We start from the raw sequence: 115,343 nt of genomic DNA, 5'->3' as shown, positions 1-115,343 counted from the left end.
TGCAGAACTGCGAGCCGTTAAAGAGGCCGCTTCCAAAGTGCAAAACTACCGTCTTATTGACGCTACCCTGTATGTCACTTTAGAGCCCTGTTCTATGTGTGCGGGCATGTTGGTCCATGCACGAGTAAAGCGAGTGGTGTTTGGCGCAAAGGATGCGAAGACTGGCGCTGCGGGTTCGGTAATGAACTTGTTGCAGCATCCGGCGTTGAATCATCAACTTGAGATAGTATCTGGCGTGTTAGCTGAAGAGTGTGCTAGCAAATTGTCAGATTTTTTTCGTAAGCGTAGGAAGGAAATCAAGGCTGCCAAAAAGGCGAAAAAACTGCTAGAGGGGGATGCTTCAAACTAGTGTTTTATGGTACCGCTTGAAGATGTGCTTAGTAGAGTAATTCGCCTAATTGATTTATCGCTTGCAGGTTTAATCAGTGACCCCTAAAGCTTTATAGATATTTAGCTAGGTGTACGGGTTAACTGAGTGAACATATCGCTGGTGACAAATAGCTTACGGCGCTGAAGTACTTTTTGGTGACAACGCTTAAGCATCAGTCTGCGTCTGTTATTGTTTTTCAATTTTATTCCTTTTTTCATAAAACGATTTTTTTTCATTTATTCTCCTTTCTCTTTTTTCTGTCGTAGACACGTATTCACGTTGAGTGCTCTTTTTTGTCTTTGAGAAAGTGAGCCAGCATTTGGCTAACTGTTTCTAAGGGTACGGTACAAAGATGACATCGAAATGACAATTTTCAAGACAGTGAAAGACGAGTTACTCTAAATTTTCCCTTGTTCGTCCAACCACACTAGGCTGTCATAGTAACGACGAATATTTTCTACGTATTGCAAGGCTTCATCGCCTCGCGCATATCCGTAACGGGTGGTGCGATAGTATTTCTTTTGTCTTAGTTGTGGCAAGCGACGTTTCACATCTACCCACAAATCTGGGTTGCCCCCCTGTTGCTCGGTAAGAATGCGGGCGTCTTCCAAATGGCCCATACCGATATTATACGATGCCATAGCCATCCAAGTTCTATCTGGCTCGCTAATTCTTGCCGGGATGCGATTTAGCAAACTGGCGAAATAACGGGATCCTCCGCGAATACTTTGCTCTGGGTCGGTTCTGTCATCCACATTCCAATCGCTCGCCGTATCCATGGTAAGCATCATAAGGCCACGAACCCCAGTTCTTGAAATAGCATCACTATCCCAATGACTTTCCTGATAACTCATAGCGGCTAACAGTCGCCAGTCTAGATCGCCCGCGTACTGCTGAAATAGTGACTTGTACTGGGCTAGCGTAGACTCGGCCGCATAGTTAAATGCGCGACTGTCAACGTAATCAAATTGTCTAATGTGACCAAAATATTTGTCTTCTAATACCGTAAACCAGCCAGATTGATGCACGGTGCCGAAATACTCAATCAATGCTGCTTTAACAGAGTCGTCTTGATGCAAAGGCAACGCCCACGCCATAGGCATATCTTCGTTAAGGGTCTTTGCCACGGCTAAATTAGGGTAACGTCTACGCTGTAGAGCTAGGCGGTTGCTGTCTGCCACTGTGTAAGCAATGTCGCCATTGGCAACTTGTTGCAACAGTTCTTCAGAGTCAGAATCTTCGGTGGTAACAAGCTGGGTTTTTATTTCAACAGCTTCACTATCACTAGCTTTGTCGCCTAAGCTCTCTAACAAACTAGACAGCAGGTGAGCTTGGCTACTACCTGCAACCGTAACAATAGGGGCATCGAGTTCTAATAAGTCTCTAGGCCTTGACGTACCAGCCTGAAATACAAGCTCTTGCTGAACGTGTTGATAAGCGGGGCCGTAAGCGAACCTATTCTTAAGTGAAGGTGTAACCGCATCGCCAGTAGCGACAATATCCAAATTACCTTCTTCTAATTGTTCCAGCATGACTTCATAGCTGTAAAAAGGGTACAGATCGAGCGTCACACCAAGGTAATCGGCAAACCCAGCTAATAATTCATATTCAAACCCCTGTGGGCCTTCCGCACCATTATAAAAAGTACCAGCGCCATAAACCGTTCCAACGCGGATAGACTCCCGTTCCAGTAATGAAGACAAGGCAGTGGGGACTGTAGGAACGCCACAGCTCATAACAGCAACAGATAATATGATTATTAATTGTAGTTTTAATCGTTTTTTATAGTCTTGTGACTGCATAGACCTTTACTTGTTGTCATTAAACTATTTAAGTTTAAAAAAAAGTTCATGTAAGCGCGTTATGAGGTTACTTACTGCGCATAATTACTCTATAATCCGCGCCGAAATACTCATCAATCCAAGAGGCAACGCGTCGCATTGGTGGTCGTTGTTTCTAACAAACCAGGTAAATCAATATGTTGGTCCTTCGAGGCGCTCCTGCACTATCAGAGTTTAACCAAACTAAACTGATTGCAAAGCTGGGTCAATCCGGCGTTAGGGTTAAAAACCTATATAGCGAATATGTTCACCTAGTCGATTCCCAAGGTGACTTGTCTAAGCAGCAAATAGAGATACTCGAGAAGCTGCTCACTTACGGCCCCGCGAGGCAAGCACAAACCCCTTCTGGAACCTTCTTCCTCATCACTCCTCGCCCCGGCACTATCTCTCCCTGGTCTTCTAAAGCCACCGACATCGCTCACAACTGTAGTTTAAAAAGTATTAATCGCATAGAGCGTGGATGCGCGTTTTATATCGAAACAGACAACGCTCTGAGCGAAGATGACTTTGCGCTTGTTGCCAGCTTCTTACACGACAGAATGACAGAGTCAGTGTTTACGAACACTGAAGATGCGGCGGTGTTATTTGCTCACACCGAAGCTAATACTTTTACCAGTGTAGATGTATTAGGCGAAGGCAAAGACGCGCTAGTTAATGCAAATGTGTCGTTAGGCCTTGCTTTAGCTGATGATGAGATTGACTACCTGTTTGATAGCTTTACGAAGCTAGGCAGAAACCCGACTGACGTTGAACTTTACATGTTTGCGCAAGCAAACTCTGAACACTGTCGTCACAAAATTTTTAACGCTAGCTGGACCATTGACGGCGAGGACCAAGAAAAGTCGCTGTTTAAAATGATCAAAAACACCTACGAGTTGTTACCTGATCACGTGTATTCAGCTTACAAAGACAACGCAGCGGTAATGGAAGGATGGCAAGCTGGTCGTTTCTTCCCGAACCCTCAGTCACACCAATACGAATACCATCATGAAAATATTGATATTTTGATGAAGGTAGAAACCCATAACCACCCAACGGCAATTTCACCTTTCCCAGGTGCGGCAACTGGCTCTGGTGGTGAAATCCGTGATGAAGGTGCTACTGGTCGTGGTTCAAAACCTAAAGCGGGTTTGGTTGGTTTTACCGTATCTAACTTACGTATTCCTGGTGCTGAGCAGCCGTGGGAATTTGAATACGGCAAGCCACAGCGTATTGTAAGCGCCCTTGATATTATGCTTGAAGGTCCACTAGGTGGCGCTGCGTTTAACAACGAGTTTGGTCGTCCTGCGCTACTGGGTTATTTCCGTACCTTTGAGCAAGAAGTAAATAGCTTCAACGGTGTTGAAGTGCGCGGCTATCACAAACCTATTATGTTAGCTGGTGGTTTAGGTAATATTCGTCGCGAGCATATTGAAAAAGGCGAAATCACGGTAGGCGCTAAGCTTATTGTGCTTGGCGGCCCTGCAATGAACATTGGGCTTGGCGGCGGTGCAGCCTCATCAATGGCATCTGGCCAGTCAAACGAAGACTTAGATTTTGCTTCAGTACAGCGAGACAACCCTGAAATGGAGCGTCGCTGTCAGGAAGTGATTGATGCATGTTGGCAGTTAGGGGATAACAACCCTATCCAGTTTATCCACGATGTGGGCGCAGGTGGTCTTTCAAATGCACTGCCTGAGCTGGTTAATGACGGTGGCCGTGGCGGTAACTTTGAGCTTAGAAAAGTATTGTCTGACGAGCCAGGCATGACGCCGCTGGAGCTATGGTGTAACGAATCCCAAGAACGCTATGTTTTATCTGTCGCGCCAGAAAATATGTCAGTGTTCGAAGCAATTTGTGCCCGCGAACGCGCGCCGTTTGCTGTGGTTGGTGAAGCCACTGCCGAGCAGCACCTCAACCTGAACGATAGCCAGTTTGACAACAAACCTATCGATATGCCTCTTGATGTACTTTTAGGCAAACCGCCTAAAATGCACCGCGACGTAAGCTCGACCAAGGTAAGCTCGCCAGCACTAGACGAGGCAGGCATTACCTTAAGTGATGCAGCAAATCGCATTTTATCTTTGCCTACTGTGGCAGAGAAAACCTTCCTTATCACTATTGGCGACCGCTCGGTTACCGGCCTTGTTAGTCGTGATCAAATGGTAGGCCCATGGCAGGTGCCAGTGGCAGATGTGGCGGTTACTGCAACAGCGTTTGACACCTACCACGGTGAAGCGATGTCGATGGGTGAGCGTACGCCTGTTGCGTTACTATCGCACGGCGCGTCTGCACGTCTTGCTGTGGGTGAAGCGTTAACCAATATTGCCGCAGCAAACATCGGCGATATTAAGCGCATTAAACTGTCTGCAAACTGGATGGCAGCAGCTGGACACCCAGGTGAAGATGCGGGTCTTTATGAAGCGGTTAAAGCTGTGGGTGAGGAGCTTTGCCCAGAGCTAGGTCTAACCATTCCTGTGGGTAAAGACTCTATGTCGATGAAAACGGCATGGAATGAAAACGGTGAAGATAAAGCGGTGACTTCTCCGCTATCACTCGTTATTTCAGCCTTTGGCGCAGTAAAAGATATTCGCAAAACCCTAACGCCACAGCTACGTACAGACAAAGGCGCAAGCCGCTTGTTACTACTCGATTTGGGCGAAGGTAAAAATCGCTTGGGCGCGAGCTGCCTGGCACAAGTCTATACTCAGCTTGGTGATAGCCCCGCAGATGTGGTTTCTGCAACTCGCCTTAAAGCCTTCTTCGACGCTATGCAGGCGCTTATCGAGAAAGGTTTGGTATGTGCTTATCACGACCGTTCAGACGGTGGCCTGTTTACCACCGTTGCTGAAATGGCCTTTGCCGGTAAAACAGGCGTAAGCATTAACCTTGATAGCCTTGTTGGAAACGACATTGCCGTATTGTTCAATGAAGAACTAGGTGGCGTCATCCAAGTGCTTGAAAGCGATATGGATGCTGTTAACGCAGTACTGACTGAATTCGGTTTAACTGAATTGACTCACGATATCGGTACGCTTAATAGCACAGACATGATTGAGTTTAGTCGCAACGGCGTTGCTGTACTTGCAGATAGCCGCGTATCAATGCGTACGACGTGGGCACAAACTACGTATGAAATGCAGAAACTTCGTGATAACCCTGAGTGTGCTGAACAAGAACACGCTGCAAAGCAAGATGCTGCCGACCCAGGTTTGCATGCTGCGTTGTCTTATGATGTAAACGATGACGTAGCAGCGCCATATATTGCCAAAGGCGTTAAGCCCAAAGTTGCGATATTAAGAGAGCAGGGCGTAAACTCGCATCTAGAAATGGCGGCTGCATTTACCCGTGCAGGCTTTGATGCTATCGATGTACACATGAGTGACGTGTTGGCGGGTCGCATTACCCTTGAACAGTTTGCGGGTCTAGCTGCTTGTGGCGGTTTCTCTTACGGTGACGTGCTGGGCGCAGGTGAAGGTTGGGCGAAATCTATATTGTTCAACAGTATAGCTCGCGACCAGTTTGAAGGCTTCTTCAACCGTAACGATACGTTCAGCTTAGGTGTGTGTAACGGCTGTCAGATGCTATCGAACCTTAAATCACTGATTCCAGGTACTGAGCATTGGCCACATTTCGTGACCAACCAGTCGGCGCGATTTGAAGCTCGTGTTGCTATGGTTGAGGTTATGGAGTCTAACTCTGTGCTGCTTGATGGCATGGCAGGTTCGCGTATGCCTATTGCGGTGTCGCACGGTGAAGGTCAGGCTGAATTTGCTAATGACAACGCGCTATTACAAGTAGGCGCGCAGGTGGCGATGCGTTACGTAGATAACTACGGCAAGCCAACCATGCAATACCCGGCGAACCCTAATGGCTCTCCACAGGGGATCACAGGTCTAACTTCACTAGACGGACGCAGCACCATCATGATGCCGCACCCTGAACGTGTATTTAGAGCGGTAGCAAACTCTTGGCGTCCAGACGATTGGCAAGAAGACGGTGCGTGGATGCGTATCTTCAGAAATGCTCGTAAATTCGTTGGCTAAATAAATTGGCTATTCAGAAAAACAGGGGCTGACCCCTGTTTTTTTGCCTGATTTATACCGTTTAATAAATGTTCATACTTTAGAATGACGTCAAACCTTTGGCAAAGCGTCAAAAATCTGATTTTTGCCCTTGTCATCAGTTTGTCACTGATCTATTGTAGTGCAAGCAAGGAATGCAATTAGGTTACAGGAGTTGAGTTAGGGTTGTACCAGTGAAAGGCATGTGCCAGCTGGCTTAATAATAAGAGACGACCGATGAATCGTTCTTCAAAAGGGTTTGGCTTAACCGGAGTGGCTGTAGCTGTAGTGCTGATGTTCGTAACTGCTGTTTTTAGCACATCTGCGAAATCTGCCGAAGCTCCAACAACGCTAAGTGTGCAGTCTTCAGTTAAGTAGTCTGAAAGAAAAATTCTAACGCCCGTATCAAGTTGCTTGATACGGGCGTTAATCATTAGGGGACAATAAAAACGTTCAGCATATAGCGCTTTATGAGAAAAGCCTAAAAGCTATACCTAAAGACAAGCCCAAAAAAGCAAAGCTGACTCAACGAGTTCTTGCCTCCCATTTTATCCTTTCTTATTTTTTTCTCTGTTAATTAATTTCTGCTGCGGATGCTTTTTCAAAAGCACATATGTAGCACCAAAGCCTCCGTGCATCGGTTGAGCCGTATGGTAGGCAATGACTTCGTCTAGTTCTCTTAGCCAGTGGTTAACATAACTTTTTTTCAACGCGGGAAAGGGTTTGCTATTTTCACCTGTTCCATGTTTTATGAGCAGAGCACGAACTCCTCTTTCGTGACTAGATTTAATGGTGTTATAAATCAGGTCTCGGCTTTGCTCTAAGGTTTTTCCTGAAAGTGTTATGTTGGCCTCTAAAGGGTATTTTCCAAGGCGAAGTTTTTTAAATACGCCATCTTGTATACCAGGCTGCTGAAAACAAATAAACTCATCAGGTGGGACCGGCTTAACGCCTTCCATACTCAGTGGATTAGCAAGCTTTTCGCGGGTGCTCATCTGCCTGGCGGCACGTTTCTGCTTTTCTGCGAGCGCCTTTTCAGGATCGTGTAACAAAGCCTTATCATCTGAAGCGATAGGTTTTACATCTTGCATTTCAGCAAAAAACGAATCGATATCGTCGTTTTCAAATTGGCTCATATTCGTCCCCGTACTAGCTACTACATCATCTTTTATACGCTATTTAAGTCCAGTTGATCTATGGTACTTAGCAACTCGGTGACATTGGGGTCTTATGAAACGCTAAACTACCAAAGAACTGTCTTAGCGAAATGGGGATTAATTTTTAAAAATCACCCTTTAGAAGATAGCTCCGGGTTCAGATAAAGCTTCGATGACATCCCATTCTTCTTCAGAAAATGGGCTATCCTCTACCGTTTCGGTACGACTATCAGCGTCATTAAGTGGGGGGGAATCGAAGGTCATAATGCTCTCCTGTTTTGAAGAGTATTACCTAAATTGGCTAAATTACAACCAAAGTATAATGAATTGCTCAAATTAGCAGACAAAGCGCTGTATAAGCATCTTTACTAGGAAAGCAGAAATATCGCGCAATTAATGGCGTCCCCAGCTGGAATCGAACCAACATCTAAGCCTTAGGAGGGCCTTGTTTTATCCATTAAACTATGGGGACCTAATGCGTAAGATTCTTTATTATACGTAGTTCCAAAAAATACGGAACCCTCAGATTAATCAACAATGTGCAGTGGTTACCAAGCCTTTAAAAGATTGAAAAGAAAGACAATAACTGGTTGGTATATTTGTACTAGATATAAAAAGCCCCCGTGAAGACGAGGGCTCTTTCTTAGGTAATTAACGGGTTAAATATCCGTTGGCGGTAGTTTATCAATTGCGGTTTTCAGTACTTCTGACTCCGTTGGAGACGTCACACTTACATCACTTCCACTTTCCTTAGACGTATCACCTACTAAGTCGCTTGAACTGGAAGTGGAAGCACTCTCGCTACCAGAGTCAGGCGAAGTTGGCTCAGTAGAGGGGAGTATTAAATCCTCTGGAGGAAGATCAATATCTACCACATCTACCATCAATTCCGTAACCGGCCCGGTGGTAACAATATCCCCTTCCTCAGGAAGCGTGATGGTGTCATCAGGCAACGTGCTTTCAGGCGTTGACACCTCAGGAGAAAGCGGACTCGTTTCTTCTGGAGTAGTTGAAATAGGGTTGCCGATATCAACCGTGTCTAACGTAGTACCTGATAAGTCGATGGTGTCACCTCCGCCAAAACCATCACCTACGGTGGTGTCAGTGGTGCTCACTTCGTCTTCTGGTAACTTAATAATATCCGGCGTACTCTCTACTGGCTCTGGACTCATTAATGGAGCGGTCGGCTCGCTTTCTGGTGTTACCAGTTGAGTGTCAGCGCTAAGTTCAACGGTTTGTAGCGTTTGACTTGTTAAATCGATCACATCAGGCGCTGTAGGTTCATCAGTGACGACAGTGTCGCCGCTGTCAGAAGCACTTACTGATTCAGATGAAGTGGTCGTCACTACCTCTGGTACACCTTCACCCGACGCCGTAATAAACACGTTAAATTCTGCTTGTTCAATAGTACCGTCTGGATATTCAATACGGTAAGTAAAAGTATCCGTTAAGGTTCCACCAAATACGGCTAACGAGCTGTCTGGGGTGTAAGTGTATGCACCCGTTTCGTCAATTTGCAACGTGCCATATTCACCGATTAACGTTATCCCCCCAGTAGCGTCTTGGAAGATGACGCCGTCAGTTGATACGGTTACATCGTAAGTAGGACCGAACAGCACGTCGTTTTCAAATAAATTACCGGTGGCCGTTTGCACGCCATCCACCTCAAACTGGTCAAGATAGTTGATGGTAGAAGACAGGTCTACACTAATACTTCCGGCTACGCCAACGCCAGTTGTCCCGCTCATAGACAGACGGTACAAACCTTCAGTTAATCCGTTGACGGTAAGCACGGTATCGCCATCAATGCCTAATAAGCTAATCAACTCGCCATTAGGGAAAACCCTGTACGCTTCCCACGCGCCGTTTTCAAACTTTTCTACGGTAACAGTAAGGCTTGAAACAAGTGACAGTAGGCTGCCGTTATCAACGTTTAACGTGATGTCCTGTGTAGTATTTGCAGTGACGGCGAACGTACTGCTTGTATCAGTAAAGCTCCCGCCCAATCCCAGCAAATAAGAGTGCGTTAACGCATCTAACTCTGTCGGACCAGCTTCTGAAACAAAGTCGTAGGTCAATTCAGCACGTGCCGAGTCAGCAGATACACCTTGTCCAGACAAATTAAAGTTTAAGTTTGCAGTAGACGTATTGGTTCCATCTGAAATGGTATAGCTGAAGCTATCAGTGTCACCTAATCCGTCGCGAACTCCGTTGGCTACGTAGGTGTAGCTACCATCTTCATATATGGTCAGATCGCCAAAGTCACCCGAAATAGTCACGCCACCCGCGCCGCTACCAAGCACTGTAACCGACTCGCCGTTAGTGTGAGTGACCTGAGTTACCACACCACCTTGGGCAATACTATCGCTGACATCGCCCGTATTCGCAGCATCAATAACATTACCGGAAGTGGTGGTGCTACCCTCAAATGCATATTCGGTTAGCGTTGAAGTAACGTCCGTTTGCTGTAATAAGGTAAGCGTATTGCTTAACAATGCGTCTGCGACGGCGTCAAGGGCTGCGTCCACAAACGCGGCTAGCCCAAATTCATTGAGGCCTGTGGTGATCCTGCTTACAAGGTCGGCAGCACCAATAGAATCAGCTGTACTTAGGGCGGGTTCGAGAATAAGTGTCCGAACAACGGTTCCCAAACTAAGTCCATTAAGTACACTTGCGTTCGTACCATTTAACGCATCTTCTACAGCAGTTAGCACAACGTCCTGGTTTTCTTCACCAAGAGCAACGCCACCGCTACCCAATTCCGTCAACGTAATTGAACTGTCGCTGTTTTGGTCAAACAGACTCTCTAGGGCGCTCTCATCATTGCGCACAACAACCGTATAGTCGCCAGCTGGTAGGCCAGAGAATTTAGCAACCAGTGTATCGTTACCTGTTAGCCCTATAAGATTGACGCCAGCGACATCTCCAATTAATGGGTTATCAGGAGTCATTGCTGTAGCGACAACATTGCCACTTGAGTCCACAATTTCAATGATATAAGCATCGGCAACGGCAACGAGAGCCTCTTGGCTAACTTCAACCACTATTTCTCCGAAGAACCCAGGGTCAACCGTGAGGGTTGTACTTGCAGTTGGGGAGCCAGCAGCAGGCGATCCTTCTGCTAAACCAATGACTTGTAAATCACTGTCGGTAACAGGCGCATTAACGATAGCAGTCTGTGCGCCTAGCTCCATATCATTACTGTCGTTTTGTGCAACAACTGGCGGGAAGTCACTTCCCGAAATAGTAATGGTAAGCGATGCAATATCAGAGGTTTCACCGTCAGATAACGTGTAGTTAAACACTTCATTTTGGCCAATAGAATTGCGATCGCCGTCGGCGGTATAGGTGTAGGTACCATCTGCAGCAATTTCCAATACGCCATAGTTACCTTGAATAGTAACCGTACCTGAAGCAGGAACCACAACACTGTCACCAGACGCGTTAGTAACCAGCGTCACTTGAGCACCGTCTAAAATGGTATCGGCACCCACGCCACCTAAATCGCCGTCGATTAGGTTACCTTGGGCAACCATTTCGCCGGTGTAAGTGTACTCTGTCAATGTGGTGGTAATGTCAGTATCCTGCAATACGGTTAATGTATTGCTGAGTAATACGTCTGCAAGAACAGCAGCGATATCGTCTAAGAAGCCAAGTAATCCTAGATCGGTAAGTGGGCCCGTAATTGCACCTACGAGGTCTCCTGCACCGATCACAGTAGTGGTATCTAAAATGGTTTCTAAAATACCTCTTACCTGGGTGCCTACAGTGCCTAACGGAATACTTAAGATACCGCCGTTCAGTGTTGTTTCGACCGTATTAAGCACGACATCCTGGTTTTCAGGTCCAAGGACCACACCCGCTGTGCCAAGTTCATCAAGATCAATATCGTTGCTGTTGTCGTTATCTAACAAGTCTTCCAACAAGTTTTCGTCGTTGCGAACAACTACGCTATAAGTGCCTGCTGCTAGACCTGCTAGCGAGAAAGAGATCGTTTCATCCCCTGAGACATTGAATATTTCAAGTCCGCCGACATCCGTAAGTTGTGAGCTAGCACTGACCCCTTGATAGACCAGCTGGCCACTTTCGTCGTATACCTCGACTATGTAGGCATCGGCAACAGCAACAAGTGCAACTTGCTCGACTTCTATGAGCACTTCACCCACATTATCAGGTGATACCGTAAAGGAGGCGCTTGCATCCACGCCACCTGTAGATTCAGCTAAGCCAATCACCTGCACGTCGCTGGTGGTTTCCGGTGGGTTAACAGTAACTACAGGTTCGCCCATATTAATAGCGTTACCGTCGTTTATCGCATCGAGAGCCTGTACGACAACATTTTGGCTTGCCGTGCTCGCCGAGTTACCTGCTTCGTCGGTGACTGTTGCCACCACCGCGTAGGTACCTGCTGGTAGCGGTGTGCCTGTTAAATCAAGGCTCCAATTACCGCTGCCATCAATGGTAAGTTCAGGGTCAGTGCCAAAGGTATAGGACGTGCCATCAACGGTAACGGTTAGGGTAGTATTGTCACCAAGGTCAACCGTTCCATTAAAGATTAGCGTGCTATCGCTAGTAATAAAGTCTCCAGCCACCCCGGAGTCATTTGAGATACTATCGAACGTAACTGTCTGACCATTATTGTTCTCATCAATACTTGTATCGATAACAACTGTACTTGTGTCAGTAGCAACATTGCCTACCGCATCTGTGGCGGTAACCACAGCCGTATAATTTCCTTCAGCAAGCAGTGCGACGATATTGTCAGCTAACGTCCACGTGCCGTCACCATTGTTGGTAGCGGTATAGTCATTACCGTCGATGGTCACCACCACAACCGCATTCGGGTCGTTCACCGTACCGGTAAGCTCAGGCGTAGTATCGTTGGTGGTTAGATCGTTTATTGCAACGGTAGGCGCGGTGGTATCAATAACCACTGTACCTGTGTTGGTCACCGTATTGCCCGCGGCGTCTGTCGCGCTTACCGATGTTGGATAGCTGCCTTCAGCGAGCGTAGCGACTACGTTATCAGCTAACGTCCACGTGCCATCACCATTGTTGGTAGCGGTGTAATCATTGCCGTCAATCGTTACCACCACAACTGCATTGGGATCGTTTACCGAACCGGTAAGCTCTGGCGTGGTGTCGTTGGTGGTTAGATCGTTTATTGCAACGGTAGGCGCGGTGGTATCAATAACCACCGTGCCGGTATTGGTTACCGTGTTGCCCGCGGCGTCTGTTGCAGTAACAGAAGTGGGGTAGCTACCTTCAGCGAGTGTAGCAACTGCGTTATCAGCTAACGTCCAAGTGCCGTCACCATTGTTGGTAGCGGTATAGTCGTTGCCGTCAACCGTTACCACCACAACCGCATTGGGGGCGTTCACCGTACCGGTAAGCTCAGGCGTGGTGTCGTTGGTGGTAAGATTGTTTATTGCAACCGTAGGCGCGGTGGTATCAATAACCACTGTACCCGTGTTGGTGACAGTATTCCCCGCGGCGTCTGTCGCGCTTACCGATGTTGGATAGCTGCCTTCAGCGAGCGTGGCGACTATGTTATCAGCCAGTGTCCATGTGCCGTCACCGTTATTGGTAGCGGTGTAATCATTACCGTCAATCGTTACCACCACAACCGCATTGTGGTCGTTTACCGTACCGGTAAGCTCAGGCGTGGTGTCGTTGGTGGTTAGATCGTTTATTGCAACGGTAGGCGCTGTGGTATCAATTACCACTGTACCTGTATTGGTTACCGTGTTGCCAGCAGCGTCTGTCGCGCTTACCGATGTAGGGTAGCTGCCTTCTGCAAGCGTTGCGACGACGTTGTCAGCCAGTGTCCATGTACCGTCACCGTTATTGGTAGCGGTATAGTCGTTGCCATCAATCGTTACCACCACAACCGCATTGGGGTCGTTCACCGTACCGGTAAGCTCAGGCGTGGTGTCGTTGGTAGTCAGATCGTTTATTGCAACGGTAGGCGCGGTGGTATCAATTACTACAGTACCAGTGTCGGTATCGGTATTACCCGCATCGTCAGTTGCAGTAACAGATGTTGGGTAACTACCTTCGGCGAGTGTAGCGACTACGTCATCGGCCAGCGTCCACGTACCGTCACCGTTATTGGTAGCGGTATAGTCGTTGCCGTCAATGGTGACTACTACAGTAGCCGTTGGGTCATCAACCGTACCCGTTAGTGCAGGCGTAGTGTCGTTGGTCGTTACATCATTGATGGTTACGACAGGTGCCACGGCGTCTACCGTGTCAGATGCAGGCCCACTGGTGTTACCCGCTTCATCGGTAGCCGTTGCCGTTACTACAACTCCATCTGCTAATTGTGTATCTGGCGTTACGCTCCAATTGCCGTCACCATCAGCGATGACGGTGAAATCTGGCGTGCCGTCTCCGTCTACATCCACATTTACCGTAGCGCCCGCTTCGGCTGTGCCGGTAATTTCAGTGCCGTTGCCCGCTTCCACGGTAGGCGCTGCTGGTGCTGTGGTATCAATAACCACTGTACCAGTATTCGTACCCACATTACCTTCTGGGTCTGTTGCAGTCACCGTTGCGGTATAACTACCTTCAGCAAGACCCGCCACAGCATCGTCAGCCAGTGTCCACGTGCCATCACCGTTATTAGTGGCGGTATAGTCGGCACCATTGATGGTAACAACCACCGTGGCTGTGGGGTCATCGACCGAACCAGTAAGTGCCGGCGTTGTATCATTTGTTGTTAAATCGTTGAAGGCAACTACTGGTGCAGCCGCGTCAACCGTGTCTGAGACTGGGTTGCTAATGTTACCCGCTGCGTCAGTTGCCGTTACGGTCACAATTACGCCATCGGCAAGCGGTGTATCAGGCGTAATACTCCAATTACCGTCGCCATCAGCAATGACGGTGAAATCGGGTGTGCCGTCGCCATCCACGTCTACATTTACGGTTGCGCCTGCTTCAGCGGTACCGGTAATTTCGGTACCGTTGCCCGCATCCACAGTAGGTATGGCAGGTGGTGTAGTATCAATCACTACCGTTCCTGAATTTGAACCTACATTGCCATCGGCATCCGTGGCAGTAACGGTAGCGGTATAGCTACCATCTGCAAGTGCAGCCACTGCATCGTCAGCCAGGGTCCAGCTTCCATCGCCATTGTTAGTTGCGGTGTAGTCCACGCCATCAATGGTCACTACTACGATAGCGCTTGGATCGTCAACCGTTCCGGTTAGCTCTGGTGTAGCGTCATTAGTGGTTAAGTCATTGATTGCAACGACTGGCGCAACAGCATCTACTGTATCTGACGCTTGTGCACTGACATTGCCAGCTTCATCAACCGCTGTTGCCGTAACGACCACGCCATCGGCTAGCGGTGTAGTGGGTGTTATTGACCAATTTCCATCGCCATCAGCAATGACGGTGAAGTCTGGCGTGCCGTCGCCATCCACGTCCACGTTTACAGTTGCGCCTGCTTCAGCGGTACCAGTAATTTCAGTGCCGTTACCTGCATCGACAGTAGGCGCTGCCGGAGCAGTGGTATCAATCACCACAGTACCAGAGTTAGTTCCGGTGTTACCATCGGCATCAGTGGCAGTAACCGTAGCGGTATAGCTACCTTCAGCCAGCGCGGCAACGATATCGTCAGCCAGTGTCCAGCTGCCATCACCATTGTTTGTCGCGGTATAGTCCGTACCGTTAATGGTAATGACCACAATGGCGGTTGGGTCGTCCACCGAACCGGTAAGTGCAGGCGTGGTGTCGTTAGTCGTTAGGTCGTCAAAGGCAACGATTGGCGCAACAGCGTCTACCGTATCAGACGCCGGGCTACTCGTATTGCCTGCTTCATCGGTAGCTGTTGCCGTGACAACCACGCCATCCGCTAGCGGTGTTGTGGGTGTTACTGACCAGTTACCATCGCCATCAGCAATCACTGTGAAATCAGGTGTGCCATCACCGTCAACGTCTACGTTTACGATGGCTCCTGCTTCGGCTGTGCCGGTAATTTCGGTACCGTTGCTTGCATCAACAGTAGGCGCACCTGGCGCAGTAGTATCGATAACACCGCCATTTTCGTTTGCGGTTGCCGTATTACCCGCGCCATCTGTTGCACTTGCGGTGACTGAATAATTACCTTCAGATAAGGCTGCTGGCACATCTACAGAGAAGGTGCCATTAGCTTGAACAATGGCGTCAAATGTTTGGGTGTTTCCTGCACTATCGGTAACGCTGATGGATACGGTGCTGCCTGGCGCAATATCTGTAGTACCGGAAATGGTCGGTGTTGTGTCGTTTCCTGTGCCAAGCGAGTCCAAGGTTAGGTTTGGCACGGCTGTATTGATAATTCCGCTGGTAGTATCAGACGCTGAATTTCCAGCAGCATCAGTGGCGGTAGCAGTAACATCGAAGTTTCCGTCTGCCATTGCATTGGGCACGGCGGCGCTAAAATTACCAAGGCTATCGACAATAGCCGTAAATGTCTGTTCTGCTCCCGCGCTGTCGGTGACGGTTATGGTCACTGAACTACCTGCGCTTAAATCGGTGCTACCGGTGATCGTTGGCGTGGTATCGTTACCTGTGCCTTGTGCATCTAAATTGATCGTCGGCGCGGTAGTGTCTACGCTACCGTTTGTTTCAGTGGCAGTCGTCTCATTACCTGCTGGGTCTTGGGCAACGGCGGTAACGGTATACCCTCCTTCAGCCATGGGGCTTGGCACATCGGCCGAGAAACTGCCGTCTCCCTGAACGATTGCATCGAAGGTTTGGCTTACACCTGCGTTATCCGTAACCGTAATCGTTACCGTTGCACCTGCAGGCAGGTCAGTATTCCCTGATATTGTAGGCGTTGTGTCGCTGTCTGGGGCTAGTGTATCTAACGATAGGGTAGGGGCTGTCGTATCAATAACGCCTGTATTGTCTATGACGGTAGTGCTATTACCCGCTTCATCACTTGCCGTGGCTTCAACACTGTATGCACCTTCAGCTAAAGGCGCAGGCACATCCACTGTAAAGTTTCCATTTACATCAACTGTAGCTGTGAGGGTTTGAACATTTCCTGCGCTGTCAGTTACCACAAGCGTAACTTCACTACCCTGCGCAAGGTTTGTGCTACCAGATAGGGTAGGCGTTGTGTCATTGCCTTCCTCAAGTGGCGTTAAGGTTAGTGATGGTGCTGTAGTGTCTATGCTTCCAGCATCACTCGCTGTCGCTGTATTACCTGCCTCATCACTGATGGTAGCGCTTACCGTGAAGTCGCCTTCAGCTAAATTCGTACCTGGGGAGATAGAGAAAGAACCATCGGCCTGTACCACTGCACTTAAGGTCTGGGTCGCACCAGCGCTATCCGTTACCAAAATAGTTACCACAGAGCCCGCAGGCTCATCGGTTGTACCGGTAATGAGTGGCGTCGCGTCGTTAGTGGCATCGGCAACATCTATAGTAAGTGTAGGTACTAGAGTATCAACTACGCCTGCCTCGTTATCGGTTGTACTGTTGCCTGCTGAATCAGTGGCGGTTGCTGAGACAGTGAAGTTTCCTTCAGCCATTGCCGTTGGTACGTCGGCAGAGAATACGCCGCCTGCGGCAACCAATGCAGAGAACACCTGGATATTACCCGCACTATCAACAACCGTTATTTGCACTGTAGAACCTTGCGGTAAATCTACAGTACCGCTTATGGTTGGCGTTGAGTCGCTAACTGTACCTGGCTCGTCCAGCGTAATAACAGGTGAAATTGTGTCGATTACGCCGGTTTCAGCGTCGGACGCTGTATTACCAGCTTCGTCAACAACGGTAGCCTGAACTGTGTAGGTACCCTCAGCCAAGGTGGCGGGTACGTCTACGCTGAAGGAGCCATCACCTTGTACGGTTGCTGTTAAGGTTTGTATATTACCAGCGTTATCGGTGACGGTAATTGAAACCGTGCTTCCAACTGGCTGGTCTGTCGTGCCGCTAATGGTTGGTGTTGCATCATTGCCAATGCCTTGCTCTGCCACATCAATAGCCGGTGATGTGGTATCTACCACACCGCCAGTTTCAGAGTCAGAGCCTGTATTTCCGGCACCGTCAGTTACTTCTGCGACAACTGTGTAACTACCTTCGGCCAAGTCTGACGGTACGCTTGCGCTGAAGGTGCCATCTCCTTGTACTGTTGCGGTGAAGGTTTGAACTGCTCCAGCACTATCTGTCACTGTTAAGGTGACAGTGGCACCAACTGGCGCGTTAGTTGTGCCAGAAATAAGGGGGGTAGCATCGTTTGTCTGGCCAAGAGCATCTAGGGTAATGTCCGGGGCGCTTGCATTAATATTGCCGCTATCCGTCACTGTCGTGCTATTGCCCGCAGCATCGCTCGCACTTACTGTTACATCGTAATCGCCATCAACAAGCGCGCTGGGTACTTCAACTGAGAAAGTGCCATCCGCGTTTACCGTAGTTGTAAGGTTCTGTACATTGCCGCCTGCATCGGTGACAACCAGTGTAATTGTTGCTCCCTCTGGCAAGTCGGTAGTACCGCTCAAGATTGGCGTTGAGTCATTGCCGCTGGCCACTGGATCTAAGTTGATAACAGGTGGGGTGGTGTCAACTGTACCGTTGTTATCAACCGCTGCGTTTTGATTACCTGCATCATCAGTCGCCGTCACTTCTACGGTGTAATCGCCTTCTGCAAGGTCAAGGGGCACATCAGCGCTAAAGCTACCGTTCCCTTGAACAGTGGCAGTGAAAGTTTGCGTATTGCCTTGGCTGTCAGTCACGCTAATGCTTACAGTGCTGCCCGCAGCTAAGTCGGTGGTTCCCGATATAGTCGGTGTAGCGTCGTTGGTTAGGCCTTGTGCGTCTAACGTTATGGTGGGGGCTGCTGTATCTATGACACCGTTGTTATCTATTGCCGTTGCTGAATTACCCGCATCGTCAGTCGCAGTGACGGTCACACTGAAACTGCCTTCAGCTAAATCGGCAGGAACATCAGCACTGTAAGTACCATCGTTTTGAACGGTTGCAGTGAATGTTTGTGTATTTCCAGCGTTGTCTGTCACGCTTATGCTAACTGTGTCGCCAGCATTGAGGTCTGTGGTGCCAGAGATAGACGGCGTTGCATCATTGCCAAGCCCTTGTGTATCGATGGTTATCGATGGGGCTGTGGTATCAATGTTACCGCCATTTTCGGTTACCGATGCACTGTTGCCAGCGCCGTCTATGGCGGTGGCAGTAACAGCATAGTCACCTTCAGGTAAGCTTGCAGGAACATCAGCCGTAAAGCTTCCATCACCTTGAACTATGGCACTGAATGTCTGCGTGTTTCCAGCACTGTCAGTCACAGTCAGCGTTACAGTGCTACCTGGCGCTAAGTCGGTATTACCTGAAATGGTCGGCGTCGTGTCGTTGCCCGAACCAAGAGGATCAAGGGATAGGGTAGGCGCGGCAGAGTTTATGTCGCCGCTCACTGTATCTGTAGCAGTATTGCCTGCAGCGTCAGTGGCCGTTGCAGCAACGTCGAAGTTTCCGTCAGCCATAGGATTAGGCACATCTGCACTGAAGTCGCCGTTAGCATCAACAGCTGCAGTAAACGTCTGCACAGTGCCAACACTGTCAGTTACTGTAATCGTTACTGTACTTCCTGCGGCCAGGTCGGTACTTCCGCTAATGGTAGGCGTGTTATCGTTACCTGTACCAAGCGGATCCAAAGTGATAACAGGTGCTGTGGTATCTACGCTGCCACCCGTTTCAGAATCAGAACCTTGGTTACCTGCCGCGTCTTGAGCCGTTGCGGTAACCGTATAGTCACCTTCAGCTAGTGGTGAAGGTACGTTGGCTGAAAAACTGCCGTTGGTTTGAACCGTAGCGGCAAAGGTTTGCGTATTACCCGCACTATCGACCACCGTTAGTGTGACAATGGCGCCAGCTGGAAGGTTTGTGGTGCCAGAAATAGTTGGCGTAGCGTTATTCTCTGGCGTTAGTTCGTCAAGGTTTAGCTCAGGTGGCGTGATGTCGATAACACCTGAATTATCAAGAACCGACGTGCTGTTGCCTGCTTCATCAATGGCGGTAGCTTCAACACTGTATGAGCCTTCAGCAAGTGCCGCGGGTACATCAACCGTAAAGTTTCCTGCAGCATCAACTGTTGCTGCAACCGTTTGAATGTTGCCAGCACTATCTGTGATAACCAAGGAGACCACGCTACCTTCGGCTAGATCTGTACTTCCCGAAATGGTTGGCGTCGTGTCGTTGCCTAATCCTTGAGGGTCTAAGATTAGGGTAGGCGCTGTGGTGTCTATGGTACCTGTTGCATTGGCTGACGCACTGTTGCCAGCATCGTCGGTCGCCGTTGCAGTAACCGTATAGTCACCTTCGGCCAGTGCGGCTGGCACATCAACAGTAAAGTTGCCGTTTGCGTCAACCGTTGCGGTCACAGTTTGGGTATTGCCAGCGTTATCGGTGATCGACAGCGTTACGCTCTCACCTGCTGCTAAGTCCGTAGTGCCTGAAATGGTCGGCGTAGTATCGTTATTTGAACCCAGCGCATCTAGTGAAATAACGGGGGCGACAGTATCGACGATACCGTTATTGTCGGTGACAGAGGCACTATTTCCGTTGCTGTCTGTAGCGGTAGCGGTTACTGAGTAATCACCTTCGGCAAGAGGCGCGGGGACATCAGCACTAAAGTTACCGCTCGCATCAACAAGTGCAGTAAAGGTTTGGGTGTTGCCTGCACTATCAGTGACAAAAAGCGTCACGGTTGAACCCGCGGGTAGGTCAGTCGTACCTGAAATGGTTGGTGTAGTATCGCTAACCGTAACTTGCGCATCTAATGTCAACGCAGGGGCGCTGGTATCTAACGTACCGGTATCAGAAGTGGTGGTTGTATTACCTGCATCATCCGAGGCACTTGCTGTTACCGTGTAGCTGCCGTCTGGTATAGCGTTTGGAACATCCGCGCTGAAGTCACCGTTTGCGTCCACAATGGCGTCAAAGGTTTGTGTATTGCCTGCGCTATCTGTGACGGTTAACGTTACCGTGCTTCCAGTTGCTAAATCAGTGCTGCCCGATATGCTAGGCGTTTCATCGTTGCCTGTGCCTTGCGGATTTAGCGTAAGTACAGGGGCGGTGGTGTCAATATTGCCACCGTCCTCAGTTGAGGTTGTTGAATTACCTGCATCATCTGTTGCAGTAACTTCGACGCTGTAATCTCCTTCAGGCAGTGGAGACAATACCTCTGTTGCAAAGTTGCCGTCAGCATCAACCAATGCGTTAATGGTTTGCGTGTCACCATTGCTGTCAGTTACGGTGATCACAACGACAGAGCCTTCAGGTAAATCTGTATTACCTGAAATAACCGGCGTAGTGTCATTACCTGAATCTAACGGGTTAACGGTAACAATAGGCGCTTGTGTATCAATACTTCCATTTGTTTCGTTTGCCGTCGCGGTGTTGCCTTGTGCATCGCTTACTGTTGCCGTAACGGTAAAGTCACCTTCAGCCAGGGCGCTAGGCAGATCGGCACTGAATGTGCCGTCTGCTTGCACGGCTGCTTGGAAACTTTGCGAGTTACCATTGGCATCTACCACAGTAATGGTAACCAGCGTGCCAGGTGCCACGTCGGTAGTACCTGTGATAGTAGGGGTAACATCGCTAGTAGCGCCTTGTGTATCAAGGGTTAACAGCGGCGCTTCGCTATCTACACTACCTGTTGTATTGGCATTCGCGGTATTGCCTGCAGTGTCGGTTGCAGTGGCAGTCACAGTAAAGTCGCCGTCAGCTAGTGCGTTTGGCACATCTACACTGAAGCTACCATTTGCATCGACCAAGGCATTGATAGTTTGCGTGTTTCCAGCGCTATCTGTAACGACAAGCGTAACCGTGCTTCCTTCAGGAAGGTCTGTCGTGCCTGAAAGTGTTGGTGTGGTGTCACCCGTGCTGCCAGGATTTTCTAGGGTAAGCGTAGGCGCGGTGGTATCTACAACGCCGCCATTGTCGGTTACTGTTGTCGTATTGCCATCGCCGTCAGTTGCGCTGGCGGTAACGGTGTAAGCGCCATCAGCGAGTGGAGTGGTAACATCCGCACTAAATGTTCCGCCTGTGCCTACAGTCGCGGTAATCGTTTGCGTGTTACCTGCGCTATCCGTTACGGTTAAGGTAACCGTACTTCCTTCAGGTAAGCTGGTGGTACCTGAAATAACGGGCGTGCTGTCATTCGTCTCGCCTTGACCATCTAGCACTAACGTGGGTGCAGTGGTATTAATATTACCCGTTGCGTTGTCTGTAACTCCATTACCTGCTTCGTCTTCTGCCGTGGCGGTAACCGTATAGTCTCCATCAGCCAGTTCTTGCGGTACGTCGACAGAGAAATTACCGTTAGCATCGACTAAGATGTTGATGGTTTGCGTGTTACCTGCGCTATCTACGACCGTTAGCGAGACAACACTTCCTTCAGGCAGATCGGTGCTGCCCGATAAAGTGGGTGTGGAATCGTTACCAGAACCCACTGGATTTAAAGATAGCGATGGTGCGGTTGTATCTACAATGCCGCCGTTTTCTGTCACGCTAGCGGTATTACCATTTTCATCGACAGCGATTGCTGTAACGGAGTAGTTACCTTCTGCTAATGCGCTAGGTATTTCAGCGCTAAAGTTTCCGTTTTCATCAACAACGGCTTCAATAGTTTGCTGATTACCTAAGCTATCGGTGACGACCAGTGTTACCGTGCTACCTTGTGGCAAATCTGTCGTGCCACTAATAAGTGGTGTGGTGTCGTTGCCAATGTCTTGTGGGTCAAGCGATAGCGTTGGAGCTGCGGTATCAATATTGCCCTGTGTTGTTGCAGAATCTTGATTGCCCGCATCGTCTGTGACAGTGGCGGTAACGGTAAAGTTGCCGTCGGCAAGCTCTGCCAGCACGTCAACAGAGAAAGTACCGTCATTTTCGACTATAGCGTCAAAGGTTTGCGTATTGCCTGCACTGTCTGTAACAGTGATTGATACACTGCTACCCGGTGCCTGGTCTGTGTTACCTGAGATGGTTGGCGTAGTATCATTAGTACTGCCTTGAGCATCTAGATTAACCAGCGGCGATGTAATATCGATATTACCGCCAGTTTCCGTTGCCGTTGCAGTATTGCCGTTCGCGTCGGTCGCTGTAGCTGTTACGCTATATTCACCTTCTGCTAAAGGATTGGGCACATCGGCACTGAAATTACCAGAACCGTCTACCGTTGCCGTAAATGTTTGCGTATTGCCAAGCGCATCGGTAACAGACAGTGTAACAGTGCTGCCAGCGGGTAAATCGGTAGTACCTGAGATAGTAGGCGTGGTGTCGTTATCATCACCCAGTGGGTCAAGGGTTAAGCTTGGCGCATTGCTGTTCACGGTGCCAGTTTGTGACGTTGAAGCACTATTTCCCGCAGCATCGGTGGCTGTTGCTTCAACAGTGTAGTCGCCGTCAGCGAGTTCAGCAGGCACGTCTGCGCTAAATTCGCCGTTCGCGTCTACTGTGGCAGTAAAAGTTTGGCTGTTTCCAGCACTATCGGTAACGGTAAGTGTAACCGTGCTGCCTGCTTCCAAGTTTGTAGAGCCGCTAATTGAAGGTGTCGTGTCATTCCCTGTGCCAAGTGGCTCTAGTGAAATGGTGGGGGCTTGCGTATCAATGTTGCCGCCATTTTCAGTGACAGTCGTTGTATTGCCTGCCTCGTCTGTTGCACTGGCCTCTACGGTATATTCACCCTCAGTAAGCGGCGTTTGCACGTCGACGCTAAAATCACCGTTCTCATCAACGATGGCATCGATAGTTTGTGTGTTGCCCGCGCTGTCGGTCACCGTAATGGTTACTGTTGAACCAGGTGGTAAATCGGTAGAGCCTGAAATCGTTGGCGTGGTGTCGCTACCGTCAGTTTGCGGATCTAAAGAAAGCGCTGGTGCGGTAGTGTCTATGTTGCCACTGTTGTCGACAACGGTAGTTGTATTACCCGCTGCATCAGTTGCTTCGACAGAAACCTCATAGTTGCCTTGTGCTAACGCTTCTTCAACATTGGCGCTGAAATTACCATTTTCATCAACAATGGCGGTAACAGTTTGCGTATTACCCTGACTATCGGTGACGGTAATAGCGACCTCGCTGCCTGCGGGTAAATCTGTATCACCTGAGATAGTCGGTGTTGTGTCGTTAGTATCCGTTTGCGGGTCGATGTTCACAATCGGTGGGGTGGTATCAAGTACAGTAGTGGCCGTGGCGGTAGAGCTATTGCCATTTCCGTCTGTCACCGTCACTTCAATCTCGTATTCGCCCTCTTCAGAGCCGGGAGGGAATGCTACATTGAAGTTGCCATTCTCATCGGTTGTCCCCGTTATTGTCTGGCTGTTGCCGTCGCTATCGGTGATAACAACCACAACCTCTGAATTAGGGGCGTCTGACGATCCCCCTATGCCTTCACTACCGTTGGTAGGAGAGCCGGTTTCAATAACAACATTAGGGCCTTGGGTATTAATAACTGCATCGATGGAGGTTGAAGCGGTATTGCCCGCCACATCAGACACAGTAGCGGTTACCGTGAAGTCGCCGTTTGCGAGTGCTTGCGGCACCTCAGCACTGAAGCTACCGTCTTCTTGCACTGTTGCAGTAAGGGTTTGCGTAGTGCCATCTGAATGTACGATTTCTAGCGTTACAATTGCACCCGGTTCTGCGTCGGTGTCGCCATTTATCACTGGCGTGTCATCATTGGTTGAGCCAATAGGATCAAGGCTGATTATCGGCGCCGTGGTGTCAATTTCGCCTGTTACTGTAGTAGTCGAGCTGTTACCTGCTGGTGCCGTCACAGTAACATCTACCGTGTACTCGCCTTCGCTAAGTTCCGTTGGAACATCTTCGCTGAATGTGCCGTCAGCGCCCACTGTAGTAACGATTGTTTGTTCGTTACCCTCGCTATCTGTAACAACAATGACCACTTCACTGCCAGGAGGGGCATCGGTTTCACCAGAGACGTTGGGCGTAGTATCGTTAGTTGGCGCAGGTTGATTTACGGTCGTCGAAGGACTTGTAGAATCATAATCGCCACTTGCTGTTGCTTGTGCAGTGTTACCCGCACCATCTGTCACCTCGGCAGTTACGCTGTAGGTACCCTCTGCCACCGCATTTGGAACTTCAACGGTAAAGGTACCATCGGCAAGCACAGTAGTGGTAAAAGTTTGAGTAGCGCCAGCACTATCGGTAACGGTAAGAGTTATCGTGCTTCCGGGCACGGCATCCGTTAAACCCGAGAGTGTGGGTGTAGCATCGCCATTTATTCCTGGGTCGTTTAATGAGATGGTTGGCGCCGTCACGTCAATTGCGCCCTGAGCTTCAGCATTGGCCGTATTGCCTGCTTCATCAGTCACGCTGGCGTTAACCGTAAATTCACCTTCAGTCAGTTCAGCAGGTACGTCAACGCTATAGGTGCCGTCTGCTTGCACAATGGCAGTCACGGTTTGAGTAACGCCTGCACTATCGGTAATGGTCAACGTTACTGTACTACCCGGTGTGGCATCGGTGGTACCGGAAAGAGTAGGCGTAGTGTCGTTACCTGTCGCTATGGTATCGATAGTGATCGAAGGTGCTGTAGTATCAATCTCGCCGGCAGCATCTGTGGTTGCTGTGTTGCCCGCTTCGTCGGTGACGCTGGCGTTAACGGTAAATTCACCTTCGGCTAATTCAGCAGGTACATCAACGCTATAGGTGCCGTCTGCTTGCACAGTGGCAGTCACGGTTTGAGTAACGCCCGCACTGTCGGTAATGGTCAACGTTACTGTACTACCCGGTGTGGCATCGGTGGTACCGGAAAGAGTAGGCGTAGTGTCGTTACCTGTCGCTATGGTATCGATAGTGATCGAAGGTGCTGTAGTATCAATCTCGCCGGCAGCATCTGTGGTTGCTGTGTTGCCCGCTTCGTCGGTGACGCTGGCGTTAACGGTAAATTCACCTTCGGCTAATTCNGGTAATGGTCAACGTTACTGTACTACCCGGTGTGGCATCGGTGGTACCGGAAAGAGTAGGCGTAGTGTCGTTACCTGTCGCTATGGTATCGATAGTGATCGAAGGTGCTGTAGTATCAATCTCGCCGGCAGCATCTGTGGTTGCTGTGTTGCCCGCTTCGTCGGTGACGCTGGCGTTAACGGTAAATTCACCTTCGGCTAATTCGGCAGGTACGTCAACGCTGTACGTGCCGTCTGCTTGCACAATGGCAGTCACGGTTTGAGTATTGCCCGCACTATCGGTAATGGTTAGCGTAACTGTGCTACCCGGTGTGGCATCAGTGGTGCCTGAAAGGGTTGGCGTAGTGTCGTTATCTGTTGCTATGGTGTCGATAGTGATCGACGGTGCCGTAGTATCAATCACGCCCGTGGTGTCTGTGGTTGCTGAATTGCCCGCTTCGTCGGTGACGCTGGCGTTAACGGTAAATTCGCCTTCAGCTAATTCAGCAGGTACGTCAACGCTATAGGTGCCGTCTGCTTGCACAATGGTAGTCACGGTTTGCGTATTGCCCGCACTATCGGTAATGGTTAGCGTAACTGTGCTACCCGGTGTGGCATCAGTGGTACCTGACAGGGTAGGTGTGGTGTCGTTATCAGAACCCGGCGCGTTAATGGTAATGGTTGGGGCGGTAGTATCAATTTCCCCTACGGTATCAGCGGTTGCTGTATTGCCTGCTTCATCGGTAACGCTGGCGTTAACAGTAAATTCGCCTTCGGCTAATTCAGCAGGTACATCAACGCTATACGTGCCGTCTGCTTGCACAATGGTAGTCACGGTTTGCGTATTGCCCGCACTATCGGTAATGGTTAACGTAACTGTGCTTCCCGGTGTGGCATCAGTGGTACCTGAAAGGGTAGGTGTGGTGTCGTTATCAGAACCCGGCGCGTTAATGGTAATGGTTGGGGCGGTGGTATCAATTTCACCTGTAGTATCAGCGGTTGCTGTATTGCCAGCCTCATCCGTCACGCTGGCGTTAACGGTAAATTCACCTTCGGCCAATTCTGCAGGAACATCAACGCTATAGGTGCCGTCTGCTTGCACAATGGCAGTCACGGTTTGCGTATTGCCCGCACTATCGGTAATGGTTAGCGTAACTGTGCTTCCCGGTGTGGCATCGGTTGTACCTGAAAGGGTAGGTGTGGTGTCGTTATCAGAACCCGGCGCATTAATGGTAATGGTTGGGGCGGTAGTATCAATTTCACCGGTAGTAGAAACATCAGCAGTGTTACCAGTAGGTTCTAACACGGTAGCATCTACCGTGAACTCACCATCAGCCAGTGCATTTGGTACGCCTACACTGAACGTACCGTCGCCTTGTACTATGGCGGTTAGAACTTGAGTGTTTCCAGCGCTGTCGGTAACGGTTAGTGTGACTGTACTGCCTGGAATTGCTGAAGTAATCCCTGAAAGTGTTGGCGTAGTGTCGCTTGTTAAGCCTATCGCATCTAGGGTAAGTGAAATGTCTTGCGCTTGCTCGCCTGTTCCAGAAAACTCGATTGGCGTAACATCGTTGTTGCTATTAGCATTTTGATCAAACTGAAACCCCACTGGGTCGACTTCTTCATTTATGCGATCAACGCGAACAAAGTTACTACCGCCATCGGAACCTGCGCCTCCGTCAAGACCTGCGGCTGTCGCTTCCAACGATTCTAAAATATCGCCTTCACCAGCAAGCACATCAAGGAAATCGGCATCTCCCTCTTGAGCGTTTCCTTCAATATTTTCTACGCCATCAAGTAATGCTGCAAGTTCATCAACACTTTCGTCAAAAACGGCGAATTCGTCATCAGAACTACTGTCAGTAAAATCTAGCTGAAGTGGAAAAGTAACGCTTTGTCCAGCAGGTAGCGTGCGAAGTTCTCCGTCCACGCTGACGGTAACCACACCGTTGGGTGAAATAGTTAAGACATCACCTTCAGCGACAGTCATTCCAACTGTTACATTGACTTGTTCACCTGTGTCACCACGAACCAAAGAAGCCTCACCGTTTACTTCTGCAATGATTACTTCAGCCATAATTCCCTCTCAATCGATAAATATTCACGCTATACAAAAAGCGTAGCAGGGCTTTTTTATCTGGTTACCGGACCGTGGTACGGGGGACACATATCCTTTGGTATAGGTTGTAGGGAATTACCCCTAATTAATTAATTTTTAGTCTAATATTTGGCTGTGAGGTTTGCAGAAATACACACAGCGTCTACTTTGTAAAAGTAAGAAACGACACAAATGTCGCGTAGAATTTACATAGTGAGATGCATATATGAAGTTGATAAATTCAGTGCTTTCCAAAGTTGTTATTGGAGCAACTGGCGCTGTGCTTGCTCATGCTGCTATTGCTCAAAGTAATGGTGTTAGTGGTTCGTCAGTCAGTTTGGAAGACTATGTTCGCAAGGTAGTGAACGAAAACCCAGAAGTGCAAGCCAGCTGGCGTCAACTTCAGGTTGCAATGTCAGACGTTGACATTGCGCGTGGCGGCTTTCGTCCGCAAGTCGATGTATTGGCATCGAGTGCTTATACTGATAGAAACTATGGGCTAGATCGTGAGTATATGGGTCATACCGCGCAAATCGCTTTAACCCAAATGCTCTACGACGGTTTCTTAACAAGCAGCGAAGTTAAACGATTTAAGCAAGCTCAGGTTGTACGCTTTTTTGAGTTAATGGGAGAAATAGAGCAGAAGTCACTTGATACAGCCCTTGCCTACATGGATGTAAAAATGTTTCGCGAGCTGTTGAAGCTTGCTGAAGAGAACCTGATTACACATGTGGATGTGTTTAAGCAAATTGAAGAAAGCGTAGAAGCGGGTGTAGGTCGACGTGCCGATTTGGAGCAAATTAGCGGCCGTTTGTCTCTGGCTGAGTCTAATGTACTCACTGAACTGTCTAACTTGCACGATGTTACAGCGCGCTTCTTGCGTATAGTAGGCGAGAAACCTGCGAACAATTTGCAACCGGTCACCTTAAATTCCGCCTATGTTGATGCCAGTGTTACAGACATTCAAACCTTACTCACTAGCGCTTATGGCACCAATCCACAATTCAATGCCGCCATTTACAACATTGATGCCCAGCGCTACGCCGTGGACAGTGCGAAAAGTCTCTATCATCCACAAGTCAATTTAACCGCAAGCTATGGCGCGCAAACGCGAGACCAGGCAGCCCTAAATAACACCATAACCGAGGCTAGCGTTGGCGTTAACTTTTCTTACAACTTATATAATGGTGGTTCGGACCGCGCAGCGATTCGACAAGCTTTATCGCAGGTAGACCTAGCAAAAGATCTGCGAGACAAGGCCTGTATAGACATGAGACAAACGGTACAGATAGCTTACAACGACATTATCAATATTACTGAGCAGCTGCCTTCACTGAATGCCCATCGCCTGTCTTCTGACAGAGTGAAGTCTGCATACATGGATCAGTTTACCATTGGCGAACGTTCTCTATTGGATTTACTCGACTCCGAAAACGAGTATTACGAGTCTAGTCGCGCGTATTTGGAAGCACAATACACATTAGAAAAAGCGCGCGTAAGACTACTTGCGGCCTCAGGTAGCTTGGCACAAACATTAGGTATTACGAAAGATGGTGTCCCTGATGTACTAGACAAAGCTGAAGAGAGAATAAGCTACGACCCTAACTACGTTTGCCCAGCCGTTCGCACGAATTTTGAAGATGAACTTAATATCCTTAAGCGAGACAGTGATGGCGACGGCATTGTGGATTTATGGGACGATTGCGTCGATTCTACGCCAGGGGCTATGGTAGATGACTTTGGTTGTGAAGCCAAAGAGCCCGAGATGGTGCCAGAACCAAGTGCCGCAGATTTTACGTTAGATAATGCAAAGATAATTAATTCATTTAACGTCAATATCGAATTTGCGTCCAACTCTACCGAGGTGTTGCCTGAATATGAGAATTCACTTCAAGACGTTATCGACGCGTTAAACAACGACCCAAATTCAGGGGTGATTATCCATGGTCATGCTTCTTTAGATGGCGATGCAGCTTACAATCAGCGCTTGTCTGAACGAAGAGCAAAGGCCGTAGCGTCACTGCTAATGACGAAGGCAGACATTGAAGCTAGAAGAATTACTGCTGTTGGATACGGAGAAAGTCGTCCGCTTGTTGATGAGGAGTCAGAAGCAGCTAATGCCCGTAACCGCAGGATTGAGGCTGCTATCATTCAGCTTCCTTCAAACGAATAGCGATGTGGTAGGCCTATATGAAGGAAAAGAAGGACGTAGACGACATCTCCTATTTGGAACAGCAAGGAGGCGTACTGATGGATTGTTTAATTACCATCTGTCATGCGCATCATTTGGAAGTCTCTCGTGTCAGCCTGCTTAGCGGGCTGCCTTTAGATCACGGTGAACTATCGCCCACAGGATTCGAACGTGCGGCAAAGCGAGCGGGGCTAGCCAGCAGAACAGTTAAACGGGATTTAGACCATATCAATACCGCACTATTACCTGCTGTTCTGGTTTTAAATGAAAAGCAGGCCTGCGTACTTCATGGCATTGACCATTCCCACGCAAGAGTTTCGTATCCAGAATTAGATGACGCCGTAGTCGAAATTCCAAGAGACGAATTAGCCACCCGATACACGGGGTACATCATATTTGCTCGTCCAGAGATGCATGCGCAAGAAACTAATGCGCAAATTGACAAATCCTCAGTAGGGCATTGGTTGTGGTCATCTATTAGATCTGCGAAAGGGTTATATCGGGATGTACTCCTAGCCTCTGTTTTCATTAGTTTGCTTTCCATTGCTTTGCCTCTTTTTGTGATGAATGTGTACGACAGGGTAGTTCCAAATGCGGCACTTGAAACCTTATGGGCGCTGGCCATCGGGGTGCTTTTGGTTCTTGCTGCAGATTTCTTACTGCGCATGTTGAGGCAATATTTTGTTGAACTGGCAGCGAGCCGACTGGATGTCACGTTATCTGCAAAAATTATGGAAAAAGTCCTTTCTATTAATTTGGCAAACAAACCTGCTAAAAGCGGTTCGTTTATAAACAGCTTGCAGTCGTTTGAAAGCATTCGGCAGTTTTTTGGCTCTGTAACTCTGGTGGCATTGGTTGATTTGCCCTTCGGGCTCTTGTTTGTCGTTATCATTGCTATGATTGATATTTATCTCATCATACCAATTCTTATTGGCGCCACAGCGCTTTTCCTTTACGCCATGAAAGCACAGCGCGTAATGCGATCTCTGTCAGAAGAGTCGATGGATATTAGTTCTCGTAAAAGTTCTCTGGTTACTGAAAGCGTAACATCTTTAGAAGACATAAAAGCATTTGGTTACCAGAGCCGAAACCAAAGTGCGTGGGAAAAACAAACAATCTTTCTTGCCAAAGTTAATGCAAAGCTGCGTCTGGTTTCAATGTCGGTAAACAACGCAGCACTCTGGGTGCAGCAGTCAGTTGGCGTCGTCATCATCCTAACGGGCGTTTACCTCATAATAGAAGGTGTGATCACGCAAGGTGGATTAATAGCCGCCTATCTTTTATCTAGCCGCGCTATGGGGCCTGTCTCCCAAGCTGCAGCTTTGTTAGCGCAATATCATCACGCTGAGACGGCAAAAAATGCCCTCGACGACATCATGTCGTTGCCGAGTGAGTCGGGTAGCAACAAGCAAATAAAAAGTAATGTTGTGCTTAAAGGGAATATAGATGCGTGTCAGCTATGCTTTAAATACCCAGACGAAACAGTATTAGCGCTTAAAGACGTTAACTTCTCGATAAAACAAGGAGAGCACGTAGCGATTTTGGGTAAAAACGGATGCGGAAAATCAACGCTGAACAAGTTGCTTATGGCCTTTTACCGTCCTGAATCGGGGCAGTTGCTCATGGACGGCATCGACCTTCAGCAATACGACCCAACGATACTTCGCAAACAGATAGGCTATGTGCCGCAAGAAGTCAGCCTTTTCTACGGCACATTGAAAGACAACATTACGTCTGAAGATTTGCATATCGATGAAAGTGATTTTTGGGACGTACTGACCCAGTGCGGTCTGGCAAAACTCGTTAATGGTAATGCCAACGGGGTAGAGCAAAATGTAGGTGAGCGAGGTAGCTTACTTTCTGGTGGCCAGCGACAAGCAGTAGCGATGGCCAGAGCCATAGTGCGAGACCCTGCAATATATATTATGGATGAACCGACCTCAGCCATGGATTCAACTAACGAAGCGCAAATGAAGGAAACCATAAAAGCTGCCACAGCAGGCAAAACACTGATTATCAATACCCATAGAACAACCTTGCTCGACCTTGTTGAGCGCGTGATTGTTGTTGAGAACGGAAAAGTCATCGCTGACGGTAAAAAGGAAGACGTACTTGTTCAATTTAAACAGCCAAGTCAAATGCTTAAGAGGGCGCCATGATTTTAAATAGTGGTGGTGAGAAAAAAGACTGGTTACAGCGATTAATGCGAGGTTGGCTAGCACCGCCTCCAGGACAAGATTGGGTGTTGGAAGCGGAATGGTCACGGATAATGCAAACGCCAGTTAAAGCCCGTGGGCTCTTGTATCTGGTAACTATCGTGTTATTTCTATTGGTGGTGTGGTCGTATTTTGCAGAGATTGATGAAGTGGCAAAAGGCGATGGAAAAGTCATACCTTCTCAACAATTACAGGTGCTGCAGTCTTACGATGGTGGGATTGTACAAGAGATTCTTGTTCGAGAAGGGCAAACGGTTAAAGCCGGACAAGTACTATTAAAAGTGGATCCCACTCGCTTCTTGTCAAGCCTTGAAGAAAACACAACGCAGTTTGCAGCATTGGCGGCAAAAGTTCAGCGTTTATCTGCGCTAACTCAAGGCGAGTCGTTGCGGTTTAATCGAAAACTCCGTGAACAAGCCCCCACGATTGTTGAAAACGAGCGCAAACTTTACAACTCAAATTTAGCAGAGCTTGATGAAGTGGCTGCCGGCTCAGATTCTCGCATCATGCAACGTCGCCAGGATGTTGAAGAAGAGCGTGCTAACCTTTCCCAGTATCAAAACGTATTGTCTCTTTCAAAAAAAGAACTGTCGGTAACTAAGCCATTACTTGCATCAGGCGCTGTTTCGGAAATTGAAATTCTTCGTTTAGAACGACAAATAGTAGAGCTAGAGGGAAACATTACCAAGTCTAAAGTTGCGATTGAGCGCGGTTTAAACGCTATCGAAGAAGAAATAATTAAGAAGGAAGAAGCACGTCTTAAACTCGTTAATCGATGGAATCAAGAATTGACCGAAGCCACCGCTGAAATGGCGACGTTGCAGCAGTCTCAAACCAGTTTGGAAGATGTCGTGTCGCAAGCTGCGCTAAAATCACCGATTAATGGCACGGTACAGCGGTTGCTAATCAATACCATTGGGGGCGTTATTACCCCCGGTAGCGCTGTTGTAGAACTCGTCCCTCAAGATGACCAACTTATTGTCGAGGCAAAGGTATCGCCAAAAGACATTGCCTTTATTCGAGAAGGTCAGCAGGCCATCTTAAAATTTAGTGCTTACGACTTCACGATTTACGGTGGAATGTCAGCCGAAGTCCAACATATTAGTGCCGATGCCATCACCAACGAAAAAGACGAAACCTATTACTTGGTAAGACTTGAGACGAAGAAAAGTATTGCTGATGAGGCGTTAGATATCTTACCTGGAATGATTGTTCAGGTAGACATTCTGACGGGTAAGAAAACGGTACTCAATTATATTTTATCCCCCTTGTTCAATGTTACAGCCTCTGCGCTGCGGGAGCGTTAATGAGACACTTCATTGCCGAAAAAGACTTACAAGGCGCGCTGACCCAGTATTCTTGGACCAGCTACAGTCGCGTTGAACAATTAAACTGTGATCAAAGCGATTGTATCTGGATATTGGCGAGCGATGATAATTGGCGGCAACAGCTAATTGAAGCAAAGCAAAAAGTCTCACAAATCGTGTTGCTAACCTACAAATACGACAGGCTAGAGATGCAAACTGCACTAATGTTAGGTGCTAGGGCTTACTGTCATGCGCTAGGTACACAGTCTTTACTGTCTTCAGTAGCCCGAGTTATAGAAGCTGGTGGTATGTGGTTGCCTAATGAGTTGCTTTCAGTGACAACAACCAATGTAGCGACCAATTTGCAGTCTAAGCGAGTGTTACCTGCTCTGAGTGGCTTAACGAACCGCGAGAAGGATGTATTAAGCGGTATTTTGGATGGACTAAGCAACAAAGAAATTGCTAGAGAACACGGTATTACCGAGCGTACCGTTAAAGAATATGTAGGTACGCTCTTGCATAAATTTGAGGCGAAAGACCGAATCAGCCTATTACTGAGGCTTGGGGAGTTTAGTCATCTAAAAGATGCTCTATAACTTCCATATGTGATACTACGCCATCAATGCCTAGCTCGATAAAGAGCTCTTGGTGATCAGAGCGTTTTACACCGTCGGCGTATACTTTAATGCCAAACGTATGCGCCAGTGAACAGAAGCCGCGGATAAAAGCGTGGTTCGCTGGGTTGAAATCTATGTCCGCCATAAACGCAGAGTCGATTTTCACGTAGTCTAATCCTAGCTCTTGCACGTCTAACAATTGCGAGAATGATTCGCCCACACGTTTAAGGCCCACTTCACATTCTTTGGCTTTAAGTGTGGTGCAAAAATCGCTAAATTCGTCAGGGAAACGTGTAGCGGTAGATTCTCTTATTTCGAAACACAGCTGTTTAGCAGCCTGAGCATTAGTACCTATTTGATAATAAAGTTGAGCAAGAGTTTCAGGGTCCATCATAAACTGCTCTGAACAGAGGAAAGCGAACTTCGACGACGTGCCAGAACGGTTAATGTATTCAATAAGGTGAATAATGGTTGTCAGCTCTAATTGTGGCAATAAACCTAAGTAACGGGCCCAATGGGTGTAATAGCCGCTTTTTCGTAACTCCCCACCAATATTCACACCAGCCCAGCTTTGGTAATGAACGAGATTCCTGTCTATATCAAGAACTGGGAAATTAAATGTCTCTACATCGCGCTCATCGATGGCACGTTTAAGCTCTTGATCCCACCGTTTCTCTTCAACCAGTGAGATGAACTCTTTGAGCGGTGCTTCAATAAATGGCTCTTCTACTTCGTCCTCTTCTGCTTCATCTAACATTACGTCTGCTCGCATGAGGGCATTAGAAAAGCTATCGTCCGGTCGCAGTTTCACTACCGATTGAAAGACGCGAGGATCACCTTCGCGACTAAACGCGCTCAGGCACGCGCCGTGTAACGCTTCAGATATTGTAACCGCATCATGGGTTTCAGTTAGGAGTATGGCAAATTCATTTTTTTGCATTCGTGCTATGCGGCTATCGGTAAACAAATGATGATGCATGGAGAGGCAGTCATTAATTTCTTCCACAAAGTCGCGAATACGATTTTTGCGTATATTGGCTGCAGTGCGAAGGAAACCTTCGCCCTCGGTAAAACGAACTAAAAATACACAGTTTACGCCTTCGGTATCGCGAAAGGCGAGCTGACCTTTCAAAATAGAAATAAAGTAGTCTCGGTTGGCGACGCCAGATTCATCGTCAAACTGGGTTTTATAGCGCATCAGATCAAGGCGGGTATTTTCCTCATCCATAATCTTCTTAGAGGTTTTAGCTAAGAAATTCATAGCACGAACTACGCGCTTAAGTTCAAGTGTGCGGGGTTCAGGAAGCTGGACAAACTTCATTTCACCGAAAGATTCAGCTTGGTGCACTACGCCATCCAACGGTCGAATAATGAAGCGAAGCGCCCATGCACCTATTATCCCTGAAAAGATCCCAACCAGAGATAAACCAAAGATGAGGCGGTGAGTAGCGCGCCACATTGAAGCAACAGCAAAACTTGTGTCGGTTTCAACATATATAGTGCCGTATTGCCCCCAACCCTCGCTGACCTGAGCAATACCAGGATTCACGTCCGGAGAGAAATTGTCTGCAAACCATCTGGGAGTATCTTCGTCTAACTGGACTTCATGGGTATGGGCAGAGACAATTTCGCCATCAGCCTTTTGAAGTACAATGGTGGCATAGTGTCCAATATCGAATTGGGACATAATGAACAGGTCTAGCGAAACGGGATCTTTTTCTAGTCCACTTAGCGTTAACGCCATCATACTGGCGTTATCTAGGTTTTTTGAGTAAAGCTGCTCTTCTACGTATTGCTTCGTAGTAATTCCATGAATTGTCACGCTACCTGCAATTGCAACAAGGACAACGACTACAATGGCTAGCCATAATTCTCTTGTTATTGACATAAACTCCTAGGACCTTCTGCTAATCCCCTCTTGCTTCATGCGCTCAATAACGTCGCGCCACCTAGATAATCTACTGGTAGACGAAGAAACCTGTGCAGTTTTGCCTGGTTGCCAAATACCTGAGTCGTTAAAGCTAAAAACAGGTATCAGGTCTGTGCGCTGTGAGCCGGGTAATACGTTTGACACTAAGCTGTCTAGCACCAGGGGATCCGATGAGGGGGAATCATAGTATCCTAAAACCATGTGTGCTTGTGTTACTCGACTTCTACCAATCTTCGCTTTGACATATATCAGGCGAAGTTTAGAACTATCGATACCTAAGTGTAGCAGAGCTACGTATTTTGCAATGGCATAATCCTCACAATCTCCGCGAGAATGGCCAAAAAGTTCAGATGGGGTAGCCCAGTAGTCTTTTTCTTTGAATACGATATCGTCAGTAGCGTACTGAATGTGCTCATCGAAAAAAGCGTTTACACCAAGCAATTGGTCTTCAACGCCCTTATTTTCAAGAGCGTGTAGGGCAACTTCTAGCGCTGCAACGTGTGATGCTTTATCAGCTCCAAATTTATTTTTTACTTCCTGTTCAAGCTTTGGAAACTCGATTACATACTGATCCTTCATTTGCTGTCCAGCTAGTAGCAGGGCCACTAATGCTAAGCAGTGCGACGCAAATAGAGAAAGGGTCATAACTTCATTATTTTAGTTATACTAAAGTATAGGCGAGAGTAACCGTCTTCACCTAAAGTTTAAGTATAATTTGCTATACGTAGTTATAGGTATAACATGGCTGTGCTGATAAACCAACCAGGTTTTCGAATGCTAAAGTGGAAATCTAGAAAGACTATTTCTTAACTACAAAATCGTGTTCTTGAATATTTGCGATAACACCTGTACCTTCGTTTACTACCAGAGACGAATTACCGTAGGCATTACTAACCACGAACTTGCCAGGATATAGCGAGTATTGTAAGTATTTACGGCCACGGTTATCGACAATCTCTTTAGCTTGATAAAGATATAGTTCATCCTTTTCAGAAATGCCATTATCTCTTCCTAAAGAAACGGAAATCTTATCTCCAGCAATATTGATAACTCTTCCTGTAATAGGCTGACAGGCCGTTGTCTCTTTTATATCTTCAATGGCCTCTGCAATAATAGCGTCAACAGTTTGACCGTAAAGAGACTGCCAAAACGTTGCCGAGTACTCATCTACATTTTCAAACCTATCAAATGTCCACTCTCCCTGACCCTGATAGGACTTGGTTAACAACAAGCCACCGTTAATTCCGTCGTAAACTTGTATTGAAAGGGCAAACGCGCGCTGCGAGGTGCCATCACGCCAAGGAGTGAACACAGACACGTCCTCATAGGTCACGCTAACATCATCGATAACCCCTACCAGCACAAATTGTGTGTTACTTTGTGCTGAAAGGGTACGTATATTTTGATCTGTATATCGACTGTCAAACTTTGCAGTATGTGGTGCAATATAAGTAATGCTTAAGTTTTCAGTTTTATCTTGCATGGCTTGCGCCAATCGTTGCGTAAATGAAATATCGAAATTTGGGATGTTGCCCTGAGTCAACTGCGCTCTATTGCGAACGCGAAAATGCGTAGTGGCGAAATGCTTTTGGTCGCCTTGTGCAGCGCATACTTTGCCTTTAGGAAAAATGTCAGCGCGTATACTTACTGTTAGCACATCGCCGCTATAGATTTCATCAACCAGCTCCAATTGTTCCACTTCGCCAGTAGAGCGAATTGTCATCTCTTCATTTTTTAACAGGCCGTTGGTAAGTTTGGCGACGCTATGAACTGATGCGCCAGCAAAAAGCATAGCCTGCTTAAGAGCTTCTTGAGTGGCAGCGCGTCTAGCTGCTTCTTTATCACCGTCTCTGATTACAGCTTGACCGGTAGCTTCATACCACACGGCATTTGCTTGCCCAACGAAAAATACAAGCAGGCAAATTACCGCCACTACAGCGTTGAAAATGGTTGCTAGCGTTGTTCTGTTAATGTGTCGCACCCTACACCTCTAGAGGTTTTATGTATCTGCGCTACCCAACGTGAAACTTGATAGGCATTAATCGATAGGCATTAATCGATAGGCAGTAATTGATAGCTAGTGTTATGCGAAAAGAGTGCCAAATTATGGCGTCAAATTTAGTGTTCATTTCAATTGAGCTAAAACGGGCGCATATCTTGCAGTGCTCCCATTGTCATGAACCTGGCAGAGTTTAAGGCGCTATATCTACTAATGTGTCTTACATGTCCACTGCGAATGTGAAAATACGCCGTAGGACGCTGTTGAGGAATGCTTAATTACATCGTGTAGTAATTTTGCCGCTAATCAATTGGCAGCGTCTTTACTACACGTTAAGTTTGACCATAAATGTAAACTGGAAATATAACTATGTGCTTGAAAAAATTGAATAAATCAAAGTCGCTTATGCTGTCTTGCTTTCTCGGTTTAGCAATTAGCACAGGCGGATGTGGCATAATTGATAAGCACGTAGAATGGGAAACGGTGGAGCCGGAGACTTACCCAGTACTGAAAGCCGTGGGCTATGCGCCAATCTCTTCTCAACGAGGAAAGGGCGATAGTATGAAGCTAATTATGGCAATGAAAGCGTCAAAATTAGATGCATACCGAGAGCTAACCGAGCAGGTTTATGGTCAAAAAATTGAAGGCAACCAATCTCTGTCTCATCTAGTTATCGAGAGTGAAACCTTGCGCGCGTCGGTGGAAGGAGTAATTCGTGGTGCTGAAGTGGTTAAAGCCTATCCGGTAGGAGAAGACACGTACGTCACTGAGCTAGCGTTGGACATGCAACAAGTTTATGACATTTATTTGTCAACTGCGAAACCGCGCAGAGTGAAAGATGTGAAGTATTATTAGCGTCTAGTTCATACTCCCTATGTGGGTACATCACCTAATTACGCCAAGTTCGATGTGACTTGTATCCGTTAAGTCTAGTAGTAAATTTTATTTATTGATGCCGGCTTAGCGTGTGAGTAGACCGAGCTATTGGCGTATTCAAAGATGTGAATGCCGCTGCTTATCAAATCGAGGCAGGGGAAGTTCGTTGGGGGAAATCCTAAGGCCTGTTATAAACGGGTTACCTTAAGCGCTAACTCCAGAACCTAAAGTGCCGCCTTTCGGCTTTCCCTTTTTGTCGTAAGTAAGAGATTCTTTCGCACGCACTTCCATCATCAAGTTGCGTAGGTGTGTGAGGCGTAGCTGTCCTTGCTCTACAGCTTTTTGATTGACCTGCGTGCGATATTTGCAGTCGTCGAGAAGTTTCTTAGCATCAGTCATTAACACTTCGTCTTCTTCCGACAGTGAATCTTGGCTATTGATGGTACGTTCAATACTTCCGTCAAGTGCTTGAATCGATGTTAATAACGCTGTTTTTTCGTCTAACAAATTCATTAGCGATTCAGCATCACGTGAACTGATAAGCTGCAATTCTTTTTCAAGCAAAACAGCAAGTGTAGACAGTTGCTCCACTTGCTTAGTGAGTGCTTGCGTTAATTGGCTTACTTGTTCAGTCACATCATTTCTCTTTTAATTGAACGTGTTCTAACTGTTGTCGCTAATTATTTAGCGCCAAAAATTTCAGATTCTAACTTCGCAATCTTGTTAGCAAGTACTTCAGGGTTAACTTTATACTCACCACTTTGAATCGCTTTTTTAAGACGATCCACTTTTTCTTGGTTAACAGGCGCTTCTGAACCTTTCTTTTGAACCTGATTAAGCTGCTGAGCAGATTGAGTCAAAGACACAGAATCCTGACGCGGAACCGAAGCGGTTTGCGCAGCTTGCGTCGATGCCTGCTGTGGAGATTGTTGCGTCTGGTTTTGTTGCGCAACCTTCCCATTATCAACGGGGGTTTTAGGTAACCCGTTGTTTATATTATTAATTGCCATAATTGATCCTCACTACTTTTTTGCCTCTGTAAAGTATATCGGCCTTTAGGCTGATTTCTTTAGCTAAATTGTGAACAAAAAAGCAGATTTTCACTGCCTCGTTTATAAGTGTATCACGACTTCTTCAGGGCTTGCGACTCTTGCTATCACCGCCTTTTGGCTACTGGCATTAATTACCTTAATATTGTCACCCACAACACCGTCCTGTTGAGCGATTCCTGCGGTTTTTACTTCCATACCTGCGATCTCTGCGGTAATCGTAATTCTATCGCCTTTGCAAACAAAGCATAGCATATTCGATTGTATGGCCTGTCCATCGGTCACACGGCGCTTCATCCGTGCTCCAATAAGCGCCTCAAGATCGGTAAATGCGGTGTAGCGTAAACGTCTCACATCAACTTTCGCCAACGATAGATTTGACGATGTTAAAACTGTTCCAGGGCTTATTGCGCCTTGGGTTACCACAATCTCTTTGGTTCGTGTAACTTGGCCACTGGTAAAAAGATACCATTCGTTATTTCTGCAACTCACTCGCACCGAAATATACGATTGAGTCAACGCTTCTTGCGATGCGTTATATTCAAATCCGGTAGGACAATCTGGAATATTTATCCTATCGTCTATCTTCACAATAGACACATCAATGCTAGTATCCTGCGTGTTATCAGCCAGTTGAGCTATGAGGTATTGTTTTGCGCCTTCTTCAACTCGTTCGTGATTGGTTTGTGTCGCCAAGCAGTTCATTGAAAGTACACTGAAAACAGTAAATGACAGTAATCGTGTGAAGGTTAGGCGCATTAAGGCGTTTGTATTTTTCATCATGACTTTTCGTGTTCAGTTTACAAGTTATTGACTATGCTTAAATACGGCCGGTTTACTTTCGCGTTAAATTACAACCGCAAGAGCAAACCTTTTAGGTCTACAAGCACGAGAGTCAATGCAGGATCATGACCTAAGTAAAGGTAAAAACTCTACTAAAGACTGAAAAATGCAAATTAGTGTCATTTTTCTGTCGTTTGACCTGCAAAAATTTAGTGATATTGTCTATCTTTAACATAAGAGGCAATGATCATGCCCAGTATTACTTAGAGGTGACCTATGTCGGGGATTTTAGATTCAGTAAACCAGCGCACGCAGCTTGTTGGGCAGAATCGCTTAGAGTTGCTGCTGTTTAGACTGAACGGCCGCCAACGCTTTGGAATTAACGTTTTTAAAGTGCGGGAAGTGCTTCAGTGTCCTCCGCTTACAGCAATGCCAAAATTAAATCCATTAGTCCGTGGTGTGGCGCACATTCGTGGTCAAACTATATCGGTAATCGATTTAAGTATGGCGACGCGCGGCCGCAAAATTGAAGATCTCTCTAATGCTTTTATCGTCATTGCAGAATATAACCGTTCTGTTCAAGGGTTTTTGGTGGGGGCTGTGGAACGCATCATCAACACCAATTGGGATGCGATAATGCCTCCGCCACAAGGTACTGGCAGAGCAAGCTACCTTACGGCAGTGACTGAAGTTGAGAACGAACTTATCGAAATACTGGACGTTGAGAAAATTTTGAATGAAATTTCTCCGTTGAACGCTGAAGTAAGTTCAGAAGTGGCCGAAAGCCTGACTACAGAAGGTCAAGAAAACAAAATTATCTTTATCGCTGACGATTCTGCGGTAGCGAGAAACCAAGTTAAAAAGGCGCTTACTTCACTGGGTCTTGAGATTGAACTCGCTAAAAACGGTCTTGAAGCCTTAAACAGATTGAAAGAAATTGCCGAAGAGTACGGCGATGTTACTAACCGTGTAGGTGTACTGGTATCTGATATTGAGATGCCTGAAATGGACGGGTATACCCTTACCGCGGAAATTAAAAACACCCCGGAACTCCAAAAGCTCCACGTTGTACTGCATACCTCGCTTAGTGGCGTCTTCAACCAAGCTATGGTGCAGAAGGTAGGGGCTGATGACTTTATCGCGAAATTCCATCCTGATGAACTTGCTACTGCGGTACAAAAGTGGCTAATGACTGAGTGCGAATAACGGAGCAAGATAGGATTGGCTAATAAAGACGTTTCGCCAGCGAGTTACCTTAAGTTTAGAGAGTTTTTAGAAAAGCAATGCGGCATAGTGTTAGGTGATAATAAACAATATCTAGTGCGTAGCCGCTTAGCCTCATTACTCTTTAAACACAAATATGAGTCAGCTGACGAACTGATTGATGTGGTTGTGAAAGGGTTCGACAGAACGTTACTGCAACACGTTATTGACGCAATGACCACAAATGAAACCTTGTGGTTTAGAGATAACTACCCTTTCGATTTGCTAGTAAAAGAGTTACTACCAGCGCTGTCGGCTAAAAATCAAAAAATTCGTATTTGGAGCGCGGCTTGTTCATCGGGCCAAGAACCTTATTCAATTGCTATGTCCGTTCTTGAGTATCAACGTCAGCGCCCTGGCGCTTTGAGAGCGGGTGTTGAGATTGTGGCGACTGATTTGTCGTCAGAAATGCTGCAAAAGTGTGAGCTTGGTATTTACGACGAATTGTCGCTTGCCAGAGGGTTGTCGCCGCAACGTAGACAGGCTTTTTTCCAGCAAAATGAAAGTGGACTTATGCAGGTAAAACCTGACGTTCGACGTATGGTGAGCTTTAGAAGCTTAAATCTTCTTTCAAGCTATGCAGCACTTGGCCGTTTTGACATCGTTTTTTGCCGCAATGTTTTGATTTATTTTTCGGCAGAAGTAAAACAGCGTATCCTGCAACAAATTGCCGGACAGTTGCAGCCTCAGGGTGTGCTATTCCTTGGCGCCTCTGAATCGATCAGTGCTGCAAGTGATACCTATAGTATGGTTAAGTGCCACCCAGGCCTCTACTATCAAAAAAAATGATCTAACTTATCGGCCTGATAAATAAAACTTTTTTTAAGATCAGGTCGACTCTCTAACATTATCTCCTCCGTCAAAATCTCATTATGGCATCTGCCTTGCTAACTATTTCTACAAACGACAGTTAAACGGCGAAGTTCAATATCTACATTTACCGTTTGCCTTGTCATCATGTAACGAATTTAAAGTATGTCAGAGGTCATGTTATGGCTATTAACCTAGATAAGCTGGTTGGCTTTCATGAGTCAGCGCTAACTATACGCACCGAGCGTATGGAAGTGATTGCCGGAAATCTAGCCAACGCAAACACGCCTGGTTATAAAGCGCGAGACATTGATTTTAATAAAGCAATGCAGTCAGCCATGCGAGAGGCTTCTGGCGGTACAGCCAATCATGCTTCTTCAGGAATGGTACGGACAGATAGTCGCCACCTAAGCGGCAATTCTACGTCGGTAGCGGCAAACTTTGACATGCAATACCGCATTCCAACTCAACCAGATACCGGAGACGGCAACACAGTTGAGGTCCAAGCGGAAAGAAATCGGTTCTTAGATAATGGATTGCGCTACCAAGCCAGCCTCGAATTTCTAAACGGAAAAATTAAAGGCATGAAAAAAGCGCTTAGCTCAGGAGGTCAATAGTCATGAGTTTATTTAATGTAATGCAAATTTCGAGTACGGGTATGGAGGCGGAAAATGTACGTCTAAATACCACGGCCAGTAACATCGCCAACGCAAACTCGGTAAGCAGCAGCTATGACGAAACCTATCGAGCTCGCCATCCAGTTTTCGCAACTGCCTTGCAAGACGCTATGCGCGACCAGTCTAAAGGCGCAGGTGTTCAAGTTAAAGGGATCGTAGAAAGCGACGCGCCACTGAATGTGGAGTATGCGCCTAATAACCCGATGGCAGATGAAAATGGTTACATCTATAAGCCTAACGTAAACATCGTAGAAGAGATGGCAAATATGATGTCAGCCTCTAAAGCGTACGAAACAAACGTACAGGTTGCAGATACCACGAAACGTATATTCCGCCGCGTACTGCAGTTAGGTCAAGGGCAGTAATTTGCCGCTTGGATAATGTGAGGATTAATCAGTGAATACCATAAACAACACCGGCTTAAATACTGATCTGTATTGGCAGGAAGAAACTGTCAAGATTGCCGATGGCACCGAGCAGCAGTTAACTCAAGAAGATTTCTTCTCGATGTTAACGGAACAGCTTGCCAATCAGGATCCTACTGCACCGGTTGACAATGACCAAATGGTGGCGCAGATGACGTCATTTACTATGGCTGACGGCATTTCACAGCTTAACGAGAAGTTTGAATCATTCGCAGCCTCAATGACTTCGAATCAAGCGTTACAAGCATCTAGTCTTATCGGACAAAACGTGCTGGTACAAGGTAACGTAGGCTATATGGCCAATGAGGGAGATGGTATCTCGGGTGTCATCGTAAATGAGAAAACAGTTCAAAACATGACGATCACTATCGAGAACCAATTTGGTGAAGTGATTAAAACCATTGATGCTGGCACACAAAGTGCGGGCAACATTGAGTTCGAATGGGACGGCAAAGATAAGCATGGCAACCAGATGGCACCTGGTGAATATGTTATCAGTGCTACTGGTGAGCTAAATGGAGAAGGTGTTCAGCTGAATACCGCCGTGAATCGCCATGTTGGAAGTGTAAGCTTGGCAGGTAGTGGCCAAGGCGTAATTTTGAATTTGGATGGTGATGTCAGTATCAATCTTGATGACGTCATTCAAATCGGCAGTTAGTAGGAGAATCAATAATGTCTTTTAATATTGCACTGAGTGGCGTATCGGCCGCACAAAAAGATTTGGATGTAACCGCCAACAACATCGCAAACGTAAATACTGTTGGCTTTAAAGAATCTCGTGCTGAATTTGGCGATGTTTATGCGGCATCACTGTTAGCAGGTGGTAAAACGAAAGTGGGTGACGGTGTACTAACTCAGGAAGTTGCACAGCAATTTTCTCAAGGTAGCCTTCAGTTTACTAATACGTCGTTAGACCTAGCGATTACAGGTAACGGTTTCTTTGCGACAGTACCTGAAATTACATCACGTGACTTTTCATTTACTCGTGCCGGCCAGTTTAAGCTCGATAGTGACAACTTCGTGGTAAATAGTAATGGCGACAACCTTCTGGGCTTCCCGGTAAATGCTGATGGAACCAGTGCATCTGTTGCGCTAAGTACTACCGAGCCTGTTCGTATTCCTGACTCTTCGGGTTCACCGCAACAAACCTCAGAGGTTGATATTCGTATGAACCTTCCTGCTGGCGACGCTGGTCTAGACCCGCAAGACTTCAACCCTGAAGATCCGTTGACTTATAACGCAGCAACCTCGGTAACGGTTTATGATTCACTGGGTGATAGCCATGTTATGACCTATTACTTCATAAAAGACGGTTCACCAGGCGTTGATAACGAATGGTATGTCGCTACCGCGATTGACGACACACTTGTTGATATGACCGACTCTGCTGGTAATGATACCGACCCAGCTACAGCGGTTAACTCAGTAGGTGGAAATACAGGTAATGCAGTAACTGCGTCTAAGCTTATCTTCTCTCAAGGCGGTGACTTTTCTGGTATGGAAACACCAGATGGTTTGCCTACGCTAGACTTTAAGATGCAAACTGAAGCGCTAGGTGCTGGCATATTGGCCAATGGTTCTGACCCAACACAGCAAATTAGCATCGATTTTAACTTGGACGTAAACAGCGCCACACCTAATGAGCCTACTCAGTTCGCCTCTGCGTTCGAAGTTACATCACTAGAACAGGATGGTTTGCCTGTAGGTCGATTGACGGGTATCGATATCGGTCCTGACGGGCTGGTTCGCGCAACGTTCTCTAATGGTACGTCTGAGCCTATTGTACGTGTTGCTTTAGTACGATTCTCTAATGAACAAGGTCTAACTCAGGAGAGCAGCACTCAGTGGAAAGAAAGTATTCTTTCTGGTGAGGCACTAGCAGGGGAAGCAACAACCGGTACTTTCGGTGAAATTAACTCTTCGGCGCTAGAACAAGCCAACGTTAACCTTACCACTGAGCTCATTGACATGATTATCGCTCAGCGTAACTTCCAGGCAAACTCTCGTGCGCTTGAGGTTAACAACTCGCTGAATCAGACTATCCTTAATATCCGATAGTTTATAAATAGCCACTTTTAAAGAAGGCTAAGCGGCAAATTTCAGGCGCGTGATACCGCTGTTATTTGACCCAATTTAGAAAGGTCGCAAGGTTGCGACCTTTTTATTTTTCTTTATTTATCAATTCAATACCCCTCGTATTTTTCAATTGCACTAAATATCCACAGGTTGGCATTGCCTTTGCAAAATCTTGTTTAAGGTTTAATCAGAGTCAAAAGTCAGTCATGGACAAACTTCTCTATATATCAGCAAGTGGCGCATCTCAGAGCCTTTTAGGAACAGGGATTCGGGCCAATAACTTGGCTAATGCACAAACTACGGGTTTTAGAGCTCAGCTGGAGCAGGCAAGGTCAATGCCGGCCTACGGCGAAGGTTTGCCGACTCGCGTATTTTCTATGACTGAAAGCCCGTCTAACAACTACGAGTCGGGTCCGATGATTAAGACAGACCGCGACTTAGACGTGGCCATTCAAGGCGATGGTTGGTTTGCCGTTCAAGATCAAAACGGACAAGAAGCTTACTCACGCGATGGCAACTTTAAATTAGGCGACGACGGAATTTTGACAGACATTCATGATCGCGTCGTGCTTGGTGACAACGGGCCAATATTTCTTCCTGTACCTTTGGACAATCTCAACATTGCCGCCGATGGCACATTGTCAATGAGGCAGTTAGGAGCTCCTGCTAACGTCATCGAAGAAGTTGGTCGCCTTAAACTAGTTAGTCCTAATTACGCTGATATGGAACGTGGCAGCGACGGCTTATTTAGAATGGAAGATGGCTCAATTGCGCCAGCTAACGCTAACGTAAAAGTGATGTCTGGCATGCTTGAAGGCTCAAACGTGAATGCCGTAGAAGAGATGGTGGACATGATAAGTCTGCAGCGTCACTACGAGCTACAGGTCAAAATGATGAAGCAGGCAGACGAGCTTGATACACGCGGTAATCAGCTACTGCGCATTTTATAATAGAATTTTTATCATCGTTGCCCTTTTGAGCAACGTCGGAGGTTAACATGCATCCAGCACTGTGGATAAGTAAAACCGGACTAGACGCCGCGCAGACCGATGTGGCAGTGGTGTCTAACAACCTTGCAAACGCGTCAACGGTTGGCTTTAAAAAAGACCGTGCGGTTTTTGAAGATTTGCTTTATCAGAATATCAACCAGCCAGGCGGTCGCTCGTCTGCTGATACTGAGCTTCCTTCTGGGCTTATGCTTGGTTCAGGTTCAAAAGTGGTCGCTACGCAAAAGGCACACACCCAAGGTAACCTGCTAACTACTGAAAACGCCCTTGATATGTCAATTCAAGGCCGTGGTTATTTTGAAATATTGCAGCCAGACGGCACCATTGCCTATTCAAGAAATGGTCAGTTTTCACTAAACGATCAGGGGCAAATAGTAACTTCTGGCGCTGGCTTTTTACTCCAGCCAGAGGTGGCTGTTCCAGAAGATGCCCAGCAAATCACTATTTCTCAGGATGGTGAAATCAGCGTGAGCATTCGCGGTCAGGCAGAACCTCAAGTGCTCGGTCAGATGAATATTTCTGACTTCGTAAACCCAACTGGTCTTCAGCCAATCGGACAGAATTTATTCGTTGAAACTGCATCTAGCGGTGCACCAATACAGGGTGTTCCCGGCCTTCAAGGGCTAGGTTATATCTCTCAAGGCACGCTAGAGACATCTAACGTAAACGTGACCGAAGAGCTAGTAAACCTTATCGAAAGCCAGCGCTTGTATGAGATGAACTCAAAAGTTATCTCATCGGTTGACCAAATGCTTGGTCAGGTTATTCAGCAACTTTAATAGGTAGCATCATGCGTATTTTAGGTTTATCTGCTGCACTACTGTTACTTGGCGGTTGCGCCAGTACAAATGAGCCTCCCGTTCAGGCGAACGACCCCTCGTTTGCGCCTGTAGTGCCAGATTACCCGCGTGAAACGGTAGTAGAAGACGGCTCGTTATTCCGTTCGCACATGGCTAACAGCTTGTATTCAGATGTAACCGCGAGACGAGTAGGCGACATTATCACTGTGACACTGAGTGAGAATACTCAGGCGAGTAAGTCAGCTGATACGAGTACGGCGAAAGATACCAACGTTAATCTTAACCCAATTACAGGGCTAGCAGGTCAAGCCATCAACATTGGCGGTCAGTCTGTACAACTAGGCATAAGTTCATCCCGTGACTTTTCTGGCGATGCTGCTGCGAACCAAAGTAACAGCCTGATTGGTGCTATTTCAGTCACGGTGGTAGACGTGCTGCCAAACAGTAATTTAGTTATTCGTGGTGAGAAGTGGTTAACCCTTAATCACGGTGATGAGTACATACGCTTAACCGGTATTATTCGTCCAGCGGACATAAGTCCTGAGAATGAAATTGTATCGACTAAGGTGGCGAATGCACGCATTCAATATTCAGGTACAGGTACATTTGCGCGTGCGCAAGAGAAGGGCTGGTTGACCAAGTTCTTCGATTCCACTTGGTGGCCTCTTTAGGTTTTAAGATAGGAGAGTGAACATGCGTTTATTTTCAGTTGTATTAGCCGTTGTCACACTGCTTTTATCTTCGCAGGCGGGCGCGCAGCGCATCAAAGACGTGGCAAGCATTCAAGGCGTACGTAGTAACCAATTGGTGGGTTATGGCCTTGTGGTTGGCTTGCCTGGTACTGGAGAGCAAAGCCCTTTTACTGAGCAGAGCTTCAGAACCATGTTGAGTAACTTTGGTATCAGCCTTGACGCTAACACCAAGCCAAAAATTAAAAACGTGGCGGCGGTGGCAGTACACGCCGACCTGCCAGCTTTTGCCAAGCCGGGTCAAACCATCGATATTACTGTATCGTCAGTAGGCGAGGCATCTAGCCTGCAAGGTGGTACTTTGCTACAGACCTTCCTTCGTGGGGTAGACGGTAAAGTGTATGCCGTTGCGCAAGGCAGTTTAGTCGTTAGTGGATTTGGTGCACAGGGCGGAGATGGCTCTCGCATTGTTGTAAACACACCTACAGTGGGCAGAATTCCTAATGGCGCGATGGTAGAACAGTCTGTGCCGAGTGGTTTCGCTAACGGCGATACGTTAACGCTTAACCTTCACTACCCAGATTTTTCAACGGCTAAAGCACTGGCTGACACCATAAACGAACGCTTAGGCGCACAACCTGAAAACGGCTACGTTATTGCTAAGCCTATCGATGCTGCGTCCGTGCGTGTGTCGGCACCTCGTGATGTGGGTCAGCGCGTTGGCTTTTTGGCTACGTTAGAAAATTTTGAATTTACCCCAGCGGATGCGCCAGCGCGTGTTGTGATAAACAGCCGTACAGGCACCATTGTTATAGGCAGTGACGTTCGCTTGTTGCCTGCAGCGATTACCCACGGCGGATTAACCGTAACCATCTCTGAAAACCAGCAAGTTTCGCAACCTAACGCGTTTGGCGAAGGCCAGACTGCCGTTACGACCCAGTCTATTGTTGATGTCGATTTGGCAGACAGCCGCATGTTCAAGTTTGAGCCAGGCGTTACCCTTGACCAACTTGTGCGTGCGGTAAATGAGGTAGGTGCGGCGCCAGGCGATTTAATGGCAATTTTAGAAGCATTACGCCAAGCCGGTGCTTTGCGTGGTGAGCTTGTGATCATTTAAGACGAGCTAATAGCATTTAAAAGAATTAAGCAAGCACGATAGGGTTATAGCGGAATAAGTACGATGGAATCACTTAGCACAAAAAGTCAGCTTGATATGGCACGCAATGTCCACGATATGGGCAGCATTAATAAAATGCGCGAAGCTATCGCATCAGGTGACGAGACAGTATTGCAAGAGGCTGCCCAGCAGTTTGAAGCGATTTTTGTGCAAATGATGTTGAAGTCTATGCGTAAAGCGCAAGATGCCCTTGCTGATGAAGATAGCCCGTTTAATTCTCAGCAAGTTAAGTTTTATCGTGATATGCATGACCAACAATTAGCGACAGACCTTACCTCAGGTGGGGGATTAGGTCTCGCTGATGTCATTGTTAAACAGCTAGGTCAGACCGAGGATAGCTATACACCAGCCAGCGTTATCAGGAGCGACGGTGATATATCGTCGCTGAATAGAAGCCGTGCGTATAAGGTGGCAGAAGCGCAAGACATAGCGCTTTCTTCTGAATCTATTCGCAGCCAATCGGCACAAAAAGATGCCATGTTTGAAAACCCTGAGCAGTTTGTTGAAAGCTTGATGCCTATAGCCGAGAAGATAGCGGCAAAATATGGAATGGATCCTAAAGCAATAATTTCCCAAGCTGCAGTTGAAACCGGTTGGGGGAAATTCGTGATCCATAAAGCTGATGGAAGCAGCTCACACAACTTATTCGGTATTAAAGCAAACAAAGGTTGGCAAGGGGAGCAGGCTGTAGTCGATACATTGGAGTTCAATAATGGACTACCGCAAAAGCAAAAAGCAGCCTTTAGATCATACTCGTCAGTAGAAGATGCAATGGAAGATTATGGTCGCTTTATCACATCACAACCTCGCTACAGCCATGCTGTCGAGAATGCTTCTGACGCAGCGCGTTACACCCATGCGCTTCAGGAAGCGGGCTACGCTACAGACCCTGAATACGCAAGCAAGATAATGGCAGTGTATAACAGCGACCGTCTTAGCGCGTTAATGCCATAGCATTGGAGATGACATAGTGAGTTCTGTTGATTTATTTTCATTAGCGACCAGTGGTGTAAACGCCAGCAGTAAGCTTTTACAAACGACCAGCAACAATATTGCCAACGTCAACACGCCAGGGTACGTTCGCGAGCGCACTGAGCTTCAAAATAGTCAGGTTTTTGGTGTGGAAATCGGCAATACCGAACGCATCATCAACGTATTTGCACAAAACCAATTGCGCCGGGACATTACTTCTGTCGGCGAGCTTGAAGCGTTCTCTGGCAAAACAACGGCCATTGATAACCTATTAGCGAGTGAGGCTAATTCCATCTCTCAAGGTATGAGCGAGTACTTTGCTGCGTTGCAAACTGCTGCTGACGATCCAACTAATTTAGCCTCTCGCGATCAAGTGTTAGGCAAATCTGAGTCTTTGTACCAGCGGATGAAAACACTGTCTGACTACATGTTGGAAAAAGAAGAAGAGCTTAACTTAGAGTTCACATCGATGGTGAATCGAGCGAACACCTTGATTGGTAATATTGGTGATTTGAACCGCAACATAGTTATTGCCAATGGTAACAATACTAGCGATCAACCTAGTGCGCTTCTCAATGAAAGAGACAAAGCGATAGATGAGCTGGCATCTATCATGGGAATAACGGTTAAAGAAAGCTCTACGCAAAACGGCGCGGTAACGATTAACCTAACCTCTGGTGAGTCACTGGTACTAGAAAATGGTGCGTTTAATTTATTTGAGTTAAACACCAATGCAGACTTAACCTTCAAGCAGCTTAAACTCGAAACGAACTTTGGGTCTCAAACTAAAGCCGACGCCTCAATACGTATCGTAGAAGGTGACTTGGGTGGCGCACTCGGCGGATTGTTTGGTTACAGAAATGAGATCTTAGGCCCTGCGATGCGGGATGTTGGTCAGCTGTCAGTAGCATTCGCCGATGCAATGAATACCCAAAATAAATTGGGGATGGACTTAGACGGACAGCTCGGCAGCGATATTTTCAATATCCCTTCATTTCGCGGATTAGCATATAGCGATACCAATGGTGACTATGTTGTTACTGCCCAGGTTACCGAAGGTAAAGGGGCAGAACTTACAGATGCTGACTACAAAATTGAGGTTACTGCGGTAACCGCGGGCGCGCCTAGCCAAATAGAAATTACGCTTCTAAATGCAGACGGGACACCGAAAAAAGATGCATCTGGCAATGATATTGTTTACTCAAACTACCCTGTAACAACAGGTTTCAATGAATTACCAGGTGGTATTGAGATTGATTTCTCAGGAAGCGACCCTTATGCCGTGGGTAACGAGTTTCTTATTCAGCCAACGAAAGACATTGCGTCTAAAATAACGTTAGATACCAATCGTCCTGAAGATCTAGCGTTTGCAAGCCCAGTAAGGGCGGGTGCAGACGGCGCTAATCTGGGCAATGCTAATGTTGTCGGCATTACAGTAAGCAACACGACAGTAGGTGCAGGAGTGGATCGCTCAGCATTCGATGGCGCAGGTGGAATAGATAATGCGGCGCCAGCTCAGATTGTTTTCACCAGCGCAGATACGTATAACGTACTAGACGGAAGCGGCGCGACTATTGCTACAGTTACAGGTACGACGGATTTAACTAATCTTATCGAACAAGCTAAAAACAGTGGTACATGGCCTGGAGCCTTGGCAGGGTTAAATGATTATCCGGGTTTTGACTTAAGCTTGGATGGTGTACCTAAAGCAGGGGATAGTTTCTCGATTGGCTATAATACAGATGGTTTCAACGACAACAGTAATGCACTTAATTTAGCTGCAATTCAAAATGAGAACACGGTGCAGGTTAGTAGTGAAGCCACTAATACGCCCCGTACCTTTCAAGATGCCTATGCTTCTATGGTTGGTCGAATTGGTGAAGATGCCTCGATGGCAAAAGTAACACTTGCTTCAGCGGAAGCCATGAAGGTTCAATCGCAGAATTGGTTTGAGTCTGTCTCTGGTGTTAGCTTAGACGAAGAAGCAGCAAATTTGATAAAATATCAACAGAGCTATGCTGCCGCAGCGCGAATTTTGTCTACGGCGCAAGAATTATTTAATACCATTTTGCAGTCAGCAAGGTAGGTGAATTATGCGTATATCAACGAATCAAATTTATGATCAAAACATGCGCTCGATCATGCAAAATCAGGGCGACTTGGCAAAGACTCAAGAGCAACTTGCTTCTGGTAAACGCATTATCACTCCCAGTGACGACCCTGTTGGTGCGGCAAAAGTATTACGTTTAACCGAAGAAATCGATGAACTAACGCAGTTCCAACGCAACAACGATTTAGTAACAGGTTCTCTCGAGCAGCAAGAGGCGGTGTTAACCAACATCACTGAATCAATTAATCGAGCGAGAACGCTGATAGTGCAGGCCGGTAACGGCATTTTATCTGACCCAGATAAGCGTGCGATTGGTGCTGAGCTAGAACAAATCAAGCTTGAAGTCTTCGACCTTATGAATACACAAGATGCTGATGGCAACTATTTGTATGCGGGTTACCAATCGGGTAATCAGGCGTTTGAATACAATCCTGCAGCAAGCGGGAATGCGATCACATTTGCTGGCGACCCTGGTGTAAGCTTTGTTCAGCTCTCTAATAGCTCTAAAATTCAGTCAACTAGCAATGGCTACGAAGTGTTTGAAAATGTGCTCTCACGCTTTAAATTTTCCGTCGACCCTAGTAGTACTGCGACGGTTAATAATGCATCTGTAAAGCAACAGGGAACGTTTGATACCTTTTTCGATAAAAATTACGATCCGGTTAATGCTGCGAACAACGATTATCGAATAAACTTTCTTGCTTCGGGACAGGCCGAGCTCGTCAATCAAGGAACCGGCACCGTTGTCGATTCAGTTTCCTATACCTCTGGTCAGCCTTTCACTATAAAGGGAATGGAGTTTAACGCTACTGCTGCACCGGGAGATAGCATCGATTTATCGTTTGATGCGCCAGAGAAAAAAAGCATGGCGCAGTCTATTCATGAAATTCAAACTATCTTAATGGACTCCACTATAGACAATTCTGCGCTGCAAGAGTCGATAGCTGACGCACTTGTCGGATTAGACAATGGCCTTGAAAAGCTCTCTCTCGAACGAGCGTCTCTAGGTAGTCGATTAAACATTGCGGAAAGTACCTACGAGAGCAATTTAGATATGGAAATTGCAGCTAAAGCACAGCGCTCATCAATTCAAGATGTTGACTATGCTGAAGCGTCAACGGAATTCGCCAAGCAGGAAACGGCATTAAGTGCTGCGCTTGCTACTTTTCCTCAAGTTACGAATTTATCATTGTTTAATTACATCTAAACGGTTTACTGGGTTAAAGCCTCAACGCCCGATAAGCATGCCATGTAGACCCTTGCTTGATTGTCGACATGGCAAGAGTAATAGGACATATAAAGCGTATCGTTTTCTATCACTAAGCCAGGGTAGCTGGTATCACCGCTACTTGGCAGTGTATTAAGTTCAGTAAGTGTTTTAGTTACGCTATTGAAGAGCCATATCTTGGTCGAAAATTGACGAGAATCCCAGTCGACATGTCTTCCTGCAACAATATACAGGCTTTCACCTAACGCCACAGCAGCCGGGCCGCCAATATAAATACCCAAATCATGCCAGTTCCATTTAGTATAAGGCGGTTTTGACGTACCAAATTGTGCGCTGAATGTGTCAGCGTCACGCCTTAGAAAGGCAAAGGCATCGTCATTAGAATTAAATAGAATAGTACTTTCATTGGGATAGCCCTTGTTGTGTTTATCTAAGCTAAACGCTTCTGCCTTATGCAATTGCATCGTGCGCGTTGGGTCACCTTTATAAAGCGAAATTACATTTGAAGGTCGATTATATGCAAAGCCATACGCTTCTGAATTATGCCAAGTATGGTTCCACAGCCACCATCCGCTCTTACCATGTCTATTAGCTCCCGACCAAGATAGGCCTGTGGTGGTAAAATAAGTCATCATTTTCGTTACCATTTTGCCATTATCAAGGTATGTCTTTGCATAGGAAGTGAGCATGAGGCGAGAGCCATCGTGTGAGAACTTAGGATCTCGTAAGTCGGCATTACTCTCTCGAATAATTACTCTTTGGCGAATTTGAAATGAAGCTTTATCAATAGTTAATACAATAATCACACCGTCGGCACTAACATGGTTTGTAGCTTGTCGGTAGCAACACATCAACGTTTTACGACTTTTGTCGAACGGATTTTCAATCAAATCAGTGAAAGCGCAATGCGCTGCAGACTTTGATACACATTTAATATCTAGTAGCTTCAAACTTTTTTTCACGTCAAATCTTCCTTAAAAATCCTTTAGTTATACGGCGCTTCAGCTTCATTGTGCGGCAATATCTTACCGCTAATCGGCAAAAATCGTAATTTTTTCTAAAGGGAATCTAATTAGTGTCGATACAGTTTCTGAGAGAGCCAGTTCATCAATTACCCCTCAGGTCTTGATGACTACTAAAACAAAAATGTCGGTTAAGCCGACTGCCAGCAAACGCTGGACTGAGAGTGTAGGAGAGACTTTATGTCTATGTTCGTTAATACCAATGTATCCTCATTGAATGCCCAGCGTCAGCTATTTGATGTTAGTAATTCTTTGAGCACGTCGTTTGAACGCCTTTCTTCAGGCTTCCGTATCAACAGCGCTGCTGATGATGCTGCAGGTCTACAGATTACCGACCGAATGACTTCACAAGTCCAAGGACTTAACCAAGCTGTACGTAACGCAAACGATGCGATTTCACTGTCGCAAACTGCCGAAGGTGCACTTTCTGAAACTACGACTGCACTACAGCGTATTCGTACACTTGCCATTCAATCGCAAAACGGTATCAACAGCTCTGCTGACCGTGTAGCGTTGCAAAAAGAAGTGTCTGCACTTCGTACTGAGATTTCGCGTATCTCTACGACTACCCAGTTTGCAGGCGTTAACATTCTATCTGGTGATTTCTCAGCGAAATTCCTAGTAGGTGCAAATGCAGGTCAGACAATTTCTGTAAACCTTTCTAGCCCTACGTTGACCCGTGCAGGTGTTAACGGCTTCAGTGCGACTGGTTTGGGAATTACTGGCTCGGACGTATTATCTAGCGACAATGCATCTTCGATGCTGGCGAAAATCGACACTGCTATTTCAGCTGTCGGTGGTCTACGAGCTGACTTAGGTGCGCTTCAAAACCGCTTCCAGTCTACAATTCGTAACTTGAGTAACATCTCAGAAAACGTTTCTGCAGCACGTTCTCAAATCAAAGATACTGACTTTGCAACTGAAACCGCTAACCTAACGCGTAACCAGATTATCCAGCAGGCAAGTACAACTGTACTTTCTCAGGCAAATCAGCGTCCACAGGCAGCGTTACAGCTTCTAGGTTAATGATTAAATAGTGGAGCCAGGAGGTAGTGCTCTAGTCCACGCATATGAAAAGCTGGTCGATTCGTGACCAGCTTTTTTAATTATTCTCTTCTAATTACTTTTCTTTAGTTAGCCTATCTGTTGAACGACAGATATCTGATACTTTTTTAACTTTAAAAATTTCCATAAAGATCTTCTTTTTCTAAAAAATATCATCGCCTAAATTCGCTAAGTTATTGATTTTAATTGCTCATTTCTTGTCTGTTAGATGCTCGCTAAAATTTGTCAAAAAAATTCTAAAGTAAAATTGATAAGTGGACGATAACTATTACAAAGGGGAGATAAAGTTAGTTTGTTTCCTCTGATGGGTGAAAATAATAATAAACATCCAAATAAAAGTGTTTTATGTTCAAGTTTGCTTAGACATCTTGGATATTTAAGTTAGGAAAATCAACGCTTTGGTTGTCTTAAAATGAAATGGCTAGTTTTTCTAAAGTAATTTTTATTTAAGGCGATATAAAGAAAGGTTTGTTAAGTGGTGTGGAGCTGCTAACCGGCGAGAATGAAGCCAGGAGGTAGTGAGAGGTTTGAGGTCTGGAACATCAAACCCACCGGCCAGCAAAGAGAATGAAATTCTCTATTTAGCAAGTTTCATCGGTAGTGTGCCAATGAAACGTCAGATTAACTCTGACACCTTACTTAAAGCACAGGCTATGCCAAATATTTAAAACAATCGCGCAGATAATAAAAGCAATAGCGCAATACTCGAAACTGTTAGGAGAGACCCATGAGTCTATTTGTTAATACCAACGTGTCATCATTAAATGCACAACGTCAATTATTTACCACTGGCAACAATCTAAGCACCGCTTTTGAGCGCCTATCATCTGGTTTCAGAATTAATAGCGCTGCGGACGATGCGGCTGGTCTACAGATTACAGACCGTATGACTTCGCAAGTTCAAGGTTTGAACCAAGCAGTAAGAAATGCAAACGACGGCATTTCATTAGCACAAACAGCTGAAGGTGCGATGTCTGAAACGACAACGGCTTTGCAACGTATCCGTACTTTAGCGATACAGTCACAAAACGGTATTAACAGCTCTGCTGACCGTGTTGCACTCCAAAAAGAAGTGTCAGCACTACGTACTGAAATCTCGAGAATCTCGACAACTACACAGTTCGCGGGTGTGAACATTTTATCTGGTGATTTCTCAGCAAAATTCTTGGTAGGTGCAAATGCGGGTCAAACAATTTCGGTAAACCTATCTTCTGCAGCTCTAGCACGAGCGGGCGTAAATGGCTTCAGTGCTACTGGATTGGGCATCTTGGCCGACAACGTTCTAACTGAGCAGGGAGCTTCTCGTCTATTAACCGCAGTTGATTCAGCAATCTCTGCTGTAGGTGGGTTAAGAGCTGACTTAGGTGCATTGCAAAACCGTTTCCAGTCTACGATTCGTAACTTGAGCAACATCTCTGAAAACGTATCGGCGGCAAGATCACGTATTAAAGATGCTGACTTTGCCACTGAAACGGCAGAATTAAGCCGTAATCAGATTCTACAGCAAGCGAGCACAACCATTCTTGCTCAGGCTAACCAGCGCCCACAAGCTGCACTATCGCTGTTAGGTTAATTAACAATACGTTGAACTTAGACGCTTAATTGGGAAGGAGTTGAGAGGCCATCCCCTAATGAAAGGAAAGCGGCCGGTAAGGCCGCCCCTTGAAGAAAGCGTCGACTAACAGGACTGAGAGTGTAGAAGTGTTGGTTGAGAGGCCAGTTTATCCTACTAAATACCTGCCAGCCGACAGAAACTGAATTTGCTCAATCTCCTAACGTGAGCAAATTGGCCGAGATTAAAGTGTCTCGGCCTTTTTTTATTCTTACCGAAACATCCCACCAATTTCAAACAAAACGCTGAGCAAGACATTTTGTTCGATATAGTCTAAGCATGTTCTATGCCAGTCTTAAAAAAGTGTTTTCTTAAATCTCTGCTCAAAACGAAAAGTGCTTAGCCTTACAGACTCTTGAGTTCCTACTCCATTAACGATTCTTTTAGAACTGGCAGATGCCTTGTGTAGTTAAATGTAATGAGTGTTCTCAATCAAAAAATTGCTAATAACCCATATTTTCAACGTTTTTTTATAATTTTTTGCATTTTATATTCTTTTAAAATCAATAGTTTACATTATATTGACTGGAGGCATTAAAAAAAAACGAAAAAAAAGCTAAAGAACCTAAAGACTTTGCCGATACCTATTGTTGAGGGGTAATTTACTTTACTTTTAAGAGAGGAGTTAGTTGGGAGTAGTGACCCGACTAATTTGAACTGGAAGGATTTGATGATACCACATCGGCCATTGAATCCCTAGGAGGTAATCTAATGTCTTTATTTGTAAATACTAATGTGTCATCGATCAATGCACAACGTCAGCTTTTTGACGTAAATGATCGCTTAAACACGTCTTTTGAAAGACTATCATCGGGATTCCGTATTAACAGTGCAGCAGATGATGCTGCAGGCTTGCAGATCTCAGATCGTCTAACGTCCCAGGTTGAAGGCTTAAACCAAGCTGTACGTAACGCAAACGATGCGATTTCTTTATCGCAGACTGCAGAGGGTGCACTTAGCGAAGTAACAACGAGTTTGCAGCGTATTAGAACACTTGCTGTTCAATCGCAAAATGGCATTAACAGCTCGGCCGACCGTCAAGCACTTCAAAAAGAAGTATCAGCGCTACGTACTGAGATTTCGCGTATCGCTACTGACACTCAGTTTGGTAACGTTAATATCCTAGACGGCAATTTCTCAGCTAAATTCCTAGTTGGTGCGAACGCAGGACAAACCATTTCAGTAAACTTATCGTCTACTAATTTAGGTTCTATCAGTGGCTTTAGCGCTACAGGTCTTGGAATTACCACCAATAGTGTATCTACTGCGGCGGGCGCTTCTGCATTGCTAAGTGATATTGACGCAGCTATCTCTGGTATCGGGGCTGTACGTGCTGACCTTGGTGCACTTCAAAACCGCTTCCAGTCTACTATTCGTAACCTAAGTAATATTAGCGAAAACCTGTCTTCTGCTCGCTCACAAATCCGTGATACAGATTTTGCGGCAGAAACTGCTGAACTAACTAGAAACCAGATTATCCAACAGGCATCTGTTTCAGTACTCAGTCAGGCTAATCAGCGTCCACAAACTGCGCTGTCTTTGCTTGGATAAGCTATACTTTAATTAGTTACCTTAGTTGAGATGTAACGGGTGCTTGCTCAATTTGCGCAAGGGCCCGTTTTGTCGTTTCGGTAAGGAGGTATTACGTGGAAATTCAAAATACCCAAAGTGGCCAAGCTTTTGCATCTACATCTACTGTGGCACCAGTGCGAAATGACTCTCCTCTAACTTCAGAGCAGAGTTCAAACCGTAGCGAGCAACAGTCTGGAGATCAAAACCAGTTTGCCAATTCGGTTAACCAAGTGCAGGTTGAAGCTGCAGCCGTGGGTGAAAAAAATATCTCTCAAGCTTCTGGTGAACAGGTCGATAACAAAGATGTAGAGAGGAACGGCGAACAGCTAGATGAAGCTATCGCTAAAGTTGAGTCATTTCTTAAAGTTCAGAATCGCGACTTAGCGTTTTCCATTGATGAAGAGACAAATCGCTCGGTGGTAACGGTAAAAGATTCACAATCTGGCGATGTTATTAGGCAAATACCTTCAGAAGAAGTATTGAAACTTGCTGAACGCATTCAAGAGTTGCAACAGGATGTTGGGAACAGTGTAGGAGTGTTTATCAACAATCAGGTTTAACGAGGTAAAGTATGACAATTCAGTCTCTAGGTGTGGGCTCAGGCCTGGCACTCGATGATCTTGTACAACAGCTTCTAACTGCAGAACGTCAGCCCAAAGAGGAACGTTTAAACGCGAAGGAAGAGCGTATAGAGGCTGAAATTTCTGGCCTCGGTCAAATTAAATCCAAGCTGTCTGACTTTAAAGATGCCGTTGATGAATTACGCAGTGATAACGGTGTTAATGGTCGAGAGCCCACCATTACTAACCCTTCTGAAGATAATGACGTTCTTTCTGCAGAGGCGTCAAACTCAGCATTGCGCGGCAGCTACGAAGTTGTTGTTGAACAGCTTGCTGCTGGAAGTCGAATAACTACCGATGCCGGCGCATTCACTTCGAGCAGTGACCCTGTGCTTACTTCTGGTACCGGTTCATTGACTTTTGATGTGGGCGGAAGCAAAAGCTTCACCGTCAATGTTACCGCTGGCATGTCACTTACCGCGTTGCGCGAAAAAATTAATAATTCTGATGATAACTTTGGTGTTACAGCAAACATTATTGATACCGGAACTGGAGCTGGCCCTCGTCTAGTTTTCTCTTCTAGCGAGACTGGCGATGGAAATGACTTGGTTATCACTAATGATACAGGAGCTGCTGAGCTAGATCGTTTATCTACGACTGGCGGCACCAATAATATCAGTGCAGCAAATATAGAAAGCGCTAGAAACGCCATCGCATACATTGATGGCATTGAAGTTCAAAGTAGCTCGAACGAATTTGAAAATACAATTCAGAACGTATCCTTTGAGGTGAACGAAGTTTCCCCGAAGGACGCTGCAGGCGACTTTTTAGCAACTAAACTTAGTATCGGTTATGACAAAGAAGGTTTAGATAAAAAAATCAGAGACTTTGTCGATAACTATAATTCACTGATTGATGAAATTAAAACCTTGACCCGATACGGTGAGTCTGAACTTGAAGAAGATGGCGCATTAGCAGGCGATTCTTTATTGCGCGGTATTCAAAGCGGGTTAGCATCTATTGTTGGTGATAATGTGAGTTCTTCTGCTCTAGGTGGACTTTTCCAAATCGGTATTGAATTCGACGATGATGGAAAGTTAGAGATAGGATCTACCGATTTCGGACTGGGGTCAGGTGAAGACCGACTTGAAGACGCATTAGAAGATAACTTTGATGAAATCGCTAAGCTGTTCACTGACCCAGATGAGGGTATCGCTACGCGACTATATGAGTTTTCTAAAGAATACACATCTTACAGTGGGTTAATTAGCTTAAGAGAGCGTGCGGCGAAAGATGATCGCGAAGATTTATACGATCAACGCGAGATGCTTGAATTGCGTATGCTGAATTACGAAGAGATACTTCGAGATAAGTATTTGAACCTCGACCAAACCGTTGCCCAGTTAAATCAGACTGGTTCAGCCCTGTTGGCGTCGTTGTAACTAAATTAGAGTTGGAGTTTTTATGTCACTCAAAGGTATAAATGCCTATCGCAAGGGTAATCTAAAACAGGATGTAGCAAATGCGGATCCGCATAAGCTTACTTTGATGCTGTTACAGGGCGCACTCGACCGAATCGCGTATGCTAAAGGTGCGATGGAGCGAAAGGAATTAGTGATCAAAGCTGATTACATTTCAAAAGCAAGTGCGATTATCATGCACTTGCGGGATACGCTCGATTTAGACGTGGGCGGTGAAGTCGCCGAAAATATTTTTGCGTTGTATAACTATATGATCGAGCGCTTAAATGACGCACATTTTAATAACGACTTGAATATGTTAGATGAAGTGTCTAGCCTATTAACACCAATACGCGATGCATGGGTACAAATTCCTGAAGAAGCTAAACAGGAAGCGTACGAGGCCCAGCGTCAAAAACGACAAGCTATTTGAAAAACTCGATATTAAATCACAGTGAAACTCCCTTATTCCTCCAAGCAGTTAACGCTGAGTTAGCTGCTTGTTTATCATCGTCCAGTGACACCTTTTCCACAGAACGATTTCGGTACCTTTCCCAAATACGCCATAAAGTCGTTGTTCGAGCGCTGTCCCGCCTTGAGGGTGATGAAAAATCGTCGTTTGCACAAAAGGAAATGTTGATAAATCAAAAGCTTGAAGAGCTGGCGCAAGGTTTGCTTGATAACGCTAAAAAAGAAGCGGTCAAATTTTCCAGAGGCCGCGCAGCCGTTAAGAAATATAAATAGCCATGTTACAGCAGATTCAGTTTCACGTTCATGAAGATGAGCGACAGCAGCAAAATATTGAGCGAGCGCTTGCGCAAGAGATTAGGGATAACTATCGACTCAGTATTAGTGCATTTGAGCGGTTTATTCCAACCCTTGCAGACCTAATTAAGAAACATGATTCGTCAGTATCTACCTTGCTGTGTAATAAATTTGGTGAGCTAAATATTATTAACTACAACACCGGGCAGGTGTTGTATGGTGAGCATCCAAAGCAAGAAGTTCTCTCTCACTACAATGCATACATCGCTCGCACGGCTCCCATTTCATTATCTAGTGATAATGAGAAACCTGTTTCTGCGATGGTTGTTATGGGGCTGGGGTTAGGTTACCACATTGAGAATTTGATTAGAGAGGGCCGCTATCAACATATAGTGGTCTATGAGCCTAATATTGATTATTTTGTGTGTTCGCTGTCTAGTCTCAATTGGAGAGAATTGCTCAATATTGCAAAAGAACGAAGCATCGCCTTGTATCTTCAAATTGGTTCTGACGGCGCAAACTTCGCTAAAGATATGTTGGAGCTTAAAAAGCATATTGGAGTTGATAAACTAGATTTTTATAAGCATTTGCATAATCCGGTGTTCAATAACCTCGAAAGCAAACTAATGACATCAGATTGGCATGAACTGCAGTCGTGGTTACCTGCTCGTAACACTTCTTCAATTAGCGAGAGTTACCTTCATCAGTGGGCACCGCTAAAAGATGACAAGGAGTTGCGTTCTTCAAATTTAGATGAGGAGCGCAAGAATAATAATCTCGTCGCTTTAAAAAAGTACTTCCCGAACCTATACGAAGAGTTTGTAAATTATGAGCCTCAGCAGTGGGCGCCAAGCGCTAACGTTGACGGGGATGTTTATCTTTATCACATGTCAACTAATGCGCTGTTTTCCAGTGCGCCAATTGATGATGCGAAAACAAATTTTAAATCCTTTGCATCAAAGCCGAACAAAGACGGTCTGCTTTTAAGCTATAAAGGAAAAAAGTTAAAAGGGTATTTGCATTACCAGCTTGTCGAAGAGTGTGAATCTGTACTAAAAGATGTGCAGGAGAAGCAAAGTGCGTTACCTACTCAGGTCAAGTCTATCATCCAGTTTGGCATTGGCAGTGGTTATGGGCTTAACTACTTAGTAAAAGAACACGATATTGGTATGCTATTTATTTGCGAGCCAAGTCGAGATTTCTTTTATGCCTCATTATTTGCCGTAGACTGGGCAAATATCATTTCTTCGTTTGATGAAGGAAAAAAACGCCTTTACTTAAACATAGGTGACGATGGCTCAAACCTCACCAATGATTTATTGATTCAATTTCAGTCTGTTGGCCCTTATGTGTTGGCAAATACATTCTTCTATCAGAGCTATGTTAATGAGAGGCTTACTGATGCAGTTGCCCAACTGCGTGAGCAATTGCTTGTTATTATTGCGATGGGGGATTACTTTGATAATGCAAAGTACGGTATTTCTCATACTTTATGGGCATTAAAAAACAAAGTCCCTTTTCTTAATAAAAGAGTTAAGAAACTCTTGCCGACCGAAGTGTTGGATGTTCCGGTATTTATTGTTGGGAACGGACCTTCGTTAGACGGACTAATGGATACACTAAAGGAAGAGTCTGAACGGGCAATCATAATATCATGTGGAACAGCGCTCCAAGCATTGCATCGTCAGGGGATTTGCCCAGATTTCCATGCAGAAATTGAGACAAATCGTTCTACATTTGATTGGCTCACTAGAGTTGATGATCATGACTATCTAAAGCGAATTACGTTGCTAAGCTGTAACGGTGTTCATCCCGATGCAGCTGCTCTATTTGGAAAAACCTTATTGGCCTTTAAACAGGGCGAAGCATCAACTGTGGCCTTCACAGAGCTAAAAAAGGATCACGGTTTTACGACGTTGAACTTTTCCTATCCCACAGTTACAAACTTCGCTGCAGATATCGCCACTACTATCGGTTTCAACCAAATATATCTTTTCGGTACCGATATGGGATTTGTTAGTGATTCATACCATCATTCAAAGTCATCTGGATATTACGATGTTGAAGGTAATGAGTTATATGATTATTCAGCTAACCATGCAATGTCATTAGCGATTCCAGGTAACTTTAAACCTTGGGTAAAAACCAAATACGAGTTCAAAGTTTCTAAAAGTGTTTTAGAGCAAGTATTTGCTTCTTCCTCTAGCGAAGTCTACAACCTTAACGACGGCGCGAGGATACTTGGAGCAAAGCCACTGAAACAGGAAAATGTGCTACTTGTCTCTGCGCCAGAAATGAAAGCTAATGCGAAGTCCGCTTTACACACGCTCGCATTTACTAGTGAGCATAATGATTGGTTTATTAATGAATTTGGAAATCGATACAGTACACAAAGCTTAATTGAGGAATTAAATGCCTTAACTGGGGTCGTAAAAACGACTTTTTCAACCATGGAAGACATTGACGAATTTATAATGAAACAAAGGGACTTTATTGTTTCTTCGTTTCAACGAAAAAAATCATTGGCTTTTTATTACCTCAACGGCACGTTCAACTATATTAACAGCATGTTTAGTAAGCTACTTAACCTTGCAGACGAACAAGTTGCAACACGTGCAGCCAACGAGCTTAGTGCTATCTGGGCGCGATACGTTGATGATATCCTAACGATTATTTCTGACGACCAATTTGGTCAGGATGCTGTCTCGTCTCTGTCTGGAGTGCGTCGTCAGAAAATCCTAGCAAATGAATTCAGTCGTTCTCCTTTGAATCTACAAATGCTACCGGCTCATTATTTTATCTCTAGTCCTTTGTTTGATTTAGCTAAGAAGGGAGCAGCGACGGATGCTAAACCGATAGTCATCAACTGGCTTATTAACAATGAGGATGTTAACAACGATACCTCAGTGTGCAATATCGCGATGGATATAGCCCAATGTGTTGGGCAGCCTATAAAAGGAGTAACTGTACTATCACCGGGGGCTTTTGAAAATCCGCTTGAGCCGTTGCAAGCAAATGATTTGTCTCGAGTAGACTTGGCTGTAATTGCTATTACGTCTGGCTTAGAGGACGTTATTTTCCTCCAAAAGTACACGCAGCATCCTAGTTTAGATTTAGCGTTTCTATCTCAATTTACTGTGGTTGGGGAGGGAAGGCATTGTTACGGTGGGCCCGACTTCATTATTATTAGTGACGAACCACTTTCAGAGAAAGCACTGGTCTTAAAAAGTGGTGATCGCCTAGTATTGATGCCACGGTTAAAGCCAATAGACATGCGCAGAGAGTTCATCAGTCAAGATGAATATTCAAAACGAAAAGAGGCCAGATTAAATCAAATTAGACAAGCTAGAGGTCAATAGGTAGTGGCAACCGTTACGGCGCTAATGACAACCTACAATGCCTCAAGGTGGGTTGGCGCTTCTATTGAGTCTGTTCTGTCTCAGACTTATGAAGACTTTGAATTGCTTATCATAGACGATGGTTCTACCGATAACACAACAGATGTTATTAATAGTTTCGGTGACGCTCGCATAAAGCTTGTTGCAAACAGCCAGAACAAAGGCGTGGGCTATTGCCTAAATCAAGCGCTATCCCTTGTAAACACGCCATACATTGCCAAAGTGGACGCAGACGATATCAGCTCGTCAACCCGATTCCAAGAGCAGATAAATTATCTTGAGGAAGGTGGCTTTGACCTAGTTAAATGCTTCCTTTCTTATTTTCCTGATAACGAAAAGGTGCGTGACTCAGCGCGCTTTAAGCAGTTTAAAGCAAAGAAGGAAGGACTACTAAATAGCGTATATGAGCCAAGTGCTATCCAAAAGACGCTCTTAGATTGGCCCTGTTTCCCTCACACTACCTATTTTGCAAAAACAACGTCGCTGCAAAAAGTTGGGTATCCTTGCTTAAGAATGTTTGAAGATTACGTTTTGTTTTTGCGATTGCTTAATGCCAAGGCTAAGTTTGGATGCGTTGAAAAAGTGCTCGTTAACATGAGGGTAAGCGACGCCTCTACCACGGCTTCTTTATCAGCGCGAGATCTTGAGCAAGGTCTGTCTCTAGTGGTTGAAGAAAAGTGGAGTAGGCTTTCACATTGCATTTCAGGCAAGTCGCTCTTTGTATTTGGAACAGGTCAAATGGCAAAAGCGTTTGCTAGAATAATGGTGCGTCTAGGCATTACAGTTAACGGGTTTGTAGAAACTTCGCCCACTCAAGATATAGTAACTGATAACGGAACGAAAACTTCCGTCATTTCACTTGATAATTATATGGCTGTTCCCCAAGCCGCGTTAGTGGTGGCTGCGCAACCTGTCAGGGAAGAGCTAACCGAGTTTCTCGAAAGTGAGAATCTGCATAATGGGCAAGATTTTTTGATCCTTGCCTAATAGTGGCATCTGAGAATAAACGTAGAATGAAATGAAAATATCCATAATAACGGCAACCTACAATTGTGCTCACTTAATAGAAGAGTGTCTTAGCAGTGTTGCCGAGCAAACCGCAATAGACAAAATTGAACATATAATTATTGATGGCGGCTCTACTGACAAAACATTGTCCACTATTTGTAAGTACCCACACGTCGCTAAGGTCTTTTCGGCGCCAGATAGAGGTATTTATCATGCATTTAATCGTGGGGTTGAATTAGCGTCAGGCGACATAATTTATTTTCTCGGCGCTGACGATTCGCTTTATGAAGCGAGGGTTATTGAAACCATTCTCGATGCTTTTGGACATGAAGATATTGATTATGCGGTAACAAAAGTCAGATGTTTCGATGAGGAATCTGGGGAGGTATGGTTTGCTAACTCAGAAATATCGAATCGTTCAAATACCTGTCATCAGGGATTTTTCTGCAAATCCTCGTTATTCAACAAGATAGGCCCTTTTAGCGAATGTTTTAAGTTATATGCTGACAGTTTCTTCATGAAAACTGCGATCGCACGGTATCACGGAACCTATATCAATGCGATTTCCGCTAATTTTCGCCAAGGAGGCGCAAGTTCTAGCAGCGCCAGTAGGTTGCTACTAAAAAGAGAAGCTGATGCTGTTGCTCAATTACTTGGAGAAACGAACTCAAGCAAGGAAGTTCAGCTCGATAAGAATGTTATTGATTTAAAATTGCTTCTTGAAAAGGTTCTCAATCAAGAGAAGCCTTTGGCAAGTTATAGTGGAATGAAGGTTGGAGTATTTGGTACACGACAATTGTCGATATTAATTGCAAATACGCTCAGACAAAATGGCGCCTACGTTACATGTTTTCTGCAATCCACACGAGATAGTATAAAAGAGATAATGGACGTTCCAGTAAAATCCATAGAGGAAGCGCGTGATTTAGCTTTATCCATGGTGATAAATGGTGTGGAAGGCGAGCATGAACTTGATATTAGTGAAGTGCTGAGGGATAAGCTCGAAGGAACGAAAGTGATAAGTTGGAGAGATATGTAATGCCTGAAAAAAAGAAGGCTTTAATAACAGGTATCACCGGTCAAGATGGTTCCTATTTAGCCGAACTCCTGTTAGAGAAGGGATATGAGGTTCACGGGATTAAGCGAAGAGCGTCATCATTTAATACGCAGCGTGTAGATCATATCTATCAAGATCCCTTCGAATCGAATAGGAACTTCATATTGCATTATGGCGACTTAACCGATAGCTCCAACATTATTAAATTAGTGCAAATGATCCAACCTGATGAGATTTACAATTTAGGAGCGCAGAGCCATGTCGCGGTGAGTTTTGATTCGCCTGAATATACTGCAGACGTCGACGCTATGGGAACCTTACGGCTTCTAGAGGCTATTAGGTTGCTAGGTTTAAAAGACAAAACTAAATTCTATCAGGCCTCTACTTCAGAGCTTTATGGCAAAGTTGCAGAGACGCCGCAAAGAGAAACCACGCCCTTTCATCCGCGCTCACCTTACGCCGTGGCCAAATTGTATGCGTATTGGATAACAGTTAATTATAGAGAAGCATATGGTCTATATGCGTGTAATGGGATTTTATTTAACCATGAATCACCTCGCCGCGGTGAGACCTTTGTAACAAGAAAAATTACGCGTGGATTGGCCAACATTTCTCAGGGCCTAGAGAGTTGTTTACATTTAGGAAATTTAGATGCGCTCAGAGATTGGGGGCACGCCAAAGATTACGTTTATATGCAGTGGCTAATGTTGCAACAAGATAAACCTGAAGATTTTGTTGTAGCAACTGGGGAGCAATACTCAGTTCGACAATTTGTTCAATGGTCGGCAAAAGCGCTGGGCGTTGACCTCAAGTTTTCTGGTTCAGGTGTTCACGAAATTGCTACGGTAATTTCTGTCGATAAAGCACAGTCACCAGCGCTGAATGTAGGAGATGTAATAGTCAGGGTAGATAAAAAGTATTTTAGGCCCGCCGAAGTTGACTCCTTGTTAGGTGATCCTACCAAGGCAAAGGAAACCTTGAACTGGGAGCCTACAATATCAGCGAAAGAAATGTGCGAAGAAATGGTAGCGTCAGATGCTGAAGAGGCACGTAGATTAGCATTTTTAAAAGCGAATGGGTTTGAACTCCCTATTAGTGGGGAAAGCTGATTATGTCGACTAAACGCATTTACGTAGCGGGTCACAATGGAATGGTGGGGCGTGCTCTAGTCAGTGAGCTATCTAAAAATAGCAATATTGAAATAGTGACAGCAAGTCGTGATCAACTTGACCTTACAAATCAGTTTGCAGTAAAGCAGTTTTTCAAAAGTCATCGCGTTGACGAGGTGTATCTGGCTGCCGCAAAAGTGGGGGGAATAAACGCCAACAACACATTGCCAGCGAGTTTCATCTACGAGAACTTGATGATAAGTGCAAACGTGATTAGTGCGGCACACGAAAGTGATATTAATAAACTGTTATTTTTGGGTTCAAGCTGTATTTACCCAAAATTTGCGGAGCAACCTATTAAAGAGTCGTCGCTTCTTTCAGGCGCTCTTGAGCCAACGAATGAGCCTTATGCCATTGCCAAAATAGCAGGTATCAAGCTTTGCGAAAGCTTTAACAGGCAATACGATAGAGATTACCGAAGCGTGATGCCTACAAATTTGTATGGTCCTCATGACAACTTCGAGCTTAACGGCAGTCACGTTATTCCAGCGCTCATCAATAAATTCGCTCAGGCGAAGCAAAATAACGCTTCGTCGGTAAGCATATGGGGTAGTGGTAGGGCTAGAAGGGAGTTTTTACATGTTTCTGATTTGGCTCGAGGCTCTATCGAGATAGCAAACCTTCCCAATGCTGCGTTTAATACGGTAATTCCACCAATGAGTTCGCACATAAATATGGGGACAGGTACAGACTGTTCTATTCGAGAGTTGGCTGAACTACTTTGCGATATAACCGAATTTAAGGGGAAACTTGTTTTCGACACGAGTAAGCCGGAAGGAACGCCGGTTAAACGGCTGGATGTTTCATTGGCTCAATCCCTAATCAATTGGAAACCTAGTATTTCACTTCGCGATGGCTTAACCAGCACTTGGAAATGGTTTCAAGAAAATAGCAACACTTGTAGGGTTTAGAGCAATGAGACATACGATGACCATTCCCCCTGAGAACCGGTTGGCGGGCTTATCTAGTGAAGATGTTCTTATCGTTTCGTTTCCTAAGACAGGTTCTACATTTACACGCTTTGTTTTTGCCAATATTGTTCATTTACTCAACAAAAACTCGGAACCTGTTGATTTTTACAATCTTGGGCAAATAATGCCGGAGTGTCTTAAAGATAATCTTGTCGAGTTTTGCTGGAAAGGAGACCCCTTACCGAGACTAGTGAAAACTCACCAACTTGCTGAAGATAATCCGCTATATGCTCAACCCAAAGTACTCTATATTTTAAGAGATCCCAGAGATACAATGATTTCGTTTTACTACTATGCGAGTAAGCGAAAAAAAGGCAGGTTTGAAGGTACATTTGACGAGTTTGTTGAAAATAATACTTTTGGTATTGATGCCTACAACAAGCACATAGAAAGCTGGTATAGCAAAGCTTCTTGGGTTTTCGATTATGAAACGCTTATGAAAGCCCCCTTAGCTAGTTTTCTCAAAGTATTTGATGACCTAGGAATTAACATACAAAGAGAACTACTTCAGAAAGCACTTCTATTTTCACAACCTGACAAATTAAAAGCGGCTGAAAAAGAGAATTCCAGACCAAATCATTCTGTGAATTTTGACGAAGATTTCACGTTTGTTCGCAATGCGTCGATAGCGCAATGGAAAGACAAAATGTCTCCAGAACAAGCTACACATATTTGGGACCGTAGTTCAGCAATATTGAAGGCACGCTATGAGCGATATTGATATCCCCCAATTAATTAATCAATCAATTTAAACGAGATGGTTTTGCTGTCTTAAAACGGCAAATTTCACTAACTGTCTGTCAAGAGATAGGTAACACACTGTCTCGTGCCGTAGAGGTTATTTCAGCTCAGTCTTCAAGAGATATTACTAATCTATGGTACCTCACTCATCGCACTGATAGTGGCGTGCTTTACGACGTTTATCAGCGTTTTCCAGAAGCTAGAAAAGCGGCTGAAGTGCCTGGAGTCACGGCATTCTTGAAAAGCTACTTTAATAGGAGCGTTTACCTGTATGTTAACTCCCATCTTTATAAGCCAGCAGACAAAGACAATGAGGTGCCATGGCACTAAGATTTTCTTAATCGACCTAATGAAACCGAGAAAGTGTTAGCGTGGGTTTCTCTTGATTCCGCCACGCAAAAAAATGGATGTTTACAGGTTATTCCTGGCTCTCATAAGCGTGGATTTAGAAAATGGTTTCACGTTGAAGGTGCAACGCATCACGACCGTATAGTGTTAGATAAAAATGAGGAGAGTAATCAAGTTTTTGTTGAGACTGAGCCTGGAGACATCGTATTGTTTAGCAATTATTTGATACATAGCTCTTCTCAAAATAGCTCTGATTTACCGCGTCGAGCATTGCGGTTTGTCTATAAAGCACTTGATGACGATGCATTGCCGCGAGGCTCGATGATCATGATACATACTGAGTCAGAAGATTTTTACACTGCCGTGCCTTTACCTAGAAACTAAGGTTTGCGGTAAGATGTGTTGCTTCTTAAATCATTGAGGTATAGGTTAAACATCTCTGCCTGACGAGATTGAGAGTAAGTGTTTCGCGCGTGTTGTGATATTTGCCCAGATGTTTTTGACACGCCGTTATTCAGCACGTCGTTAAGCGATGCTAGCAACCCTTCTGCACTGATATCTTTTGCAAGCCTCCCGTTTACCCCATCCTCAATCATATCTGGCATGCCTCCAATATTAAAACCCACCACAGGAGTGCCGCAACATATCGATTCAATAACAACATTAGGTAAGTTATCTTCTAAAGCTGGTAACACAAATACATCAGCTGCGCTGTAGATTAGCGCAAGCTTATGTTCATCATGAACCTCGGAAAAATCATGAACTTCAGGGAGGCTGCTGTTTAAATTTTTTCCCACACTGCACAACATGATTCGACTGTTATTCGCTTTAATGATTGCTTTTTCAAGCAAGTGAAAACCCTTTCTTTTATTACTAACACTGTCACTTACAAAAAGGACGATGTCTTTATCCTCAGGTAGTCCTAAATGTTTTCTGGATTCTCGCTTGTCCATATAGCGGTACGTTTCTGTATCGACACTATTGGCAATCCGCTTTATCGGGTAATGTTTGAAAAGCGTGCTAGATGCCGCGCATTCGTGTAACCAATTCGACAATGAAATTACGGCAATTGGGATATCGCTGCTCCGTAAAATGGCTTGTTTCGAGAGCAATAGTTTTTTAGCAAAGTCAGGGTCACTGGTTTGTCTTAAAAAATGTGGATTACTGTCATCAGTTTTATATCCTTCAAACCCGTCACCATAATGATATCCACCTGTAAATGGTGCCATGTCATGTAATGACCAAATGACCCGCTTTATACTTTTAGAGGCGAAAAAGGTTGGCCAGTTCAAGAACCGAGAAGTCCAATGAAGATTTACCACGTCATACTCACTAATCTGCGGCGCATTTTCAATTCTGAAATCGCTATAAATTGAAGAGAATACATCGGTATATTCAGACGCTGCAGTGCAAATATCTTTGATATCTTGAGTCTTATATTCGTGTACGCCATTTACAGTAATATGGGAAACACGATTCAGGATATTTCCAGCCTCCAAACCAGTGAACGATTTGTAATCGAAATGGAAAGGGATATCGTCCCTAGTCTTATTTAGCGTTAGAAAGTGGCTAGTATGCCCGGCATCGATTAATGCTAGATGTAATCTGATACACGCGTTCGCTGCTCCGCCTCTATCATACGTATTAACAAGTAAAACCTTCATTAGCGAGCAAGCTCTTGGGGCGAATACATACGCTTAAGTTCGTCGTTGTCAGTAAGGTAATTGGTAATTTTACCGCCCTTAGTGTAATCAATGGCACAAAAATCGGTTTCTAACGTATGCGCAAACAAGACTGAGTGGAATCGCATGCAAATGTTAAATGACGCACTTTGCATCGTGTGGACAACACTCGCTACAGTTGATAAACGTTTATTAAAGGAGATATCGATGTCAGGTTCGTCCGCGAAATAAGTATCAATAAAGTAACGACTGAAATCTCTATCGTCATAACCTACATCAAAATTATGCATATGATCGAGTAATACTGTATTTACGCCCAGCTCCTTTACTTTTTCCTTGATTAACCGAGCTATACCGGCTTCAAACGCTTTTTTATGAACCTCAAATTCTTCTAATGTCAATTCACGAGAGTACTCGTAAGTCCATTCGCGTAAGAAGCAGGCAATAAATGGCGTGTTGGATTTTATTGACTGCTTAAGAAAATGGCGTTCTATGTAAGGTTTCGCGAAATCGCCTGAAAGAGAGGCCTTTTCAAATCCCCATGCGTTGGCAGTGGCTACGCTTTTTCTATCTCTCAGTTTAATATCAGATGATAACGCCAGTATTTGTTTTACTGCTTTTTCATACTTATCTTCATGTAGTGGGCCAAGGCCACAGCCATAAACTACGGTTTTCTTTCCATTGTCTTTGGCTACCTTAAATCCTAGCAAAGGAATATAAAGTTCGTGTAGATCCATGAGGGGGCCGCCACCCATAACAACTTCGTCGGCACTTTTCGAATATCGCAATACATCAAGGGATTTTGTAGAAACAACCTTAGCGTTGATTTTGAGTTCTTTGCATGTTCTTTTGGTTACAAATGGATATAAGCTTCCCAAAACGAACTCAATATTGTCGCCGTGCAATTTCGTATATTCATCTACGATTCCGCCCAATATTGCTTTGTCTCCCACGGTCTCGGTGCCATACCAGCCAAATATAAATACTTGGTAGGGCTTGCTTTTGTGTGGGGTTTTTAATGTTTTCGCTAACCATTTAATCAGGTGAATATTGTCAATATCCAGAAGCCTGTGATGAGTTAATTCGGTAAGCTGCGTTTGTTTTTCTGCATAGGTAATGCCTGCGTGATAGTCATGAATGCAGTTTTTACAGTCGCGTTCTGCGATAGCCTCTTTTTGCGCAAAGTTGTTTTTGTACAAAACTTGCGAAGAGGTTTCTAATGCGTTGCCAATATCGTTACCTTTAGGCGCGCAGTAATTGACCTGTCCTTTAGAACCTAAAACAACACCATCGTTATGATAGGGACAACCTATCAAGCGTTCGCCGCCTTGTAGCATGTTTTGAATACTGCGATATGTTCGTTTGATCGTGGAACCAGGCTCGTATTGTCTTTTTAATTTCTCAAAAAATAATAAGAGGTTATAGGTTTCATCTTCATCGAAATTGCGTATTACCTTATCTCTATCACCGTTGTATAGGCGGTTGATAAACTCGGCAACACGAAACCTTCCATACATGTCGTGCTTTTTAGCATAATAGAGGAAGTCATCAACTTCCCACACATTCTGTTTAGAAATAGTGCACCCGAACGTAGTCGGAATCCCTAATGTGGTTCGGCAAAATTCGAAAATAGCGATAGCGGACGAGAAGTTATTTTTTATTCCACGAACCCTGTCGTGAGCGCTCCCTACGCCATCTATAGAAACCATGACAGAAAAGCTCATATTTCTGCTTTTACAAATATCATAAATAGCCGTAATTCGATTTTTTACATCTCTCTCTTCAATAGCATTGGTTATCATGCTTACGCCTTTTAGGGAGGGTAATGTATCGATAATGGTTCTATAAATATCGGGTAAGTCCTCACGAAGAGTTGGCTCACCGCCAGTTACACCTACATGCTGTAGTTCACTGTACAAGGGGTCAGATAAAATTAAGCCGAGTTCTTCAGGAGTAATGTCTACGCTTTCTTCATTCTTCCAAATATTACACATTGTGCATTTGGAATTGCAGCTATCAATAATATTTAGATTTAGGGCCTTCGGCTTACTATCTGGTCGAAGCTCATTCACCCGCTTCATTTTTCTTAGTTGCGAGTAGCTATCGTAGATGTGACGAATATCTTTTTTCTTTAACATATATCGGTAATTCGAAGGTTGGACTTTTATTAAAACATCTTTGATTCTATCGGCTCTGAACGAAAAAACTTAACTTAGATGTTGAACGTTACATGGATGGAAAAAAGACGCCAGAGCAACCGTTAATTTAAGCTATCTAGGATGCGAGAGAGCGTATCTACAATAAGGTCAATCTGCTCACGAGTTAACTCGGGAAAAAGGGGGAGTGTTATTGCCTGTTCGTAATAACGCTCCGCATTAGGAAAATCACCTAGATTGAAGCCCAGATTCTTGTAATAGGGCTGGCAGTGAATCGGGATATAATGAAGATGTGCAAAAACGCCTTTATCGCGAAGCTGCTCGACGACAAAGGCGTGTTCTTTGCGAGTTAGTCCAGAAGCACGTACAACGTAGAGATGATAGCTGCTATATCTATTATTAGATTGCTTAAGTGGTGAGATGTTTTCTTTCGATGCAAAACGTTCATCATAATGAGCAGCTAATGTATTCCGCTTTTCTAAAAAGCCCGGCAATTTTTTTAGCTGGCTTAAACCAAGCGCAGCTTCTACGTCAGTCATACGGTAATTAAAGCCCAATGCTATCTGTTGATAATACCAAGGACCATGACTGTCCTCAGTCATCTTCTCTGGATTATTGGTTATGCCGTGGCTGCGCAACATACGCATCTTTTCAGCCCATTCACTGTTATTTGTAAGTGCCATTCCCCCCTCCATAGTGGTAATAATCTTTACCGGGTGGAAACTAAACACACAAATATCTGAGAATTGGCAGCTGCCTACAAACTTCTCTTGGTATTTTGCGCCTACTGCATGAGATGCATCTTCAATAACAAAGAAGCCATATTGCTTTGAAAGTGCACGAATTTCTTTCATATCGCAGGGCTGACCAGCAAAATGAACGGGAATAACCACCTTTGGTAAGGCGTTTATGGACTCAGCTAGGACAAGCTTCTTTCGTAAAGCATCAACGCACATGTTGCCGGTGTGAAGGTCAATATCTACGAAATCGACCTTGGCACCACAGTAGAGCGCGCAGTTTGACGAAGCAACAAATGAGTTCGGAGATGTCCATACTCTATCGCCTTCACTCACACCTAGTGCAAGGCAAGCAATGTGTAGAGCAGACGTAGCGCTATTAACTGCAATCCCGAAATTAGCGCCACAATAAGCAGCAAGAGCAGTTTCAAATTTAGGAATAGCCGGGCCTTGCGTTAACCAATTTGATGTTAAGGTTTCGACAACGGCTTTTACATCATCTTCATCTAGGTGTTGTCGCCCATAAGGAATCACTATTGAGCTTCCTCATTGAACTTCTTTATTTCTTCAATACTAAGGAAATGTTCGTTAGTGTCTGAAACGTACTCGAAACCCGACTCTACCAGTTTTCCCTGTTCGCTAAGTGCATTGCTAGTAAAGTTATTACTTCGGTGGAAAAACTTAATAGCTGGGGCAATTACAAAGTGATCATCGAATTCAAATGTGTGCAGAGACATGTCGCCAGGGCACATCATTTCATGCAGCTTTTCACCTGGACGAATTCCTACATATTTGATTGGAATATCCGGTGCCATTGCAGTCGCGAGGTCAGTAATTCGAATTGATGGGATTTTCGGTACGAAAATCTCACCACCTAACATGCGCTCAAAGTTTTTAAGTACAAAGTCGACGCCCTGTTGAAGAGTAATCCAAAATCGGGTCATGTCTTTGTGCGTAACAGGAATATGATCGCTGTTTTCCGCTATCAACTTATTGAAAAAGGGTACAACAGAACCACGAGAGCCAACCACATTGCCGTAACGCACCACAGAAAATCGAGATGCACCAGCGCCAACAATATTATTGGCTGCAACGAACAATTTATCTGAAGCTAATTTGGTAGCACCGTATAAATTAACCGGGTTGGCGGCTTTGTCTGTAGACAACGCAATAACTTTTTCAACGTTATTATCAATGGCGGCGTTAATTACATTTTCGGCACCATCGATATTTGTACGAATACATTCGGTAGGGTTGTACTCAGCGGCAGGGACTTGCTTCATCGCCGCTGCGTGTATTACAAAGTCAACACCTTGCATGGCGCGATTAAGACGTTCTCTATCACGAACATCGCCAATAAAATATCTCATGCACGGCGCGTGAAATTTTTGCTGCATTTCGAACTGTTTGAGTTCGTCACGTGAGTAGATGATTAAGCGCTTTGGTTTGTATCTCGCTAACAGAGTCTCAGTGTACTTATGGCCAAATGAACCCGTTCCACCTGTTATGAGAATCGATTTTCCATCGAACATAGCTTGCTCGCTGTTTTTATGGTTATAAACACAATATATCATGTGTCGGCATTTTTGCCATAAAGCTTTAGAATCTATGCGCTTAGGTGAGGATTATTAGTCCTAAAGGTGCAGATTTCTTCGTGTTTAGGTAGAACTTGTTGTTTATCAGCAGGTAGGTTAAGCATTGATTTTATTTTATTAAATATGCTGGGATGCCGCCTAATAAAGTTCAAAGACCGAGGGCTGGAAGTTCATTCAGGTTTTGTATAGTAAACTTTGCATCAAAACCTGGTTTGGCAAGTGCGTTTTTATGAACCCCAGTTAGCACCCTAACAGTCGGCATTCCAAGTTTATTTAAATTAACGAAGTCTTTTGCTGGGTTGTCACCAATGTAAACCATTTCGTGCCACTGACATTGTTCAGCTTGTTTAATCTTTTCAAAGCAGTAAGTAGAAGGTTTAGCATGTTGCACTCCAAAGCGGTGAGTGACAAACACGCGCTTGAAGTAGTGCGCTATGTTGAGTGCTTCCACTTTCTTACTTTGTACTACTTTATTTCCGTCAGTTACGAGATAAAGCGGCTTTGGCAAACGTTCTAGCAACGTTAGGTGATTGTCGGGCAAAGTCAAAGTGGGCTGGTGTAAGCGATATGCTGAAACGCATGCACGTACATTTTTCTTATTGACTGCTATGCCATGGTTAGCTAAGTAATCATTGAAAATTCGGCCACGACCATTTCGTTCAAGCAGAGTAACTAATTCTTGAAAGCCACTTCGCTTATCAACGTTCCAGGTTTTTTCCACAAATGAGGCAACCGCTGCAAGGCCAGACTCTACGTATTGGCGCTCATCATAAAGGGTATCATCTAGGTCGAAGATATAAATCATAGGTAATAGTCGGTAGCAGCTCTAATCTGCGTTATTTTATGAGATGCGAGATCTACGGGCAACGAATCGATATCCACACCTATACTCTCGCACAAGCTCCAATAAAGACTATCAACACCCGCCTTGATACCTAACGTTGAAGCGCCTCCAAATCGTGAATTACATTCAATGATGTGAAGTGCTCCATCACTTATGATGCCCTGTAATACAACGGGGCCAGACAGCGTTAGGTTGGAAAGTGTCTGTGTCACCTGTGCTGTAAAAGGGCAATTCGGTAAAGTATAAGTAATTTGGGATTCACCATTAACAACTAAGTCTCGCACACGGCACACGGCCGCTTTAACCAAATGATCTTTTGTTAGCCAAGCGTCTACGCTAATTTCTTGACCTGCTTTGAATAATTGAAAAATAGGGGAGGACAGACCTTTAGCGTGCTGGACTGCGTCGTTTTCATTTAGATTAAGGCCAACTGCTTTACTACCCGCACCAAAACGTTCTTTGACCACATAATGCAATGGCTGAGTGTCCTGAACAACCGTTTTCACCTCTTCAATACTCTCGAATGAAGGGATGATAAAAGGAATACTGCATTGGCCGAATCTTAATTTATCTAAACAAAGCTCAATTGCACTTTCATTAGAAATAAGTACGTGAATGTTAGCGCTTTTTAGATCGTTTTTCAGCCTTGCCCAAAAAAGTAGTTCGCCGTCTCTACTTGGGAGAACATGAGTAATGCTTCGATGCTTGAGCTGGGCAATAATCTCATCTGCGTTTTCTTGTTTTGTGGGTGGCATTTGCCAAAAAACATCGCAAAAGTGTCGTGTGAGTACTTGGCTACTTAAATCTCCCGCCGTAACTATGCCTTTGTTATCGATACGCTTAACAGCGCATTGAAGCGCTTTTAATAGTGGAACTTTATTGCTGGCACTTGAAAGTAATACGTTCACGTTAATTTGACACCTTAACTATCACGCTCATTCACAAAGCGTGCGTTTTTGCACGCTTATACCTGTTCTAGGTGCTGACATCGATGCTCTTCTATTTTCGTATTCCGTAATTTGTGTCGTCTTTTTGGGCGTTTGCCAATGTCCGTACATAAAAGTGAGAAAGCCTTCTGCATCGAATGGGGCAAGAAAGGTTTCACCTAAAAACTCGATTGGCTCGTAACTGTCGAAATGTGTAGCGGGGGCAAAAAACAGCCCCCCCGAGGACAAGAGTTCAGATAAACCATTTATCGACTCTCTGCGCTGTATACTTATATCAAAAGGAACTAATTGGGTGTGTGATAAATTACTAAACTCTAGGTTGATGCAACAGTCTATGTTGTTGACCGTGATAATGACGATATTCCATTTTACGTCATAGTTTGTGTTTAATAATTTATAAAGCTCAGGTAGCGATGCCTGTAACCTTTCGTAATTGTCTTTATCTACAGCTAAATCTATATCGTCATCCCAAGGTATGAGCCCTTTATTTCTCACAGCACCTAATAAAGTTCCAGAATCTAGACACGCTGAAATGTTGTGGGAAACGAAGTATCGATTTAGCGTACGCATTACAGACTGGGCAAAGGCTAACGTTTCATTGTCTTCGAAAGGCAAGGCAGCTTTTACCGACTGCTTACTCGGTACAATGATATTCGACTCATTAATACCCATTTCTTTGGTAAGCTGGGAATAGATTTGATCAACCCACTGACTGGTGATAATTATGCTGTCGACATCGTGAGTATTGATATCTGCGGGTGCAATGATGGGATAACCCATAAAACGAGTTCCGTGTTTCGCACTATCGTTATCCGTGAATGCCACGACTTCTATATCTGGGTGATTAGAAACGTAGTTTTCTCCGGCCTTACTTGCACCAAACAGAATGGCTCTCATCTCACAGTAGCTCCCAACTCATAGGGGTACCTTTTGGAGCGTCGCGCTTGATTTGCTTCCCAAGCAAAAGGGGAAGGTATTTGGGAGGCAGTCCAAGTCCTGGACGAACAGAGCGTAAATTTTCCGCATTTAATGTATCGCCGGCTTTCATATCTTTGGCAATGTATAAAGAGCGTCGGTGTACCAACGAGGCCTTTTCTCGCTCAGTGGCGCCATAACTCACCTTGCCAATTGCTACCGCTGCCCGCGCCGTTTCCTCGACAAGCAGCTTAATTTCATGGGGTTCAAGAGAAAACTCTGCGTCAACCTCTCCGCCGTTTCTGTCTAAAACAAAATGCTTTTCAATGACTGTTGCGCCAAGTGCCACCGCAGCGACAGCTACCCCCACCCCCGGTGTATGGTCGGAAAGTCCAACGTGACAGTCGAAAAGTTCGCTCAAATGAGGAATTGTCTTTAAGTTGGCGTCTACCGGGTTTGCTGGGTAATTACTGGTGCACTTAAGTAATATGATGTCATCACACCCATTGGAGCGGAGTACTTCAACAGACTCGGCTATTTCTGCCTGGCTAGCCATGCCTGTAGAGACAATAACGGGTTTCCCTGTCTTTGCTACAGCCGCTAGGATAGCGTGGTCAGTATTTTCAAAAGACGCAACCTTGTAACAAGGAGGATTCAATGTTTCTAGGAAGTCGACAGCAGTTAAATCGAAGGGCGTGCTAAATGCCAATAGGCCTTTCTCTTTGGCATAGTCGAATAGCTCCTTATGCCATTCCCAAGGCGTCATCGCCTCTTTATAGAGGTTATATAAAGAGTTTCCTTTCCAAAGACTATTTGGGTCTTCAATAAAAAATTCGCCTTCGTGACAATCCAAAGTGATCGTGTCTGGCGTATAGGTTTGCAATTTTATGGCATGTGCGCCAGCTTCTGCAGCTGCATCAATAAGTCGGTAGGCTTTTTCTAATGATTGTCCATGATTTCCAGACATTTCTGCGATGATAAAGGGAGCGAGACCCGGACCAATTTGAATATCACCGATTGTGATTGGTTTCATGACTACCTCGTAACAATGTTCAATATAGTATCCATTACAAAAGATGGATTTTTGTTTGCGCTCACCAAAGATACCGCGTTGTTTGCTAGTTTACGCAATTCTTGCGGCGAATTTATCGCAAATTCAACGGCCTTGCTAATATCTTCATTTGTGACCTCGTCACATGCTCCTAGCCACAAACAGCAGTGCCGTTCGTGCAGGCACCGCGTTGTTTCAACTTGATTATCAGCCAATGTGATAATTATGCCCGCTACGCCCGATGCCGCGCGCTCCCAGTGCATCGAACCTCCAGCGCCAATCATTGTATTGGCGGCTTTCATAAGCTCGGATATGTGACCGCAAGCGACATGAAGCTTCGCGTTAGGTAGGCGTTCAACTTTTGCTTTAAGCGCACTAACGCCGGAATAAGCCGCTCCGACAACAATATCGGCTGTAAAAGTTAAAGACTTTAATTCAATCAAAACATCAACGACTCGCTCTGTTATATTCCCAGGGTCGCTGCCGCCAAAGCAGACTAGAATATGATTGTCATTTCTAGGCATTGGTGGTGAGCGGTAAAACTCATTTCTCAAAATAGCGAACTCAGGTCCTAAAAGTTTTTGGCAATGAGGAGGGACAAGAAGATCGTATCGGAATTCAAAGTCCTCAAAGAGATTTTGGTCCAAAATCACGTCACAGTCGTGTTGGCGGTTTGCTAAATCGTCAATGACAACAATATGTTTGCAGCGACTGCGCATTACTTTGCTAAACGAAGCTGATAGCTGATAGTGGTCGACTATAAGCATGTCGATAGGCTCATCGTTCATATCATCAAGAAGCGCTATACAGTGAGCAGCATGAGAGGCTTGCTCTGCTTCATTTAAGACTGCCGAAGCATTACCTTCCCGTTCGCCTTTATGAAGCGAGGGCGTGGTCAATGTTGTAATTCCAGCACGCTGTATCTGTTGTTGTAGAGTTGAAGGCAACGCACAACAAAGGAATGTTACATTGTGTGAGGGAAGTAATTGTGTGGCCAAGGTTAAGCAACGCATAACGTGGCCGAGTCCTATTTGCGCCGTACCATCGACCCTAAAAACAATCCTCACTTTACGCTTTCGCTCTGCACAAGCTTGTAAAGCAGTTCAGCTCTAACCCAATCTTCAGGTGTATCAATGTCTTGCACTAAGTGGTCTGGCATTACTACCATTTTCGAGTTGGCACCGAAAATGCGTTTGGTAGTATCAAGCCAGGTTTTGTGATGGCCCCAATACAACTGTCCTGCATCATGGAAGGCTGGTGGTAAATCCTGTGAGCGCTGAGTAATGCCAAACTCGTCAAAAGGTTTTACGCCGCCATTTTCGGTTTGTAATATCGCCCGTTGAATTGGAAATGAGAATCTTGCCGCTGTAAATACGTAGTCTGTATTGTCAGCGTTGATTAGCATTTCATAACAAGAATTAATTAAAGATGTGGTCAGAAGAGGCGATGTTGCATATACACAGGCGCAATAATTTATATCCCAGCCTTTTTCTAACAGAGTGCTCAGTGCATGGCGAACCACAGGACTAGTGCCTGTGTAATCATCTGCCAATTCTGCAGGTCTAATGAATGGCACCTCAGCACCATAATCTCTTGCTACGTTCGCAATAGATTCATCATCTGTTGAAACCACTACTTTGTCTACATAGGGGCTTGCCAACGCATTTTCTATTGCATGGGCAACCATAGGTTTACCGCAAAACGGTTTTATATTTTTTTTAGGAATGCGTTTGCTTCCGCCCCTTGCGGGGATTATGGCCACGTTCATTTACTTTTTCCGTTCAAAAAAGGCTAGCTCGAATCTGACAGCGAGCTCAAAGCCGCTGCATCAACGCATTTAAATGCTCTGTTAGACTTTGTAATTGGCGAATTTTTTCGTTTTGAATTTCGCTGATAACGGTTTTTAGTTCAGTTGTAGAGACATCTTGTGTGCGCGGAAGATACACAACTTTAACGATATCTTGCAGGTCATCGAACTTTCCAATCCAGTCATCACCCATCGCGAATATGTCAGCGCCTTCTCGCTCAAGGTCTTCTCGTTTCTGTTCCCAACAGTTTTCTTGAAAGACGTCATCGACATAACGGCAGGAGAGCAAAATTTCCTTTCTGTCTCCATAAGGTATGACTACGTTTTTACCTTTTACCGTATTGAATTCATCAGAGGACAAGCCAACCACTAGCCTATCGCCTAAGCTGTGTAATCGCTTTAAAAGCCTTACATGCCCTATATGGAAAAGGTCGAAGGTGCCGTACGTCACCACAGTAGTCATAGCATTAATCTCTGAAAATAAACAAATTGTACACCCATAACTTATCGGCAAGTCAAACTATTCCATGAGCGTATAGATTTGTTCGTAAAGGTATCGACTATCATACAAATGGCTGACTACATTTTGCTCAGCTTTCTGCTAAACTTAACGAGTTACATATTTTAGGAAAGCATCATGCAAGTTAATAGTTCAACGTCCTCACTTCTCAGCCAGGTGCAAGAGAAGCAAGAATCCTTGATGGAGAAGCTTGCCAGTGGTAAGAAAATTAACAATGCAACTGACGGCGCAGCGGCCCAGCAAATCATCGACCGGTTAACTTCAGAAGTAGAAGGCAACCGCCAGGCTATTAATAACGTTTACGACGGAATTTCGGTGGCGCAGGTGGCAGAGGGTGGTTTAGGCAGCATCAATGACGATGTAAACCGCATTCGCGAACTTACCTTACAATCTGGTAATGGTGTTTTGAGCAGTGGCGATCGCCGTGCTATCCAATCTGAAATAACACAGCTACAAGAGAATATCTCCCAAACCATTGAGCAGACGAATTTTGCTGGCAAGCCGTTACTATCTGAAAATGGCTCACTTGAATTCCAATCAGGTTCAAGTGCGGGTCAATCAATTAGCGTCAATACACAGGATGTTGCAGCTCAATTAAACGATGTACTGTCTATCGATATTACGTCGGGAACCAGCATTGAAGATGCGCTAGGTGTAACTGATGCAGCAATTGAAACGCTCGGTAACGCGCGAGGCGATTTAGGTGCTACCCAAAATCGTTTCGAAAGTGCGGCGCGTTCTCTTACTCAAGCTAATGTGAACACCGCTGAAGCGCGTAGTCGCATACAAGATCTTGATTTTGCTCAAGCTGTGTCACAGCAGGCGTCAAACGATGTGCTTGGTCAAGCGGCGCTAACCGTTCAAGCGCAAGCGAATCAGCAGCAAAGTCAGGTTTTATCACTGTTGAGTTAAACCAACATACGTTAATTTTGCTAAAATTAATCGAAAGAAGCAGGGTAACCTGCTTTTTTTATTGATACATTTCCGAAAACAGCGGTTGCGCTCCGATCTTTTGTCGTTACAATTTATAAATGCGCTAAACTGTAAATAATAACAAAGCGTTCTCGGGGAATTGATGAAGAACATTTTGCTGGTTAGTGACAACCAGGAACTTATTCAAAACTTGGAAACTATCGTTACCTTCATGGGAGAATCGTGTCAATCGCGAGGCTTTAGTGATTGCGAACGGTATTTGCAAGATAGTGGAGCTGATGCTGTTCTTATAGAGCACATATCGCCAGCCGTAGTCAGTGGACTGGTTGAGAAGTTTCCTCACATACCATTTGTAGCATTGGTTGAAAATAATAGCCAAGCATCAGCAGGTTGTAATCTCGTTAGCGTTATTGCAACGCCATTAACCTATCCCGTTTTGACCCAAGCTATCCATCGCTGCCAAGAATACTCAAGGCGCAAACCGAGCTTATCTCGTACATCGGGTACAAAGACGCGACTATTTAGAAGCCTTGTTGGTAAAAGTGAACAAATACAAATTGTTCGTCGACTAGTTGAACAAGTCGCTCCAACTGATGCCACTGTCTTAATTTTAGGTGAATCTGGAACGGGTAAAGAGGTCGTTGCACGTAACGTCCACTTTTTATCTGAACGCAAAGACGGGCCATTTATTCCGGTAAACTGCGGTGCCATTCCTGGCGAACTGCTGGAAAGCGAGCTGTTTGGTCACGAAAAAGGCGCGTTTACTGGCGCAATTAGCGCGCGTAAAGGCCGTTTTGAGTTAGCTGAAGGCGGTACGTTGTTTCTGGATGAAATCGGCGATATGCCTCTTCAGATGCAGGTTAAATTATTGCGCGTGTTACAAGAGCGTACCTTTGAGCGCGTAGGCGGCAACAAGCCCCTTCAGTGTAACGTACGCATTATCGCTGCGACGCACCGCAACCTTGAAACAATGATCAGTGAAGACAAGTTCCGTGAAGACTTGTATTACCGACTCAACGTATTCCCAATTGATAGCCCTGCACTTAGACAAAGAAAAGACGATATCCCTTTACTACTCCAAGAGCTAAATAGTCGTATCCAAGGCGATGGGGTGGAAGGTGTGCGCTTTACCGAGCAAGCGATTGCCTCGTTAATGGAGCACGAATGGGCGGGCAACGTTCGTGAGTTGTCTAACTTGGTTGAACGCCTAACAATCCTTTATCCTGGTCAAATCGTTGATATCGCCGATTTGCCTGAGAAATATCAATACGGTGATGTACAGGCTTACGAGCCTGATTATCCAGAAGAAATTCTTGAGCGTGAAGCATTCAATGCACTTTTTGCTGAAGCGGCCGCGCAAGAGCCAGAAGAAGACCTTAACGAGCAAAGCCACGAGGGTTTGAACGGAATGGTTTCTTCGTCTTTACCTGAGGAAGGGGTTAACCTCAAAGAGTACCTTTCTGAGTTGGAAGTAAATCTCATTCGACAAGCGTTAGACAATCAAGATTGGGTGGTGGCTCGAGCTGCCGACAAACTCGGAATGCGTAGAACAACGCTTGTTGAGAAAATGCGGAAATACGATATTCAGCGCACTGAAGAAGCGTAATGTCAGGTAATTGACGTTACGTTTTTCTTTTAAATTATTCTCTATCTAATTGATAAGTAAGCCAATGATGAATTGGCACATCTTCTGCTTTATCTAAGCCATAGTTTAACAGCGTCTGCAATTTGACGAGGGTAATATGGCTTTTGACAGCACACCACAATCTACTGAGTACTCAGCATCAAGCTATGCGTTAGATAGTATTGATAATGCGATATCTCATGATGAATACCATCCCTCGAGCAGTGACGACATTGCGTCTCTGCGGTTGCAGGCGAGTCGACTTGAGCACTTACTTCAGGTAATGCCTGCGGGCGTTATCGTTATAGACGGCAAAGGGATCGTGCGCCAGGCCAACGAACAAGCGAAGGCCCTTTTGGGTGAACCGCTAGAAGAGGAAGTGTGGCGAAGTATTATCACGCGCTCATTCAAGCCTCGCGCTGATGACGGTCATGAAGTATCACTTGTTGACGGTCGCCGAGTGAAGCTTTCTATCACGCCGTTAGAAAATGAGCCCGGGCAATTAATTGTTATTACCGACTTGACTGAAACGCGGCAGCTGCAAGCACGCGTGAGTCATATGCAGCGCCTGTCTTCTTTGGGAAAAATGGTAGCATCTTTGGCTCATCAAATTCGCACGCCTCTTTCTGCAGCCATGCTTTATGCGTCTAACTTAACGCGCAAAGGCTTAGGGCAAGAAGCACAGACCCAATTTGCAAACAAGTTAACAGACAGACTCAAAGAGCTGGAGAGTCAGGTTAACGACATGCTGCTTTTCGCTAAGTCAGGGGAAGAACAAGTGGTCAGCCAAATTAGATTGGGAGAGTTGTTTACTTCGATTGAAGGCAGCGCCCAAACCATGACGGCTCAAGCGCAGCAAACGCTAACTTTTAGCGGCTTCGATAACAACGTATCTATAACCGGTAATCTTACGGCACTTCAAGGTGCACTATTAAACCTTATCCACAACGCGAGCCAAGTTACTCCGAAAGGGGAGTGCGTGCACGTAGAAACCTCAGTGTCTGGTCAACGTCTGCATGTGGCCATTATTGATAAAGGTCCTGGAGTACCGGATAAACTCAAAGACAAAATTTTTGAACCGTTTTTCACAACTAAAACTCATGGCACGGGCCTTGGACTGGCGGTTGTTAAATCAGTAGTAAACGCTCACAACGGTTTGCTTAGCGTATCAGATATGCCAGAAGGTGGAGCGTGCTTTAGCGTGTCATTGCCGTGTGCCGTGAACGCTCAATCTTCACAAACATTGACTCATGTTGCGTAAGTCATAGGAGAGAATAATGTCTAAAACTACCATTTTAATTGTTGAAGATGACGCGGGATTACGCGAAGCACTCCTAGACACCCTTTTGTTAGGCAACTACGAAGTTGTTGCCGCTGACTGTGCTGAAGAAGCGTTAATGGTGCTGTCCTCGCGCCCAGTCGATTTAGTGGTTAGCGATATCCAAATGGGTGAAATGAGCGGTTTAACGCTACTTAAAAGTATTAAAGCCAAGTACCCCAATATGCCGGTTTTATTGATGACGGCTTATGCCACCATCGACGATGCCGTTCAGGCAATGCGCGATGGCGCAACAGATTATCTATCCAAACCTTTCGCGCCAGAAGTGTTGCTTAATTTAGTGGGGCGTTACGCGCCTGCGCAAAAAATAGAGTCACGCACGCCAATAGTTGCAGACCCTTCAAGCTTGAAGTTACTTGAGCTTTCTCGCAAGGTCGCGAAGTCAGATGCTACTGTGATGGTAATGGGACCAAGCGGTTCGGGTAAAGAAGTGCTGTCTCGCTATATTCACGATCAGTCGCCGCGCAGTGATGCGCCATTTATCGCCATCAACTGTGCAGCCATACCAGAGAACATGTTAGAAGCGACCTTGTTTGGTTATGAAAAAGGTGCTTTCACGGGCGCAATCCAAGCTTGCCCGGGTAAATTTGAACAAGCCCAAGACGGTACGCTGTTACTTGATGAAATTACCGAAATGGATTTGGCACTTCAGGCGAAACTGCTGCGGGTGTTACAAGAGCGTGAAGTAGAGCGTCTTGGCGGACGTAAAACCGTTAAGCTCAACGTCCGCGTTATTGCTACAAGTAACCGAGATTTGAGAAAAGCAGTGGATGCGGGAGAGTTCAGAGAAGATTTGTACTACCGCTTAAATGTATTCCCTATCGAGTGGCGCCCGCTATCTGAACGTCCGGGTGATATAGTCCCTCTTGCCGAACATCTGGTACAGCGTCATGCTAGTTCTCAAGGGCTGGGTACTATCAGGTTAAGCGCAGCAGCGCGTAATAAGCTCTCACAATACAGCTGGCCTGGGAACGTTCGCGAACTAGAAAACGTGGTTCAACGGGCGCTTATTTTATGCGAACACAATGAAATCGACGCCAGCGATTTAATGATTGACGAAGACATGACTGCACCTGTTGAGACACCGCAAGAGCATGTTGAAGAAAATAGGCTAGGGTCTGAGCTGCGCTACCAAGAACATCAAATTATCCTCGATACGTTGGTGTCGTGTAACGGCAAGCGTAAAGATGTGGCAGAAAAGCTCGGCATTAGTCCAAGAACCCTTCGTTACAAATTAGCGCGCATGCGCGAAGACGGTATTGAAGTGCCCGCATAAGGTCGCTTTCTACACTTTCGGTTTCCTCGTCCTTATCCGTCGCCTCTGTAGTAAAGAAGGCGGCGGTTTTTTGTTGCTCTCACTAAGTCAAACGCCATAAATTTGGCTAACCCTCTTATTTTTAATTTATCCTGTTGATATATATGGCTTTTTAAAGTTGGCAAGCCCTTTGCTAAATCCCTTCTATACATAAGTTATACGCCGATGTTCAGGCGGTCTCGAAAAAGCACTAGGAGTGGTTATGGACGTTAAAGCCAATAGTTTGTATCAAGAAATGCAGAACATGATTGGGCAAACTCGTCTTCAAGTTAATGAACCTCAACAGCAGCCGCTTAGTGAAGTTAATAGCTCGGCAAGTGATTTCTCGACCATGCTAAAGAATGCGGTAGATGGTGTAAACGGCATGCAGCTCGAATCTAAAGATGCTCAGCAGCGTTTTGAAATGGGCGACCCTAGCTTAAGTTTAGCTCAAGTTATGTTGACAAAAGAAAAGGCGGGCATTGCTTTTGAAGCCACTGTTCAAGTACGTAACAAAGTACTTGAAGCCTATAAAACAATAATGAATATGCCGGTGTAGGTGGAGTAGGTTATGGCTGAAGCTACAGGTACAAACCTTACGGTTCCTGATCAAAATCAAGCAGTGGACAATGAGCCAGAAAATAAATCTGGTTTTATGGACACTTTAGGTAGCGCTGACATGATGCGCCAAATGGCCCTTGTGGTTGTTTTGGTAATCTGCGTCGCCATCGCTATTTTTATTCTTATCTGGTCGCAAGAACCTGATTACCGTCCACTTGCGAAAATGGAAACCCAAGAGCTTATTGAAACCCTCGATTATATGGATGCCAACCAAATCGACTATAAGCTTGAAGGCAATATTGTTTACGTAAGAAGTGACGAATTCCAAAACATCCGTTTAGGCATGACCCGCCAAGGATTAACTAAGGCCTCTGATGCCGGTACCGATATCATTATGCAGGATATGGGGTTTGGTGTAAGCCAGCGTGTTGAGATGGAACGTTTAAAACACGCCCGCGAGCAACAAATCGCGGCTACCATCGAAGATATCGCAAGTATTCAAAAAGCCCGTGTCTTGCTAGCTATGCCTAAAGAGAACGTTTTTGCGCGAAGAGAGAAGAAAGCGTCGGCAACCGTTGTGCTAACGGCTAAGCGCGGTGCCGTAATTGCAGGTGAAGAAGTTGATGCTGTTGTCGATATCGTGGCGTCTGCGGTGCAAAACATGGAGCCGTCTAAAGTAACGGTGACAGACAGTAATGGCCGTCTGCTTAACTCAGGCTCTCAAGATTCTATGAGTGCCCGTGCCAGAAAAGAATACGAAATTGAGCGCCAGCGCGAGCAAGAGTATTTAGAAAAAATTGACGCCATATTGATCCCAGTATTGGGCATTGGTAACTACACAGCACAAGCTGACGTTGCCATGGACTTTACAGCTATGGAACAAACACAGCGTAGCTACAACCCTGATTTACCTGCGGTTCGCAGTGAAATGATAATGGAAGAAAACAGCGTAGGTGGTGGTGTTGGTGGTATTCCTGGCGCACTGTCTAATCAACCTCCGTTAGACTCTAATATTCCAGAAAATGCAGTGGGCGGTAGTCAGCAAACTATGCCTGGTCGCACAGCGAAAGAATCAACACGTAACTACGAACTTGATACCACTATTAGTCATACTAAGAAACAAACCGGGGTTATTCGCAGATTAAGTGTGTCTGTCGCGGTAGACTATACCCAAGTTGCAGGTGAAGATGGCGCGATGACGCCAACACCGCGCAAGCAAGAGGAAATCCTAAACATTCGTCGACTTTTACAGGGCGGCATTGGCTTCGATGTTACTCGTGGTGACTCCTTAGAAGTTGTTAGTGTACCCTTTACCCGGATGGATGCAGGTGAAATTGAAGATGCGCCTATTTGGGAACAACCCGGCTTTCTACCAATTCTTAAGCTAGTTGTTGGTGGTTTAGTTATAATAGTGCTTATCATCTTCGTAATTCGACCTATGCTTCGTCGTCTTATTAATCCTGACGAGTCTAACGACGCCGATGATTTTGATGCAGATGAAGGTTTAGACTTAGGCGATGACACGATTAGCATGCTGACGTCTGATTTTGATGAAGGCCAGGTAGGCTTTGCACCAGACGGCTCACTTATGCTGCCTGATCTACATAAAGACGAAGATGTACTTAAAGCCGTACGCGCCCTTGTGGCCAACGAACCTGAATTATCAGCCCAAGTAGTGAAGGGCTGGTTAATGCAAGACGAGTAGTGAGATAAGATTATGGCTGAAGAACTTGCCAATGTTAACGAGCCGTCATACGACGTCAGTAAATTAGAAGGCGTAGAAAAAGCGGCCATCTTGCTGCTGAGCTTGTCTGAAGAAGATGCCGCGCAGATATTAAAACACTTAGAGCCTAAACAAGTGCAAAAACTCGGTACTGAAATGGCGAAAGTGGATGATATGACGCAAACCAAAATTACCGCGGTTCATAAACACTTTATTGAAGAAATTCAGAACTACAGCACCATTGGTTTCCAAAGCCAAGACTTCGTTAAGCGTGCGCTAACGGCCGCGTTAGGTGAAGATAAGGCCGCAAACCTTATTGATCAAATCCTGATGGGAAGCGGTGCAAAAGGCCTCGATTCATTGAAGTGGATGGATTCTAAGCAAGTAGCGAGCATTATTCGCAACGAGCACCCGCAGATTCAAACTATTGTATTGTCTTACTTAGAGCCTGAACAAAGTGCTGAAATATTGGCGCAGTTCCCGGAAAAGGTTCGACTCGACTTGCTAATGCGTATTGCAAATCTAGAGGAAGTTCAGCCGGCTGCACTACAAGAGCTGAACGAAATCATGGAGAAACAGTTCGCAGGTCAAGCGGGTACACAAGCAGCCAAAATGGGCGGCTTGAAGTCTGCGGCGAACATCATGAACTATCTAGATACTGCGATAGAAGGCCAGTTGATGGATGCTATTCGCGAGCAAGACGAAGAAATGAGTCAGCAAATCCAAGACCTGATGTTTGTATTTGACAACTTAGTCGATGTAGACGACAAGGGGATCCAGGCCATACTGCGCGAAGTACAGCAAGACGCGCTGCTTAAAGCCATTAAAGGTGCTGACGAAGAGCTTAAAGATAAAATTATGCGCAACATGTCTAAGCGTGCTGCTGAAATGCTTAATGATGACTTGGAAGCGCTTGGCCCTGTGCGTATTAGTGAAGTGGAAACAGCGCAGAAAGAGATCCTTTCTGTTGCCCGTCGACTTTCTGACTCTGGTGAAATCATGCTTGGTGGTGGCGGCGGCGAAGAGTTCTTATAAGAACGCTAATCCCGTCACTTATTTAGCCTAGGTAAACATATGACTGCCAAAAAAAGTTTCAGCGAAAACGAAGTAAATGAAGCTAAAAAGTGGGACTTACCCTTTGTTGACGATCCTACTGCACCGAGAGACGACGAGCCGACTAACGCGTTGAATAAACGTTCTGACTGGAAGTACGAGCCGCCTGAAGTTGAGGAAGAGATCAAGCCGCCTACCGCCGAAGAAATCGAAGCTATACGTCAGGCTGCTTATGATGAAGGTTATCAGGAAGGCAAAGAAAAAGGTTTTGAAGAAGGGAAAGCGCAAGGCCTTGAAGCGGGTTTGGCTGAAGGGAAGGAGCAGGGGCATAACGAAGGGCTTGAGCAAGGGCTAGAAGAAGGCCGCCAGCAAATGGCTACTCAAGCTGAAGTATGGCAAATGCTCGCCGACAAGCTTCAAGATCCGCTTTCGCAAGCCAACGATGCAACCCGTGACCAATTAGTAAAACTCGCCGTAACTCTCGCAAAAGCAGTTATTAAAACAGAGGTGAGCACTAACCAACAGGTTATATTGCAAGCGTTAAGCGAAGGTATTAAGGCGCTGCCAATTAATCAAGCTGACTATCAAATTCATATGAATCCAGAGGATATTGAATTGGTAAAAGTGCATTTTGGTGAAGAGGAAATTACCAAAAAAGGCTGGAATTTGGTTGAAGCACCAGCAATGGAACGCGGTGGCTGTGACATTACCACTGCGCAAAACGCGGTTGATGTGTCGATTGAGCGCCGATGCCGCGACGTTATTGATAAATTTCTACTAAACCAAGGTTTGTCTGATGACTAGCCCTTGGCATGCCCATTTTGAATCACTTACTAAACAAGTGACATCGCCACCTGTTGTAGCGGCAGGAAAATTAGTCCGAGGCATAGGGCTTACCCTTGAAGCGGTGGGTTGTCAGCTACCGGTGGGGAGTCAATGTTTAGTGCAAACCATCGAAGGCGAGATAGAAGCTGAAGTAGTAGGCTTTGGCGATGATATTACTTACTTAATGCCCACTGAAGCGGTTCGCGGTATTGTACCGGGAAGTCGCGTGATGCCGTTAAACCGACAAAGTGGTTTGCCGGTGGGCATGGGACTACTAGGTCGTGTAGTAGACGGCAATGGTCAGCCCCTTGACGGTCTGGGCGAAATTAATGCCGAAGCCCGTGCACCAACGACTCGTCCTCCCATGAACCCGCTTATTCGCCGGCCAATCAATACCCCTATGGATGTTGGCGTACGTGCCATCAATGCATTAAATACGGTTGGCGTAGGCCAGCGTATGGGGCTTTTCGCAGGAAGTGGTGTGGGTAAAAGCGTACTGCTTGGCATGATGACCCGGGGCTGTGAAGCCGATGTGGTCGTGGTTGGGCTCGTTGGTGAGCGTGGCCGAGAAGTAAAAGAGTTTATCCACGAAATACTGACAGAAGAAGAACGCCAACGGGCGGTTGTTGTTGCAGCCCCAGCTGATACATCGCCACTAATGCGATTGAAAGGATGTGAGACTGCGGTAACGATTGCTGAATACTTTCGCGATAAAGGCATGAAGGTGTTGTTGCTGATCGATTCGTTAACTCGTTATGCCATGGCGCAGCGTGAGATTGCATTAGCTGTGGGTGAGCCACCAGCCACAAAAGGCTATCCGCCTTCGGTGTTTGCTCGGCTGCCCGCACTAGTAGAACGTGCAGGTAACGGCAGCGAACGGCAAGGCTCTATTACGGCTTTTTATACGGTGCTAACCGAAGGGGACGATTTACAAGACCCCATTGCCGATGCAGCCCGCGCTATCTTAGATGGTCATGTGGTCTTGTCGCGGGCACTTGCTGACAGCGGTCACTACCCCGCTATCGATATTGAGGCGTCAATAAGCCGTGTAATGCCCATGGTGGTGAGTGACGAGCATCAACTGATGGCGCGCCGAATTCGTCAGGTTTATTCAAACTACAAACAAAACCAAGATCTTATTTCTATAGGCGCATACGCAAAGGGATCTGACCCACGTATTGATTTAGCTATCCGCGCGGAACCCGCAATTAATGCTTTCTTACAACAAGGAATGAAGCAGGTATTACCTTACGACGAAAGCTTAGAGGGCATGGCTGCATTGGCGAAAGGCTTGGGGCAAGGCTAATGTGTATCGCCGCAGATAAAATGTGGTTATTGCTTATCACACTCTCATCCACGGTTTTTAAGGTAGCGCAAAATGTCTAAACAACTAGAACGTTTAGCCGAGTTCGAGCACGAAAAAGAGCAGCGAGAAGCCTGCTTCTATCAGCAGGCTCAACTGAACGTTAATCAGCAAAAGCAAAAGCTAACTAGTCTTGAGCAGTACCGCATTGACTACATAAAAGGTATTCAACAAACCGGTAAAGCGGGTGTTACCGCCACCTATTATCAGCAGCATTTATCCTTTGTTGGAAAGTTGGACAAAGCGTGTGAACAGCAGATGCAAGTGATTGCCCGTGCGCAAATGGCAGCGGACCAACGCAAGCAAATGTGGTTAAAGCAACAGCAAAAAGTTAAAGCTGTTACTTTGCTGCTAGATAAAAAGAAGTTAGCAGTTCAAAAAAAAGAAGCAAAAGCCGAGCAGGCAATGATGGACGAGTTTGCTACCCAACGATTCTTCAGAGCAAAACGCTCACCATTCTGATAATTAGTCGAGCCCCTGTCACTTTGGCTCGACCCTTGCAAAACTCATTACAAATTGTATCAACGCGACGTAATTACTTTGCAATGGCAATTACGGTTAACCACCTTTTCTTTGTTTTTCTATACATAGTGTAGCGTGAGAAACTCAGTGAAAAAGACCAAAGACCGTAATGCAAAACAATAGCTAAACACGCTATCCAAGTAAGACTAAGTGATTGTAATGTAAGTAAGCGTTGATGGGGTTGCGATGAACTTGCTTCGAGTTTTGTTACGAAAAGCCAAGTGGATTTCTCGCATCATATTACGTCTTCTTGGTGAAGAACGAGTTAAATGTAGGACGGTAGGACAATATGCAACAAGTTGCCGCACATAAAACAGACATTGCCGCATTACCTTTTTCTGCTTCTGGTACGGCTAAAGCCGTTGGAACAGGAATTGGCAGCCAGCAAGAGACGGGCAGTGAAAATAACCAAGCATTTAATCGACTTTATCAAGAAGCGAAATCAAGCAAGCCAGATTTCGTTCTGAATGACAAAGAAACGCTGAACTCTCAATCGCGCGTGACAAACCGATCAAACAGCACGTCTGCTAATTCATCAGTTTCCAGTGAAACGATGAAAAATGGCAAAGACCGCGACGCCGGGCATACGGATTTACCTGTACGTGACGAAGTGACAGATATTCCAGCTGAGTCTGAAGCTTCCCCTCATAACGCGAATCTAGAAGAAAACGAAACGCTTGGAACACGAGAGGTTGCACAAGACTCAGCAACAACAACGCAGCCCACGACTGACGGTGAAGAAAATACCAATTTGGCCATTGATGATGCTGAAGGTGCCGTGGAGCAAAAAGGCGTAACCGACACTCAGTTTGTGATTGGCGAAGGTGGCAAAAAAGATACCGAAGCTGGTGTTATCACCTCACCTGGCACGCCAGACGGAAAGCCTAGTAAAGATGATGGTGAGCAAGACTGGGTTGCATATGTTGAGACCATAGCCAACCGTTTTGGAAAAGGTGATGAGTCTTCAAGTAATGCAGACACCAGACAAGACAAAAGCATCTCTGAAGTGGCAGATGAAACAGTTGATGTGGTTTCTGTTAAAGAAAGCGGAAAGCTTTGGAAGCTTCCGGAGGATGTGGACGCTAGCGATGTGCCATCTGTTATGGCTCATTTGTTGTCGCAACTTAGCATTAACAATGACGGTGAAATAGCTAATGAATCCTTGTCGTCTGAGGCGCAGCAAACACTCAGCGCGTTAACTTCACTTCTTCTTGGCGCCAATTCGGACAACCAACAGAGTGGAAGCGATAGCGATGCGAACAATGCGCTTTCAAATGCTCTAGCTGAGATTAATGCTAGTTCAGACAATAAAGCACAGAGTGACAACGAGCTTTCAACGTTAATAGCTAAGCTAATGCAGACTGAGAACACAGAAAGTTCAGAACAAGGGTTAGTAGCGGATGCTAAAGCCGAAAGCGCACTTAGCGGAATGTTAGAAACGTTAAACGGCGAATCTGAAAGCAGCAAAAAATCCGCCGATGAATCACTTGTTTTAAGTCTACTAGCAGATGAGCTAAACGATGTGCAGACAGAGTCTCTTGATGACAATCTCGCCCAAGCTCAAGAATTACTGGCTGAATTAACCTCAGAGGCAGCTGTTGCGGCAAATGCAGCAACTTCAAGCGCCTCTAAGTCAACGCCGTCTGATGAGCTACCTAAAGTTGAAGGTAGCAGCGAGTCAACCAAGGTACTTGATTCTTTACGCGCCACAGAAATTTCAAGCGACCTGCTTACAGCGATAAGTGAGCTATCGCCGCAAAGCGCGCAAAAGGCAACGGAAGCGTTTGCAGAGCGTGTAGTCGCGGCTATGCCTAGCGGTGGGCAGCAACAAGCGGTGAAAGCTAACATTATCGCTGGTATTAATGAGTTCCAGCAACAAGTGCAGCAAGGCAGGGAGCCAGGTATTGATTTGTCAGCTATTGTGGCCGATGCAGCAAAAGATGCCGCCTTAAGCGTTGATGTGGTTGCTTCGATGACTGCGAGAGTGGACAGTCAAGCTAGTCAATTTTTAAATTTGATGACGCAAACCCAAGCAAGTGCTCAACATGCTATTGCGGGATTGGTCAATCAAACTGAATCGGTAATGCAGGAGAATTCTCAGCTTCGCGCTGAAGCGTCAAAAACTCAACAAGCGTTTGAAGGTTTTGATAAAGCGGTGAATATTCACAAGAGCGATGGTCAGCAGCAGCTTGGTGAGAAAATTCGCTGGATGGTTAATGCGCGAAATACCATGGCTGAAATACGCTTAGACCCACCTGAACTTGGCAGTATGCAAGTGAGAGTAAATGTGGCGGGCGACGCTGCTAGCGTGAGCTTTGTAGTGCAGTCGCAACAAGCCAAAGAGGCACTGGCTGACGCTATGCCTAAATTACGGGATATGCTTTCAGAGCAAGGTATTGAATTAGGCGATGCTCAAGTGAGGAAAGATAATTCCTCAGGTCAAGATAATGGCCAGCAACTTGCAGGAGATAGTCACCAAGGTCAGGGAGCCGGAAATCGTGGAGAAAATGACGGTTTAGACGACACAGATGGTATGCGTGTTATAGAGCAATCGATTTCGCGTGCGGACAAGGGCGGCATAGACTTTTACGCGTAGGCTTACTTCGCGCAAATAATTACCAATAGGTGGCATAGAGAGAATACTTAAACGCTGCTATGTTTGGAGTTAAGAGGGAACAAGCAATAAGAGATACTAACTGGGAATTGAGAGCGGTAAAACGCGTAAATTAACAGTGCTCATATTGTCGAACTCAAATAATGGCATTGCCATTTTTGACGGAACCTTGATAATACGTTTTTTCCGAGCATTACTGACGAGTTACACATGGCTGATGAAGAATTACAAGTAGAAGAAGGCGGTAAAAAGAAAGGCAAAATGATGTTGATCATCATTATCGCTGTGGTTCTTTTAGGAGGCGGAGCAGCTGCCTATTTCTTATTGTTTACAGGCGGCGATGAGCCAGCAGCCGAACAACTTGCTGAAACTGACGCTGCAGCGGCAGCTGCGAGCACACCGGCATCGGCTGCAGGGAAAGCTGAAATGGGGACTGCACTCTATGTTGCCATGCCAAGACCGTTTGTTTTTAACGTGCCTGGCGCAGGGCGAGACAGACTGGTTCAGATTAAAGTGCAATTACTTGTGCGTGGCTCTGACAATGAAGAGTTAGCTAAAACGCACATTCCGCTGATTGAAGGCACTTTGCTACAAGCATTTAGTATGTCAAATGCAGACGACCTAGTTACCGAAGCAGGCAAAATTGAGCTTCGAGAACAGGCGGTAACTGAAGTGCAAAAAGCATTAAAAGACATTACGGGCAGCGATGTTGTTGAGCGCGTACTGTTTACTGGGTTCGTCATGCAGTAATGCATCGACTAGGTAAGGTAGAAGACGGTGAGTGATTTATTATCTCAAGATGAAATCGATGCCCTATTACACGGGGTAGATGATGTAGAAGAAGATGAGGTCGGCGGTAGCGACTCTGATGCTTCTACGCTCGAGTACGACTTCTCCTCGCAAGACAGAATTGTTCGTGGGCGTATGCCTACTCTGGAAATCGTGAATGAACGTTTTGCGCGCCACATGCGTGTGAGTTTGTTCAATATGATGCGCCGCTCAGCTGAAGTATCGATTAACGGTATTCAGATGATTAAGTTTGGTGAATACATACACACATTATTCGTACCAACGAGTCTGAACATGGTGCGTTTCCGTCCGCTTAAAGGTACGGGGCTAATTACCATGGAAGCCCGTTTGGTGTTCATTTTGGTGGACAACTTCTTTGGTGGCGATGGTCGCTATCATGCGAAAATTGAAGGCCGGGAGTTTACGCCAACGGAGCGCCGTATTATCCAGATGCTGCTTAAAATAATCTTTGAAGATTATAAAGAAGCATGGGCACCGGTCATGGATGTGTCGTTTGAATATTTGGACTCAGAAGTAAACCCTGCGATGGCGAACATTGTGAGCCCGACCGAGGTGGTGGTCATCAGCTCGTTCCATATCGAGCTGGACGGAGGCGGTGGCGACTTCCACGTGTCGTTGCCATACTCAATGCTAGAACCCATTCGCGAACTGCTTGATGCGGGTGTTCAAAGCGATAAAGAAGATACGGACTTACGCTGGAGTAAGGCCCTTCGCGATGAAATCATGGACGTTAAAGTAGCGTTAACCACGCACATGCTAGACGTTGATGTACCACTTCGCGATGTGATGGAGTTTAAACCTGGCGATATCATCCCTGTGGAGATGCCAGAAACCATCACAGTATTAATTGAAGATTTACCCACGTTCAGGGCTAAGTTAGGTCGCAGCCGCGATAATCTGGCACTGAAAATCGTAGAGAAAATTGCAAGACCGACTTCAGTGAAGTCTGAGCTACAGTTATTAACCCGCGGTGGGCGCATTATTGATAATGACGCAGAACTGCAAGTACTCGAAGAAGACCTGTAAGGTAGAGGGGAGTTCCCATGAGTGAAGACGGTATGGACGATTGGGCAGCGGCAATGGCCGAACAAGCCGAATCTGAAGCGGAACAAGAGGCTGGCGATAACGAAGACGTACAAGTTGCTGAACTTGACGAATTAACTGACGACGCGCCGATTACGCAAGAAGAAAAGAAAAAGCTAGATACAATTCTAGATATTCCTGTGACTATTTCGATGGAAGTAGGTCGTAGTCAAATAAGTATCCGAAATCTGCTACAGTTGAACCAGGGTTCTGTGGTGGAGCTGGATCGTGTTGCCGGTGAGCCACTAGATGTATTAGTTAATGGCACGTTGATTGCTCATGGAGAAGTAGTAGTGGTCAACGACAAATTCGGTATTCGATTAACGGATGTTATTAGTCAAATTGAGAGAATCAAGAAGCTCAGATAAAACTTCTTATAAACTAAGGGGTTGCGCAATGCTGCCCCTTTTATTTAGCCAGATAGCCGTCGCACAGTCGACGCAATCAATCACCAATCCCACGTCGGTACTGTCAATTTTCCTATCCTTGCTCGTCGTCGTTGGCGTCATTTTCGCCCTGGCTTATGTGCTGCGTCGAGTTAATGTCACTGCGATGGGAGGAAACCAAATGAAGGTGGCTGCCAGCATGGTTGTTGGCACGAAAGAAAAAATTATGGTGATTCAGGTGGGTGAAGAGCAGCATCTCATTGGTGTTACCAGCCACAACATCTCTCATTTAAGCAAATTGGATAAGAATCTCGATGTGCCTGTGAAAGGTGTGAACAAAACCACAGGCGAGCAGCAAAATGGCGCCGATGCGTTTAAACAAAAGCTCGTTGCTGCCATGGCGGAAAAGCTCAATCCCAACATAGAAAAGAATAAAACAAAGGAAGAGTCGAGAGATGCGTAAGTTTGCCTGGCTACTTTTAATACTGCCCTTATTACTTCTTGTTGAGCCCGCCTATGCTCAGCAGGGAATTTCCGCAGTAACGGTTACGACCAATCAAGATGGTTCTCAAGACTACACGATGACGCTTCAAGCGCTATTTATCATGACAGCGCTAAGCCTTATTCCTGCGTTTATCATGATGATGACCTCTTTCACGCGTATTATTGTGGTGTTGTCTATTCTGCGTCAGGCGATTGGCTTACAGCAATCACCGTCAAACCAGATACTAATTGGCGTAAGCTTATTCCTTTCTATGTTTATTATGGCGCCGGTATTTGAAGAGGTGAATGAGCGGGCTCTGCAGCCTTATCTTAACGAGCAGCTCACCAGCTTAGACGCTCTTGAGCAAGCCAAAGGCCCCATGCGCGCGTTTATGCTTTCGCAAACACGGGTTAAAGACCTAGAAACTTTTGTACGGATAGCCGGAGATGAAGGAAAATACGCCGATACCAATGAAGTACCGCTAACCATCCTTATTCCGGCTTTTGTAACCAGTGAACTTAAAACCGCGTTTCAAATTGGTTTTATGCTATTTATTCCCTTTCTCATCATTGACTTGGTGGTAGCGTCTATATTGATGGCCATGGGTATGATGATGCTTTCACCTATGATTGTATCCTTGCCGTTTAAACTCATGTTGTTCGTGTTAGTTGATGGTTGGAACCTGATATTCGGTACGTTGGCGACCAGTTTCGGTATGGGCGTCTAGGAGGGCTTATGTCACCAGAAGTCTTTGTAGAAATACTCCGGGAAGCCATGTTCATGGTTATCGTGTTGGTATCTGCGGTCATTGTTCCAAGCTTGATCGTGGGCTTAGTCGTCGCTGTATTTCAGGCCGCTACCAGTATAAACGAACAAACCATGAGCTTCTTACCGCGCTTGCTTGTTACGCTTCTCGCATTGAGTTGGGGAGGAAACTGGTTAGTGCAACAGCTTATGGACTTTACTTTCAGAATGGTTGATATGATCCCGCAGGTTGTGGGATAGAAGGCTAAAACTGTGGAAGTCGAACTCGCGACCATCAATCAATTTCTTGCGGACATGCTGCTGCCGTTTATGCGCATTAGCGGCTTGTTTGTGGCCATGATTGGACTTAGTGCCAAGTCAATACCACCGCAGGTGAGAGCGCTGTTAGGCGTAATGCTGACACTGATTATCATGCCGGTGGTTCCCCCGTCACCCATAGAAAATTTAGTGGATGTGGGCACATTCTTAATTGTTATTCAGCAGTTGCTAATAGGCATTGCTATTGGTTTTATTTCAATGATGGTGCTCAATACCTTTGTGCTTGCTGGCCAAGTTATAGCAATGCAAACCGGTTTGGGCTTTGCGTCTATTGTTGACCCAGTCAATGGTATTAACGTGCCGGCGGTAGGTCAGTTTTATCTGATATTGGCGACTTTGTTGTTTTGGACTTTGGATGGGCATTTGTCCATGATCCAAATGATAGTAATGAGCTTTGAAGCATTTCCCATAGGCGAAGCATGGTGGACAGGTGAACAGTTCCGCGACATTGCACATTGGGGAGGCTGGATGTTTATCTCGGCTATTACGCTCTCATTGGCACCCATTGTATCGCTACTCATTGTGAATTTGGCGTTTGGTGTAATGACAAAAGCTGCGCCACAGCTAAACATATTCAGTATCGGCTTTTCTATTGCTCAGGTAATGGGGCTGCTAATTATTTGGATAACACTAGATAACTTTACTGCACACTTTGAAACTCAATGGTTTAGAGCCGAACAGTTTATGTGTGAACTATTGAATATTTGTGGTTAGGACAAAATGGCAGATTCAAGCGAAAAAACAGAAGACCCCACGGGGAAAAAACTCGAAGATGCCCGAAAAAAGGGGCAGCTAGCCCGTTCCCGTGAACTATCCACAACTTTAGTGCTTATTGTCAGCGCCTTTATGTTTTTATTAGTAGGCGGGTGGATTGCTGAATCTGTTTTTAAACTTACCCAGCGAATGTTTACTCTCTCTCGTGATGAAACCTACGATATCACCCATATGTTCGGTGCTTGGGGTGAAGCTTTTTCTGCAGTAGGCCCTGCCGTTGTGCTCTACATGGTCGTAGCAATGATCGCGGGTATCTATGGTTCTATTGCGCTTGGCGGCTTTAACTTTACGTGGGAAGGTGCAAAACCTAAGGGTTCAAAAATGAGCCCTATCCAAGGCTTCAAACGCATGTTTGGCATGAACGGCTTGGTAGAGTTACTTAAGTCTATTGCGAAAGTTGTAGTCATTATCGGCATGGCCATTGGGGCACTATTGTTCTTTGAAGATGAAGCGCTGCATTTAGATATGGAGCTTTATCCGGGAAATATCTTTCACGCTCTCGACATGCTCAAATGGGCGTTTCTTATTTTGGTGTGCGGAATGATCCCTATTGCGCTTATCGATGTGCCTTATCAGATGTATAAGCACAACAAAGAAATGAAAATGACCAAGCAAGAGGTAAAAGACGAACGGAAAAATGCGGAAGGCGACCCCATGGTTAAAGGTCGTATTCGCCGCTTACAATATCAGGCGGCAACAAAGCGCATGATGCAGGAAGTACCACAAGCAGACGTAGTAGTGACTAACCCGACCCATTTCTCGGTTGCTATCAAGTATGATGAGAAGGGAGTGAGGGCACCCGTTGTGGTCGCGAAAGGGGCTGATGAACTTGCCATGCATATTAGAAAAATTGCTACCGCTAATGACGTGCCGCTGATCCCTTCTCCCATGCTTGCCCGGGCCATTTTCTACTCCACTGAAGTGGACGATGAGATCCCTAATGCGTTATTTATGGCTGTAGCCCAGGTGCTAGCTCACGTTTACCAGTTAAAAGCGCATAGAGCAGGGAAGGGCAAGCGACCTAAGCCGCTCAAACGAGATTTGCCAATACCACCAGAATATCGACGTTAATTGCGCAGTAAAGATCGAAAATTTTTAGCGTAAATAAAGTGGGCAGTTTCATTCGGTACTGCCCAACGTTTACGTTAAATGCAGCGTTACCAGCGAGCTAAGGTTCCTCTCACATCAACATGAACGAAAGGCCCGTGCGCCGCATTAGCACCGTAAATACCAAGCCCACCGATTCTTGGGCCGAAAGCGCCTTGTTTAGACATATTTGAGATAAAGTTGGCTAGCCAAACAGCGTCTTCACGGTTTACTACGCCGTCTTTATTCAGGTCATCCATTACACCGTCCTTCGGTGACTGATCAATATAGAAATCTGCCGCGCCCCCCCAGACGTGCCGGCTGTACTGAACGTTACCAATGGCTTTGTTGTAAAACGGGGTGCGATATCCGCTCATAATGGTTAGCCCTTCAACCGCATGCCCTTCGTCATTTAAAGTGTGCAGAATTTTCTCCAGTTTCAACAACAGTCCTGCGCGCAAATGCACATATTTTGGAAACCCTTGTTGTTGCTTAGACAGAAATTGACCGAGGGTGAAATTGGGAGACAACCTTACGTCCGTTTGTTCTGGTAATACTTCTACAAGCCCTTGGGGGGGTAAATAAATAGGGTTATTTTTTAAAGGCTTTTCAGGGTACTTGCCAATCGTATAGCCGTTTAACTTACCTGCTTTGTCCACCTTATCCAAAGGGGTCATAACAAACACGTTAAGTGTGGCAATCTCACCGGTTTGCTTGTTGGTGGTCTTAAGCACATAGTGCCCTGATTTCTTTGGTGCAAGAATAGGCGCCTTTCCCACGCTCCCGCTGGCAGCGGGTAGATTCGAACTCGTCTTAAGTGCTTCACCATTCGCGTGGTGAAATTGAAAATTTCCCGTGTGATTTTTATCAACAAACTCAACAGTGAAAGCCTTGTTTGGCATAACAAAAATGGAGAATATTGAGTAGGGAACCGTATTTCCATTAATATTTAGCTTCGAATTGAGCATTGTATTTTCAAACGAAAATACGTTACCAGTGTGCGCGAAAGACAGAAGAGCAATCAGCATTAATAAAGACTTACGCACTCTTATACTCCTTCAATTTTTCAATAATGTAGCTGTCGCGATTGTATGCATCACGGCGAAAAACAATGGTCCCTTCTCCATTCGCAAACGCAGTGAAATATACAATAAGTACAGGAATAGGTTTCTTTAAATACAGCGTGCTAGTCTCTTCACTTTGAAGCAATTGCTCGGCTTGCGTTATCGCCTCAGCTTGGCCTGAGTGATTAAGCACCCACTGAGTTAGCGCAAGGGGGTTAGATACTCTAATACAGCCTGAACTAAAGTTTCTTTCCTGCTTTGAAAAAAGGCTATGATCAGGGGTATCGTGTAAATAGATTGCATGCTTATTGGGCAGCATAAATTTCACTTTACCTAGGGCATTATATGGGCCCGGTTTCTGTCTTAGCGTGTAATGGAATGTACCTCTCGTTACGTTCTGCCAATCGAATTCATCGACAGGTTTGAAACCACTGACACCCGCAGGCTGAGCTTCATAACCTTGTTTTACTAATACGGAGGGATCGGTTTTTAATTTTGCAAGCTTGTCTTTGGTAGCAATACTAAAAGGTACGGTCCAATAAGGATTAAAAACCATGTATTTCATAGATTCAGTGAAAACGGGCGTTTGTCTTATCGGTGTACCTACAATCACTGGCATATCCAGTGTTTGTTCGCCGTCAGAAAATCCTCTTAACTGAAATGAAGCAATATTTACACGCAGATACGTCGACCAGCTTTGGTGGGGAAGCCAGCGCCAACGCTCTAAGTTTGCATCGATTCTTTCTAACCAAGAAAACGTGGTGGCATTTAATGCTTCTAAAGTGGAACTTCCCACAATACCATCTGGCTCTAAGCCCGCCGACATTTGAAACTGCTTAACCGCGTCCAGTAAATCTTTATCGAATAACTCTGAATAGGTTCCTGGCCCTAAAAGGCGAGACTTTAGCAACGCAACTCGTTCGCTCGTTGAGTTCAGCTTAAGTGTTGGGCCAGCTGGAATTTGTGTGGTAACTGTAGATACAGCTGACAGTAGGCTTCGTTTTTTATCCAGCAATAGCTGATATTCGTGGTGAGTAGGCCACATGGCCTGCAATGTTGCAGAAACACCGTTTGTTAATGCGTGATTGAGTGAAGCTACAGGGTCTGCTTCCCTTTGCTGAAGAAACCAATGAGCATCGGCATTGGCGGGACTGACAAGCCCGTTTAATCGATGCAGGGTCTGACTGATAAAGGCGTCTGTTGCTAGTACATCTAAAAGCGCAGTATTTGCGTCTCGACTTTCAAGAATTGACGCATGGTAATACTCGGGAGAGAAGCCGTGTAATTCGGAGTCGGCAATTTCATGCAGTAGCTCTTGTAGGCGGGTTTCTGCTTCGCTAGTGCCAAACCAAATAAGCTGGTAGTCGTTTTGAGTGTAGACCTCGCTTACCAAGACTCTATTGTTCACACGCGATGGGTTACTGTTATTGGGGCTATATTTATCTACGGCATCAACCAATAAATTCTCGACTCGTTGTCGTAAATTAGGCTGTTTGGATGCATGAGCTACATGACTAAAAGTCAGCATGATGACAAGGCTGACCCAACTAAACGTTGCAACACCGTTTTGTAGTACTGCCATGAATAATCCTTTTAAAACGAAGAGTAGGCCTTAGGAATAGTGACGTAATTATAAACTGTTCGTATGTCCCTCGGATACAAAATCTTAATCGCTCTATACAAGTCACTGTAGACCGTAATCACGCATGATTACAGCTCAGATTTGGATAACTTTTGCGTAAAACACAAAGCTGGCACGTTAGTTGAAAACTCTCCTTCAGTTTCACGTAAAGCGTCAATTTTCTGATAGAGAGACACCAAGCCATGCAGTTATCCGGTTATCTTCAGCGATTCGATAAAAATCAGCTGCAAAATTTCACCAGTGGTTTAGGCGCACCCATCGTCCTTTTGGCAATTATGGGCATGGTCATATTGCCCATGCCGCCGTTCTTATTGGACGTGTTGTTTAGCTTCAACATTGCTTTGTCACTAGTCATTATCTTGGTGGCTGTACTTACCCAGCGTCCAGTAGATTTCGGCATTTTCCCCTTGGTGTTACTTATCGCTACGGTATTAAGACTTGCACTGAACGTTGCTTCTACGCGGGTTGTATTACTTTATGGGCACGAGGGCGGCGATGCTGCGGGTAAGGTTATTGAAGCCTTTGGTGCAGTTGTTATTGGTGGTAACTATGCCGTGGGTATTGTTGTTTTCGCCATTCTTCTTATTATCAACTTTAAAGTAGTGACCGCAGGTGCAGGACGTATCTCAGAAGTAAGTGCTCGCTTTACGTTAGATGCTATGCCTGGTAAGCAGATGGCAATCGATGCCGACTTGAATGCTGGTTATATTGACCAGGACCAAGCGCGCAAGCGCCGCGAAGAAATTACTGCAGAGGCCGACTTTTACGGGTCGATGGACGGTGCCTCAAAATTTGTTAAAGGTGACGCGGTAGCGGGTCTTTTTATCATGCTAATCAACATTGTTGGTGGTCTTTTCATAGGCATGATTCAGCACGGTCTTTCATTTGGTAACGCCATAGAAATCTATACGATACTGACCATAGGTGATGGTCTGGTGGCGCAAATCCCTTCATTATTACTTTCGGTAGCCACAGCAATTATCGTTACCCGTGAAAATGAAACCCAAGAAATGGGCAAAGAAATCCGCGGGCAGCTTGGTAACAACCAGGCGCTTTATATTGCGGCAGGTGTGTTGTTTGTTATGGGTATCATCCCAGGCATGCCCCATATTGCTTTCTTAGGTTTTTCATTCTTAATTGCCGGCTTTGCTTATTGGCAGTCGGTTCAAGCGAAGAAAAAAGCTGCAGAGCCTAAAGTGCCAGACAACGTAGTAAAAGATGAATCTGTCGCGCCTGAAGTGAAAGAACTGGGTTGGGATGATGTTCAGCAGGTAGATACTATCGGATTGGAAGTGGGCTATCGCTTAATTCCCCTGGTCGATAAATCCCAAGGTGGCGAGTTGTTGACGCGCATTAAAGGTGTGCGTAAGAAACTATCGCAGGAGTTGGGTTTTCTTATTCCGCCTGTCCACATCCGTGATAACTTGGATTTAGAACCCAACACCTACACCATCGCTATGCTAGGCGTAACCATTGGCGATTCTATTATCAGTCATGATGAAGAGCTTGCTATCAACCCTGGGCAGGTGTTCGGTAAATTAGAAGGGCGAGCCACTAAAGACCCAGCTTTTGGTTTAGATGCAGTTTGGATTAAGCCGAATAAGCGCGAGCATGCGCAAACCTTGGGATACACGGTGGTAGATGCTGCTACGGTTGTGGCAACGCATCTAAGTCAATTGCTTTCAAATAATGCTTATCAATTGCTAGGCCATGAAGAGGCACAACAACTTCTTGATATGCTAGCCAAGCAGCATCCGAAACTGGTGGAAGGATTAGTGCCAGATATTCTCCCGTTAAGTACGGTAGTGAAAGTGCTGCAAACCTTATTGTTTGAGGGCGTGCCTATTCGCGATATGCGTACCATTGTACAAACGCTTAGTGAGTACGGTACACGTAGCCAAGACCCAGATGTACTGGTGTCTGCAGTGCGTATTGCCCTTAAGCGTCTAATTGTCCAGGAGATTACACAAGGGGCAAAAGAGATACCTGTCATAACCTTGGCGTCAGAGTTGGAACAGATGTTGCACCAGTCACTTCAAGCAGGTGGCGAAGACGGTGCTGGCATAGAGCCAGGTCTGGCAGACAAGCTGCAGAAATCATTGCAGCAAGCCAGTCAGCAGCAAGAGTTAGAGGGAGAGCCTGCGGTACTCCTTACCTCTGGAATGCTACGACCCGTACTGTCTCGCTTCTTAAAGTATTCGGTTGTTGGGCTTCATGTTCTTTCTTACCAGGAAGTGCCTGACGACAAACAAATAAAAATAGTCAGTTCGGTCGGTCAATAATCTGACACTGGGTGATTGGAGAGGTTGCAATGAAAATTAGACGTTTCTTCGGCAAAGATATGCGTGAGGCGTTAAGCCAGGTTAAAGCTGAATTGGGCAGTGACGCCGTGATCATGTCAAATCGCAAAGTTGCTGACGGTATTGAGCTTGTTGCAGCCTACGACAAAGAGCCTGAAGCTAAGCTGTTCACGCCTAAAGCTTCATCTAAGCCAGCACCCAAAGTACCAGGCCAAAAAGCGGTGCCTAGTTTGAGCGAAATCATCGGTGACGATGGCCCGGACAGCCTTAAAGCGTTGCTCGAGAAGCAGCATGGTGGAAATGCCGAAACTTCGAATGTAGCCCAGTCTAATCCGCCTTTGTCTGCTAACGCCAAGCACGCTAATGAGATTGCGTCACACTTAGATTTTTCAGAAGCGTTTATTGACGATGTTGAAGCTCAGCAGCCTGCTCGTGAAACAACTCGTCAACATGCATACCCAGAACATCAAGCGTCAAGTATGGGCGATACCCCCGTATCGCAATCTGCTGAACTAGCACAAATCAAAGAAGAGTTAGCGTCGCTACGCGATGTATTGCAGTATCAAGTAGCCGATTTGATGGAAGCAAAGAATAAGCGTCAAAAACCCGTACACCAATATCTTATTACGCGTCTTACGGATATGGGGTTAAGTAACGCATTGGCTCAACAGCTAATTAGCTATACTCCGTCACACTATAATGAAAGAGATGCATGGGTATATCTTCTTAACCTATTGGCTAATCGCATAAATGTGACAGGAAACGATATACTTAGTGCACAAGGTGCAGTTGCATTAGTAGGACCAACTGGCACAGGTAAAACAACCACTGTTGCAAAACTTGCTGCCCGCTATGCGCAAAAGTACGGCGCAGAATCGGTAGCGATGATAACCATTGATACGTATAGAATTGCAGCCTATGAGCAGTTAGCGACATACGGAAAAATCATTGGCTGTACAGTGAGAAAAGCACAAACTAGTGAAGAACTTGCGGATTTATTATTCCAACTTCGTCATAAGCGACTAGTATTGATTGATACGGCTGGATTTAGTCAAAGAGATAGTCGATTAATTAAGCAAATTAAACAGTTTGATAACGGCCAAATGCCAAATGTTAAAAAATATTTGGTAGCACAGGCAAATACGCAATATCCTGCTTTGCAGAGAATCATTCAAGCGTATGATGACATTGAACTAAGTGGCTGTATTTTCACAAAGTTAGATGAGTGCTACTCTTTAGGAGAGGTGCTTAGTGCAGCGGTGGAGTACCAATTACCGGTTAGTTATGTCACCGATGGTCAGAAAGTACCTGAAGACATTAAGATTGCAGAAGCGAAATCTTTAGTTTCCGCTGCTGCAAAGCTTTATAAAAAGTACGGTTTGAATCATACTAGTGTTAACAACGCAATTAAAACAGCATAAGCAGTATGATTGACGACCAAGCGAGTAGCTTAAGAAAAATGAAGCAATCACGGTTAATCAAAGTAATCGCCGTCACCGGTGGTAAAGGTGGCGTAGGTAAAACAAACATTACACTGAACACCGCTATCGCTATGGCGAAGCAAGGTAAACGTGTCATGGTTCTCGACGCAGACCTCGGTCTTGCCAACGTAGACGTTATGTTAGGTCTACGCGTTGAGAAAAACTTATCTCATGTGCTTTCAGGCGAATGTACTCTTGATGAAGTATTAGTGACTGGTCCGCACGGAATTAAGATTGCGCCTGCAACATCAGGCACGCAGTCGATGGCAGAATTATCGCCAACGCAACATGCCGGTTTAATCCGTGCCTTTAGTGAATTGCGCTCGCAGATTGACGTACTTATTGTCGATACGGCGGCGGGTATTTCAGACATGGTGTTGAGCTTCTCAAAAGCGGCACAAGACATCATGGTTGTTGTGTGTGATGAACCTACATCATTGACAGATGCTTACGCATTGATAAAGATTCTAAATAGAGAGCACGGCGTTTTTCGCTTCAAGGTTGTGGCCAATATGGTACGTGACGTGCGAGAAGGGCAGGAGTTATTTAGCAAATTAAGCAAAGTGACAGGGCGTTTTTTAGATGTTGCACTAGAATTAGTGGCGACGGTGCCGTTTGACGAAAATATTCGTAAAGCCGTACGTAAGCAAACTGCTATTGTTGATGCATACCCAGGTTCTCCGGCCGCCGTTGCAATTACTCAGCTGGCAAGTAAAGCCTTAACATGGCCTATCCCAGCGCAGCCAGGTGGCCATTTAGAGTTCTTTATTGAACAGTTAGTTGCAGAAAAAGCCGTAGGAAGTCAGCGTTGAACAGCAAGGCAGCCGCTTATCAACAACAAACCGATAAAGCGCAGTTAGTCGAACGACACGCGCCATTGGTTAAGCGTATAGCGCATCACTTGATAGCGCGATTGCCGGCTAGTGTTCTTGTAGACGACCTAATTCAATCAGGCATGATTGGGTTATTAGAAGCAGCTCGAAACTTTGATGGCTCCAAGGGTGCCAGCTTCGAAACCTTTGCAGGTATTCGCATCCGCGGTGCTATGTTAGACGAAATTCGCAAAGGGGATTGGACGCCGCGTTCAGTTCACAGAAATGGTAGAGCCATTACTGAGGCAATCTCGCAAGTAGAGAGCGAAACTGGGCGAGATGCGAGAGATTCTGATATTGCTGATAAGCTGAATGTTAGCTTGCAGGACTATCACCAAATGCTTAATGAAGTAAATGCCGGAAAGCTGGTAGGTATTGAAGATTTAGGTGTGTCGGAAGATGTTATATCGACAGAGCAAAATCGAGGTAGCGACGCACCACTAGAAGATTTGATGCAAGGCGCTTTCCAAAAGGCGCTTGCCCATGCAATTACGACATTACCTGAAAGAGAAGCGATTGTACTTTCGCTGTATTATGATGAAGAGCTGAACCTTAGAGAAATTGGTGAGGTTCTTGATGTAAGTGAGTCGAGAGTCAGTCAAATTCACAGTCAGGCCATGTTAAAACTCAAATCACGAATGAAGTCGTGGCAAGCTGACGAAGAATAGAAATTAATAACAATTAACCCCTCACTGGAGGCTATTTTGGACAAAAGCATGAAAATTCTCGTGGTCGATGATTTTTCAACCATGAGACGTATCATCAAAAACCTACTTAAAGATTTGGGTTTTTCCAACATCCAGGAAGCGGATGACGGAAGTACTGCATTGCCTATGTTGCAGCAAGGTGATTTCGATTTCGTAGTTACCGATTGGAACATGCCTGGTATGCAAGGTATTGATTTGCTTCGCGCTATTAGAGCCGATGACAAACTAAAGCACCTGCCAGTACTTATGGTTACTGCTGAAGCGAAGAAAGAGCAAATTGTTGCCGCTGCGCAAGCAGGTGTTAATGGCTACGTTGTTAAGCCGTTCACTGCAGCAACACTTAAAGAAAAATTAGATAAAATATTCGAACGTTTAGGTTGATCCAGACGCTCACCAGAGAAATGAGGTTTACTGGATGTCAACGAATGTAAACGTTCCAATTTCGTTGGAAGAAGCAAAACAGCTTGTCACCTATCTTGAAGAAGGTGACAACGCTTCAGCCAATGCCCTATTAGAAGCGGCCTCAATGAAAGAAAACGTTGAGTTATTTGCCGAAGTAGGGAAACTGACGCGTCAGCTCCATGACGCGCTGAATAATTTCCAAATAGACGACCGCATCAAAAATCTCGCGACTGATGATATTCCCGATGCACAATCCCGCCTAACCTACGTAATTGAAGAAACTGAAAAAGCTGCTAATACTACTATGGATGCCGTCGAAGCGAGTATGCCTATAGCAGAAATGCTATCGGCGCGTATCGATAAGGTTATGCCTGAGTGGAAGAAGCTGATGAATCGCCAAATTGAATTAGGTGAGTTCAAGGCTTTGTGTGCAGACTTAGACGAATTGTTGGAAGAAGGTTCGGCTCAGTCAGCTAAACTTACACAGTTGCTTACAGAAGTATTGATGGCTCAAGGTTATCAAGACTTGACTGGTCAGGTTATTCGCCGCGTTATCGACTTGGTTAAAGAAGTTGAAGACAGCTTAGTTAACATGCTTACCATGTTTGGTGAACGCGACGGTGCAGAACAAACTAAACCATCTAGCGTTAAGGCCGATAAGGTTGATGGTGTAGAGGCAGAAGGCCCTATCATTGATGCCGATAAGCGCGACGATGTCGTGTCTGGCCAAGATGACGTAGATGATCTTCTGTCTAGCTTAGGTTTTTAGGGGAGCGGGCGCATGTCGTTTGATGTTGACGAGGATATATTACAGGACTTTCTAGTTGAGGCTGGGGAGATACTTGAACAATTACAAGAACAGCTCGTTGATCTTGAGAACAATCCTGAAGACGCGGATTTGCTAAATGCAATTTTCCGTGGATATCACACAGTTAAAGGTGGAGCAGGCTTTCTGTCTCTTACCGAGTTAGTTGAAATTTGCCATGGTGCGGAAAACGTTTTCGACGTAATGCGCAACGGTCAACGCACACTAACCCCTGAACTGATGGATATTATTCTGCAAGCCACAGATGTGGTGGTTGAAATGTTTGAACGAGTGAAAGCTCGGGACCCATTGGAGCCAGCAGATGCACATCTAGTCGACTTATTACACAAACTAAGTCGCCCGGAATCTCCAGATGAAAATATTTTTGGTGAACAAAGCGCCCCGGCATCAGAGCCAGAGCCCGCCATTGAAGAGCCAGAATTAGTGGTAGAGGAACCTACTGCTCAAGCCCCTAGTACAAGTGATAGTGCCGGCAGCATTGAAGAAATCACCGAAGATGAGTTTGAAGCTCTCCTTGATGAACTTCATGGTTCTGGCGCACCTGGACAGTCACCTACAGCAAAAAGCGAGCCGCCGAAGGCTGCTACTCCTGCTGCTGTCAGTGATAGCGATGATATCACTGATGAGGAATTTGAAGCGTTACTCGACGATTTACACGGCAAAGGTAAATTTAGTGGTGAAGCGGAGAGTGTACCTGCGAAGGCGCCTGCTCCAGCACCGGTAACCCCAAGTGCAAGCGGTGACGAAGAGATCACCGACGACGAATTTGAAGCATTGCTTGATCAGTTGCATGGTTCTGGGCAAGGCCCAACTAAGCAAGGCGCTGCTTCTAAGGCACCAGAGCCTCCTGTTGATAAGGCGGCTACTGAAGCGGTGCAAAAAGCTAAACAAGCTGCCCCGGCGGCTCCTAAAGCTCCTGCAGCGCCGAGTGCTGCAAGCCCTGCGAAAGCAAGTGCGCCAGCTGCGGCAAAACCTGCTCCTAAAAAGGATGAGAAGAAGGGAACCCCTGCGGCTCCTCCTGCAGAGACAACGGTACGTGTAGATACCAAGCGCCTTGATCAAATCATGAACATGGTGGGCGAGCTCGTACTCGTGAGAAACAGGCTAATTAGCTTGGGGATAAACAGTAACGACGAAAGCATGTCAAAAGCCATCGCTAACTTAGATGTGGTGACGGGTGACTTGCAAGGTGCGGTGATGAAAACCCGCATGCAGCCAATTAAAAAGGTATTTGGTCGTTTCCCTCGCGTTGTCCGAGACCTAGCAAGAAGCTTGAAGAAAGAAATTACTCTTGAGCTTGTCGGCGAAGAAACAGACTTAGATAAAAACCTGGTTGAAGCGTTGGCCGACCCGCTAGTGCACTTAGTTAGGAACTCAGTCGACCACGGGATTGAAATGCCTGATGACCGCGCTGCTGCAGGTAAGCCGCGCATGGGTACCGTTCAGTTAGCGGCGTCTCAAGAAGGGGATCACATTCTACTTACCATCGAAGATGACGGTAAAGGAATGGACCCTGAGAAGCTTAAAGAAATTGCTATTAGTCGTGGGGTGTTAGACGCAGACGCCGCAGCACGTATGTCTGATGTGGAAGCATTTAACTTAATTTTTGCACCCGGCTTCTCCACCAAAACAGAAATAAGTGATATTTCTGGTCGCGGTGTAGGTATGGACGTGGTTAAAACCAAAATTAACCAACTCAACGGCACAGTCAATATCGATTCACAGTTAGGGAAAGGCACGCGTTTGGACATTAAAGTCCCGCTAACGCTAGCTATTTTACCTACCTTAATGATTGTTGTAGGAAAACAAACCTTTGCGTTACCATTAGGTGCGGTGAACGAAATAATAAACATGGACATCAAGAAGACCAACACGGTTGATGGCCAGCTAACAATGATAGTTCGTTCAAAAGCAATTCCATTGTTCTTCCTTGGTGAATGGTTAATTCGAGGTCCCAAAAACATCGATAGAGAAAAGGGACACGTTGTTGTAGTACAAATTGGTACACAGCAGGTAGGATTCGTTGTAGACGCGCTAATAGGCCAAGAAGAAGTGGTTATTAAGCCGCTTGATGCATTGTTGCAAGGTACACCTGGTATGGCCGGGGCAACGATTACATCAGACGGTGGGATTGCACTTATTTTAGATATTCCGAGCCTGCTAAAACGGTACGCGCGTAAACCCATTAAGTAAGGCGATGAATTAACAGGAATAATAATCCATGGTCTTTAAAGTCCTTGTCGTGGACGACTCGACTTTTTATCGTCGTCGAGTAAGAGAAATACTCGATGGCGATAGGGAACTTGAAGTTGTTGGGGAAGCGAGAAATGGGCGTGATGCACTTGAAAAAGCAGAAGCGCTCAAGCCTGATGTAATTACAATGGACGTTGAAATGCCTGTCATGGACGGTATTTCAGCTGTGAAGGCCATAATGGAAAAACGGCCAACGCCAATTCTCATGTTTTCCTCGCTTACGCATCACGGTGCGCAAGCGACATTAGATGCTCTAGAAGCGGGAGCACTCGATTTCTTACCTAAGAAATTTGAAGATATAGCACAAGATAGAAAAGACGCGTCGCGATTGTTGTGTACGAAAGTCCGTTTAATTGCGCGCCGAGGAATTGGGCTAAAGCGTCCCTCTTTCCGCTCTGTTGAAACAAGAAAGTTACCCGATAACGCACCTAAACAGGCGTTCTTCAAAACGTCGGGCTTGCTTTCGGGGCATAAGGATGCGGCCAAACAACCCACTGTTTCGTCTGTTAGAGCAACGGGGAAACAGTATAAGTGTTTGGCGATTGGGGCTTCCACGGGCGGGCCTGTTGCGCTTCAAAAAGTGCTCGCTCCGTTACCCGCAGATTTTCCTTATCCTATTTTGCTTGTACAACATATGCCTGGGACATTCACCACGGCATTTGCTCAGCGACTAGACACAAACTGCAAAGTTAAAGTGAAAGAAGCAGAGCATGGTGACATTTTAAAACCTGGTCATGCTTATCTTGCTCCAGGCGGAAAACAGATGTTGCTTGAGTCAGTTGGTGCAAATAAGCGCATCGCTATTGTCGACGCTAATGCCAATGATAAGGTGAATTATAAACCCAGTGTGGATCTCACTTTTAGCTCCTTAGCTAAGGCCTATGGTGGGGATGTATTGGGAATTATATTAACGGGTATGGGAGCTGACGGCAGAGAAGGATGTCGGATGCTCAAGGAAAAAGGCGCGACCATTTGGGCGCAGGATCAAGACTCTTGCGTAGTCTATGGTATGCCGCAAGCTGTGGCCGTTGCCAATATATCCAGCAAAAATATAAATATTGATGATATGAGCAGTTGCGTTCAAACCGAAATGCGATAGCAGTTTGAACCGTAATGGAACAGCAAATATGAAAGTGTGGACAGTAGCAAATCAAAAGGGTGGCGTAGGGAAGACAACCACTACGGTGAGCCTTGGTGGCTTGCTTGCACAGCAGGGCAAGCGAGTACTAATGATTGATACTGATCCGCATGCGTCGTTGAGCTATTACTTTGGCATTGACGCAGAAGCGTCAAGTCATTCTGTTTACGATATTTTTATTAAGTCTAATGACATATCTGCCGATAATGTAATGGACTGTTTGTGTCCAACAAAGTTGGATAACTTGTACGTGTTACCCGCAACGATGGCACTAGCGACCTTAGATAGAACAATGGGTAGCGAGCAGGGCATGGGGCTGGTTTTAAAGAAGGCCTTAGCTAAAATAGCAGATGAATTTGATGTGGCTATTATTGATTGTCCTCCAGTGTTAGGGGTATTGATGGTTAATGCACTAGCTGCGTGCGATAAAGTTATTGTGCCTACACAAACAGAATACCTTGCGTTAAAAGGGCTAGACA

Annotated in this window: 88 protein-coding genes, 1 tRNA gene and 1 pseudogene (2 of these 90 cut by a window edge); 63 read left to right on the top strand and 27 right to left on the bottom strand. The window is 45.5% G+C overall.

Annotated elements, in window-relative coordinates:
• A protein-coding gene (gene tadA / locus BGK61_RS14280) for a tRNA adenosine(34) deaminase TadA (RefSeq protein WP_076011155.1) crosses the window boundary here: on the top strand, positions 1 to 349 show its 3' portion. Its footprint begins 275 nt before the window's first position; only the last 349 of its 624 coding nucleotides appear in the window; its start codon lies off the left edge, out of view; the stop codon is at positions 347 to 349.
• A 101-nt stretch (positions 350 to 450) separates the two neighbouring features.
• Here the strand turns inward: tadA and BGK61_RS19630 are convergent, their stop codons facing one another.
• Together BGK61_RS19630 and mltF are read right to left on the bottom strand one after the other, a co-directional pair.
• Entirely contained in the window at positions 451 to 606 is a 156-nt protein-coding gene (locus BGK61_RS19630) for a hypothetical protein (protein WP_014997583.1), read from the bottom strand.
• 162 nt (positions 607 to 768) lie between these two features.
• Positions 769 to 2,172 (bottom strand): membrane-bound lytic murein transglycosylase MltF, encoded by a 1,404-nt coding sequence (gene mltF, locus BGK61_RS14275; RefSeq protein ID WP_076011156.1) that lies wholly within the window; start codon positions 2,170 to 2,172, stop codon positions 769 to 771.
• Positions 2,173 to 2,348: 176 nt separating this feature from the next.
• On the opposite strand from mltF, the gene purL reads away from it, so the two are divergent.
• On the top strand, positions 2,349 to 6,236 hold the full coding sequence (purL, locus tag BGK61_RS14270) for a phosphoribosylformylglycinamidine synthase (RefSeq protein WP_076026103.1): 3,888 nt from the start codon (positions 2,349 to 2,351) through the stop codon (positions 6,234 to 6,236).
• A 179-nt stretch (positions 6,237 to 6,415) separates the two neighbouring features.
• On the opposite strand, the gene BGK61_RS19540 is transcribed toward purL, so the two are convergent.
• The 5 genes and pseudogenes from BGK61_RS19540 to BGK61_RS14255 form a co-directional block, all read right to left on the bottom strand.
• Positions 6,416 to 6,688, bottom strand: a complete 273-nt coding sequence (locus tag BGK61_RS19540; RefSeq protein WP_157888800.1) for a hypothetical protein — start codon at positions 6,686 to 6,688, stop codon at positions 6,416 to 6,418.
• Positions 6,689 to 6,802: 114 nt separating this feature from the next.
• Entirely contained in the window at positions 6,803 to 7,390 is a 588-nt protein-coding gene (smrA, locus tag BGK61_RS14265) for a DNA endonuclease SmrA (protein WP_076012855.1), read from the bottom strand.
• Positions 7,391 to 7,549: 159 nt separating this feature from the next.
• Positions 7,550 to 7,675 carry a hypothetical protein gene (locus BGK61_RS19830; protein WP_267889402.1) on the bottom strand — a complete coding sequence of 42 codons (126 nt, stop codon included), beginning with the start codon at positions 7,673 to 7,675 and terminating at the stop codon, positions 7,550 to 7,552.
• 133 nt (positions 7,676 to 7,808) lie between these two features.
• Positions 7,809 to 7,883: transfer RNA gene (locus tag BGK61_RS14260), tRNA-Arg, on the bottom strand.
• A gap of 187 nt (positions 7,884 to 8,070) precedes the next feature.
• Positions 8,071 to 27,397 (bottom strand): annotated as a pseudogene (locus tag BGK61_RS14255) (BapA/Bap/LapF family large adhesin).
• A 247-nt stretch (positions 27,398 to 27,644) separates the two neighbouring features.
• Here BGK61_RS14255 and BGK61_RS14230 point away from each other — a divergent pair.
• The 4 genes from BGK61_RS14230 to BGK61_RS14215 all read left to right on the top strand — a co-directional run bounded on the left by BGK61_RS14230 (position 27,645) and on the right by BGK61_RS14215 (position 33,728).
• Entirely contained in the window at positions 27,645 to 29,591 is a 1,947-nt protein-coding gene (locus BGK61_RS14230) for a TolC family outer membrane protein (RefSeq protein WP_076012261.1), read from the top strand.
• Between the two features lie 77 nt (positions 29,592 to 29,668).
• Entirely contained in the window at positions 29,669 to 31,768 is a 2,100-nt protein-coding gene (locus BGK61_RS14225; RefSeq protein WP_076012260.1) for a type I secretion system permease/ATPase, read from the top strand.
• Positions 31,765 to 33,132, top strand: a complete 1,368-nt coding sequence (locus BGK61_RS14220) for an HlyD family type I secretion periplasmic adaptor subunit (RefSeq protein ID WP_076012259.1) — start codon at positions 31,765 to 31,767, stop codon at positions 33,130 to 33,132. The genes BGK61_RS14225 and BGK61_RS14220 overlap by 4 nt, the downstream gene beginning before the upstream one ends.
• Positions 33,132 to 33,728 carry a response regulator transcription factor gene (locus BGK61_RS14215; RefSeq protein ID WP_076012258.1) on the top strand — a complete coding sequence of 199 codons (597 nt, stop codon included), beginning with the start codon at positions 33,132 to 33,134 and terminating at the stop codon, positions 33,726 to 33,728. The genes BGK61_RS14220 and BGK61_RS14215 overlap by 1 nt, the downstream gene beginning before the upstream one ends.
• Here BGK61_RS14215 and BGK61_RS14210 read toward each other — a convergent pair.
• From BGK61_RS14210 to BGK61_RS14200, 3 genes are all read right to left on the bottom strand, one after another.
• A complete protein-coding gene (locus BGK61_RS14210) occupies positions 33,703 to 35,637 on the bottom strand; it encodes a bifunctional diguanylate cyclase/phosphodiesterase (RefSeq protein WP_076012257.1) in 1,935 nt (644 codons plus the stop codon). The genes BGK61_RS14215 and BGK61_RS14210 overlap by 26 nt on opposite strands.
• Before the next feature lie 6 nt (positions 35,638 to 35,643).
• A complete protein-coding gene (locus tag BGK61_RS14205) occupies positions 35,644 to 36,258 on the bottom strand; it encodes a transglutaminase-like cysteine peptidase (protein ID WP_234349505.1) in 615 nt (204 codons plus the stop codon).
• A 220-nt stretch (positions 36,259 to 36,478) separates the two neighbouring features.
• On the bottom strand, positions 36,479 to 37,660 hold the full coding sequence (locus BGK61_RS14200; RefSeq protein WP_076012255.1) for a flagellar assembly protein T N-terminal domain-containing protein: 1,182 nt from the start codon (positions 37,658 to 37,660) through the stop codon (positions 36,479 to 36,481).
• A 387-nt stretch (positions 37,661 to 38,047) separates the two neighbouring features.
• Here BGK61_RS14200 and BGK61_RS14195 point away from each other — a divergent pair, with 387 nt between their 5' ends.
• A complete protein-coding gene (locus BGK61_RS14195) occupies positions 38,048 to 38,533 on the top strand; it encodes an LPP20 family lipoprotein (RefSeq protein WP_076012254.1) in 486 nt (161 codons plus the stop codon).
• 225 nt (positions 38,534 to 38,758) lie between these two features.
• Here the strand turns inward: BGK61_RS14195 and flgN are convergent, their stop codons facing one another.
• The 3 genes from flgN to flgA all read right to left on the bottom strand — a co-directional run bounded on the left by flgN (position 38,759) and on the right by flgA (position 40,386).
• Positions 38,759 to 39,190, bottom strand: coding sequence for a flagellar export chaperone FlgN (gene flgN / locus BGK61_RS14190; RefSeq protein WP_076012253.1), 432 nt, complete (start codon positions 39,188 to 39,190; stop codon positions 38,759 to 38,761).
• A gap of 44 nt (positions 39,191 to 39,234) precedes the next feature.
• On the bottom strand, positions 39,235 to 39,564 hold the full coding sequence (gene flgM / locus BGK61_RS14185; RefSeq protein ID WP_014997591.1) for a flagellar biosynthesis anti-sigma factor FlgM: 330 nt from the start codon (positions 39,562 to 39,564) through the stop codon (positions 39,235 to 39,237).
• 102 nt (positions 39,565 to 39,666) lie between these two features.
• Positions 39,667 to 40,386 (bottom strand): flagellar basal body P-ring formation chaperone FlgA, encoded by a 720-nt coding sequence (gene flgA / locus BGK61_RS14180; protein ID WP_234349504.1) that lies wholly within the window; start codon positions 40,384 to 40,386, stop codon positions 39,667 to 39,669.
• Between the two features lie 276 nt (positions 40,387 to 40,662).
• Here flgA and BGK61_RS14175 point away from each other — a divergent pair, with 276 nt between their 5' ends.
• From BGK61_RS14175 to flgL, 13 genes are all read left to right on the top strand, one after another.
• Positions 40,663 to 41,592, top strand: a complete 930-nt coding sequence (locus BGK61_RS14175) for a chemotaxis protein CheV (RefSeq protein ID WP_014997593.1) — start codon at positions 40,663 to 40,665, stop codon at positions 41,590 to 41,592.
• 15 nt (positions 41,593 to 41,607) lie between these two features.
• On the top strand, positions 41,608 to 42,438 hold the full coding sequence (locus tag BGK61_RS14170; protein WP_014997594.1) for a CheR family methyltransferase: 831 nt from the start codon (positions 41,608 to 41,610) through the stop codon (positions 42,436 to 42,438).
• A 203-nt stretch (positions 42,439 to 42,641) separates the two neighbouring features.
• Positions 42,642 to 43,076: a flagellar basal body rod protein FlgB gene (gene flgB, locus BGK61_RS14165; protein ID WP_014997595.1), complete on the top strand. Its 435-nt coding sequence runs from the start codon at positions 42,642 to 42,644 to the stop codon at positions 43,074 to 43,076.
• A gap of 2 nt (positions 43,077 to 43,078) precedes the next feature.
• Positions 43,079 to 43,501, top strand: a complete 423-nt coding sequence (flgC, locus tag BGK61_RS14160) for a flagellar basal body rod protein FlgC (RefSeq protein WP_014997596.1) — start codon at positions 43,079 to 43,081, stop codon at positions 43,499 to 43,501.
• Between the two features lie 31 nt (positions 43,502 to 43,532).
• Complete coding sequence (flgD, locus tag BGK61_RS14155) at positions 43,533 to 44,219, top strand: flagellar hook assembly protein FlgD (RefSeq protein ID WP_012517628.1); 687 nt, start codon at positions 43,533 to 43,535, stop codon at positions 44,217 to 44,219.
• Between the two features lie 14 nt (positions 44,220 to 44,233).
• Positions 44,234 to 45,619, top strand: a complete 1,386-nt coding sequence (flgE, locus tag BGK61_RS14150; protein ID WP_014997597.1) for a flagellar hook protein FlgE — start codon at positions 44,234 to 44,236, stop codon at positions 45,617 to 45,619.
• A 224-nt stretch (positions 45,620 to 45,843) separates the two neighbouring features.
• Positions 45,844 to 46,587 carry a flagellar basal body rod protein FlgF gene (locus BGK61_RS14145; RefSeq protein WP_076012252.1) on the top strand — a complete coding sequence of 248 codons (744 nt, stop codon included), beginning with the start codon at positions 45,844 to 45,846 and terminating at the stop codon, positions 46,585 to 46,587.
• Positions 46,588 to 46,634: 47 nt separating this feature from the next.
• Complete coding sequence (flgG, locus tag BGK61_RS14140; RefSeq protein ID WP_014997599.1) at positions 46,635 to 47,423, top strand: flagellar basal-body rod protein FlgG; 789 nt, start codon at positions 46,635 to 46,637, stop codon at positions 47,421 to 47,423.
• Between the two features lie 11 nt (positions 47,424 to 47,434).
• The gene (gene flgH, locus BGK61_RS14135; RefSeq protein ID WP_014997600.1) at positions 47,435 to 48,115 is read left to right on the top strand and encodes a flagellar basal body L-ring protein FlgH; all 681 of its coding nucleotides are present in this window, start codon (positions 47,435 to 47,437) and stop codon (positions 48,113 to 48,115) included.
• Between the two features lie 22 nt (positions 48,116 to 48,137).
• Positions 48,138 to 49,250: a flagellar basal body P-ring protein FlgI gene (locus BGK61_RS14130; RefSeq protein WP_076026101.1), complete on the top strand. Its 1,113-nt coding sequence runs from the start codon at positions 48,138 to 48,140 to the stop codon at positions 49,248 to 49,250.
• Positions 49,251 to 49,313: 63 nt separating this feature from the next.
• Positions 49,314 to 50,264: a flagellar assembly peptidoglycan hydrolase FlgJ gene (flgJ, locus tag BGK61_RS14125; protein ID WP_076011735.1), complete on the top strand. Its 951-nt coding sequence runs from the start codon at positions 49,314 to 49,316 to the stop codon at positions 50,262 to 50,264.
• A gap of 16 nt (positions 50,265 to 50,280) precedes the next feature.
• A complete protein-coding gene (locus BGK61_RS14120; RefSeq protein WP_083648680.1) occupies positions 50,281 to 52,368 on the top strand; it encodes a FlgK family flagellar hook-associated protein in 2,088 nt (695 codons plus the stop codon).
• A 7-nt stretch (positions 52,369 to 52,375) separates the two neighbouring features.
• Complete coding sequence (gene flgL, locus BGK61_RS14115; RefSeq protein WP_076011737.1) at positions 52,376 to 53,599, top strand: flagellar hook-associated protein FlgL; 1,224 nt, start codon at positions 52,376 to 52,378, stop codon at positions 53,597 to 53,599.
• A gap of 5 nt (positions 53,600 to 53,604) precedes the next feature.
• On the opposite strand, the gene BGK61_RS14110 is transcribed toward flgL, so the two are convergent.
• Positions 53,605 to 54,582, bottom strand: coding sequence for a Kelch repeat-containing protein (locus tag BGK61_RS14110; protein ID WP_076011738.1), 978 nt, complete (start codon positions 54,580 to 54,582; stop codon positions 53,605 to 53,607).
• A 240-nt stretch (positions 54,583 to 54,822) separates the two neighbouring features.
• On the opposite strand from BGK61_RS14110, the gene BGK61_RS14105 reads away from it, so the two are divergent.
• From BGK61_RS14105 to BGK61_RS14040, 15 genes are all read left to right on the top strand, one after another.
• A complete protein-coding gene (locus tag BGK61_RS14105) occupies positions 54,823 to 55,668 on the top strand; it encodes a flagellin N-terminal helical domain-containing protein (protein ID WP_014997606.1) in 846 nt (281 codons plus the stop codon).
• Between the two features lie 566 nt (positions 55,669 to 56,234).
• The gene (locus BGK61_RS19535; protein ID WP_157187944.1) at positions 56,235 to 56,375 is read left to right on the top strand and encodes a hypothetical protein; all 141 of its coding nucleotides are present in this window, start codon (positions 56,235 to 56,237) and stop codon (positions 56,373 to 56,375) included.
• Positions 56,376 to 56,434: 59 nt separating this feature from the next.
• Entirely contained in the window at positions 56,435 to 57,280 is an 846-nt protein-coding gene (locus BGK61_RS14100; protein ID WP_014997607.1) for a flagellin N-terminal helical domain-containing protein, read from the top strand.
• Between the two features lie 750 nt (positions 57,281 to 58,030).
• Positions 58,031 to 58,870: a flagellin N-terminal helical domain-containing protein gene (locus BGK61_RS14095; protein WP_076011739.1), complete on the top strand. Its 840-nt coding sequence runs from the start codon at positions 58,031 to 58,033 to the stop codon at positions 58,868 to 58,870.
• Positions 58,871 to 58,965: 95 nt separating this feature from the next.
• Complete coding sequence (locus BGK61_RS14090; protein ID WP_083648681.1) at positions 58,966 to 59,451, top strand: flagellar protein FlaG; 486 nt, start codon at positions 58,966 to 58,968, stop codon at positions 59,449 to 59,451.
• A gap of 11 nt (positions 59,452 to 59,462) precedes the next feature.
• Positions 59,463 to 60,893 (top strand): flagellar filament capping protein FliD, encoded by a 1,431-nt coding sequence (fliD, locus tag BGK61_RS14085; protein WP_076011740.1) that lies wholly within the window; start codon positions 59,463 to 59,465, stop codon positions 60,891 to 60,893.
• Between the two features lie 22 nt (positions 60,894 to 60,915).
• Positions 60,916 to 61,344 (top strand): flagellar export chaperone FliS, encoded by a 429-nt coding sequence (gene fliS, locus BGK61_RS14080; RefSeq protein WP_076011741.1) that lies wholly within the window; start codon positions 60,916 to 60,918, stop codon positions 61,342 to 61,344.
• The gene (locus tag BGK61_RS14075) at positions 61,341 to 61,655 is read left to right on the top strand and encodes a hypothetical protein (protein ID WP_014978575.1); all 315 of its coding nucleotides are present in this window, start codon (positions 61,341 to 61,343) and stop codon (positions 61,653 to 61,655) included. The genes fliS and BGK61_RS14075 overlap by 4 nt, the downstream gene beginning before the upstream one ends.
• 2 nt (positions 61,656 to 61,657) lie before the next feature.
• The gene (locus tag BGK61_RS14070) at positions 61,658 to 65,035 is read left to right on the top strand and encodes a motility associated factor glycosyltransferase family protein (protein WP_076011742.1); all 3,378 of its coding nucleotides are present in this window, start codon (positions 61,658 to 61,660) and stop codon (positions 65,033 to 65,035) included.
• 3 nt (positions 65,036 to 65,038) lie between these two features.
• A complete protein-coding gene (locus BGK61_RS14065; RefSeq protein WP_076011743.1) occupies positions 65,039 to 66,061 on the top strand; it encodes a glycosyltransferase family 2 protein in 1,023 nt (340 codons plus the stop codon).
• Between the two features lie 31 nt (positions 66,062 to 66,092).
• Positions 66,093 to 67,121 (top strand): glycosyltransferase family 2 protein, encoded by a 1,029-nt coding sequence (locus tag BGK61_RS14060; RefSeq protein WP_076011744.1) that lies wholly within the window; start codon positions 66,093 to 66,095, stop codon positions 67,119 to 67,121.
• Positions 67,121 to 68,248: a GDP-mannose 4,6-dehydratase gene (gmd, locus tag BGK61_RS14055; RefSeq protein WP_076011745.1), complete on the top strand. Its 1,128-nt coding sequence runs from the start codon at positions 67,121 to 67,123 to the stop codon at positions 68,246 to 68,248. Before BGK61_RS14060 ends, gmd begins: the two co-directional genes overlap by 1 nt.
• Before the next feature lie 2 nt (positions 68,249 to 68,250).
• On the top strand, positions 68,251 to 69,219 hold the full coding sequence (locus BGK61_RS14050) for a GDP-L-fucose synthase family protein (RefSeq protein WP_076011746.1): 969 nt from the start codon (positions 68,251 to 68,253) through the stop codon (positions 69,217 to 69,219).
• A gap of 4 nt (positions 69,220 to 69,223) precedes the next feature.
• The gene (locus BGK61_RS14045) at positions 69,224 to 70,000 is read left to right on the top strand and encodes a sulfotransferase domain-containing protein (protein WP_083648682.1); all 777 of its coding nucleotides are present in this window, start codon (positions 69,224 to 69,226) and stop codon (positions 69,998 to 70,000) included.
• 383 nt (positions 70,001 to 70,383) lie between these two features.
• Entirely contained in the window at positions 70,384 to 70,752 is a 369-nt protein-coding gene (locus BGK61_RS14040; protein WP_076011748.1) for a phytanoyl-CoA dioxygenase family protein, read from the top strand.
• On the opposite strand, the gene BGK61_RS14035 is transcribed toward BGK61_RS14040, so the two are convergent.
• The 11 genes from BGK61_RS14035 to BGK61_RS13985 form a co-directional block, all read right to left on the bottom strand.
• Complete coding sequence (locus tag BGK61_RS14035; RefSeq protein WP_076011749.1) at positions 70,749 to 72,032, bottom strand: glycosyltransferase; 1,284 nt, start codon at positions 72,030 to 72,032, stop codon at positions 70,749 to 70,751. The genes BGK61_RS14040 and BGK61_RS14035 overlap by 4 nt on opposite strands.
• On the bottom strand, positions 72,032 to 74,188 hold the full coding sequence (locus BGK61_RS14030) for a polysaccharide pyruvyl transferase family protein (RefSeq protein ID WP_076011750.1): 2,157 nt from the start codon (positions 74,186 to 74,188) through the stop codon (positions 72,032 to 72,034). Before BGK61_RS14030 ends, BGK61_RS14035 begins: the two co-directional genes overlap by 1 nt.
• Before the next feature lie 122 nt (positions 74,189 to 74,310).
• A complete protein-coding gene (pseC, locus tag BGK61_RS14025; protein WP_076011751.1) occupies positions 74,311 to 75,477 on the bottom strand; it encodes a UDP-4-amino-4,6-dideoxy-N-acetyl-beta-L-altrosamine transaminase in 1,167 nt (388 codons plus the stop codon).
• On the bottom strand, positions 75,477 to 76,475 hold the full coding sequence (gene pseB, locus BGK61_RS14020) for a UDP-N-acetylglucosamine 4,6-dehydratase (inverting) (protein ID WP_076011762.1): 999 nt from the start codon (positions 76,473 to 76,475) through the stop codon (positions 75,477 to 75,479). Before pseB ends, pseC begins: the two co-directional genes overlap by 1 nt.
• Before the next feature lie 211 nt (positions 76,476 to 76,686).
• The gene (locus tag BGK61_RS14015; protein WP_076011752.1) at positions 76,687 to 77,343 is read right to left on the bottom strand and encodes an HAD family hydrolase; all 657 of its coding nucleotides are present in this window, start codon (positions 77,341 to 77,343) and stop codon (positions 76,687 to 76,689) included.
• Positions 77,340 to 78,290 (bottom strand): ATP-grasp domain-containing protein, encoded by a 951-nt coding sequence (locus BGK61_RS14010; protein WP_076011753.1) that lies wholly within the window; start codon positions 78,288 to 78,290, stop codon positions 77,340 to 77,342. The genes BGK61_RS14015 and BGK61_RS14010 overlap by 4 nt, the downstream gene beginning before the upstream one ends.
• Positions 78,291 to 78,317: 27 nt before the next feature.
• Positions 78,318 to 79,226 (bottom strand): LicD family protein, encoded by a 909-nt coding sequence (locus BGK61_RS14005; RefSeq protein ID WP_076011754.1) that lies wholly within the window; start codon positions 79,224 to 79,226, stop codon positions 78,318 to 78,320.
• A 1-nt stretch (position 79,227) separates the two neighbouring features.
• A complete protein-coding gene (pseI, locus tag BGK61_RS14000; protein ID WP_076011755.1) occupies positions 79,228 to 80,277 on the bottom strand; it encodes a pseudaminic acid synthase in 1,050 nt (349 codons plus the stop codon).
• A gap of 2 nt (positions 80,278 to 80,279) precedes the next feature.
• A complete protein-coding gene (gene pseG, locus BGK61_RS13995) occupies positions 80,280 to 81,362 on the bottom strand; it encodes a UDP-2,4-diacetamido-2,4,6-trideoxy-beta-L-altropyranose hydrolase (protein ID WP_076011756.1) in 1,083 nt (360 codons plus the stop codon).
• On the bottom strand, positions 81,359 to 82,063 hold the full coding sequence (gene pseF, locus BGK61_RS13990; RefSeq protein ID WP_076011757.1) for a pseudaminic acid cytidylyltransferase: 705 nt from the start codon (positions 82,061 to 82,063) through the stop codon (positions 81,359 to 81,361). Before pseF ends, pseG begins: the two co-directional genes overlap by 4 nt.
• A 46-nt stretch (positions 82,064 to 82,109) precedes the next feature.
• Entirely contained in the window at positions 82,110 to 82,565 is a 456-nt protein-coding gene (locus tag BGK61_RS13985; RefSeq protein ID WP_076011758.1) for an FAD synthase family protein, read from the bottom strand.
• 174 nt (positions 82,566 to 82,739) lie between these two features.
• Between BGK61_RS13985 and BGK61_RS13980 the strand changes: the two genes are divergently transcribed.
• The 19 genes from BGK61_RS13980 (at position 82,740) to flhB (ending at position 102,164) form a co-directional block, all read left to right on the top strand.
• Positions 82,740 to 83,534: a flagellin gene (locus BGK61_RS13980; protein ID WP_083648683.1), complete on the top strand. Its 795-nt coding sequence runs from the start codon at positions 82,740 to 82,742 to the stop codon at positions 83,532 to 83,534.
• Positions 83,535 to 83,697: 163 nt separating this feature from the next.
• On the top strand, positions 83,698 to 85,161 hold the full coding sequence (locus tag BGK61_RS13975; RefSeq protein ID WP_076011760.1) for a sigma-54 dependent transcriptional regulator: 1,464 nt from the start codon (positions 83,698 to 83,700) through the stop codon (positions 85,159 to 85,161).
• 136 nt (positions 85,162 to 85,297) lie between these two features.
• Positions 85,298 to 86,440: a sensor histidine kinase gene (locus BGK61_RS13970; RefSeq protein WP_076026100.1), complete on the top strand. Its 1,143-nt coding sequence runs from the start codon at positions 85,298 to 85,300 to the stop codon at positions 86,438 to 86,440.
• 16 nt (positions 86,441 to 86,456) lie between these two features.
• Positions 86,457 to 87,794, top strand: a complete 1,338-nt coding sequence (locus BGK61_RS13965; RefSeq protein WP_076012851.1) for a sigma-54-dependent transcriptional regulator — start codon at positions 86,457 to 86,459, stop codon at positions 87,792 to 87,794.
• A 241-nt stretch (positions 87,795 to 88,035) separates the two neighbouring features.
• Complete coding sequence (gene fliE, locus BGK61_RS13960) at positions 88,036 to 88,371, top strand: flagellar hook-basal body complex protein FliE (protein ID WP_014997639.1); 336 nt, start codon at positions 88,036 to 88,038, stop codon at positions 88,369 to 88,371.
• A 12-nt stretch (positions 88,372 to 88,383) separates the two neighbouring features.
• Positions 88,384 to 90,078 (top strand): flagellar basal-body MS-ring/collar protein FliF, encoded by a 1,695-nt coding sequence (gene fliF / locus BGK61_RS13955; protein ID WP_014997640.1) that lies wholly within the window; start codon positions 88,384 to 88,386, stop codon positions 90,076 to 90,078.
• 12 nt (positions 90,079 to 90,090) lie between these two features.
• The gene (gene fliG / locus BGK61_RS13950; RefSeq protein WP_014997641.1) at positions 90,091 to 91,131 is read left to right on the top strand and encodes a flagellar motor switch protein FliG; all 1,041 of its coding nucleotides are present in this window, start codon (positions 90,091 to 90,093) and stop codon (positions 91,129 to 91,131) included.
• 39 nt (positions 91,132 to 91,170) lie between these two features.
• Entirely contained in the window at positions 91,171 to 91,953 is a 783-nt protein-coding gene (fliH, locus tag BGK61_RS13945) for a flagellar assembly protein FliH (protein WP_076012852.1), read from the top strand.
• Complete coding sequence (gene fliI / locus BGK61_RS13940; RefSeq protein WP_076026099.1) at positions 91,946 to 93,280, top strand: flagellar protein export ATPase FliI; 1,335 nt, start codon at positions 91,946 to 91,948, stop codon at positions 93,278 to 93,280. Before fliH ends, fliI begins: the two co-directional genes overlap by 8 nt.
• A 72-nt stretch (positions 93,281 to 93,352) precedes the next feature.
• A complete protein-coding gene (fliJ, locus tag BGK61_RS13935; RefSeq protein ID WP_076012940.1) occupies positions 93,353 to 93,799 on the top strand; it encodes a flagellar export protein FliJ in 447 nt (148 codons plus the stop codon).
• Positions 93,800 to 94,148: 349 nt separating this feature from the next.
• Positions 94,149 to 96,455, top strand: coding sequence for a flagellar hook-length control protein FliK (locus tag BGK61_RS13930; protein WP_076026098.1), 2,307 nt, complete (start codon positions 94,149 to 94,151; stop codon positions 96,453 to 96,455).
• A gap of 228 nt (positions 96,456 to 96,683) precedes the next feature.
• The gene (fliL, locus tag BGK61_RS13925) at positions 96,684 to 97,223 is read left to right on the top strand and encodes a flagellar basal body-associated protein FliL (RefSeq protein ID WP_076026097.1); all 540 of its coding nucleotides are present in this window, start codon (positions 96,684 to 96,686) and stop codon (positions 97,221 to 97,223) included.
• Between the two features lie 27 nt (positions 97,224 to 97,250).
• Positions 97,251 to 98,309: a flagellar motor switch protein FliM gene (gene fliM, locus BGK61_RS13920; RefSeq protein WP_014997647.1), complete on the top strand. Its 1,059-nt coding sequence runs from the start codon at positions 97,251 to 97,253 to the stop codon at positions 98,307 to 98,309.
• A gap of 17 nt (positions 98,310 to 98,326) precedes the next feature.
• On the top strand, positions 98,327 to 98,734 hold the full coding sequence (gene fliN, locus BGK61_RS13915) for a flagellar motor switch protein FliN (RefSeq protein WP_014948639.1): 408 nt from the start codon (positions 98,327 to 98,329) through the stop codon (positions 98,732 to 98,734).
• A 28-nt stretch (positions 98,735 to 98,762) separates the two neighbouring features.
• On the top strand, positions 98,763 to 99,215 hold the full coding sequence (gene fliO, locus BGK61_RS13910; RefSeq protein WP_076012542.1) for a flagellar biosynthetic protein FliO: 453 nt from the start codon (positions 98,763 to 98,765) through the stop codon (positions 99,213 to 99,215).
• Entirely contained in the window at positions 99,208 to 99,963 is a 756-nt protein-coding gene (gene fliP / locus BGK61_RS13905; RefSeq protein WP_014948641.1) for a flagellar type III secretion system pore protein FliP, read from the top strand. The genes fliO and fliP overlap by 8 nt, the downstream gene beginning before the upstream one ends.
• 8 nt (positions 99,964 to 99,971) lie before the next feature.
• A complete protein-coding gene (gene fliQ, locus BGK61_RS13900; RefSeq protein WP_012517675.1) occupies positions 99,972 to 100,241 on the top strand; it encodes a flagellar biosynthesis protein FliQ in 270 nt (89 codons plus the stop codon).
• 12 nt (positions 100,242 to 100,253) lie between these two features.
• Positions 100,254 to 101,033: a flagellar biosynthetic protein FliR gene (gene fliR / locus BGK61_RS13895; protein WP_014997649.1), complete on the top strand. Its 780-nt coding sequence runs from the start codon at positions 100,254 to 100,256 to the stop codon at positions 101,031 to 101,033.
• A 6-nt stretch (positions 101,034 to 101,039) separates the two neighbouring features.
• Positions 101,040 to 102,164: a flagellar biosynthesis protein FlhB gene (flhB, locus tag BGK61_RS13890; protein ID WP_076012543.1), complete on the top strand. Its 1,125-nt coding sequence runs from the start codon at positions 101,040 to 101,042 to the stop codon at positions 102,162 to 102,164.
• 86 nt (positions 102,165 to 102,250) lie between these two features.
• On the opposite strand, the gene BGK61_RS13885 is transcribed toward flhB, so the two are convergent.
• The gene (locus tag BGK61_RS13885) at positions 102,251 to 103,225 is read right to left on the bottom strand and encodes a D-Ala-D-Ala carboxypeptidase family metallohydrolase (RefSeq protein WP_076012544.1); all 975 of its coding nucleotides are present in this window, start codon (positions 103,223 to 103,225) and stop codon (positions 102,251 to 102,253) included.
• Positions 103,218 to 104,825 (bottom strand): L,D-transpeptidase family protein, encoded by a 1,608-nt coding sequence (locus BGK61_RS13880; RefSeq protein ID WP_076012545.1) that lies wholly within the window; start codon positions 104,823 to 104,825, stop codon positions 103,218 to 103,220. The genes BGK61_RS13885 and BGK61_RS13880 overlap by 8 nt, the downstream gene beginning before the upstream one ends.
• Positions 104,826 to 105,067: 242 nt before the next feature.
• Between BGK61_RS13880 and flhA the strand changes: the two genes are divergently transcribed.
• The 9 genes in view from flhA to BGK61_RS13835 are tightly spaced (at most 36 nt apart) and all read left to right on the top strand, a layout consistent with a single transcriptional unit that may run on beyond the window.
• Positions 105,068 to 107,167, top strand: coding sequence for a flagellar biosynthesis protein FlhA (flhA, locus tag BGK61_RS13875; protein ID WP_076012546.1), 2,100 nt, complete (start codon positions 105,068 to 105,070; stop codon positions 107,165 to 107,167).
• A gap of 29 nt (positions 107,168 to 107,196) precedes the next feature.
• Entirely contained in the window at positions 107,197 to 108,606 is a 1,410-nt protein-coding gene (gene flhF / locus BGK61_RS13870; RefSeq protein ID WP_014997654.1) for a flagellar biosynthesis GTPase FlhF, read from the top strand.
• Positions 108,607 to 108,611: 5 nt separating this feature from the next.
• Positions 108,612 to 109,478 (top strand): MinD/ParA family protein, encoded by an 867-nt coding sequence (locus BGK61_RS13865; protein ID WP_014997655.1) that lies wholly within the window; start codon positions 108,612 to 108,614, stop codon positions 109,476 to 109,478.
• Positions 109,475 to 110,206, top strand: a complete 732-nt coding sequence (locus tag BGK61_RS13860) for an RNA polymerase sigma factor FliA (protein WP_014948649.1) — start codon at positions 109,475 to 109,477, stop codon at positions 110,204 to 110,206. The genes BGK61_RS13865 and BGK61_RS13860 overlap by 4 nt, the downstream gene beginning before the upstream one ends.
• Positions 110,207 to 110,242: 36 nt before the next feature.
• The gene (gene cheY, locus BGK61_RS13855) at positions 110,243 to 110,626 is read left to right on the top strand and encodes a chemotaxis response regulator CheY (protein ID WP_012517682.1); all 384 of its coding nucleotides are present in this window, start codon (positions 110,243 to 110,245) and stop codon (positions 110,624 to 110,626) included.
• A 34-nt stretch (positions 110,627 to 110,660) separates the two neighbouring features.
• A complete protein-coding gene (locus BGK61_RS13850) occupies positions 110,661 to 111,416 on the top strand; it encodes a protein phosphatase CheZ (protein ID WP_014997656.1) in 756 nt (251 codons plus the stop codon).
• A gap of 12 nt (positions 111,417 to 111,428) precedes the next feature.
• Positions 111,429 to 113,666 (top strand): chemotaxis protein CheA, encoded by a 2,238-nt coding sequence (locus tag BGK61_RS13845; protein ID WP_076026096.1) that lies wholly within the window; start codon positions 111,429 to 111,431, stop codon positions 113,664 to 113,666.
• A gap of 28 nt (positions 113,667 to 113,694) precedes the next feature.
• Positions 113,695 to 114,825 (top strand): protein-glutamate methylesterase/protein-glutamine glutaminase, encoded by a 1,131-nt coding sequence (locus BGK61_RS13840; protein ID WP_014997658.1) that lies wholly within the window; start codon positions 113,695 to 113,697, stop codon positions 114,823 to 114,825.
• Between the two features lie 28 nt (positions 114,826 to 114,853).
• Positions 114,854 to 115,343: the 5' portion of a ParA family protein gene (locus BGK61_RS13835; RefSeq protein WP_014997659.1), read on the top strand. 275 nt of this gene lie beyond the right edge of the window; only the first 490 of its 765 coding nucleotides appear in the window; its start codon is at positions 114,854 to 114,856; its stop codon lies beyond the right edge, outside the window.

The organism is Alteromonas abrolhosensis, assembly GCF_001953635.1.
In the GTDB taxonomy this organism is placed as follows: domain Bacteria; phylum Pseudomonadota; class Gammaproteobacteria; order Enterobacterales; family Alteromonadaceae; genus Alteromonas; species Alteromonas abrolhosensis.
The sequence above is the reverse complement of the archived record's forward strand: the minus strand, read 5'-3'. Positions and strand labels throughout refer to the sequence as shown.

Bases quoted from the DNA above. Each gene is read 5' to 3' on its own strand.
- fliF (WP_014997640.1), top strand. From the start codon at position 88,384: ATGGCTGAAGCTACAGGTACAAACCTTACGGTTCCTGATCAAAATCAA.
- BGK61_RS13975 (WP_076011760.1), top strand. From the start codon at position 83,698: ATGAAGAACATTTTGCTGGTTAGTGACAACCAGGAACTTATTCAAAAC.
- BGK61_RS13965 (WP_076012851.1), top strand. From the start codon at position 86,457: ATGTCTAAAACTACCATTTTAATTGTTGAAGATGACGCGGGATTACGC.
- BGK61_RS13850 (WP_014997656.1), top strand. From the start codon at position 110,661: ATGTCAACGAATGTAAACGTTCCAATTTCGTTGGAAGAAGCAAAACAG.
- fliL (WP_076026097.1), top strand. From the start codon at position 96,684: ATGGCTGATGAAGAATTACAAGTAGAAGAAGGCGGTAAAAAGAAAGGC.
- pseI (WP_076011755.1), bottom strand. From the start codon at position 80,277: ATGAAACCAATCACAATCGGTGATATTCAAATTGGTCCGGGTCTCGCT.
- BGK61_RS14045 (WP_083648682.1), top strand. From the start codon at position 69,224: ATGAGACATACGATGACCATTCCCCCTGAGAACCGGTTGGCGGGCTTA.
- BGK61_RS13880 (WP_076012545.1), bottom strand. From the start codon at position 104,825: ATGGCAGTACTACAAAACGGTGTTGCAACGTTTAGTTGGGTCAGCCTT.
- flhB (WP_076012543.1), top strand. From the start codon at position 101,040: ATGGCAGATTCAAGCGAAAAAACAGAAGACCCCACGGGGAAAAAACTC.
- fliG (WP_014997641.1), top strand. From the start codon at position 90,091: ATGGCTGAAGAACTTGCCAATGTTAACGAGCCGTCATACGACGTCAGT.
- fliN (WP_014948639.1), top strand. From the start codon at position 98,327: ATGAGTGAAGACGGTATGGACGATTGGGCAGCGGCAATGGCCGAACAA.
- BGK61_RS14195 (WP_076012254.1), top strand. From the start codon at position 38,048: ATGTGCTTGAAAAAATTGAATAAATCAAAGTCGCTTATGCTGTCTTGC.
- fliJ (WP_076012940.1), top strand. From the start codon at position 93,353: ATGTCTAAACAACTAGAACGTTTAGCCGAGTTCGAGCACGAAAAAGAG.
- BGK61_RS13985 (WP_076011758.1), bottom strand. From the start codon at position 82,565: ATGACTACTGTGGTGACGTACGGCACCTTCGACCTTTTCCATATAGGG.
- pseB (WP_076011762.1), bottom strand. From the start codon at position 76,475: ATGTTCGATGGAAAATCGATTCTCATAACAGGTGGAACGGGTTCATTT.
- fliH (WP_076012852.1), top strand. From the start codon at position 91,171: ATGACTGCCAAAAAAAGTTTCAGCGAAAACGAAGTAAATGAAGCTAAA.
- purL (WP_076026103.1), top strand. From the start codon at position 2,349: ATGTTGGTCCTTCGAGGCGCTCCTGCACTATCAGAGTTTAACCAAACT.
- flgC (WP_014997596.1), top strand. From the start codon at position 43,079: ATGAGTTTATTTAATGTAATGCAAATTTCGAGTACGGGTATGGAGGCG.
- mltF (WP_076011156.1), bottom strand. From the start codon at position 2,172: ATGCAGTCACAAGACTATAAAAAACGATTAAAACTACAATTAATAATC.
- flgE (WP_014997597.1), top strand. From the start codon at position 44,234: ATGTCTTTTAATATTGCACTGAGTGGCGTATCGGCCGCACAAAAAGAT.
- BGK61_RS13970 (WP_076026100.1), top strand. From the start codon at position 85,298: ATGGCTTTTGACAGCACACCACAATCTACTGAGTACTCAGCATCAAGC.
- BGK61_RS14225 (WP_076012260.1), top strand. From the start codon at position 29,669: ATGGATTGTTTAATTACCATCTGTCATGCGCATCATTTGGAAGTCTCT.
- BGK61_RS14030 (WP_076011750.1), bottom strand. From the start codon at position 74,188: ATGTTAAAGAAAAAAGATATTCGTCACATCTACGATAGCTACTCGCAA.
- BGK61_RS13840 (WP_014997658.1), top strand. From the start codon at position 113,695: ATGGTCTTTAAAGTCCTTGTCGTGGACGACTCGACTTTTTATCGTCGT.
- BGK61_RS14070 (WP_076011742.1), top strand. From the start codon at position 61,658: ATGTTACAGCAGATTCAGTTTCACGTTCATGAAGATGAGCGACAGCAG.
- flgJ (WP_076011735.1), top strand. From the start codon at position 49,314: ATGGAATCACTTAGCACAAAAAGTCAGCTTGATATGGCACGCAATGTC.
- BGK61_RS19540 (WP_157888800.1), bottom strand. From the start codon at position 6,688: ATGATTAACGCCCGTATCAAGCAACTTGATACGGGCGTTAGAATTTTT.
- BGK61_RS14145 (WP_076012252.1), top strand. From the start codon at position 45,844: ATGGACAAACTTCTCTATATATCAGCAAGTGGCGCATCTCAGAGCCTT.
- smrA (WP_076012855.1), bottom strand. From the start codon at position 7,390: ATGAGCCAATTTGAAAACGACGATATCGATTCGTTTTTTGCTGAAATG.
- BGK61_RS19630 (WP_014997583.1), bottom strand. From the start codon at position 606: ATGAAAAAAAATCGTTTTATGAAAAAAGGAATAAAATTGAAAAACAAT.
- BGK61_RS14205 (WP_234349505.1), bottom strand. From the start codon at position 36,258: ATGAAGGATCAGTATGTAATCGAGTTTCCAAAGCTTGAACAGGAAGTA.
- BGK61_RS13865 (WP_014997655.1), top strand. From the start codon at position 108,612: ATGATTGACGACCAAGCGAGTAGCTTAAGAAAAATGAAGCAATCACGG.
- pseF (WP_076011757.1), bottom strand. From the start codon at position 82,063: ATGAACGTGGCCATAATCCCCGCAAGGGGCGGAAGCAAACGCATTCCT.
- flgH (WP_014997600.1), top strand. From the start codon at position 47,435: ATGCGTATTTTAGGTTTATCTGCTGCACTACTGTTACTTGGCGGTTGC.
- fliE (WP_014997639.1), top strand. From the start codon at position 88,036: ATGGACGTTAAAGCCAATAGTTTGTATCAAGAAATGCAGAACATGATT.
- BGK61_RS13845 (WP_076026096.1), top strand. From the start codon at position 111,429: ATGTCGTTTGATGTTGACGAGGATATATTACAGGACTTTCTAGTTGAG.
- BGK61_RS14015 (WP_076011752.1), bottom strand. From the start codon at position 77,343: ATGATTTATATCTTCGACCTAGATGATACCCTTTATGATGAGCGCCAA.
- flgM (WP_014997591.1), bottom strand. From the start codon at position 39,564: ATGGCAATTAATAATATAAACAACGGGTTACCTAAAACCCCCGTTGAT.
- BGK61_RS14095 (WP_076011739.1), top strand. From the start codon at position 58,031: ATGTCTTTATTTGTAAATACTAATGTGTCATCGATCAATGCACAACGT.
- BGK61_RS14175 (WP_014997593.1), top strand. From the start codon at position 40,663: ATGTCGGGGATTTTAGATTCAGTAAACCAGCGCACGCAGCTTGTTGGG.
- BGK61_RS14210 (WP_076012257.1), bottom strand. From the start codon at position 35,637: ATGTCAATAACAAGAGAATTATGGCTAGCCATTGTAGTCGTTGTCCTT.
- flgL (WP_076011737.1), top strand. From the start codon at position 52,376: ATGCGTATATCAACGAATCAAATTTATGATCAAAACATGCGCTCGATC.
- gmd (WP_076011745.1), top strand. From the start codon at position 67,121: ATGCCTGAAAAAAAGAAGGCTTTAATAACAGGTATCACCGGTCAAGAT.
- BGK61_RS13930 (WP_076026098.1), top strand. From the start codon at position 94,149: ATGCAACAAGTTGCCGCACATAAAACAGACATTGCCGCATTACCTTTT.
- flhA (WP_076012546.1), top strand. From the start codon at position 105,068: ATGCAGTTATCCGGTTATCTTCAGCGATTCGATAAAAATCAGCTGCAA.
- BGK61_RS14130 (WP_076026101.1), top strand. From the start codon at position 48,138: ATGCGTTTATTTTCAGTTGTATTAGCCGTTGTCACACTGCTTTTATCT.
- fliQ (WP_012517675.1), top strand. From the start codon at position 99,972: ATGTCACCAGAAGTCTTTGTAGAAATACTCCGGGAAGCCATGTTCATG.
- BGK61_RS14220 (WP_076012259.1), top strand. From the start codon at position 31,765: ATGATTTTAAATAGTGGTGGTGAGAAAAAAGACTGGTTACAGCGATTA.
- BGK61_RS14215 (WP_076012258.1), top strand. From the start codon at position 33,132: ATGAGACACTTCATTGCCGAAAAAGACTTACAAGGCGCGCTGACCCAG.
- fliP (WP_014948641.1), top strand. From the start codon at position 99,208: ATGCGTAAGTTTGCCTGGCTACTTTTAATACTGCCCTTATTACTTCTT.
- BGK61_RS14005 (WP_076011754.1), bottom strand. From the start codon at position 79,226: ATGAGAGCCATTCTGTTTGGTGCAAGTAAGGCCGGAGAAAACTACGTT.
- flgB (WP_014997595.1), top strand. From the start codon at position 42,642: ATGGCTATTAACCTAGATAAGCTGGTTGGCTTTCATGAGTCAGCGCTA.
- BGK61_RS14100 (WP_014997607.1), top strand. From the start codon at position 56,435: ATGAGTCTATTTGTTAATACCAACGTGTCATCATTAAATGCACAACGT.
- fliS (WP_076011741.1), top strand. From the start codon at position 60,916: ATGTCACTCAAAGGTATAAATGCCTATCGCAAGGGTAATCTAAAACAG.
- BGK61_RS14035 (WP_076011749.1), bottom strand. From the start codon at position 72,032: ATGAAGGTTTTACTTGTTAATACGTATGATAGAGGCGGAGCAGCGAAC.
- BGK61_RS14105 (WP_014997606.1), top strand. From the start codon at position 54,823: ATGTCTATGTTCGTTAATACCAATGTATCCTCATTGAATGCCCAGCGT.
- flgG (WP_014997599.1), top strand. From the start codon at position 46,635: ATGCATCCAGCACTGTGGATAAGTAAAACCGGACTAGACGCCGCGCAG.
- BGK61_RS19830 (WP_267889402.1), bottom strand. From the start codon at position 7,675: ATGACCTTCGATTCCCCCCCACTTAATGACGCTGATAGTCGTACCGAA.
- BGK61_RS14230 (WP_076012261.1), top strand. From the start codon at position 27,645: ATGAAGTTGATAAATTCAGTGCTTTCCAAAGTTGTTATTGGAGCAACT.
- flgA (WP_234349504.1), bottom strand. From the start codon at position 40,386: ATGATGAAAAATACAAACGCCTTAATGCGCCTAACCTTCACACGATTA.
- BGK61_RS13980 (WP_083648683.1), top strand. From the start codon at position 82,740: ATGCAAGTTAATAGTTCAACGTCCTCACTTCTCAGCCAGGTGCAAGAG.
- fliI (WP_076026099.1), top strand. From the start codon at position 91,946: ATGACTAGCCCTTGGCATGCCCATTTTGAATCACTTACTAAACAAGTG.
- BGK61_RS14050 (WP_076011746.1), top strand. From the start codon at position 68,251: ATGTCGACTAAACGCATTTACGTAGCGGGTCACAATGGAATGGTGGGG.
- BGK61_RS14060 (WP_076011744.1), top strand. From the start codon at position 66,093: ATGAAAATATCCATAATAACGGCAACCTACAATTGTGCTCACTTAATA.
- fliD (WP_076011740.1), top strand. From the start codon at position 59,463: ATGACAATTCAGTCTCTAGGTGTGGGCTCAGGCCTGGCACTCGATGAT.
- flhF (WP_014997654.1), top strand. From the start codon at position 107,197: ATGAAAATTAGACGTTTCTTCGGCAAAGATATGCGTGAGGCGTTAAGC.
- fliO (WP_076012542.1), top strand. From the start codon at position 98,763: ATGCTGCCCCTTTTATTTAGCCAGATAGCCGTCGCACAGTCGACGCAA.